The 115,343-nt window shown below is 36.2% G+C and carries 100 protein-coding genes, 2 pseudogenes and 1 riboswitch (1 of these 103 running past the window's edge); of the genes and pseudogenes, 26 read left to right on the forward strand and 76 right to left on the reverse strand.

What is annotated here, in order from left to right:
• The 20 genes from HMPREF0389_RS07470 to HMPREF0389_RS07565 form a co-directional block, all read right to left on the reverse strand.
• Positions 1–2,076, reverse strand: the 5' portion of a protein-coding gene (locus HMPREF0389_RS07470; RefSeq protein ID WP_014263024.1) for a type I restriction endonuclease subunit R. 1,068 nt of this gene lie to the left of the window's left edge; only the first 2,076 of its 3,144 coding nucleotides appear in the window; its start codon is at positions 2,074–2,076; its stop codon lies off the left edge, out of view.
• A 5-nt stretch (positions 2,077–2,081) separates the two neighbouring features.
• Entirely contained in the window at positions 2,082–2,735 is a 654-nt protein-coding gene (locus HMPREF0389_RS07475; RefSeq protein ID WP_014263025.1) for a DUF4145 domain-containing protein, read from the reverse strand.
• Positions 2,736–2,775: 40 nt separating this feature from the next.
• Positions 2,776–3,939, reverse strand: a complete 1,164-nt coding sequence (locus HMPREF0389_RS07480; protein ID WP_014263026.1) for a restriction endonuclease subunit S — start codon at positions 3,937–3,939, stop codon at positions 2,776–2,778.
• Positions 3,929–5,461 carry a type I restriction-modification system subunit M gene (locus HMPREF0389_RS07485; RefSeq protein WP_014263027.1) on the reverse strand — a complete coding sequence of 511 codons (1,533 nt, stop codon included), beginning with the start codon at positions 5,459–5,461 and terminating at the stop codon, positions 3,929–3,931. The genes HMPREF0389_RS07480 and HMPREF0389_RS07485 overlap by 11 nt, the downstream gene beginning before the upstream one ends.
• Before the next feature lie 524 nt (positions 5,462–5,985).
• Positions 5,986–6,492, reverse strand: coding sequence for a YfbM family protein (locus HMPREF0389_RS07495; protein WP_014263028.1), 507 nt, complete (start codon positions 6,490–6,492; stop codon positions 5,986–5,988).
• 107 nt (positions 6,493–6,599) lie between these two features.
• The gene (locus tag HMPREF0389_RS07500) at positions 6,600–6,956 is read right to left on the reverse strand and encodes a hypothetical protein (protein WP_041250851.1); all 357 of its coding nucleotides are present in this window, start codon (positions 6,954–6,956) and stop codon (positions 6,600–6,602) included.
• A 436-nt stretch (positions 6,957–7,392) separates the two neighbouring features.
• Positions 7,393–7,605, reverse strand: coding sequence for an LPXTG cell wall anchor domain-containing protein (locus tag HMPREF0389_RS07505; RefSeq protein WP_014263030.1), 213 nt, complete (start codon positions 7,603–7,605; stop codon positions 7,393–7,395).
• Positions 7,605–8,315: an ABC transporter permease gene (locus HMPREF0389_RS07510; protein WP_014263031.1), complete on the reverse strand. Its 711-nt coding sequence runs from the start codon at positions 8,313–8,315 to the stop codon at positions 7,605–7,607. Before HMPREF0389_RS07510 ends, HMPREF0389_RS07505 begins: the two co-directional genes overlap by 1 nt.
• On the reverse strand, positions 8,299–9,042 hold the full coding sequence (locus HMPREF0389_RS07515) for an ABC transporter ATP-binding protein (RefSeq protein WP_014263032.1): 744 nt from the start codon (positions 9,040–9,042) through the stop codon (positions 8,299–8,301). Before HMPREF0389_RS07515 ends, HMPREF0389_RS07510 begins: the two co-directional genes overlap by 17 nt.
• Entirely contained in the window at positions 9,011–9,700 is a 690-nt protein-coding gene (locus HMPREF0389_RS07520) for a TetR/AcrR family transcriptional regulator (protein ID WP_014263033.1), read from the reverse strand. The genes HMPREF0389_RS07515 and HMPREF0389_RS07520 overlap by 32 nt, the downstream gene beginning before the upstream one ends.
• 1,028 nt (positions 9,701–10,728) lie before the next feature.
• Entirely contained in the window at positions 10,729–11,544 is an 816-nt protein-coding gene (locus tag HMPREF0389_RS08805) for a helix-turn-helix domain-containing protein (RefSeq protein WP_014263034.1), read from the reverse strand.
• Between the two features lie 473 nt (positions 11,545–12,017).
• A complete protein-coding gene (locus HMPREF0389_RS09035) occupies positions 12,018–12,170 on the reverse strand; it encodes a hypothetical protein (RefSeq protein WP_156775263.1) in 153 nt (50 codons plus the stop codon).
• A gap of 137 nt (positions 12,171–12,307) precedes the next feature.
• The gene (locus tag HMPREF0389_RS07535; protein ID WP_169308508.1) at positions 12,308–13,597 is read right to left on the reverse strand and encodes a restriction endonuclease subunit S; all 1,290 of its coding nucleotides are present in this window, start codon (positions 13,595–13,597) and stop codon (positions 12,308–12,310) included.
• A 107-nt stretch (positions 13,598–13,704) separates the two neighbouring features.
• A complete protein-coding gene (locus HMPREF0389_RS07540; protein ID WP_014263036.1) occupies positions 13,705–15,216 on the reverse strand; it encodes a class I SAM-dependent DNA methyltransferase in 1,512 nt (503 codons plus the stop codon).
• Positions 15,216–18,512 carry a type I restriction-modification system endonuclease gene (hsdR, locus tag HMPREF0389_RS07545; protein WP_014263037.1) on the reverse strand — a complete coding sequence of 1,099 codons (3,297 nt, stop codon included), beginning with the start codon at positions 18,510–18,512 and terminating at the stop codon, positions 15,216–15,218. The genes HMPREF0389_RS07540 and hsdR overlap by 1 nt, the downstream gene beginning before the upstream one ends.
• Positions 18,513–18,707: 195 nt before the next feature.
• The gene (locus tag HMPREF0389_RS09375) at positions 18,708–18,782 is read right to left on the reverse strand and encodes a helix-turn-helix domain-containing protein (protein ID WP_083799707.1); all 75 of its coding nucleotides are present in this window, start codon (positions 18,780–18,782) and stop codon (positions 18,708–18,710) included.
• Between the two features lie 464 nt (positions 18,783–19,246).
• Complete coding sequence (locus tag HMPREF0389_RS07550) at positions 19,247–21,523, reverse strand: hypothetical protein (RefSeq protein WP_014263038.1); 2,277 nt, start codon at positions 21,521–21,523, stop codon at positions 19,247–19,249.
• A 643-nt stretch (positions 21,524–22,166) separates the two neighbouring features.
• A complete protein-coding gene (locus tag HMPREF0389_RS07555) occupies positions 22,167–23,447 on the reverse strand; it encodes a hypothetical protein (protein ID WP_014263039.1) in 1,281 nt (426 codons plus the stop codon).
• A 130-nt stretch (positions 23,448–23,577) separates the two neighbouring features.
• Positions 23,578–23,940 (reverse strand): hypothetical protein, encoded by a 363-nt coding sequence (locus HMPREF0389_RS07560; RefSeq protein ID WP_049770212.1) that lies wholly within the window; start codon positions 23,938–23,940, stop codon positions 23,578–23,580.
• A gap of 78 nt (positions 23,941–24,018) precedes the next feature.
• Positions 24,019–25,158, reverse strand: coding sequence for a cation diffusion facilitator family transporter (locus tag HMPREF0389_RS07565; protein ID WP_014263041.1), 1,140 nt, complete (start codon positions 25,156–25,158; stop codon positions 24,019–24,021).
• 356 nt (positions 25,159–25,514) lie between these two features.
• Between HMPREF0389_RS07565 and HMPREF0389_RS09195 the strand changes: the two genes are divergently transcribed.
• Complete coding sequence (locus HMPREF0389_RS09195) at positions 25,515–25,742, forward strand: hypothetical protein (RefSeq protein ID WP_242821711.1); 228 nt, start codon at positions 25,515–25,517, stop codon at positions 25,740–25,742.
• Here the strand turns inward: HMPREF0389_RS09195 and HMPREF0389_RS08955 are convergent.
• Both HMPREF0389_RS08955 and HMPREF0389_RS07575 read right to left on the reverse strand, forming a co-directional pair.
• Entirely contained in the window at positions 25,729–25,956 is a 228-nt protein-coding gene (locus HMPREF0389_RS08955) for an Arm DNA-binding domain-containing protein (RefSeq protein ID WP_014263043.1), read from the reverse strand. The two genes, HMPREF0389_RS09195 and HMPREF0389_RS08955, sit on opposite strands and share 14 nt — an antisense overlap.
• 24 nt (positions 25,957–25,980) lie before the next feature.
• Positions 25,981–26,166 (reverse strand): transcriptional regulator, encoded by a 186-nt coding sequence (locus tag HMPREF0389_RS07575; protein ID WP_014263044.1) that lies wholly within the window; start codon positions 26,164–26,166, stop codon positions 25,981–25,983.
• A 169-nt stretch (positions 26,167–26,335) separates the two neighbouring features.
• Between HMPREF0389_RS07575 and HMPREF0389_RS07580 the strand changes: the two genes are divergently transcribed.
• Entirely contained in the window at positions 26,336–26,881 is a 546-nt protein-coding gene (locus HMPREF0389_RS07580) for a helix-turn-helix domain-containing protein (RefSeq protein ID WP_242821712.1), read from the forward strand.
• Between the two features lie 78 nt (positions 26,882–26,959).
• Positions 26,960–27,853 carry a hypothetical protein gene (locus HMPREF0389_RS07585; RefSeq protein WP_014263046.1) on the forward strand — a complete coding sequence of 298 codons (894 nt, stop codon included), beginning with the start codon at positions 26,960–26,962 and terminating at the stop codon, positions 27,851–27,853.
• Between the two features lie 197 nt (positions 27,854–28,050).
• Here the strand turns inward: HMPREF0389_RS07585 and guaA are convergent, their stop codons facing one another.
• The 3 genes from guaA to thiT all read right to left on the reverse strand — a co-directional run bounded on the left by guaA (position 28,051) and on the right by thiT (position 32,152).
• Positions 28,051–29,583 carry a glutamine-hydrolyzing GMP synthase gene (gene guaA, locus HMPREF0389_RS07590; protein WP_014263047.1) on the reverse strand — a complete coding sequence of 511 codons (1,533 nt, stop codon included), beginning with the start codon at positions 29,581–29,583 and terminating at the stop codon, positions 28,051–28,053.
• Positions 29,584–29,586: 3 nt separating this feature from the next.
• Positions 29,587–31,050 (reverse strand): IMP dehydrogenase, encoded by a 1,464-nt coding sequence (guaB, locus tag HMPREF0389_RS07595; protein ID WP_014263048.1) that lies wholly within the window; start codon positions 31,048–31,050, stop codon positions 29,587–29,589.
• A gap of 571 nt (positions 31,051–31,621) precedes the next feature.
• Positions 31,622–32,152, reverse strand: a complete 531-nt coding sequence (gene thiT, locus HMPREF0389_RS07600) for an energy-coupled thiamine transporter ThiT (RefSeq protein WP_014263049.1) — start codon at positions 32,150–32,152, stop codon at positions 31,622–31,624.
• Between the two features lie 316 nt (positions 32,153–32,468).
• Positions 32,469–32,568: riboswitch (TPP riboswitch) on the reverse strand.
• A 464-nt stretch (positions 32,569–33,032) separates the two neighbouring features.
• Between thiT and glsA the strand changes: the two genes are divergently transcribed.
• The gene (gene glsA / locus HMPREF0389_RS07610) at positions 33,033–33,968 is read left to right on the forward strand and encodes a glutaminase A (RefSeq protein ID WP_242821713.1); all 936 of its coding nucleotides are present in this window, start codon (positions 33,033–33,035) and stop codon (positions 33,966–33,968) included.
• 31 nt (positions 33,969–33,999) lie between these two features.
• On the forward strand, positions 34,000–35,415 hold the full coding sequence (locus tag HMPREF0389_RS07615) for an alanine/glycine:cation symporter family protein (protein ID WP_014263051.1): 1,416 nt from the start codon (positions 34,000–34,002) through the stop codon (positions 35,413–35,415).
• Between the two features lie 149 nt (positions 35,416–35,564).
• Here HMPREF0389_RS07615 and HMPREF0389_RS07620 read toward each other — a convergent pair whose 3' ends face one another.
• From HMPREF0389_RS07620 to HMPREF0389_RS07670, 11 genes are all read right to left on the reverse strand, one after another.
• Positions 35,565–36,356, reverse strand: coding sequence for a YlmH family RNA-binding protein (locus HMPREF0389_RS07620; protein WP_014263052.1), 792 nt, complete (start codon positions 36,354–36,356; stop codon positions 35,565–35,567).
• Positions 36,357–36,364: 8 nt separating this feature from the next.
• On the reverse strand, positions 36,365–36,664 hold the full coding sequence (locus HMPREF0389_RS07625; protein ID WP_014263053.1) for a YggT family protein: 300 nt from the start codon (positions 36,662–36,664) through the stop codon (positions 36,365–36,367).
• Between the two features lie 22 nt (positions 36,665–36,686).
• Positions 36,687–37,139: a cell division protein SepF gene (locus HMPREF0389_RS07630; protein WP_014263054.1), complete on the reverse strand. Its 453-nt coding sequence runs from the start codon at positions 37,137–37,139 to the stop codon at positions 36,687–36,689.
• A 19-nt stretch (positions 37,140–37,158) separates the two neighbouring features.
• A complete protein-coding gene (locus HMPREF0389_RS07635) occupies positions 37,159–37,851 on the reverse strand; it encodes a YggS family pyridoxal phosphate-dependent enzyme (RefSeq protein WP_014263055.1) in 693 nt (230 codons plus the stop codon).
• The gene (locus HMPREF0389_RS07640) at positions 37,852–39,135 is read right to left on the reverse strand and encodes an HlyD family efflux transporter periplasmic adaptor subunit (protein WP_014263056.1); all 1,284 of its coding nucleotides are present in this window, start codon (positions 39,133–39,135) and stop codon (positions 37,852–37,854) included.
• Positions 39,136–39,381: 246 nt separating this feature from the next.
• Positions 39,382–40,065, reverse strand: coding sequence for an RNA polymerase sporulation sigma factor SigH (gene sigH, locus HMPREF0389_RS07645; protein ID WP_014263057.1), 684 nt, complete (start codon positions 40,063–40,065; stop codon positions 39,382–39,384).
• Between the two features lie 32 nt (positions 40,066–40,097).
• Positions 40,098–40,628: an NYN domain-containing protein gene (locus HMPREF0389_RS07650; protein WP_014263058.1), complete on the reverse strand. Its 531-nt coding sequence runs from the start codon at positions 40,626–40,628 to the stop codon at positions 40,098–40,100.
• Positions 40,625–41,353 carry a 23S rRNA (guanosine(2251)-2'-O)-methyltransferase RlmB gene (gene rlmB, locus HMPREF0389_RS07655; protein WP_014263059.1) on the reverse strand — a complete coding sequence of 243 codons (729 nt, stop codon included), beginning with the start codon at positions 41,351–41,353 and terminating at the stop codon, positions 40,625–40,627. Before rlmB ends, HMPREF0389_RS07650 begins: the two co-directional genes overlap by 4 nt.
• Positions 41,354–41,437: 84 nt before the next feature.
• The gene (locus HMPREF0389_RS07660) at positions 41,438–42,187 is read right to left on the reverse strand and encodes a WecB/TagA/CpsF family glycosyltransferase (protein ID WP_041250854.1); all 750 of its coding nucleotides are present in this window, start codon (positions 42,185–42,187) and stop codon (positions 41,438–41,440) included.
• Positions 42,188–42,199: 12 nt separating this feature from the next.
• The gene (csaB, locus tag HMPREF0389_RS07665; protein WP_014263061.1) at positions 42,200–43,300 is read right to left on the reverse strand and encodes a polysaccharide pyruvyl transferase CsaB; all 1,101 of its coding nucleotides are present in this window, start codon (positions 43,298–43,300) and stop codon (positions 42,200–42,202) included.
• Positions 43,293–45,389 (reverse strand): DUF5693 family protein, encoded by a 2,097-nt coding sequence (locus HMPREF0389_RS07670; protein WP_014263062.1) that lies wholly within the window; start codon positions 45,387–45,389, stop codon positions 43,293–43,295. Before HMPREF0389_RS07670 ends, csaB begins: the two co-directional genes overlap by 8 nt.
• A gap of 365 nt (positions 45,390–45,754) precedes the next feature.
• Between HMPREF0389_RS07670 and HMPREF0389_RS07675 the strand changes: the two genes are divergently transcribed.
• From HMPREF0389_RS07675 to HMPREF0389_RS07685, 3 genes are all read left to right on the forward strand, one after another.
• Complete coding sequence (locus tag HMPREF0389_RS07675; RefSeq protein ID WP_014263063.1) at positions 45,755–46,120, forward strand: arsenate reductase family protein; 366 nt, start codon at positions 45,755–45,757, stop codon at positions 46,118–46,120.
• 528 nt (positions 46,121–46,648) lie between these two features.
• Positions 46,649–47,695 carry an NAD(P)H-dependent amine dehydrogenase family protein gene (locus tag HMPREF0389_RS07680; RefSeq protein WP_014263064.1) on the forward strand — a complete coding sequence of 349 codons (1,047 nt, stop codon included), beginning with the start codon at positions 46,649–46,651 and terminating at the stop codon, positions 47,693–47,695.
• A 720-nt stretch (positions 47,696–48,415) separates the two neighbouring features.
• Positions 48,416–48,595, forward strand: coding sequence for a CD1871A family CXXC motif-containing protein (locus HMPREF0389_RS07685; protein WP_330360492.1), 180 nt, complete (start codon positions 48,416–48,418; stop codon positions 48,593–48,595).
• Between the two features lie 122 nt (positions 48,596–48,717).
• Here HMPREF0389_RS07685 and tnpA (HMPREF0389_RS07690) read toward each other — a convergent pair whose 3' ends face one another.
• Positions 48,718–49,188, reverse strand: a complete 471-nt coding sequence (tnpA, locus tag HMPREF0389_RS07690) for an IS200/IS605 family transposase (protein ID WP_014261821.1) — start codon at positions 49,186–49,188, stop codon at positions 48,718–48,720.
• Positions 49,189–49,374: 186 nt separating this feature from the next.
• Here tnpA (HMPREF0389_RS07690) and HMPREF0389_RS07695 point away from each other — a divergent pair, with 186 nt between their 5' ends.
• The 5 genes from HMPREF0389_RS07695 to HMPREF0389_RS07715 all read left to right on the forward strand — a co-directional run bounded on the left by HMPREF0389_RS07695 (position 49,375) and on the right by HMPREF0389_RS07715 (position 54,056).
• Positions 49,375–50,229 (forward strand): 4Fe-4S binding protein, encoded by an 855-nt coding sequence (locus HMPREF0389_RS07695; protein WP_049770214.1) that lies wholly within the window; start codon positions 49,375–49,377, stop codon positions 50,227–50,229.
• Positions 50,230–50,276: 47 nt separating this feature from the next.
• The gene (locus HMPREF0389_RS07700; RefSeq protein WP_014263066.1) at positions 50,277–51,179 is read left to right on the forward strand and encodes a TlpA disulfide reductase family protein; all 903 of its coding nucleotides are present in this window, start codon (positions 50,277–50,279) and stop codon (positions 51,177–51,179) included.
• Between the two features lie 23 nt (positions 51,180–51,202).
• Entirely contained in the window at positions 51,203–52,003 is an 801-nt protein-coding gene (locus HMPREF0389_RS07705; RefSeq protein WP_014263067.1) for a CPBP family intramembrane glutamic endopeptidase, read from the forward strand.
• A gap of 232 nt (positions 52,004–52,235) precedes the next feature.
• On the forward strand, positions 52,236–52,913 hold the full coding sequence (locus HMPREF0389_RS07710; protein WP_014263068.1) for a response regulator transcription factor: 678 nt from the start codon (positions 52,236–52,238) through the stop codon (positions 52,911–52,913).
• Entirely contained in the window at positions 52,914–54,056 is a 1,143-nt protein-coding gene (locus HMPREF0389_RS07715; RefSeq protein WP_014263069.1) for a sensor histidine kinase, read from the forward strand.
• 191 nt (positions 54,057–54,247) lie between these two features.
• On the opposite strand, the gene HMPREF0389_RS07720 is transcribed toward HMPREF0389_RS07715, so the two are convergent.
• The 3 genes from HMPREF0389_RS07720 to HMPREF0389_RS07730 all read right to left on the reverse strand — a co-directional run bounded on the left by HMPREF0389_RS07720 (position 54,248) and on the right by HMPREF0389_RS07730 (position 57,179).
• Positions 54,248–54,628, reverse strand: a complete 381-nt coding sequence (locus HMPREF0389_RS07720) for a hypothetical protein (protein WP_041250855.1) — start codon at positions 54,626–54,628, stop codon at positions 54,248–54,250.
• 203 nt (positions 54,629–54,831) lie between these two features.
• Complete coding sequence (locus HMPREF0389_RS07725) at positions 54,832–55,116, reverse strand: hypothetical protein (RefSeq protein ID WP_049770215.1); 285 nt, start codon at positions 55,114–55,116, stop codon at positions 54,832–54,834.
• A 77-nt stretch (positions 55,117–55,193) separates the two neighbouring features.
• Positions 55,194–57,179, reverse strand: coding sequence for an elongation factor G (locus tag HMPREF0389_RS07730; protein WP_014263072.1), 1,986 nt, complete (start codon positions 57,177–57,179; stop codon positions 55,194–55,196).
• Between the two features lie 277 nt (positions 57,180–57,456).
• Here HMPREF0389_RS07730 and HMPREF0389_RS07735 point away from each other — a divergent pair, with 277 nt between their 5' ends.
• The gene (locus tag HMPREF0389_RS07735; RefSeq protein WP_014263073.1) at positions 57,457–57,807 is read left to right on the forward strand and encodes a hypothetical protein; all 351 of its coding nucleotides are present in this window, start codon (positions 57,457–57,459) and stop codon (positions 57,805–57,807) included.
• A 369-nt stretch (positions 57,808–58,176) separates the two neighbouring features.
• Here the strand turns inward: HMPREF0389_RS07735 and HMPREF0389_RS07740 are convergent, their stop codons facing one another.
• The 3 genes from HMPREF0389_RS07740 to HMPREF0389_RS07750 form a co-directional block, all read right to left on the reverse strand.
• Positions 58,177–58,965, reverse strand: coding sequence for a histidinol-phosphatase HisJ family protein (locus tag HMPREF0389_RS07740; RefSeq protein ID WP_014263074.1), 789 nt, complete (start codon positions 58,963–58,965; stop codon positions 58,177–58,179).
• A gap of 695 nt (positions 58,966–59,660) precedes the next feature.
• A complete protein-coding gene (gene tnpA, locus HMPREF0389_RS07745; protein WP_014261821.1) occupies positions 59,661–60,131 on the reverse strand; it encodes an IS200/IS605 family transposase in 471 nt (156 codons plus the stop codon).
• A 246-nt stretch (positions 60,132–60,377) separates the two neighbouring features.
• Entirely contained in the window at positions 60,378–64,589 is a 4,212-nt protein-coding gene (locus HMPREF0389_RS07750) for an S-layer homology domain-containing protein (protein ID WP_041250856.1), read from the reverse strand.
• A gap of 351 nt (positions 64,590–64,940) precedes the next feature.
• Between HMPREF0389_RS07750 and HMPREF0389_RS07755 the strand changes: the two genes are divergently transcribed.
• Both HMPREF0389_RS07755 and HMPREF0389_RS07760 read left to right on the forward strand, forming a co-directional pair.
• Positions 64,941–65,672, forward strand: coding sequence for a LytR/AlgR family response regulator transcription factor (locus HMPREF0389_RS07755; RefSeq protein ID WP_014263076.1), 732 nt, complete (start codon positions 64,941–64,943; stop codon positions 65,670–65,672).
• Entirely contained in the window at positions 65,669–67,492 is a 1,824-nt protein-coding gene (locus HMPREF0389_RS07760; RefSeq protein WP_014263077.1) for a sensor histidine kinase, read from the forward strand. The genes HMPREF0389_RS07755 and HMPREF0389_RS07760 overlap by 4 nt, the downstream gene beginning before the upstream one ends.
• A gap of 953 nt (positions 67,493–68,445) precedes the next feature.
• Here HMPREF0389_RS07760 and HMPREF0389_RS09255 read toward each other — a convergent pair.
• The 13 genes and pseudogenes from HMPREF0389_RS09255 to HMPREF0389_RS08810 form a co-directional block, all read right to left on the reverse strand.
• Positions 68,446–68,931 carry an HIRAN domain-containing protein gene (locus HMPREF0389_RS09255; RefSeq protein ID WP_014263078.1) on the reverse strand — a complete coding sequence of 162 codons (486 nt, stop codon included), beginning with the start codon at positions 68,929–68,931 and terminating at the stop codon, positions 68,446–68,448.
• 644 nt (positions 68,932–69,575) lie between these two features.
• Complete coding sequence (locus tag HMPREF0389_RS09400; RefSeq protein ID WP_330360493.1) at positions 69,576–69,725, reverse strand: hypothetical protein; 150 nt, start codon at positions 69,723–69,725, stop codon at positions 69,576–69,578.
• A gap of 280 nt (positions 69,726–70,005) precedes the next feature.
• Positions 70,006–70,119 (reverse strand): annotated as a pseudogene (locus HMPREF0389_RS09405) (integrase DNA-binding domain-containing protein); the annotation flags it as partial.
• Between the two features lie 53 nt (positions 70,120–70,172).
• On the reverse strand, positions 70,173–70,322 hold the full coding sequence (locus tag HMPREF0389_RS09045) for a hypothetical protein (protein WP_156775264.1): 150 nt from the start codon (positions 70,320–70,322) through the stop codon (positions 70,173–70,175).
• A gap of 32 nt (positions 70,323–70,354) precedes the next feature.
• A complete protein-coding gene (locus tag HMPREF0389_RS07770) occupies positions 70,355–71,698 on the reverse strand; it encodes an MATE family efflux transporter (protein ID WP_014263079.1) in 1,344 nt (447 codons plus the stop codon).
• A 158-nt stretch (positions 71,699–71,856) separates the two neighbouring features.
• A complete protein-coding gene (locus tag HMPREF0389_RS07775) occupies positions 71,857–72,435 on the reverse strand; it encodes an L-2-amino-thiazoline-4-carboxylic acid hydrolase (RefSeq protein ID WP_014263080.1) in 579 nt (192 codons plus the stop codon).
• Positions 72,436–72,533: 98 nt separating this feature from the next.
• Positions 72,534–72,707, reverse strand: a complete 174-nt coding sequence (locus HMPREF0389_RS09205; RefSeq protein ID WP_169308496.1) for a hypothetical protein — start codon at positions 72,705–72,707, stop codon at positions 72,534–72,536.
• Between the two features lie 336 nt (positions 72,708–73,043).
• Positions 73,044–73,241 (reverse strand): annotated as a pseudogene (locus HMPREF0389_RS09155) (ABC transporter ATP-binding protein); the annotation flags it as partial.
• Between the two features lies 1 nt (position 73,242).
• On the reverse strand, positions 73,243–74,700 hold the full coding sequence (locus HMPREF0389_RS07790; RefSeq protein ID WP_014263082.1) for an ABC transporter ATP-binding protein: 1,458 nt from the start codon (positions 74,698–74,700) through the stop codon (positions 73,243–73,245).
• On the reverse strand, positions 74,697–75,401 hold the full coding sequence (locus HMPREF0389_RS07795) for an energy-coupling factor transporter transmembrane component T (protein WP_014263083.1): 705 nt from the start codon (positions 75,399–75,401) through the stop codon (positions 74,697–74,699). Before HMPREF0389_RS07795 ends, HMPREF0389_RS07790 begins: the two co-directional genes overlap by 4 nt.
• On the reverse strand, positions 75,402–75,998 hold the full coding sequence (locus HMPREF0389_RS07800) for an MptD family putative ECF transporter S component (RefSeq protein WP_014263084.1): 597 nt from the start codon (positions 75,996–75,998) through the stop codon (positions 75,402–75,404).
• 66 nt (positions 75,999–76,064) lie between these two features.
• Positions 76,065–76,679, reverse strand: a complete 615-nt coding sequence (locus HMPREF0389_RS07805; RefSeq protein ID WP_014263085.1) for a TetR/AcrR family transcriptional regulator — start codon at positions 76,677–76,679, stop codon at positions 76,065–76,067.
• A gap of 147 nt (positions 76,680–76,826) precedes the next feature.
• Positions 76,827–77,072, reverse strand: a complete 246-nt coding sequence (locus HMPREF0389_RS08810) for an integrase core domain-containing protein (protein ID WP_156775265.1) — start codon at positions 77,070–77,072, stop codon at positions 76,827–76,829.
• Positions 77,073–77,499: 427 nt separating this feature from the next.
• Here HMPREF0389_RS08810 and HMPREF0389_RS07815 point away from each other — a divergent pair, with 427 nt between their 5' ends.
• Both HMPREF0389_RS07815 and HMPREF0389_RS07820 read left to right on the forward strand, forming a co-directional pair.
• Positions 77,500–77,685 carry a hypothetical protein gene (locus HMPREF0389_RS07815; RefSeq protein WP_041250858.1) on the forward strand — a complete coding sequence of 62 codons (186 nt, stop codon included), beginning with the start codon at positions 77,500–77,502 and terminating at the stop codon, positions 77,683–77,685.
• A gap of 146 nt (positions 77,686–77,831) precedes the next feature.
• Positions 77,832–78,821 (forward strand): helix-turn-helix transcriptional regulator, encoded by a 990-nt coding sequence (locus HMPREF0389_RS07820; protein WP_014263086.1) that lies wholly within the window; start codon positions 77,832–77,834, stop codon positions 78,819–78,821.
• A 232-nt stretch (positions 78,822–79,053) separates the two neighbouring features.
• On the opposite strand, the gene sufU is transcribed toward HMPREF0389_RS07820, so the two are convergent.
• The 14 genes from sufU to HMPREF0389_RS07885 all read right to left on the reverse strand — a co-directional run bounded on the left by sufU (position 79,054) and on the right by HMPREF0389_RS07885 (position 97,836).
• A complete protein-coding gene (gene sufU / locus HMPREF0389_RS07825) occupies positions 79,054–79,488 on the reverse strand; it encodes a Fe-S cluster assembly sulfur transfer protein SufU (protein ID WP_014263087.1) in 435 nt (144 codons plus the stop codon).
• Positions 79,478–80,710, reverse strand: a complete 1,233-nt coding sequence (locus HMPREF0389_RS07830; protein WP_014263088.1) for an aminotransferase class V-fold PLP-dependent enzyme — start codon at positions 80,708–80,710, stop codon at positions 79,478–79,480. Before HMPREF0389_RS07830 ends, sufU begins: the two co-directional genes overlap by 11 nt.
• A 13-nt stretch (positions 80,711–80,723) precedes the next feature.
• On the reverse strand, positions 80,724–81,779 hold the full coding sequence (locus HMPREF0389_RS07835) for a SufB/SufD family protein (RefSeq protein WP_014263089.1): 1,056 nt from the start codon (positions 81,777–81,779) through the stop codon (positions 80,724–80,726).
• 12 nt (positions 81,780–81,791) lie between these two features.
• Positions 81,792–82,811, reverse strand: a complete 1,020-nt coding sequence (gene sufB / locus HMPREF0389_RS07840) for a Fe-S cluster assembly protein SufB (RefSeq protein ID WP_330360494.1) — start codon at positions 82,809–82,811, stop codon at positions 81,792–81,794.
• A complete protein-coding gene (locus HMPREF0389_RS09410) occupies positions 82,766–83,218 on the reverse strand; it encodes a hypothetical protein (RefSeq protein WP_330360495.1) in 453 nt (150 codons plus the stop codon). Before HMPREF0389_RS09410 ends, sufB begins: the two co-directional genes overlap by 46 nt.
• Positions 83,215–83,970, reverse strand: a complete 756-nt coding sequence (gene sufC / locus HMPREF0389_RS07845) for a Fe-S cluster assembly ATPase SufC (RefSeq protein WP_014263090.1) — start codon at positions 83,968–83,970, stop codon at positions 83,215–83,217. The genes HMPREF0389_RS09410 and sufC overlap by 4 nt, the downstream gene beginning before the upstream one ends.
• A gap of 833 nt (positions 83,971–84,803) precedes the next feature.
• Complete coding sequence (locus tag HMPREF0389_RS07850) at positions 84,804–91,859, reverse strand: S-layer homology domain-containing protein (RefSeq protein ID WP_014263091.1); 7,056 nt, start codon at positions 91,857–91,859, stop codon at positions 84,804–84,806.
• 404 nt (positions 91,860–92,263) lie between these two features.
• Positions 92,264–93,136, reverse strand: coding sequence for a DUF4846 domain-containing protein (locus HMPREF0389_RS07855; protein WP_014263092.1), 873 nt, complete (start codon positions 93,134–93,136; stop codon positions 92,264–92,266).
• Positions 93,137–93,318: 182 nt separating this feature from the next.
• A complete protein-coding gene (ymfI, locus tag HMPREF0389_RS07860; protein WP_014263093.1) occupies positions 93,319–94,056 on the reverse strand; it encodes an elongation factor P 5-aminopentanone reductase in 738 nt (245 codons plus the stop codon).
• A gap of 375 nt (positions 94,057–94,431) precedes the next feature.
• Positions 94,432–94,935 carry a dihydrofolate reductase gene (locus HMPREF0389_RS07865; RefSeq protein ID WP_014263094.1) on the reverse strand — a complete coding sequence of 168 codons (504 nt, stop codon included), beginning with the start codon at positions 94,933–94,935 and terminating at the stop codon, positions 94,432–94,434.
• Between the two features lie 6 nt (positions 94,936–94,941).
• Positions 94,942–95,643, reverse strand: a complete 702-nt coding sequence (locus tag HMPREF0389_RS07870) for a 5'-methylthioadenosine/S-adenosylhomocysteine nucleosidase family protein (RefSeq protein WP_014263095.1) — start codon at positions 95,641–95,643, stop codon at positions 94,942–94,944.
• Between the two features lie 37 nt (positions 95,644–95,680).
• Complete coding sequence (locus HMPREF0389_RS07875) at positions 95,681–96,517, reverse strand: thymidylate synthase (protein WP_014263096.1); 837 nt, start codon at positions 96,515–96,517, stop codon at positions 95,681–95,683.
• Between the two features lie 77 nt (positions 96,518–96,594).
• A complete protein-coding gene (locus tag HMPREF0389_RS07880) occupies positions 96,595–97,347 on the reverse strand; it encodes an HAD family hydrolase (RefSeq protein ID WP_014263097.1) in 753 nt (250 codons plus the stop codon).
• Positions 97,348–97,362: 15 nt separating this feature from the next.
• The gene (locus tag HMPREF0389_RS07885) at positions 97,363–97,836 is read right to left on the reverse strand and encodes a pyridoxamine 5'-phosphate oxidase family protein (RefSeq protein WP_014263098.1); all 474 of its coding nucleotides are present in this window, start codon (positions 97,834–97,836) and stop codon (positions 97,363–97,365) included.
• Positions 97,837–98,056: 220 nt separating this feature from the next.
• On the opposite strand from HMPREF0389_RS07885, the gene HMPREF0389_RS07890 reads away from it, so the two are divergent.
• The 4 genes from HMPREF0389_RS07890 to rpsD all read left to right on the forward strand — a co-directional run bounded on the left by HMPREF0389_RS07890 (position 98,057) and on the right by rpsD (position 101,588).
• The gene (locus tag HMPREF0389_RS07890; RefSeq protein ID WP_014263099.1) at positions 98,057–98,395 is read left to right on the forward strand and encodes a hypothetical protein; all 339 of its coding nucleotides are present in this window, start codon (positions 98,057–98,059) and stop codon (positions 98,393–98,395) included.
• A 513-nt stretch (positions 98,396–98,908) separates the two neighbouring features.
• Complete coding sequence (locus HMPREF0389_RS07895) at positions 98,909–99,241, forward strand: DUF1292 domain-containing protein (protein WP_014263100.1); 333 nt, start codon at positions 98,909–98,911, stop codon at positions 99,239–99,241.
• 365 nt (positions 99,242–99,606) lie between these two features.
• On the forward strand, positions 99,607–100,494 hold the full coding sequence (locus HMPREF0389_RS07900) for a mechanosensitive ion channel family protein (RefSeq protein WP_014263101.1): 888 nt from the start codon (positions 99,607–99,609) through the stop codon (positions 100,492–100,494).
• Positions 100,495–101,009: 515 nt separating this feature from the next.
• A complete protein-coding gene (gene rpsD, locus HMPREF0389_RS07905; RefSeq protein WP_041250859.1) occupies positions 101,010–101,588 on the forward strand; it encodes a 30S ribosomal protein S4 in 579 nt (192 codons plus the stop codon).
• A gap of 272 nt (positions 101,589–101,860) precedes the next feature.
• On the opposite strand, the gene HMPREF0389_RS07910 is transcribed toward rpsD, so the two are convergent.
• Positions 101,861–102,352 (reverse strand): tetratricopeptide repeat protein, encoded by a 492-nt coding sequence (locus HMPREF0389_RS07910; RefSeq protein WP_014263103.1) that lies wholly within the window; start codon positions 102,350–102,352, stop codon positions 101,861–101,863.
• 372 nt (positions 102,353–102,724) lie between these two features.
• Here HMPREF0389_RS07910 and HMPREF0389_RS07915 point away from each other — a divergent pair, with 372 nt between their 5' ends.
• Both HMPREF0389_RS07915 and HMPREF0389_RS07920 read left to right on the forward strand, forming a co-directional pair.
• Complete coding sequence (locus HMPREF0389_RS07915) at positions 102,725–103,540, forward strand: transketolase (protein WP_014263104.1); 816 nt, start codon at positions 102,725–102,727, stop codon at positions 103,538–103,540.
• 3 nt (positions 103,541–103,543) lie between these two features.
• The gene (locus HMPREF0389_RS07920; RefSeq protein WP_014263105.1) at positions 103,544–104,473 is read left to right on the forward strand and encodes a transketolase family protein; all 930 of its coding nucleotides are present in this window, start codon (positions 103,544–103,546) and stop codon (positions 104,471–104,473) included.
• 123 nt (positions 104,474–104,596) lie between these two features.
• Here the strand turns inward: HMPREF0389_RS07920 and nhaC (HMPREF0389_RS07925) are convergent, their stop codons facing one another.
• Together nhaC (HMPREF0389_RS07925) and nhaC (HMPREF0389_RS07930) are read right to left on the reverse strand one after the other, a co-directional pair.
• Positions 104,597–106,090, reverse strand: a complete 1,494-nt coding sequence (gene nhaC / locus HMPREF0389_RS07925) for a Na+/H+ antiporter NhaC (RefSeq protein ID WP_041250860.1) — start codon at positions 106,088–106,090, stop codon at positions 104,597–104,599.
• Positions 106,091–106,511: 421 nt separating this feature from the next.
• Positions 106,512–107,999, reverse strand: coding sequence for a Na+/H+ antiporter NhaC (nhaC, locus tag HMPREF0389_RS07930; protein WP_014263107.1), 1,488 nt, complete (start codon positions 107,997–107,999; stop codon positions 106,512–106,514).
• A gap of 401 nt (positions 108,000–108,400) precedes the next feature.
• Here nhaC (HMPREF0389_RS07930) and HMPREF0389_RS07935 point away from each other — a divergent pair, with 401 nt between their 5' ends.
• Complete coding sequence (locus HMPREF0389_RS07935) at positions 108,401–109,888, forward strand: phosphohexomutase domain-containing protein (protein WP_014263108.1); 1,488 nt, start codon at positions 108,401–108,403, stop codon at positions 109,886–109,888.
• 56 nt (positions 109,889–109,944) lie between these two features.
• Positions 109,945–110,520 carry an LptF/LptG permease family protein gene (locus tag HMPREF0389_RS07940; protein ID WP_014263109.1) on the forward strand — a complete coding sequence of 192 codons (576 nt, stop codon included), beginning with the start codon at positions 109,945–109,947 and terminating at the stop codon, positions 110,518–110,520.
• Positions 110,521–110,724: 204 nt separating this feature from the next.
• Here the strand turns inward: HMPREF0389_RS07940 and HMPREF0389_RS07945 are convergent, their stop codons facing one another.
• From HMPREF0389_RS07945 to HMPREF0389_RS07955, 3 genes are all read right to left on the reverse strand, one after another.
• Positions 110,725–111,528, reverse strand: coding sequence for a HEAT repeat domain-containing protein (locus HMPREF0389_RS07945; RefSeq protein ID WP_014263110.1), 804 nt, complete (start codon positions 111,526–111,528; stop codon positions 110,725–110,727).
• Between the two features lie 43 nt (positions 111,529–111,571).
• The gene (locus HMPREF0389_RS07950; protein WP_014263111.1) at positions 111,572–112,183 is read right to left on the reverse strand and encodes a hypothetical protein; all 612 of its coding nucleotides are present in this window, start codon (positions 112,181–112,183) and stop codon (positions 111,572–111,574) included.
• A gap of 769 nt (positions 112,184–112,952) precedes the next feature.
• Positions 112,953–115,277 carry a Cna B-type domain-containing protein gene (locus tag HMPREF0389_RS07955; RefSeq protein WP_014263112.1) on the reverse strand — a complete coding sequence of 775 codons (2,325 nt, stop codon included), beginning with the start codon at positions 115,275–115,277 and terminating at the stop codon, positions 112,953–112,955.
• Positions 115,278–115,343: the final 66 nt, after the last annotated feature.

The raw sequence follows: 115,343 nt of genomic DNA on the forward strand, positions 1-115,343 counted from the left end.
ATAGTTCTTTTTATCGCGCAAAGTATAGTCATTCATTGCTTGCTTTAGAGCGGTAGCAATTCCAACATAGTCAACAACAAGCCCCCCTTCTTTGTCTTGAAATACACGGTTTACACGAGCAATTGCTTGCATAAGATTGTGTCCGGACATAGGCTTATAAACATACATAGTAGCAAGAGACGGAACATCAAATCCTGTCAACCACATATCTACAACAATCGCAATCTTCATCAGACTGCTGTTATCTTTGAATTTCTTGGCAAGCTCATTCTTATGGTGTTTATTACCAATAATTTGTCGCCATTCTTCCGGATCGTTGTTCCCGGAAGTCATCACAACCTCTACTTTTTCAGTCCAAGCTGGGCGAAGTTTCAATATTTTCTTATAAATTTTCATGGCAATAGGACGAGAATATGCAACAATCATCGCCTTACCGGTAAGCAGATTCTCTCTATTATTTTCATAGTGGTCAATAATGTCGCAAACAAGGGAATTTATAGTGTTATCATTTCCAAGCACTGCTTCCATCTGGCCAAGCTCTCTTTTGCTCTTTTCAATAACTTCATCATCTGCATTAAGAGCCATCAAATCATACTCAGCATCAATTAATTTCAAGGTAGTTTCATCAAGGTTTAACTTAATGACACGACTTTCATAATAAACCGGACGAGTTGCTCCATCTTCAACCGCTTGCGTCATATCATATATGTCAATATAATCGCCAAATACTTCACGGGTGCTACGATCTTTTGCTGAAATAGGCGTGCCGGTAAATCCAATATATGTAGCATTTGGAAGTGTATTACGAATAATTCTTGCTGTGCCAATAATACGCTTTGCTACTTCATCACCATCTTCATTTTTTGTAATTTTAATCTTTTCAGTAAGTCCATATTGTCCTCTATGAGCTTCATCAGCCATAACTATAATATTTCGACGTTCAGATAAAGGCTCGTTAGACTCCTCGAATTTCTGCATTGTAGTAAAGATTATGCCGTTTGCTTTTCTGCCTGCAAGCAAAGTTTTTAGATTTTCTCTGCTTTCTGCTTGTAACGGTTCTTGCCTTAAAAAGTCCTTACACTTTGCAAACTGACTATAGAGCTGGTCATCAAGGTCATTTCTGTCAGTAAGTACAACAATAGTAGGGCTCTCCAATGCTTCCTGCAATAAATGAGCATAGAACACCATTGAAAGCGATTTACCGCTTCCTTGTGTATGCCAAAATACACCTCCTTTACCATCGGTAATGATAGCGTGTTTTGTTGATTCAATCGCTTTTCTTACCGCAAAATATTGGTGGTATCCGGCGAGAATTTTAAATGTGTTAATCCCCTCATTTGAAAAGCAAATAAAGTTTTTGATGATATCAAGCAGTCTTTCCTTTTGAAACATTCCCTCAAAGAAAGTATCAAACTGTGCATATTGTGTATTTTCATAATTCCCATCTTTTGTTTTCCACTCCATAAAGCGATCTTCTCCGGAAGTAATTGTACCAGCTTTGGATATCAACTGGTCACTCATAACACAAATAGCGTTATATATAAACATAGACGGAATTTCATGCATATAGTTACGGAGTTGTCTATACGCTTCTGAAGCATCCGTTTCTTCACGGGAAGGAGATTTGAGTTCAACCAATACAACCGGCAAACCATTTAAGAACAGAATTACATCGGGACGTTTGTTACTGTTTTCAATGAAAGTCCATTGATTAGCAACTATAAAGGAGTTGTTTTCGACATTTTTATAATCGACAAGATAGATGATAGAGGAACGCTCCTCTCCACTGACAAAATATCTTACAGGAATACCATTTTGCAGATAGTCCATAAAAATTGCATTTTTCTGTACAAGCTCTCCGTTCTCAAAGTTTCTAAGTTTGTACAAAGCATCCTGAATGGCATTATCGGGCAATCCTCTATTTAAACGATACAGAGAATCAACCAAAACATCCTCATATAATGGACTGTAAAAATCCCTTTCAATATCAGGACCATATACATACTCATATCCCAAATTATTTTGGAATAATTCTATTATTGAATTTTCATAAGATGCTTCTATGAATCCTGGCATAATCATCACTCCTTTTTTGTTTTTCTATCTTCGATTTTGCTTTTCAATTGATCAATTCTAATTGGCATTGAATATAAGTAGTTTATGATGATTGATATAAATTCAATACATTCTTTTACATCCAATTCTGTAAACTCAACATCATCTGCGTGAGCGGCATCATTTCCTAATTGTCGAAGTATCCAACAAGCACTATTCATCATTTCGGGAAGAATTTTCTTATTAACTAAATCCGCAATTTTTAATTCTAAATCTTTTCCTTCGGCACTTTTATCTTTGCAAATCATTTCTAAGGTTCTTCTTAAAGATAACAAACATATAGCTCTATCAATGCCTTTAGTTCTTACTGCGGCTGTAAATGCATTTTTTATGGATTCAGGAACACCCTTATAATTTACATTCAGATTAGGATATTCAATAGTTATTTCACTATATCCATCAGGCATACCTTGACAAGTATAGTCGCTAACCAATACTGGATTATGACACACAGGGCATTCAAACAAAATCCACTCTACTTCTTCGATAAGTTGATGGCATATTACATTTCCATATTCATCATAGTCTTCAAAATATTCATCATTGCTAAAATTCCCAATATGTTTCATCACGCCACTATTACCACACGAATAACAAGTTAGAATTTTGTTTTTTGCCATTTATCATCATCCTTTCATTTGTAAACAATAATTTAGCGGCTTAAAGGTAGATATCAGAGACATCAAGCTCACCGGACATCAGTTTTGGAAGAAGTGTATCTCTTAGATTACTTAGTCTATTGTTTTCCTTTTGATTTAAAAGAATTAGTTCAAAAATAGGTTCAACTAATTCAGTAAATTCTAACATTACCTTGGTCGATGGAATAATAACTTCTATTTTTCCAAATTGTGCTTTATTAAGGTTTACAATGGTACTTCCGCTTTGACCAAGTTTATTTATAATTTCAGACATTGTTTTCATAAGCAAATAAACATAATAAGGCGAAACAGTGTTTTTAGGAATAATTGAATTTATCTGTTGATTAGTTTGACTGGGAACAGGTACAAGAGTAACAAGACCTGCTGTTCCAATACAACTTACACACACACTATTGACTGGTAAAGTTTTTTTTGATTGACTTTCTGCACCAAGAGTTGACAATGATCGAGCTGTATTTAATGAGTAGACACAATTGTGCATATCAGGAATTGTAATAAACGGGATATATCCTCCATAATATTCTTCTTTCTTTGTAGAAGGAGTCTTCCCACAAACAACATCCTTTGCTAAATCATCAATTGTTCCAAGAATCCAATCATCTGGTTGTTTGCCATTGAATGGTTCACAATCAACGAACCAGGACTTAAATAAAGTCTTAGCTTGCTGCTCTAAATTATTGTTTATCGCATTATTTAATTCTATTTTTTCATCTATTGACTTCAAAATGCTCGCTATTTTTTGCTGTGTTTCAATATCATAGCAAGGCACTTCATATTGCATAATGGACTTCTTATCACCTCTTGGCATCTTCGTTCCTTTTGACGTAGCCATTGCATATGCAAAGAATGCATCATTCGCAAGAACATAGTAAAGAAAATCACTATCTGTGTTTTCCTTCGCAGTAAAAACTAATACATCATTAGAACATCCACCATTAATTTTCGCCTTCCATATTTTCTTAAAATATGGACGAATATTTGATACAAGAACATCTCCTTTTTCATATGCTTGTGTCAAATCAACAATTGGAAGCGAAGTAGCATTTACTATTCCTGATTTATTCGGAAGCATATTTTCTGTCGAAATGTATCTTTCTGTTGTTAAATTAGCCACATCCGTTTTTCCTGTTCGAAATGAACAAATTTCTTCAAGCTTACACTTCATACCCAATCGCCCCCAGCTTCTTTCTGATTTCCTCTTCCAATTCATGAGATTTTTTAAACATATCGGAAAGTTCTGAAGTCAGTCTTGTCATCTTTTCTTCAAACGGCTCTCCATCATCTTCCTGTTCTTCAATTCCCACATATCGACCGGGAGTTAAGATATAGTCCTGTTTTGCTATATCTTCTATTGATGCTATCGCTGAAAATCCCTTTTTTTCCTCTAACACTCCATTTTGAAAATCTTCAAAGGTCTTAGCTAACAAGTCAATATCTCCAAGACTTCCGTCTTCTTGTATCCCTTCGGTAAAATCTCTATGCTTTCTATCAACCATATATCCCATTTTTCTAGCATCAATAAATAGAGTTTTTCCTTTTTGTTTTTTATTTTTAGTAATGAACCACAATGTCACGGGAATCGTTACACTATAAAATAGCTGTGTTGGTAAAGCTACAATTCCTTCTACCAAATCATCTTCTATAATCTTTTTTCGAATTTCCCCTTCTCCGGAAGATTGAGATGATAATGCTCCATTTGCAAGAACCAATCCGATTTTACCATTTGCTGCTAAGTGGTGAATCATATGTTGTATCCATGCATAGTTTGCATTTCCTGATGGTGGAGTTCCATACTTCCATCTAACATCCTCTTTTAATTTATCAGCTCCCCAATTAGAAAGGTTAAATGGGGGATTTGCCATGATGAAATCTGATTTTAATGTTTTATGGATGTCATTAAAAAATGTATCGGCATGGTAAGAACCAAAATTAGCATCAATTCCTCTTATCGCCATATTCATTTTTGCCATCTTCCATGTGTCTGCATTGGATTCCTGTCCATAAACAGAAATATTCCCACGATTATCACTATGTGCCTGTACAAATTTTTCACTCTGTACAAACATACCACCACTGCCACAACAAGGATCGTATACACGACAATTATTGAAGGGTTTCAGTATAGCAACGATTGTCTTTACGATGCTTGAAGGTGTATAAAATTCACCACCCTTTGTCCCTTCATAGGCAGCGAACTGAGCAATACAATACTCATAAGTCCTACCTAATAAATCCTTACTTGCCTCTGTTCCATCCATTTTTACTTCGTTAGTAAATAAGTCAACAACTTCCCCCAATACTCTTTTGTCTAAATCCGGACTCGCATAATTTTTAGGCAAAACATTTTTGAGTGTGATATTCTCTTTTTCGATAGCTCTCATTGCATCATCAATTACTGTGCCAATTTCGGGCGTATGTGCCGCAGAAGAAATCTTACTCCAACGAGCCTCTTTCGGTACAAAGAAAATATTTTCTTCTGCATATGCATCTCTATCGTTTTCAAAACCGTCGCCTTCTTTTAAAAGTTCCTCATAGCGTTTTTCAAAGGCACTTGATATATAACGAAGAAAAATAAGACCTACGATAACCTTTCTGTATTCTGCTGCAGGAATATGCCCCCAAAGAACACAAGCTGCATCCCAAATTTGTTTTTCAAAACCTATATTTGCATTGTTTTTTCCAGCCATTATGTATTTACCCTCCTCTTCAAATTCCCTTATATTATAAAGTATGACAAAGCTTACCCAAAACTTCGACAATGACATATTCAGTTGTATTGAGCTTATTAACGGTATATGTACTGACTATTACAACTTCTGCCAACTCTTTCTTCCTGTTTCTGACTGCCCACATATGTCATCGTTTTTTATAGTTAACTTTCACTGCCTCCACATACTTATCTCTGACATTCATTATTATATCTTATTTCAAAGCTGAAATATAGGATTCTTTCTGTTTTATTTCGTATTTTCCCTGTCATACTTATTTTCACAGCAAATTTTTCTCTGAAATTCATACAAACATAAAATCACTGCACAGATATAACATATATAAAATAAGCATAACAAAAGCACATACCTGAAAGATTTTTTGATGTGAACCCAAAAACTTAGTCGTTTAGAGGTCACAATTATCATCTTTCGATTATGTGCTTAATCATAAAATTTCCATCATTTCACTAATCACCAGATATTTCCTATGCTTTTTTATTTTAGCAAATTGTAATCGTTACATTACCATTTACTTCTAATATTTTTTGATAGAAGTCTTTCAGCTTGTAAAAGTAGTCTGTCAGTTCTTCTTTTATTTCATCCGTTTCTTCTTTATCATTCCAAATATCGGGATATAGGTTTGCTATTTGGCATTCTTTCATACTGAATGTTTCCATCGCTGTTTCGATATCGAAATGCCGGAGAGCAGATACGATATCTTGTATCCTTACCTTTTCTGTATAGGATAAAAACTCTTCCACTTCTTCAATGAAAGTCACACCTAAAATCGCTTCACTAAGAGGGTTGTTTTTGATAGGCTCACTACCGCTTGTTCCTGTAAGCACAAAATGAAGTACATCCCACATCTTATCTAAATCAAGTGATATTTTGACATCCGAATTCACTTCTTCTGTCTCCTTAAAGGCTTCATTTTTTTCTGAATAAAAGGTTTTCAGCTCCTTCAAGTCTTTGTTACTCAGATAGTTATAGTTTGCTATGATTCCCATGTTTCACTTCCTTTTGTATACTGTGAAGTTTTTTCTTTTTTTGTAATGATCAAAAAATGTGGATAGGTTGAATAAATATATCTCAACTCCATAGACATGGAACTGTTCTATACTTCTTCCCAGCCTCCTTCTTGCACATCATATTTTGCAAACTCACCGGTATCTGTAAATTCAGATGCTGTCATTCCTACTTCAAAGATACAATCAAAGTCATTTGAAGTTGAGAAATACAATGCACTGTCTGTCAAAAACGCTTCTCCAAAATCAGGATGTTCAAACAGTTTGCCGTCAGCGTGATTTCCCGCCGGTTTGTATTGATATTTTAACAAACGGTTTTCCAATTCTGATTGTTGGTCCGGTGTGAATTTTTTCAGATTTTCCTCCTTTTCAAAGAAATCGGGTTGTCCTAACTGTTGTTCTTTCTGTTTTGTCCCTACGGTGAACAGAGAAATTGTGTAACTCATTGATAATTTTCCCCCCTCATCAGTATTATCTAATTGATTTATTATTTCTACAAAAGCCACCCTAAAATGAATAGATGGCTCTCTTCATAATGTATCATCTTATTTATCTTTGGTCAATAAGTGTCGGTCTACACTTTACTCTATACAACAGCTCTCCCTTGAATCGTCTTTTGAAGTTTTTGATATCTACACAATATCACAGTTGTATTACTAAAACCTGTTTGAATACTGTAGTTTTATTACTTATCTGAAAAAAGACCTGTTGTTCGTATTCTCAACATCTTATACTACCCTATTCGTCTTCTCTCATTATTTTCTCGTACTGTAAGCATAGTGATTTCGATTTTTGATATACATACTTTTATACTGTATTGTAGCGTAAATAGTCCGGTCTCATGTAGAGACGATACTCATTCAAGAACCCCTTTTCAGTGGATTACATCTGCATCAGTCCACTTACAATAGCGAGAAATCCTATTACCATACAAGCATAACAAACAAATTTGTTATTGTTTGAATTTCTTTTTTTGAATAACAACACTGCTCCAACAAGGATTAGCAACAATCCAAACCATATACTTCCCAAATATAATTCTGATGCCATACTATCAAGAAAATTGTCCACTGTTCCTTCTATTTTTTGTTCCATTATAAAACCTCCATCTTATTTATTTTTTTCATCAAAAATATCAAACACAAGATACCAATCATTACCATTGCCGCTGCTAACACATACATCGCTGCTCGATTAGGGTTTGCATTTACCACAATATTACACATTAACGAAGCAAGGAGAACTGCAGAAATAATGGTTGTCGGCACTGATTTTTTGATAAATCCGATTCCTACTGCTATCACTCCGATAGTTGCAGCTATCGCTGACATCAATATGGTATTTTCAACAATGTTCAAGATAATAGAAACTGTAAAGTTGTTTCCTACAAGATGAATAAAATTTTCAGTGATACCAAATGTCAAAAAAACAATAAAGTTACAGATAACCATTGATATAATCGTAAATCCACACACAATCAAAAGTTTGGATAACACAACCTTTTTTCGACTGACCGGATAGGAAAAAAGTAAAATAGGTCGCTTACCCGAATAATCTTCAATAACAAACCTGCAATACATCACTGCAGACATCACACAGAATACTGCCATGTTAAAAACACAAAATAGAGGAATAAGATTATCATATCCTGCAAAAATTACCATGTCTTTATCATTCGGCTCTATCAAAGGGGCATATGCAAAAAGAAAAAGGAAACCAATCATCGTAATCGCTATGATAATATCCGCTATAATATAAGTGTTGATGTTATTCTTTTTTAATTCCAATCTAATCAACGTTTTCATTTTCTTTTCTCCCTATCATAATATCCATAAAATACTCTTCCAGACCTGATGGATACTCTGCCTTCACCTTATCCATTGAGACCTCTCTCACTATCGTTCCGTTGACAATGACCCCTATTGTATCCGCAATATGCTCTATTTCTGTCAAAATATGACTGGAAATCAGTAATGTCATACCCTCTGTTTTTGCAAGGTACAAAAATAAGTCCCTCATTTCCTTAATTCCCATAGGATCCAATCCGTTAATCGGCTCATCCAGAATCAATAGTTGTGGTTTATGGATAATTGCTCTTGCAATCGCTAAACGCTGACGCATCCCCAAGGAAAAAGTAGATACCGGCTGAACACCAATATCCTTTAATCCGACTTTTGACAAGACATCCTCTACATTCCCACCTTCCTTGCCCATGTAGGCAAGATGCATATGCAAATTTTCTGCTGCCGACAAATGTTCATAAAAAATGGGAGTTTCTATCAAAGTACCAATCTGTGATAACATATCACTCGGTGTTGAAAGATTATCTATTCCAAACATTTGTAATCTTCCCATAGTCGGTGTAAGAAGTCCTGAAAGAAGTTTGAATACCGTTGTTTTCCCCGCTCCGTTCGCACCTAAAAAACCATAAATCGTACCTCTTTCTACATGCATATTACAACCTTTAATTACTTCCTTACCACCAAAAGTTTTTGTAAGGTTATTTGTTTCTATAATGAAATGATGATTCATCGGTCTTATCCTCCTTTGGATATAATTTTTGCAATAGCTCCAACGATTTTTCAATCAGTTCATCACTGAATACATCGATGCCTATCGACTTCATCATATATTGTAAAAATCCGAGTCTCGAGGATAACTTCTCACCATCACAATCAAAAACAGCCGGATCACACCACACATTGAGCAATAGCATAAAAACTTCCGCACATTCATCCGGAAAATCTGTAACGATAGAGCCATCTTGTATTCCTTTCTTAATAATTTTTGAAACAAAGTTAGAATCCTTATTGACACAAGATTGCATGTAGGATAGAACAAACTCTGCACTTTTCATGCGTACACTCATTGCATCATCTAAATAATGTGCTTCCTGATTCTCGATATTTTTCTCCAAAATAAGTTGCAACTGTTCTTTCCCACTCAAAAATCGGGTCTCTTCCATAAAGTTTTCTATTGTACCCTTTACACTTTGTTCCTGCTTCTCCATAACAGATTTGATAATTTCATCCTTCGATTTAAAATGATGATAAATAGCCCCCTTGGATATTCCGGCAGCTGTTGCAATATCCATCATGCTGGTCTTATCGAATCCCTTTTGTAAAAACAGCTTCGCTGATACGGATAAAATAGCCTCAATGGTAGCCTTTGCATTATATTCTTTCGCCATAGATGATACACCTTCTTATTAGATTCCGACCGTTCGGTTTTTTTATAATATCTTTTATCTGTTATTTTGTCAAGAGCTTTTATAAATTATTATCTCACAGTCTCTTGCATCATACTTGGCTCAGAGATGTTATCTATCATTGTTGTAACTACAATGATAGATACCTTAGTAGGATGATATGATGTATCCTATTTTTAATTTGTAATGCTGAAACTCAATATTTTGTTCAAAAAAATAGAGCATTTCAGAAACTTAAAAAGTTCCAAACCGACTCTATAACAGTCTAACAACAGAGAATCATCAAATCGTCAAAAACAACCCTTGTAGAGATTGAGGCGATTCAACTATGCCATCAGTTTTCAATTTTACAAACAGATTCCCTTCCTTGCATAAAGTTACTTTTCATGAAAAATAAAAAAGACCATGTATCTTTGGTAAAAACGTCCTTGCTAACCGCTCTAACGGATATAAAAACGCACATTATCTTAACATGTTATCATCTTAAGACAATGTGCGTTATCAAAATTGCTCTATTTTAATCACTCTATTTTAATCTCTCTATTTTAATCTCTCTATTTTAATCTCTCTATGAAGTTCTAACACCTCAACATCTATGTTCTTCTATTCCCAAGCTATGAGCATCCTAAATTTCTTTCTTACTATAACTACCACCTTTTGACGCAACAAATACAATCAACCCCAAAAAATTCTTCTGTTGTTTCTGCTTGAACTTTTACGAATCACTCTTTCCAATATGATATTCTTATTCTAATATGATGTACAAGAAAACAAGTACTGACTTACTTTTATTTCCAAAACCGTTTCTACCGATTTTTTACTGTGAATAACAATAATTGTTACTTGCACTAATGTGATTATCCTATTGTCTCTATCATCACAGATCAAGTCTCAAAGAACACATCAGGTTCAGCTACATCAAGTTCGCTCTATGTTCATCCATCACACTTTCTTTATTCCAGCATCTCGCAAAACATTACTGATTCAATTTCTTTGAACTGTCTTTATCCCTATAACAATCTCTTATAAATATCCAACATACTCTCCATATGATACTGTAGTAAATAGGCTGCATTGTGATACTCTGATGTGGCTTTTATTGATCTCAGAAGTGTAGGATAATACTTTTCCGTCTCTGTTATCATCCGATAAATCCTGCTTCTACTCAATCCCCATGACATGGTTGTAAGGTTGTTGCATCTGTCAATGCACTTTATGAGGGAGGCTTTCGCATTCTTTGCAATCTCGCCATAGTATGCCTCCATCACAGTATCCCGTTCTTTTCCGTTTACCTTTTCGTACATAAGAAGAACCACCAATTCTCTTGCTTCTTCTCCAACCGGAAGCTCAGTTGCAGTTTTGTGACAATCTTCTATCACATCATGAAGTAAAATTGCAGCAATCACAGTATCTTCTTTGATTCCCATAGAAAGAGCATGACACGCCATGTTCAGTGGATGATAGATGTATGGCGTATCTGATTTCTTCCTTTTCTGTCCCTTATGTGCCTCTACTGCAAAATCTATCGCTTTCAAAGTATCTGTCATCTCAAAATTCTTGGCAACAGTTTTGACATAGGTTTTCATATGTTCCCAGTTATAGATGACATCGCTCGTTTGAAACCTCGTTTCCTGTTGTTCAACAATGGCTGATAAGGAAACATCCAAAATTTCTGTAAGTTTGATGAGATTATCAAGATCCGGCTTGTATTCTTCTCTCTCCCAAGCAGATACTGCCTGAAACGAGACATTGAGCTTTTCTGCAAGCTTTTCTTGCGTAAATCCTCTTTCTTCCCTCAATCTGCGTATATTCATCCCGATATTCATTTCTGCCTCCTAATCCAAGAAATCTGAACCTACGAACCTGTCATTTTAATGTTTTGTAGGGAGACTCCTATCATCTCTATTTTATCATAATTCCATGGTTACACCATATATCATAGTTGTAAAAACGATAGGTGTGTAGCAAGTACAGATAGAATATGAGCTGATAAATTCAAGCGATACTTGAACTTAGAGCCTTTATTATAATACGATTATCTATTAGAACTGACTGGTTGAATTCTTTGAACTATATGATTCACCAAATTATTTTTCAGTAATTGTACATTCTGCATACTCGGAATATTATACGGAGAATAGTCAAAATGTGGGGGAAGAGGTATTTGGAAATTTTTCTTACTAATTTTTGTCAAAAGTTGTTATCTAAAGTTTTTGTCAAAACTTATGCAACAACCTCTTCTATCTCAAGAAAAACCTCCCACCAAAATGATGAGAGGCTCTCTAAATCATCTATCACATTATGATTCTTCGGTCCATAAGTGTAGGTCATAAATTTTGTGGCATTCCATTTTCTTACCCGGCAAAATCAAAATCCAAAGATACTCGCGAAATCTCGTACTCTCTTTCTTCAGTCTGTTATCTTCCAATAACACAATCAGTCCGGATTTCATTCATACCTTTCGGTAACTGCAAGGTTTCACATCTATGATTGGCAATCATGAATGAAGCAGATGTTTGTTTCCAAATCAAGGTTCCATACTGTTTTGATTTTTGTATGCATTGCTTTATAACATCAAACTCGTTATCACTACTGCTCTTCTAAAATGGATTTCAACAATTCGATTGCAGATTCTTCTTCAGGAAGATTCGTACCTAATTCCCCTCGAAATGCTCTTGCAAGAATGGATTTTTTCATCAAGTCAATTTTTTCTATCAAATCAATGAGTTCCTGAGTATCCTGCTCTTTTTCAAAGATAGTATACAAAATGCGTACAATTTCTTTTTGTTCTTCAAGAGATGGAAAACATAATTTGTACTCTTCCAAAAAAGATTTTGGAACTCTTTGCTGACCGACAGCTCCAGACATAACATTTCTTGCCTCTTCTCTAAATTTTTTCCATCGTAGCAAATGATATATGAATCTATTATAAGTATTCTCTTTACATCGAAAAACATAGAATTCCGTAGAACCAAATCCAATGTTATTCTCCAACTCTCCAACAATAGCTATTTTTCCATTTTCCATACATGGAGTGATTTTTGCAAACAATACATCTCCTTGATTAAAATTTGTATATCCTTTTTTATATTCGCCCAGTTTTTTAATCATAGGCATTGAAACTTGTCCAAGTACATCAGACACTGATGCCATAGGTATAAAAGTTATATCTATACTATCACTTAATTCTTTTGTAGCAATTTTTTTAGGGTTGATATGACACCTTTCTCGTAATTCTTCCTTTTCCCAATCATCTAACCTAATCCCATTTTCTTCTCGCCATTTTTTGGTTAGTTCTCCGGAAAAGGCTTGGTATAAAATAGCAGATTTGCGAGTTTCAAAACTGTCCAATGCCATTTGAATTTTTTCTTTTGCCTCATCCAATTTTGAAAAGAGACTTTCAATACGCTCTACTATCCTTTGCTGTTCTAATAATGGTGGAAGTGGAAAACTATATTTGCTTAGCATTTTAGTATTTATATTCGCAATATTAGTTGTTTGAGTAGACTCTCTAATAAAGTTTCCAGATAAAAATTCCAATCTTAACATATAAAATAGAAACTCGCTACTCACTTTTTTAGCTCTAATAGTTAATACAAATCCTCCAAAAGTCATAGGAAATGGAACTTGATATACAAAACAAGTTTTTCCTACTAATTCTTTTGAATTTGCAGATGACATTATAATGTCATTTTTTTTAAGACATTTAGACTTATTATTTTTAGTATAACTTTTATCTACATAAATCAAATCATTTATCATTAACTCTTCTTGAACATTCGCGGTTCTTATACACGGAATCATATTTTCATCCAATGTTCTTTTTTTAGCTGAAGAAGGAAAAGTAATACCCCGCTCAAACTCTGATACATATCCCAATCTTGTCCATACCCAATTTTCCGGTATCTGATACGGTTGTTCTTCCTTGGGAACCAGTGCATTTTGCAACTTTTCTTCCAATGTTAAATTATTTTTTTTCTTTGCCATCAGTTTACGCTCCCAAGTGATTTCAGCTCTTTTACTACACTTTTTATCAAATCAAGAGCCTCTTCTAATTGTCCAATCATGTCTTCTCCGCTTTCAATCGGATCTTGTAAATCTTCATAATCCAAAACATTTTCATCACGAATCAACCCTAAGTCCAAGCTGTTGTTTTTGACTTTGATTTCTTCTCGCGTAAAGACATTCAGTCTTTCGTCCTCAATTTTAGTTCTATCTTCTGCGAGGTATGCCTTTTCAAAATCAACAAAATGCTCTTTTTTAAGCGGTGTCGTCTTCCCAAAGGAAGGCATATTGGTTCTCATATCGTAGAACCACACTTCTTTTGTGTTTTCTTTCTCTCTTGTTCCTCTGGTAAAGAACAGCACATTTGTTTTGACTCCTTGTGCATAAAAAATACCGGTCGGCAATCGAAGAATCATATTGAGATTACATTTGTCCATCAAGTCTTCACGAATTTTTGCTCCGTCTCCGTCTGCAAACAATACATTATCCGGTAATACTACTGCTGCACGAGCTTTTCCGTCGACTTTGAGACTGCGGTAAATATGTTGCAAAAAATTCAGCTGTTTGTTTGAGGTCGGAAAGGTAAAATCGTCTCGAGTGGCACGCTCGCCACCTTTTTTGGTTCCAAAAGGAGGATTTGTCAATACAACATCATATCCGCTCATACTTTTACCGATATTACTCAATGTATCTGCACATAAAATCTCACTTTCTATCCCGTGAATCATGGCATTCATAAGAGCTAAACGATGTGTATCAGAAACCAGCTCACATCCTGTAAAGGCTTTTTCTTTTTGAAAGTCATACTCTTCTTTAGACAAGCTGAACTCATCATGATGTTCATTGACATATCGTTTGGCTGCAATCATAAACCCAAATGTCCCACAAGCAGGGTCATTACAACGCTCACCGACCTTAGGCTGAATCAATCGGGTCATAACATCAATCAAGACACGAGGTGTAAAATATTGTCCTGCACCTGATTTTTTTTCATTTGCATTTTTTTCCAACAGTCCTTCATATAAATCTCCGAACCCTTCTTCATCTATACTGTACCAATCCAAATTATTCATGGTACGAATGATTTTTTCCAGATTTTTCGGTTCTTCGATATTGGTTCGAGCATTATGATAGATGGATTTGATGTGACCTCGACAGTGTTCTCCAAACAAATGAATGATTCGTTCATAATATTTTTTGAGTTCTATCCCTGAAAGGGATACTAAGGTATTCCAAGAATATTCAGCTACTTTTTTCTTCTCCAAAAATTCCTGTTGTTCATTCTTGGTTATGGTTCCGTCTTCATTTTTCTTTTTAAGATCTTTGTAACCAACAATGTTTTTTTCTATGGTATCTTCTATATCTTTTTCTTTCATCATTTTCAAAAATAGAATGTAAGTTAGCTCTGTTACATATTGATGGTAAGTGATTCCGTCATCTCGAAGCACATTACATAGATTCCATAGTTTTTGAACAATTTCCTGATTTCCCATTACGCTACTTGCCCTCCGTCTTCATAGAGATAATGATTCAGCTCTATGATGTATTCCTTTAGTTTGTTTTTAAATATTTTGTTGATTTTATTGAACCCGCCTTTATCCTTAAAAGCACCATTATTAAATGTATCTTCTGTCAAAATGGTCTCTGTTAGCAGGTTTGCCTCGATTCGATTGAGCCACCCTTCTTCTATTTTAGTAAAATGATGGTTAGACTTTAATTTTTTGACAGCATTTTTGATTCGATCCTCATGACTTATGATTGCCGAGCCAAGTGCTTGTGCACGAATCAAACTGATAATGTCCGCTGCAATGTCTTCATTTTTTAACTCTTTCCACGCGCTGTTCAGTTGCTTTTCTGTAAAGCCTTGTTGGTCCAAAATTCTGAGGAGATTTTTCAGCCCTTGGCGAGTAAGGTTGGCCGGTCTGGTGCAGACTAATTTTAATGCTTCAATTTTGTCAACATTTTCTTCAATGAAAGTTCTAAACTCTTCTAAATAGTCTTGCGGTTTTTGCCCGTTTCCATATCCTCTGGTATGGCTTATCAGCTCATCCTCTTTGTTTGAAATAACGACTGCTCTTTCTATGGTTCTTTTGCTTTGTGACAATAGTTCAAAGACCGACCTGTTTTTCAAAATCATTGTTTTCGCTTGATTTGTCGATAGTTTTGATAGTTCTTCAATAAATTGTTGAGGTTTTTTCCCTTCTGAAAGAACTTCAAAATATTCCAACTCCTGAAGGGATAGGGTTTTCACCTTTCTTCTCATCTTTGCAACAATGAGGTCAATTTGATTTTGAACTTGTTCCTCTTTCGGCAAGTGCAACCCTTCTATCAAATCAGAAAATCCGGTTTCAGGATGAACTACAATCGGTTTCATGGTGCTGACATCTTGAAGGGATTCATACACTCCAACCGGATCGTAAATCTCAAAATGTGTTTTTCCTATTTTTTCACACAGTCTGGTAGCTCGACCCAACATCTGCTCAAACAGAATCCGTGATTTGACACGACGCATAAAGACTAAGGTTGTGATTTCAGGTACATCTATTCCTGTTGTCAACAAGTCAACTGTAACAGCAATGCTTGGATATTTTTCATTTTTGAAACGCCTGATGGCTTCTCCAACTCTCTTCTTATCTCCGATGCTTCCTGTAATTTTCATAATCGCATCTTGGTCAACCCCTTGAGATTCATAGACTTTTCTTAATAAAGAAACAATCAAATCGGCATGTTTATCATCCACTGCATAAATAAGGGTTTTTCCTTCTCCTTCCGGATCAATATCATTAGAGATTTCTTCCAAAACTACTCTGTTAAACTCTTCTGTAATCACTTTCCGATTGAATTGTTCGATATCAAATTCAAGTTCATCTTCCAATTCATCACTATTGGTTACTTCTCCTGTGATGGGATCATAAATTGCAACAACTTCTCCTCTGTTATATTTGATTCCTTCTACACTGAGTTTCGTCTTCAAATTGTGAGGTGCATCATGATCCACCAGATAACCGTCGATTACCGCTTCTCGGTAGGAATAGTTGAATACCGGTTTCCCAAATATTTCAGCAGTGTGTAATGCAGGAGTTGCAGTAAGTGCAATTTTGACAGCATCAAAATATTCAATGATTGCTCGATATTTGCTTACAAAATCATCTTGATTTCGATAGTGCAGCTCATCTTCATCCATTTCTTTATCTAATGTGTAACCACGGTGCGCCTCATCCACTATTATCAAATCGTAGTCGGAAACAGCAGGAATTACCTCTTCTTCATTATACATAATGCGCCTCACCAGACTCTGAACGGTAGCAACTTGTATTTTTGTTTCTCCGGAAATTTCTTTTTCCTCTAATGGATTGATATTATAGATGTCTCCTAATGTCAACAAATCTTCAAGCTTGACTTCATTAAATACATCTTGCGCCTGTGTTCCAAGTGCTGTTCTATCAACTAAAAATAGAATTCTCTTGAAACGGTTGGATTTTAAGAAACGATAAATCATTCCCAAAATGGTTCTGGTCTTGCCTGTCCCTGTCGCCATGGAGAGCAAAATATTTTTTTGTCCTTCTATAATGCTCTTTTCCACTGCCTCTATTGCTTGAATTTGATAGGCTCTCAAATTCAAACCGTCTTTATCTGTGAGTAGGTCATAGCCGGTGTTTTCCAAAATAGCATTGGCGGATTGAATATCTTTTTCTAACCATTCCATAATACCGTCAGGACTAACCCACCCCTGTAATGCTCTTGGTATATTGCTGTTATCTCTTACATCCAAGAACCAAATCCCGGATTTTGTTTTAATCTGTTCCAAATACTTACGACCATTGGTTGCAAATACAAAAGGCACTCTATATCCGTTCCAATTCGAAAGTTGATAGCTGTCTTCCTTAGCATTAATATGATACTCACCCTCTGATTCTGCAACTCTATCCAGCAAATCGTCAGCCTTCACATTTTTGGCGTATTCTTTCCCTTGAACATCAATTATAGAAGATACATCGCGATTTGTTTTTTTCGCTTCAATGATACCGACCATTTTAAGTCCTACAAAAAGTGCATAATCAGCATGTCCTTTTTTTCCATATTCATTTTCTGTCGGCCATTCAGCAATCGCCAAGTTTTTTCCTTTTTGCGGTCTAACTCCATTTGCATAACGCAATGTTTCGGTATCAACTTCCCATCCAACTTGACGAAGCTGTTCATCAATCAAGTATCTCGTTTCTCTCTCTGACAAGTTCATAAAGTTAACTGCATGATTGGCTTTTTTAATACGGTCAAATTGAGAAATATCTTGTGCTTGTATATCTTTGATTTTTGCACTCAATTCCTGTATCAGCGTCTCTTTTTCTTTCACTAACGATGCATAGTTGGTTTTATCCTCCACAGGCATTGAAAAATCGTTAATCGTGCCGTTAATATCTCCATATACCTGCATAAACCATACTGCCAAATGATAGGTCATTTCAAGAAGTGTTTTGCATTTTTCCAAATCATCCAGATTTGCATGTACTGCCTTATTTCTATGCAATCTTAAACCATGTAAAATATCATCAATCTGGTTTGGAAGCATACCTTCTTTCTTTAATAACTTGATACGATTCGCATGCGTATTATCGATTGTTGGAGCAGAGATTCTATCAAGTTGTAGCATTAGATTCACTACTGTTTCTCCAAACATCCCTAATTTTATTAAACAAGAATTGGAATCTGTATATAGATATTTTTCAGCAATACTTCCAATTTGATATAAAACCGGAAAATCATTTTGTAAAAAATCAAAATTAGATTGCATTTTTCTTCTCCTATCGCACCTTATTGATTCATTCTCGAACTGTCTTACAACATCTTCTACTTTTGCACTCGCAAAACTCTCCTTGCTGATCCGCCTTTATTGACACCATCCATAAACTATCTTTATTCCATGAATGATATCCATCCTATTGGCTATCTTTATCTTAAGTATCAAAGGATTTTCCTATTTCATGAACTATTTCTCTACGAACTCCGATATATCACTTAGTGTCAAATTCATTGCCCTACATATTTTTTCTAAGTTTTTCATAGATATATTCGTCTTTCCCCATATTAACTAAGGTGTTTGATTAATCCATGTCAGCTTAATCAAATCGGTTCTATTCATATTATTTGTTTGAAATGAATCCATCATTTTTTATAAGAAATGTTCCTAAAACACCTCCAAAATTATTTCAATTATATCAGATAAAATAGTCAACATACAACTTGAAATTCGTTGTAAAGTAATATCACTCCCTTAATTTGTTTCTTCTACACTTTGTCACAATTATGAAAGGGATTGTGGATTCATCTGTTGTTCTAAAATATTCGCCAACTACTTCTTGCAATAAAATATGATCAGATAAATTGATGTAACAACAATAACTCTATCCTTCCATAAGATAGAAAGTAATTGTTATTCCGGAAGTATTCCATATTTTAGTGGATAAGTCATTTTTTAAACCATATATTAACAGTATTTAATATATGCTGTAACTATAATTTTTTAAACTAATTATCTTCGTTTTTCGATATAGCAGATTGTATTAAGGTTATTCTGTATACTATCATATATAGAGCTAACAAAGTAACTTTAAAACCAAAGCTGAGTCTGTATCCTTCAATATAATCTCTCCCATGTACACACTCATTTCGGATATTGAAAGAATTGCTATTATACATGAAGTGATAAACAAATAATAACTCTGGCGCACTCTCAAAACTGTCTAATTCTTGATATATTTTATCAATAAGTTCTCTTAATATTGAACTTGGATCTTTAAATTTAAAATACTCTTCTCTGTTTTCCTTAAACGGAACTATTCCAAACATCTTTCCTAAGTGTCTAATTTCAATCTCTAATAATGGAAATAACTGAGTTAAATGACCGAGTGAAACATTTTTTTCATATGGAATCAGTGAACGATCTAAAAGCTCTTCCAATAAAGAGTACAGTTCTTCTTCTCTGTTGAACATTGTAATAAAAATATTAGCATTCTCTCTATATTTTTCATGTATCGCTGAAACATATATTTTTGAATCTATGTCATTAAGAAATTTATAACCATATTCTTTCAGAATTTTTTCTACTTGTGATTTTAAAATATTATCGATTTCGTGTTTTTCAAAGTTAATTTCTATGTTTTTTATTGGAAAAATCGGACTAAGTATGATTTTATCACACATAAAATTCAATGGATTTTTAGAAGTTTCTTCCATAACAGGTATCATATCTTTGACTTTGAAAATAATACAGATATTTGCTAAAAGTATTGGATTATTCATCACAGTATCATTAAATCCTTCCACTTCAGTTGTAGGAATCTCTGCACTATATTTAAACTCCTGTAAATTCTTCTCCTGTTCTGGATATATATTTTCCTGCCAATATTCTTGAAGATAAATCACATCTCTCTTCACAACTCTTTTATCAAGATTTTGATTAGTTTGATTGACATCTAAAAGAAACATTACTGCCTGATAGAATAAAATTGATACTGAGCTATCTTGAATCCCTTTCATCAACTCAAAAAACTTTCTTTTCATCTCATCATAACATTCTTGATTGATATATCTTGCTATATCTGAATTCTGCAAATATTGTATCAATGACTCTATGTCTTTGATTAATGATATGCCTTTGTATTGATTCTCTATATAATTTTTTATACTACGTAGTTGGCTTCTACTTAATGGGAAAAATTGTCGTAACACTAACAGCAGATTTATTGATGTAACAGAATGAATGATTTTATAAAACTTCTTTATATCTTCAGTCTTTTCTACCTTATTCATTACTCCTTCCTTAAATAGTAAAGCAATTATTTCAAACGAAGAAAACATTCTTATCTTATGATAATTATCACTATTCTTTATTGCTTCTGCAAGTAACTTACAATGTGTTTCTATCGTTTCTAAACTAGGAGGATTTTTATTAACTACGAAATTAATAGACTCTATAACAAAGTCCGCAATCCTATGATTGAAATATTCTTTTATCCCCTTAACCAATTGAGGACTCCATTTTAAATAGTCCGGAACTGAACTACTACCAATAGAAAACATTGGTGATATCTGACCATTATTTATCGATATTTGCAGCATGTCTAAAAGGGTATGCTCCTGCCAGGTTAACTTCGCATCTCTATCAAGAGATTGATAACTAAAACAATTAACTGATACTAAATTATCACTGTATTTTTCAAAAAAATGTTCAGTTACATCATAATTGACTTTGTTCAAGTTATCCTTTATATTCTGTTTTACTTCCTCAAAACCTCTTATAGTAATCTCTTCCAAATATATAAAAATTTCTTCTTTGTCATATTCAAAAGACCCCATATTAATTGCTTGATGAAAATTTCTTTGATCTAAAATTCTGTAATCAACTATATACTTTGAATTATTATCCGAATTTTCTAATTTCGTAAGCCATACTAACACAAATAATATTTTACAAAATTCTGTTTTAATTTTTGAAGAACAATTTACCCTTTCCACTACTCCTACATAATATTTTGCTATTAAATATATTTCTTGAAGTAATAATGTCTCCGAATGAAAGTCTGTATCGCATACATCCAACATGTGCAAAAAATTACTCAAAACAGGTATTAAATTGCCACGTCTATTTTGAAAATCAAAAAAATCATCAATATCAGATAAGTCGAAGTTATCTTCAATATAGTCAATAAACCATTGCCACTCCTGACTGTGCTCCAATATGCCATCTGCAAACTTAACACATATTTCATGTTCTAAATAATTCTTGTACTCTTTGTTTGGCATTTCTCTTAAATCTCCTATCCGCTGAATTCTATTATTTATTTTCTTAGACAACAGCAATTATATATTAATTATACTATATAGTTTCCAAAATCGAAGGTTCAATAAATAAATTTTGCACATCGCAATTGGTTATCTAAAGGTCAATAGACTCATTTAATTATTTCCTGAAAATGAAATATTTCAGATCCTCAAAAAAGTTATGGGGATACTATATAAAAGTGTAAATACACCGATGAATGAAAAGTATCTCTTATTTAGATTTATTCCATAGTTTAATCATGTTTTAGCATTAACTGGATAAAATCATAAAAATAGCCCCAGTCCCAAGACTATAGCTATCCTATTTAATAAATCAACTAAAAAAATTCTTATCTTTTTTTATTTATTTAATCTTTACTTTTTTCACAGCCAAATCTATAAAACAATTAAAAATACAGGAGTTAAAACATTCTTCTTATGAATGACCTTATTTCCACTCTTCACATAAAACCTAATACCCATTGCAAAATAATCATTAATATGAGTTTTATTTGCACCATTCTATAATTCATCAATTTTTATAGATATTTTGTAAACAAAGTACTTTAAAAAAAATTTTTAGAACATCCGCTTAATATTCGTATCATTATATGATATAACAGTTTTATTTACTTTTCTTAACTACTTCTTTTATTAGTGCTTCCATTGAGTCACAACTTATAAAACGATTAAACTCATTAACAAATAAACCGATGTAAAACAACAATTTCAGAGCATCATAAAGTTTCGGAGTAAAACAAGATTTTTCTTCTGATAGTAGCTTTTCATAATCATCTGTAGCTTTTCTCTTACTACTATCTTTCGATGTATGCAAATCATCCTTAATATATTTAGAGGGATTTAGTAGTAAATCCAAAGATGTTCTTCGATTAATATTTTTTCCAAAATAATAGGCATAATCATAGGATAAAGCAAAATATAATACCCTAAACCGATAGCTATAAAAAGAAAACTCATTAAAATATTCTATATTGTCTCTACAAAATAGTTCTTTAACTATCTTATCAATCTCACTATCCCTTTTTATTTCATCAAAATCAGTACAAAAAACTATTGATGAAAAATATTTTCGGTTAGAGATTTCATAATAATTCTCTATTTTATTATGTAAATATTGATCCGCTATGAAATTCTGCCTTCTAATAAGTCTATCTACATTCTGTGACATTTCATATAAACACTCTTCGAGATATGATGATAATTCAAAAATCTTATAGATAACAATTTTTTTCTTTTCATTCTCTTTTTTAGAAATTATAGTTTTAATACGAGCTCTATTCCCAACAAAATAGAAAATAAAAAGTAATGGAAATATTGATATTAGCAAAGGTATTTTTTCAAAATAATTCCACGCATTTTCAATCTTGATTCCTGCGATACTTAGTCCTGTTATTTTCTTTAAAAAATAAAAATCATACATTTCCAGATTGTTTTTTAAAACAAAAACATAAACACCACTTATCAAAATTGGGGGACAAAGAACTAATTTTATCAAAGTTTCTATTTTATACTTAAAGCTAAAATATCGGATATAGTAGTAAATATCGTTTGTTTTACCATGAGAAGTATTTACCCAATGTAATCTCAAATAATACATTATGAAAGATATGATATAATCCATTTTTATACATCTTAATGCATTTATTATTCTTATATTCTCAATATTTTCAACTGATCTCTTGTGAAGTATACAGCTTAATTCTACGCCTACAATCATCATAAAAAAGTCGTATAAACTCAATAATATAACACTCCCAAACACTAATATTATAAAATGCGTTACTATTGGAATATTTTTGGTTTTACCATATAGAAAGCTATTTATAGCATAAATCACTAAACATGTTAAAACAATATAAAGTAATTTTTTTATTATTTTTCGCATAATAATTCCTCGTTAACTATACTTCTTAAAAATTCTCGGCTTACTCCATTACCTTATCAAATAATTATTCATCCCATTATAGAGAAAATATCCATTTTTATAAGACAATACTGTCAAATCTATATTCAATTCAAATTTCCCACTTCAAACGGACAGGATATCGTTCCATCACGAAATGCGGTTCCTCAATCTCTGTCGACGGATAGCTATCCGCAATATCTACAGTCACAGAACCAACTGCCGTTTTTGCAAAATCATCAATTTTACCACAAACGATATACAGAACCGTGTACTCAATGTAGCCGGTTTCATCCGGCTCAAGAGGCATCGTTTCAAAAGGTTTTTCGATATCAACTCCAAGCAAAGAAAGATATTCCGTAAGTTCCGGATAGGTGGTTCTGATTTCATGAGCATAGTTTTGACAATATGCACAATCGCACAAATCATGCTGACTTAATTTCTTATAATATGATTTTGTTTTTTTCGTATCCATATTCAATACCTCTTTGAATTTCAATAAACCAAACACTCTCTTTACAACATACTTTGAATTGTTGTTTCTATCTACGTTCTAATCTGTTATATCTATGTCTGTAACTATTTTTAATTCATAATCACGATACAGTGTTCCAATTTCTTGTTCCAGTATCTCACGTGCTTGTCCATGGTCTATATCGAAACTTACCACAACATCAAAAGTAATTGTCTTGTTCACTTCGTCTAAGTAGAACCCATGCATTTGAAGTGCCCAATCATGCGACATCACAATCTTTTGAATTTCGTTTTGAACCCTCGCTGCTACTTCGTTCGTGGTATTGTACGAATACACACCGATACCGGTCATAATAACCCCTGTTTTCATATAGATTTCAAGTTGAACCTTTCGTGTAAGAGAATCGACCTCCTTTACGGTCATAGTGTCTGCAAGCTCCAAATGAACAGAACCGTAGTATTTGTTCGGACCATAATTGAACAGATGCAAGTCGTAAGCTCCTCTAACTTCTTCCTCATATTCGAGGATTTCTCTGATATAACTGCTCATTTCCTCGTCTTCTCGTTTCCCTATAATATCACTTATTGTTTCACGCATCATTTCGATACCGGCTTTTATAATAAAAATTGAGATGATGACACCTACATACGCTTCAAGAGATACTCCCCAAACCATAAAAATAATCGCAGAAACCAAAACAGATGCAGAAAGGATTGCATCGAAGGACGCATCCTCACCCGAAGCAACAAGCGCTCCCGAGTTTAAGTGTTTTCCTTGTTTTTTTACATATTGTCCAAGAATCAGTTTCGCAACTATAGCTACTGCAATCACAACCAAAAATGTAGAACTGTAATGCACCTCAGTAGGATGAATGATTTGTTTAATTGACTCTACGATAGATGTCAATCCCGCATACAAAATGATTGCTGCAACCAACATAGAGCTTAAATATTCAACTCTTCCATGACCTAACGGATGGTTTTTATCAGGCTTTTTTCCTCCAAGTTTTGTCCCTATAATGGTGATGACAGAAGACAATGCATCAGATATGTTGTTTACAGCATCCAGCATCATTGCAATAGAATTTGATAAGACACCAATCACTGCTTTGAATACTGCAAGAAACACATTTGTGGCAATTCCAATAACACTTGTCTTTATGATAGCTTTCTGTCTGTCCAAAAATTCCGCCTTGTGCGAATCATTACGTTCTTTCATAAAATCCCCCTTATGTGTTTCAATCGTCATTTGATATAGATATCTCAATCTATCATTTTTAACTTCCAAACGTCAATACTATTCTCTTTTCTTCAACGTAATACTTTCTTAATTGTCAAGACATATGTTACACTTTGAGAAATACTCTGATACTGTTTCATTAGGACTTCTAAAATTAAGACTGGTCTTAGCTGTGCTATTATATCTTTGTATATGCTTTTTTACAGCCGTTTTCATATAACGATATTATCAACTCCAAATTACTCCAGAGTTCATTTTATACTCTGAATCAAAGTAAAGAAGCGATCTATTTAGAATATTTGCCAACCGATTTCAACGAAACGATTGAGCAGAATATGATTTATGAAAGCGAGGAGTTCTCTTTACTCCTAAACTTGTTCGGTTTAGATGTTACATCAGAAAAACTTCCTTTTTCAGAGATTAGAAAACTACTCTTTATTGTGAAGGAAGAGGATGAAATCACTGAATTGGATTTGGATGAGAGTGACTTTGATTTGACAAAAGACACCAAGAATTTTATTAGTTCTTACTTGAAGTTGTTCAATGATCTTACAGAGGTGTAGTCATCCAAGTATTTAGCCTTATTGTTCCTATAACATCAGCCTTATAGAGTTCAAAATAATCTTCAAAGAGCATATTGAGTGAACCCGACATCTTTACCGTGAAATTTCTCTCGTAAGTAATTGCCTCTTTCTTCGTTTCAAACCCTCTTTTCAGCTTCTTTCTGCTCTGTCCGTCCCCAATCCTTGTAATAGAATGAAGCGAACCATTTTCCACTTTTTTCGTCCTTATATGCAGGCATTATTCTCCCTCCTTTGCTTTGTAGATTTGTTCCATAAAATATTTCTTATTAATTCTTCCCCTAAGGATAAGAAAGCCGCGTTCAGCAAGCTGCTTATTCATATCTCGGATGATTTTATAAGCTTGTTGCTGCGATATATTTAGTAAATCGGCAACTTCATTTGAAGTAAGAAATAATTTCTCCATCGTACTTTCCTCCTTTCTTTTAAGAAATATATTTGCTTCTGTTTCTGTTTTAAATTATAAGTAGCTTTTTTGTTTCTGTCAATACTTTTTCTAAATTTTATTTTTCTATTGTATTTTTTCCTATTTTCGATTATATTATTAAGAGAGAAACAAATTTGCTCCTAAGGAGGTGTTTGGATTGAGTTTGGGTAAATTGATAAAGAAATTCCGTGAACTAAGGAGAATTACTCAAAAGGCATTAGGAGACAGAACCCATTTAGATGATGTAAGAATAAGACAGTACGAACTTGATATTCGTACTCCTAAAGACGATGTCTTGGAAAATATTTCTACTGCACTGCATGTAAACAAAGAATATTTAAAAGAGCCTGATTATCCATATACGGAACATGACTTAATGCGATTTTTATTTAAGCTGGATGACAGTATTGAAGTGAAAATACGTCCTGTTATTCTAAATGATGAAGATCCTGAGTACACTACCACAGGTATATATTTCGGCAGTGAAGCTATCTTAAGAATTCGCAATATGCTTGAACAGTGGCAGGAAATGAAAGAAAAATATGAGAATAACGAAATTACAAAAGAGGCATTGCAGGATTGGAAAGCAAACTATCCCGATAGCTTGAAAAAAGATTATGTTCCCTTTGAAGAAAGCAATGTAAAATTCTATAAAAGCGGTATCGGAGCGAAAGTTCCACCAGATATAAAATAGGCAAACGTATTCAAAACAAAATTTGTTAAAGCTTAGAATAAATAATAAAAGAGTATACATTATTATTTAGGAGTCACTATGAATTGGATAAAAAATAACATAAATATAATAGATGCTATTTGCAATATATTTTCCATTGCGTGGTATATACGCATAGCTAAACTCATAGGTTTAAAAGATATTAATAATTACTGTATTAGAATAGCAATTTTATTCTTAATCCCTATAATATGTACATTTGTTCCAAAATTATTAAAACACAAGCTATCTAAAAATTCGAATAATAAAACAGGATCTGAGGCGGAAATCATTTTTGATTTACTTAGCATATTAGCAATCTGTTTAAATGTATATATGATTGCTTATTACATTAGCTTTAAATTTTGTCCCACTATTATAGATTGGGTATCTGTTGCAATTATGTTGTTCATAGTTACATACTGCCTTCATATTACCATTAAGAAATTGGCTAAAATCACATATTCAAAATCAATAATAGTAGCTTCAATAATAATTTTATTAGGATGGTTTAATTCTCAAGAACTCTCCCTAATTGCAATATTATCTATAGTATTAAATACAATTTTATCCACAGATGATAGGACAAATCTTGTATCATTCTTTGAGAAAAAAAAGATAGGAAATGAAATTATATGGAAACAAAATATACAAGGTGATTTAAGTGATGATGAATTAAAAGGTAAATTTATTGCTCAAAAAATAATAATTTATATTATTATTGCAATGTTATATATTGTGATAAAATCTACAGAAAATACATATTTTACTTTATATCTTCCTGCCATTTTAAGTAATATAGATCTCAGTTTCTATCCACCAATAATACAATTTTTGTATAAAGGTATTGACAGAATTATAATATCCCTATTAATTTTTATTTTCTTATATTCCCAAAAAAAGATAAGACATGTATTGAAAAAAATATTTCAACCACAAACACCAAATAATTAATAGGACAATGCAAAAGCCTCCCACCAAAATGATGGAAGGCTTTCTAAACAATTCGCCTAAATTCAACAACTCCCTTTTGAACCTACTTTTTCAGCTTTTTAGTATCAAAATAGTATCACCAAAGAGTTTTTTGCACCGTTCAATCGCTAAAACCAACTGTTTTCAATGGTTTTGTAACAGCAACATATTTATTTCTGTTACTCCCACTCAATTGTTCCCGGTGGTTTGCTGGTAATATCATATACGATTCTGTTGATATGGTCTACTTCATTGATGATTCTGCCGGAGATTTTGTCCAATACTTCATACGGGATTCGTGCCCAATCTGCTGTCATAAAGTCTGTTGTGGTCACTCCGCGAAGTGCGAGGACATAGTCGTAGGTACGGAAGTCTCCCATTACTCCAACGGTTCTTGTTGTTGTCAACACTGCAAAATATTGGTTGATGCTCTTGTCTAATCCCGCTTTTGCGATTTCATCGCGGAATACATAATCTGCATCTCTTAGGATGTCCAATTTTTCTTTTGTGATTTCTCCCATCACACGAATAGCAAGCCCGGGTCCAGGGAACGGTTGTCTCCATACCAAGTATTCTGCCAACCCTACTTCCAACCCTAACTGTCTTACTTCATCTTTGAACAGGTTGCGAAGAGGTTCTATCAATCCTTTGAAGTCTACTACTGCAGGAAGTCCACCTACATTGTGGTGACTCTTGATTACTGCAGCGTCTCCTTCTCCACTTTCTATTACATCGGGATAAATTGTTCCTTGTGCCAAGAAGTCAACTGCTCCGATTTTTCGTCCTTCTTCTTCAAACACACGAATAAATTCTTCTCCGATGATTTTTCTTTTTTGTTCCGGATCGGAAACACCTGCTAATTTATCTAAAAATCTTTTTTCCGCATCAACACGAATAAATTTCATTCCGGAATTTGCAAATGCTTGCTCTACTTCGTCCCCTTCATTTTTTCTCATCAAACCATGGTCTACAAAGATACAGGTCAATTGACTTCCGATTGCTTTGGAAATCAGTGCAGCTACAACGGATGAATCTACTCCTCCTGAAAGTGCAAGGACAACTTTGCCATCTCCTACTTTTGTTCGAATCTCTTCGATTGCTGTTTTGGCATAGTTTGCCATCGTCCATTGTCCTGTACAATGGCACACTTCGTATAGGAAGTTACGAAGCATAGCTGTTCCGTTTTCTGTATGAAGTACTTCAGGATGGTATTGCATTGCATAGAATTTCTTTTCTACATGTTGCATTGCAGCTACAGGACAGTTATCTGTATATGCGATTTTTTCGAATCCTTGTGGAAGTTTTTCAACAAAATCGACATGACTCATCCAAGTGATTGCTTCTTTCGGCAATCCTTTGAACAACAGTGAGTCTGTCTCGAAATGTGTCTGTGTTTTTCCAAATTCTTTGGTGTCCGCTTTTGCTACATTTCCACCCAAAGACTGTGCCATCAATTGCATTCCGTAACATAATCCAAGTACGGGAATTCCAAGCTCAAATACTTCGGCATCCATTTTTGGAGCATTTGCTTCATATGCACTGTTCGGTCCGCCGGTAAAGATGATTCCTCTCGGTTGAATCTCTTTGATTTTTGCAAGTGCTTTGCTGTAAGGATAGACTTCACAGTACACATTGTTTTCTCTGACACGTCTTGCAATCAACTGATTGTACTGTCCGCCAAAATCAACTACAACGATTGTTTCCTGATTCATTGACTAATCCTCCGTTCCTGAACTATAGTTTGGTGCCTCTTTTGTGATGGTAATATCATGCGGATGGCTCTCACGAAGTCCTGCTGCTGTAATACGAACAAATGTAGAGTTTTCGTTCAACTCTTTGATGCTTTTTGTTCCACAGTAGCCCATTCCTGCACGAAGTCCTCCTACCATTTGGAAAATTAAACTGGATGCAACTCCCTTGTAAGGAACCATTCCTTCTACCCCTTCCGGTACAAGTTTTTTGGCATCTTCTTGGAAATATCTGTCTTTGGAACCTTTTTCCATGGATGCTAAGGAACCCATTCCACGGTAGGATTTGAAAGAACGACCGCGATACAAAATGGTTTCTCCCGGGGATTCTTTTGTTCCTGCTAACAGAGAACCCAACATAACAACGGAACCTCCCGCAGCAATTGCCTTTACCAAATCTCCGGAATATTTGATTCCACCGTCTGCAATAATCGGAGTATTGTGTTTTTTAGCTTCTTCATAACAATCCATAATTGCACTGATTTGAGGAACCCCAACCCCTGCAACAACACGAGTTGTACAGATGGAACCCGGTCCGATTCCTACTTTTACGCAATCCACTCCTGCTTCAATCAAAGCACGAGTTGCTTCTGCAGTTGCAACATTTCCTGCAATCACTTGTAATTCAGGATATTTTTCTTTTACGGAGGAAATTGCAGTCAACACTCCTCTGGAATGTCCGTGTGCCGTATCAATCACAATGACATCTACATGTGCCGATACCAGTGCATCCACGCGTTCCATCATATCTTCGGTTACTCCAACGGCAGCTCCGCAAAGAAGTCTTCCGTTTTCATCAGTTGCGGAATTTGGGAACTTAATTTTTTTCTCAATATCCTTAATGGTAATAAGACCTTTCAAAATATAGTTTTTATCTACAATAGGCAATTTTTCGATTTTATGTTGACGAAGGATTTCCTGTGCCTCTTCCAATTTGACCCCTTCCAATGCGGTAATCAAATTCTCTGAGGTCATTGCTTCTTCTATTTTTTTGCTGAAATCTTGTTCAAAACGAATATCTCTGTTTGTCAGGATTCCAATCAATTTTTTGTTTTCATCTACGATAGGCACTCCTGAAATACGATACCTTCCCATCAAATCATCTGCATCGCGCAAAGTCTTTTCTTTTGTCAAATAGAACGGATCAATGATGACTCCATGCTCAGAACGTTTGACCTTATCCACTTCCAACACTTGTTCTTCAATCGACATATTCTTGTGAATAATTCCAATTCCGCCTTCTCTTGCAATCGCAATCGCCATAGAGTGTTCTGTAACAGTATCCATCCCCGCACTCATCAACGGAATGTTCAACTTGATTTTTCGTGTCAAATAAGTGGATGTATCTACCTCTTTCGGTAATACATTTGACTCCCGTGGCACTAACAATACATCATCAAAGGTCAATGCTTCTTTCAAAATATTTGCCATAATGTCCTCCTTACAGTTAAAAATCCCTCACGAGAAACATACAATCGTATTTCTCACCCAACCCTTTTGTTAAAAAATATGATTCCTGCCTTCCGGAATCCTACTGAAACAGGCAAATTCCGAATATTTTACAGAAACAATATTTCTCTTCAAAAAACAAAACTATCATTTTTAATTTATCTTTTATTATACAATATTCCCCCTTAAAATGACAACACCTCTACACAAATTGATTCGCCAATCTTAGAATCGAAAACATCTGTATTTGTCTTGTAGAATCCTATGATGATTTATTTTTCGAACAACAAAAAAATAAAACCCATCCATATCCTCAGCAAAAAATCCGAATATTATGGATGGTTTTTAAAAGAAACAACTCTATTTAACAAATCTACTATGACAAATTAAATTTCTTGACAGTAATCGTATTGTTACAAGACAAAACTCCTTGTCAGCAATCGTATTGTTACAACTGACTCTGAAATTAACTCTGTTACAGTTCCATCTGTTTCCTAACCAATCATTGTCTTATCTCAATCGTATTTGTTACTACAAAACTTGGACCTATCAACTACACAGAAAGTTTCATGGATCGAATCACTTTTCGATACAAAACTGCAATAATCACTATTGTCAAAATTCCTTCCGGAAGCATATAACTTGCATTATATCCGATAGAATAGCGCAGCGGACTCACTCCCTCAGGTGCATAGGAACCCCATACTACTACTCCTGAAATAACAAGCACAACATATCGAAGTGCTATCGCAACACAACATCCAAGCAGTTCGGTCAATTGTCGTCCTTTCCACATTCCGGCAATTCCCAACACTCCGAATGCCAAAATGTAGTCTAACAAAATAGACATGGGATGGATAGAGAATCCCCCTTGCAGTAAATACTGAAAAATTCCATAAACGGTTGACACAACCAAACCTTTTTTGACACCGTGTCGACAGGAATAAATCAAAATCGGTGCCATGCTTACCGCTGTGACAGAACCGCCCTGTGGCATTTCAAACACCTTAATAAAGCTCAGCAATGTTGCAAGTGCAATCATGATACCGCCTTCTACCAAAATTTTTACATCTGTTTGTTTCATGTTTTTTTCCTCCTTTGTGATCTTGTTGAAACAGATTGTTACAAATCGTCTACTTCCGAAATCCAAATCACAAGTTCAGAAAAAATTGTCGATTTTTTACCAAAAAATATTCGCAAGTGCCACCTCTGCAAAAGGATTTCTCCAACAAAATATGTCCTCTGTCGATTTTAAAAATGGTTTGCAACAACCTCTTGTGACAGAAACATCTCCATGTCGTCTTTTGATTCTCTGTTTGCAGTACAAAACAGCTTTGTGAACTTGTGCCACAAAACACTTTGGTAAACATCCATACTTTTTCATAAAAAAGTCGCACTGATGCGACGCGATTCAAACTTGTTACGCCGGCATTATCCGGATCAACTTAAGGGTCGAAACGACAGTTTCCTCTCAGCAAATAAGCTCCCCTGTTCTCGATTTGTAGTAATATTATACTTCAATTTGATTTATTTTGCCATATTTTTATTATGAACTAAACTCTATTTTTATCTGTTCTCTTATGTTGAACTGTATTATATTCGGTATATATTTTATTTTGAATTGTACTCATTTTGAATAATACCCTATTTTGAACTGATTCCTTGTACTGTTACAACAGAACTATCCTTTGTTTTCAAGCGATAAACAAGGATACTCTCTCATCACAACAGAATAAATAACTCAACAGTTGTAATCGTTCTATCATTTCATTTCTCAAAGAAATCCTACCAAATCTCATTTTATTTATTGAATTGTTCCCAATTATTAAGATAGAATATAGGTAATGTAAGGTGATTTAGGAATATCTTTTTGTGTGTAGAATGTGACTTTATATTTTTATTGTTTTGTTCTATATTCATTTCACAAGATATTCCTTATTTTTCTACAGAAAGAATTATAGGAGGTGATTCCATTGGATTTTCAACATGTTCTACAAAAAGCATATAACTATGGCATGTTATATAAAGAAAGGGGTGTTACTGCCAGTTATATTCCCGAACTTGCCAAAGAAGACAAGTCTCGTGCGGGAGCAACACTCATTTCTCCTGACGGTACTGTGTATGAAGTGGGAGATTCTCACTACAAGTTCAGTATTCAAAGTATCGTAAAGGTTATCATCTATCTTTGCGTTCTTGAATGTTATGACTTCGATTACATCAAACGATTTGTCGGTGTCAAACCGTCTGCGAAACCGTTTAACAGTATTATTGAGTTGGAGTTAAGTAACAAAAACATTCCGGTCAATCCTTTTATTAATGCGGGTGCAATCGTTTCCACAGCACTTTTGCAAGAGAAATACGGAAACAATACCTTTGATTTTATCCTAAATCGTACAAGGGATTTAATTAACAACGACAAGCTGGATTACAGTAGAAGCATTTATCACTCGGAAAGTTCTTGTGCCTACGCAAACCGAGCACTGACTTATATGCTGCTCAATGACAACATTATTCCGCCTCATATTGATGTGGACGACTTGCTCAACACCTATTTCAAAGCTTGCTCTATCTTGGTTGACTCTGTCGACTTGGCAAATCTTAGTTTTATTTTGTCAAGAGATGGCAAAAATCTTGCAGGTGAAGAAATTCTAAGCCCAAAACATGCCAAAATCTTAAGAACGATTATGGCAACTTGCGGAACTTATGACTACTCCGGCGACTTTGCGATTCGAGTAGGTATTCCTGCAAAAAGTGGAGTTGGTGGCGGAATTGTCACTGCATCCAAATCAGGATATGGCATTGGTGTGTACTGTCCGGGACTTGATTCTCACGGAAATTCTTACGTGGGTATGCGAATGCTTCGAAGTATTGCGCAGGACCTGGAATTGAATATTTATTAAACCAAATTATTTTATAAAGGAGAGGATTATTATGGCAGAAAAAATTGATGCACTGATTACACCGATTAACGACATACTGTACTATCCCGTTCTTATTATTTTATTGCTGGGAATCGGTATTTATTTCACACTAAAAACCGGATTTTTACAAGGAAGATTGTTCAAAGAATCTGTTCGTGTTGTAATGGAAAAACCGGAAGAAGACGATTCGGTATCTTCTTTCCAAGCTTTGATGGTATCTACCGCTTCTCGTGTCGGTACAGGAAATATCGTTGGTGTTTCCAGTGCGCTTTGTCTTGGTGGGTATGGTGCCGTGTTCTGGATGTGGGTTGTTGCCATCATCGGTGGAGCATCTGCATTTGTCGAATCTACATTGGCGCAAATCTATAAGAGAAGAGACGAACAAGGCAATAGCTACGGGGGACCGTCTTACTACATTGAATCCGCACTAAAAAACAGAGCTCTCGGTATTATTTTCGCAATCAGTTTGATTTTAACTTATGCAATCGGATTCAATATGCTTGCTGCATTCAACTTGCAAACAACATTCCAAGCATATTCTTTCTATAACGAAAGTACAACTCCATACATCATCGGTGGCGTGCTTGCTCTTGTAACTTTATACTGTATTCTTGGCGGAGGAAAAAGAATCATCCGTTTTACATCTATGTTAGTACCTTTGATGGGAACCATTTATGTCATTGTTTCTCTTATTATGATTGTTATCAACATCGGTTACATGCCGACTGTATTTGCAAGAATTTTCTCAGATGCATTTAACTTCCGTGCTATCTTCGGTGGGGTCGCAGGTTCCAGTATGATGTACGGAATCAAAAGAGGTCTTTATTCTAACGAAGCCGGTATCGGTTCTGCACCGAACGCTGCAGCATCCGCACATGTAAGCCACCCTGTAAAACAAGGTTTGGTACAAATGTTATCTGTCTTTATCGACACTGTTGTAATCTGTAGTGCTACTGCATTTATGTGTCTGAGCTCCGGAGTGGAACCTTCTGCAGAATTAGGCGGTGCACCTTATGTACAAGCTGCACTATCCACATTTATGGGAAGCTTCGGTAACCACTTCATTACCATTTCTTTGATTCTGTTTGCATTTACAACTTTAATCGGAAACTTGTACTATGTGGATAACAACTTGGCATACATTAACGGAAAAGTTCCTAGTAAAACATTTATGACTGCATACCGTGTCTTTGCTGCTGCGGTTATCTTCTTAGGTGCTGCACAAAAACAAGCTCTTGCTTGGGACATTGCAGACTTATTGATGGGAGTTATGGCGTTGATTAACTTACCTGCTATCCTAATCTTAGGAAACACAGCTATCAAATCACTGAAAGATTATGAATCACAAAGAAAAGAAGGAAAAAATCCTGTATTCCGTGCAGCGAGCATAGGATTGGATGACAGTAAATTAGACTACTGGAAATAAAAACTGTATCTTACTGTCAAAACATAGTCCCTCATATTCCATGAAGTTGAAGGACTGAACCTAACAATAGAACAAAATCCACATCTATCTACCGATTCGGTGTTAGATGTGGATTTCTTTTTTTCAAAACTTTTTTCTCAAAACTTCTGTTATTTCAAAATCGTTGCTCTTAGTTTGTATCGATCTTTTTTTGTTTGATACAGCACTTCTTCAAATGTTCCCTTCCCGAAACCTCTCACCGAAATAACAGACGGAGGTTCCAATATTTTTGACGGATTGCTTATCACTTCATAGTCGACACTGACGAGTTCTTTTTGAACAAGTGATTTCGCATCATTTCTTGACAGATGAAACATTCCGGCAACAATGGAATCCAAACGTATGGAAGATACCACAAATTCACATTCTCTTTTCTCTTGTTTCGGAAGTGCAATCTCATCTTTTTCTACTCTATTGACTTTCACTGAAACATTCTTGACCTTTTCCAAGTGAAAACAAATATAGTCTGCGACACTCTGCAAACAGACAATATATGCTCCATCTTTCACTACAAAAATGTCTCCAATCTTTTCTCGGCGAAGTCCCAAACCCAAGATGCTCCCCAAATAATCTCGATGTGACAACTTAGAAAATTGGGTGTTTCCCGTTATTTTTAAACACACTAAAATATCCTGGCAACTTTCTTCAAGATAATCAGGATAAATAGATACTATTTTTCGTTCACTTTGCTCCGACATCCCATCAAACGAGTAGCGAACATCATAAATTCCATTGAGAACACTTGCAAGTTCTCTTTGCTCATAAGGGGTCAAAAAATCACTGTGTTTCACCTCATGCGTATATAATACCTGTTGTACAATATCTAACACACGAAGTACTTTCTCCCTTAACAACGTGTCTGTAATATGTGAAACTCGTCGTTCTTTCTCACTTTTTTGCATCTCTATCCCTAAATCATCAATAAATACAATATCTTAAATAAAAACTGTTTCAAAACCTGTAACAAGATGATTGCTACCAAAGGGGAAATATCTACCTGTCCCAGATGAACATGTTTATACATAAAATTTTCAAGCGGAATCATAAACGGATCCGTTATCTGATAGACAATTCTCGAGAACTGATAGTGCTTCATACGAAACAGCGGTGCAAAACTCAAAAATGCACGAGCAATAATCACCCAGTACAATACTAAGAATATAGAATCAATCAACTGAAAAGCCATATATCCTGTACGCAAATTTAACATATTGTTGAATTCCTTCCCAATCTTACTGCCACTTGAAAAATCCTTTATTTTCCAATACAGTCTTTACACTGCCATCAATATCAACAGAAGGCGGTGCAAGTACAAAAACTCCGTTGGAAACTTCTACGATATCCCCGCTCATTGCATAGATGGCACCACTCAAAAAATGAAAAATTGTACCGGAAACAGATGGATCTTTCACTTTCTCCAAGTTTACAACACAAACTTTTTTATTTTTTAAACTATCCACAATCCCCGGAATATCTTCATTGTATTGAGTAGGTTCATAAATCATTACTCTAAACTGTCCGTTTTTTCCGGAATTTGTGCTGATATTTACCACTTTGTTTGAAGAAGACTTTGGCGGTGTAGGCAAAAACTCTTCTTCTTCATATTCATCAAACTCTTCGTAGTCCTCCGAATCATATCCACCGCTTATAAATCCTTTTAGTTTGTCTGTAAATTTCTCTGCCATTTTCCATATCCTCCTCAAATTAATTATAGTTTCTTTTTCCAAAAATTCCGGTTCCGACTCTTACCATGTTAGAACCTTCCTCTATTGCAACCGTGTAGTCGTTTGTCATTCCCATAGATAGATACTTCATCTGTCCGGTTCCAAGATTCAAATTCTTTGCCTCTTCAAACAACCCTTTCAATTGACGAAAATAAGGTCTTGCTTCTTCCGCATCTTCTACAAAAGGAGCCATTCCCATCAAACCTAAGACTTGAATATGAGAGAAATTTTGTGCAACTTCTTCAATAAATTTCAAAGCTTCCGCTTTGTCCAACCCATGCTTACTTTCTTCTTGAGAAATATTGACTTGAATCAGACATTTCATCACAACACCGATTTCTTTCGCTCTTCGGTCAATTTCTTTTGCCAAACTTATCCGATCCAACGAATGAATCATTTCCACCTTGTCAATAATATACTTGACTTTGTTGCTCTGCAAAGTTCCAATCAAATGCCACTTGACCGTATCGGGAAACTTTTCATACTTACTCAAAATTTCCTGCACCTTGTTTTCTCCGAAACAAGATACTCCTTCTTTCAGCACTTCCTTCATCGGACCGACATCTATCGTCTTCGTTACCGCAACCAACGTAACCTCTTGTTTTTCACAAGAATTTTGCCTTGCCTGTTCAATAGATGCTTGTACCGATTTCAAATTATCTTTTACATCCATCTATCTCACCTTATCCCCTTCTTTTACAATAATCGGATTCAGGATGACACTGTCATATAACTTGATATCATCGGCTTCTCTTGGAATTTGACTATTGTACTTACAAATAATATAATCCTTGTCTTCTGCTATAGGATTTCTGATTTCTCGAAATACAGCAACACCCGCCTCATCTATGACAAAGATACCATCATTACCGTTTTTGCCTTTGAACACTGCAGCCCTTGGTATCTTCAACCCTTTTCTGTTCTGATATTCTACTTTGATATTAAAACACCTTTTTTCATAAAAATGGAACAACTCATCTTCCACCCGAAACAAACCTAAAAATTTACCGTCATCTCCCTGATGGAAGTCTTCTAAATAAGCTGTAATTTCTTGATTATCTACATAAATGGTAACCGGTTGTTCCGATACGATATGATCGATATCTTCTTTGTCCACCTGACATGCGAAATAGTATTTGAAATTATAAACAACCCTTCCGACAGGTTTCTTTGCAAGAATCTTTTTCTTCAAATCGACTTGATCATAATCTTTTATCTTATGAATCTCAGACACAGTGAGATTGTTTCGATTTTCAAAAGTCAGTTTCTCTTCATATCCGTCGCTGTAAGCAACAACGATTCCTGTCATAGGTGCTTTGATGTAGTATTCATTTCCATTAATTTGAGACAACAATTTTTGTTTTTGAGCTTTCAACTCTTCTACAGTAACATTTTTACCTTGTACACTGTCTTCCAAGAATTTTTTTTGCTCATTCACTGAAATAATTTCTTGTTTCAAAGATTCCAAATACTCTTCTTCTCCGGAAAAAATTCTTTTTTGTAAATCGGCATACAGTGTTTGTAATTCCAAATTTCTCTTGTTGATTTCCATTGTTAAATCTTTAGAAACATCTACATTTTGCTTTTCTTTCAACTTATAGTCTATCAATCTCAAATTGTCCTGTAAATCTTCTATGTTGTATCCGCTTCTCATCACAGCAACATTCGTTCCCTTACAAACACGCTGACCTTCAGGCACAATATAGTCCACATATCCTTCTTGAGGAGCAAGAATATTCTGTTCCTTGCGAATAATGACCGCTTTTTTGTCTGCTACACTGATTACCTGTCCAACATCAATTGTGCCGATTTCAACACTTGCAAACACTGCCCCTTTCCACACATTCCATAGGACAAACAAAACAAAGGAAACTCCTGCCAACAACCAAGTTGCTCTATTCCAAGCACCAAAATTTATTTTTCTTCGTCTGTTTCTTCTCTTTCTTTGTTTTTGCATACCTTTTCCTTTTTGATAAAATAATAATTGACCTTTGTTTCATATAGGCAAAATGTATTTAATTTAATCTATTTTACACGTTTTTTATTAAAAAATCAATGTTTCTGCTAAAAATAACACTTCCTTTTCATCAATCTTCTCAAAAAAATAAAAATTATTATAATTGTAGGCAATTTGTTGTTATGAAACATAACAACAAATTGTTCAGTATTCATTCAGCCGGTGTAGTTTCCACAATTAATTGTCTTATTCATAAAATTTATTTTCTAATATTGCCTTCTCAAATTTTTTCTTCGCTCTCTGTAACGCATTATCTATCACCTTCGGACTCTGATGCAACACATCGGCAATATCGTGATAAGTCATTCCTTCCAGGTACATCTCTATTACCTTCGCTTCCAAATCACTCAAAATCTCGGCCATCAATTTTCGAAAATACAACCCTTTCTCTTCATTCAAAAAAATATCTTCCGGATTGGAAACTCTCTCATTTTCAATCAAATCCAACATCGTGGTATCATTTTCTTCTTCATAAAGTCTGCGATTCAATGAAATATAGGAATTGAGCGGAATATGTTTCTGTCTGGTACTTCCCTTCACAGCTGTAATCAATTGACGGGTGATACACAAATCAGCAAAAGAGCGGAACAATCGATTCTTGTCCGGATTGAAATCACGAATCGCCTTATGTAGGCCTATCAGACCCTCCTGTACGATATCTTCTTTATCCGCTCCTACCAAAAAGTACAGTTTTGCTTTACTTCGTACCAATCCCATATATTTGGTGAAAATATAATCGATTGCGTAACTGTCCCCTTTTTGTGCAAGATGCACAATCTGTTCTTCCCACTCCTCTTGCGGAATGTTGTCAAGGTCTACGGAATATTCAATTTTTAACTTTTCGGAAAAGTATTGCATTGTATCCTTCATAACAATTCCCCTTTTAGTTGCAAAAACTCAAATCATTTTTTCTTACGCATATTATCCAACTGTTGCAGAATCTCTCCGTCCAAAATATCATCAATGGTATTTTTCTCGATATGTGTCTTCTCTATTTGCTTTTTGATATCCATCCTGCTCTTTTGGAAATCCAATTCCAATTCTCTGGTAGAAATCCTCGTTGCACCTTTTCCAAGCACAAGTTGCTGTTCCGCCATGTCATCAGTAACTACCTTGAGGTCAAAATGACGCTTGTTCTTATACTGCGCAATAAACCTCTCAATATAGCTGTCTGCCGTCTCATTCTCTTTGGTAAAAATAATATGAAGTCGACCCTTTTGTTCTTCTCTTTCTTTAGCTCTGACATTGTAGGCATCGTACACAATATATCCTTCCATACCGAAATACTCAATGTACTCTGCTATCATATCTTCCAACATTTCTCTGGCAGAAGATAAATCCTGTTTCGATACCCCTGACAAATTACTCCATGCATTGATGACGTTATACCCGTCTACAACAAGAATTTCTCTCTTTTTTACACGAAATTTCATTTTGTTCCTCTTTGTTTTGATGCTTCAAACAATATGACGGAACCTGCAACAGAGGCATTCAAGGATTGAATTTGTCCTTTCATCGGTATGGATAGAATCTTATCACAGTGTTGTCTGACTAATCGTCCCATTCCTTTTCCTTCATTCCCCACTACAATCGCAATGTTTCCGCTCCAATCATTTTGAGTATACTCTGTGCCGTCCATATCCAAACCATACACCCAGTAATTTTCTTTCTTCAACAATTCTATGGTCTGACTGATGTTCGTTACCCTTGCTACTTTCATATAACTGACCGCTCCGGCAGATGTTTTTTCCACTGTTGCGTTGACTGTCGCCGATCTTCTTTTCGGAAGAATCACTCCATCAACTCCCGCACCTTCTGCAGAACGAATCAAAGCTCCCAAGTTATGAGGATCTTCAATTTCATCCAAGATTAACAGAAATCCGGTTTTATTTTGCATTTTGACAGATGCCAAAATTTCTTCCACTGTAGAATAGGCGTAATCCATCGTCAGAGCAATCACTCCCTGATGAGCCGCTGTTTCTGTCATCTGTTCCAATTTCATCCTGTCTGTCTGTTTCAAAATAATTTTCTTCTCTTTTGCCATAGAAATGATTTTGCGAATACTTCCCTCTTTGCTATCCTTGGAAACATAGATAACATCGAGCGGAATTTCTTTTTTCAATGCCTCTAACACAGCATTTCTTCCTTCTATCTGCATTGTTTTCCCCTCTTCATCATCGCCCTAAATTTTTGTGACACAACAAGGTCACAAGCAACAAACGGCATGCGACCCCCATCTTTATTATCCCTTTTTTGAAAAAATAACTTTTATCATAAATTTTGGCAATGCCGCCATTCTTCCGATTCTGCTCGGCTCTTTTATCAAGCGATATAACCATTCCAATCCTGCTTTTTGGTAAAATTCCGGCGCTCTCTTCACTTCACCGGAAATCACATCCAAGCTTCCTCCGACACCCATCAATAACTTTGCATTTAAGACAGACTTATAGGTATCAATAAAATATTCCTGTCCCGGTGCGCCGAGTGCCACAAACAACAGATCCGGTTTTTGAGATGCAATTTCTTCCACAATTTGCTTTTCTTCCGCATGTCCTTTTTTTCCTGTGTGCACACCCGAAAAATATCCATGATGTGTTCCGAGCAGTATCAAATTAGGATATTGAGAAACAATGTTTTTACCTGCTTTTTCAGCAATCCCGGGTTTTCCACCCAAGAGATAGACTGTTTTTTTCGTTTCATTTGCATGATTCAACAAAGCTCCCATCAAATCAATTCCTGTCACACGTTCTGTCAACGGTTTTTTCACAATTTTGGAACCGATGACCAAACCGATTCCGTCCGGCACAACCAAATTTGCCTGTTCTATGATTTGTTTCAATTGTACATCTTCATTTGCGCGCACGACAATCTCGCTGTTAGGAGTCACCACAACAAAAGGCGCTTTGTCTTCCATTCCGTTGACACACTGCTCCAAAGCTTGTGTTCGATTTACTCTGTCCACTCTCACATCTAATATCTTCATCGATTCCAAAATCGGTTCCTCCTACTTTATCAACAAATCTTTCAGTGCTTTGTTGTGTAATGACGCAATGTTTGATAGTTGTTCTTTCTTTTCTGCCACTTTTTGTTTATTGTTCTCTAAATCTTTCATTTTATTCAAAATACTGTGATACAATACCTCGGAAGAAATTGTTTCTAAGGAAACGGCACTCTCTTCCTCTATCTCTTTCAAAAAACTGTCAATTTTGGGATCATACGAAATTCCAATCGGAACTACTCCCATTAAAGTTGCAAATATCAACCCGTGTAATCGCATGGATAACACCATGTCCATCGTCCCGATAAAAGAAAGATAGTCGTCTACATACATAGATTCCGTCACAACATGGATTCCCTCTGTATTGTCCATACCTTTCATCACACGAGAAATAATTTCCATGTCCTCATTAAAATGAAACGGTAATAAAAAAAGATTATATTCATGAGTTGACTGTAACTTTTTCAGCAAGTCTACCGTTTCTTTCACAATGTTATCATCATAGTCTTTCCATTTTCGAAGAGAAATTGCGATATTTTTTCGTCCACCGATCACTTCCATACTTTGTAGCAGTTCCAGTCCTTTTGACAAATCAGGCGGAATAATTCCAAACACCGTATCTGCCGTAACTGCAATTTCTTTTGTGACACCCATTCTTTGTAAGGTCTGTTTTGAAATTCCGTCTCGAACATCAATCCAATCAACACAATTTAACACTTTTTTCATTCGCTTTTGATTGGACGGTTTGATGACCGGACCAATCCCTTGCGAATAAATCATCGTCTTCTTTTTGAACATTTTTTTTGCCATCGTCAAAAGTCCCAAATAGTACAAAATGGAACGAGAAGAAGTTGCATCTTGCAAGAGAGAACCGCCACCGCTGACAAACAAGTCCATGGTCTTCATCTCACGACAAACCTCTTTGAGACTCATCCGATTCACCGCTCTGACGCCGCAATACTTCTCCGTAAATGCAACATTGCCTGATAAGACGACAATTTCCACTTCATCGAATTGACTCTGTATTCCTTGAATCAAGCCTTTGAGAATTGCTTCGTCTCCAATATTATTAAATCCGAAATATCCGGATGCAACTATTTTATACATATCGTTCTCCTGACTTTTTCTTTTTGTCTGCAAATGCAATCCCTTTTGCAAATAACCATACAAAAATTCCTCCTGTCAAAATAGATAGGACTACTTCACCACTTACCCTACCGATAGACAGATATAATGGTGTACGAATATGAGAAAATGTATTTTGAATATTACTTTGTCCGATAGCGATTGCAATCGCAAGAATAGGATACAAGGATTCCAGTCTTCTTTGTTTTGCCAAAGCGATAAATAAAATGACTGTCGGGAATCCTAAGAAGATGGATTTTGTTCTTGGACGTGCAATAAAATGATGTTCCATAAAGTTTCTCATCAACAACTCAAATGTTGAAGGTTTCACATCACTTGTGTTGCCGGAACGAGCCATAAAAATCAGTCCCACAATTGCCAAAATTCCAAGCAACAAAATTTGCCACACTTTGATATTTTTATTCAACAGTCTCAAGGTATCCTCAAATTTTAGAGTATGATCTCCCATCTCTTTGATTTTTCCGACTCCGAAGTAAGACATATACACAAGTCCCACTGTTAAAATAGGAACTAATTGTGAGATTTTTACTCCTTTGAAGGTAATCATATCCAACATATATTGACTGTTTGACAAAATGGATACCTCAAACAATGCACCCAGTACACTCATCAAAACAGAAAACAACAATACTCTGATTCCAAGCAAATAACCGCTCATCATCCTGCTTTCCTGTTTCTTATCAAATTCCAATCTTCCTCTTGCCAAAACATACATCCCGGACAAAGAAGCCACCATAATCGTTCCAAGCAATGCCCAAATCGGTTCCAACGCACCCGTTCCCTTACCTAATGCAAAAGGAATAACAGCTACAGTAGAACCTAACGCCAACAATAGATACAGCGTTCTCTTTCTGATAGACATGACATTTTGCAAAATCAACAAAAATCCCGCTACAATCGCTACCAAAACCGGGATTTTTTTGATTGGATTCACTGCCCAATTTTTCATAGGCGAAATTTGTTCTCCGATGACAATATGATGTCTGTCCAATCTTTTTTGCAAATTCGTCACAGTGTCCTTATATACTTGAGGATCGGTAACATACCGACCTTCCGGCATCAAATACGGTTTCAGATAAATCAATCGTACATTACGATCAATCATCGCACGATAGTAAGTATTGACAATTTCTTCTCCGTTGTGATGGTTCGGTATTTCATAATCAAATCTTCTTTGAATATAATCCCATGTTGTGAACACCTTAATTGCTTGATAGTGTGTTTCTTTCACCAAAGAATTCTGTCCTTTTGCCTTTAGGTTTTTTCCTTTGATATTACTTTCCACCAAACCGATATACATTCCGTTTTCTTTCAATTTTTCATACATATAGTCCGATTCATCATACCCCAAAAATTCATCTCCGGAAAATACGATAACATTTGATTTCTCACGATACTCGGGAGAAAGTTTGGATACTGTATCGAAATAGCGGTCAATTGCCTTTTTTGCATCCTGATATTCATGACTATAAATTGGGCGAAGTGCCGGAATCATTCCTGCATCTTCTATCTGTTTGATTTTTTGTTCACTGAAACCTAATCCGATCATTTCCAGTTTCAGACCGCCCCATGTCTTACCGAATGCCTCTTTGTTACCGCGGGAATCTACAAAATTGGAATTGGTATACACATAGTCCTTCGGCATCCCTGAAATCACCAACTCTTCCCGATTCACAAACTTGATTTCACGAGATTCCTTCAAAGTCTCTTCCAAACCGTTTTTAATAAATTGCAGTTCTTCGTGTGGACCCTCTACAATCAAGTCCATCCCCTTCATCTTGCTTGAAATATGATAAACAGGACTCTCCTCCATCGCATGAATCGTTTCTTCCTGCAATGCTATCGAACCAATTCCCCCGTCTTTCAGTTCCTTGAAATAATCAACCACATCACAGTCGGTATCTTGAACCATATTGAAAAAATCGGTATAATCAGCTGTAATCTGTGCCGCCTTAAATTCACTTTCGATTCCATACCGTTCCCAAGCAATCACAGATGCTACGGCTACTCCAATCAACAAGAACATTCCCAACACTTTATCTATCTTCATACTTCAAACCCTTTCTTTCGTAGAAACCATTCCGTCACAAAAAATTTTTCTCAAAAAATCTTTACCTGTCCGTTTTGATTCCATATAAAATTTTGCACATTATTTTTTCATTATATCACAAAACAATATACTGTAGTGCTTAAAAATCAAACACCTTACATATTTTTTACATTATCTTGCAACATGGTTTCGTTCAGAACATTTCTAATCTAAGTACTTCCGTTTGTCATTTGTTTCAATTCCGACTTTTTTCAAAAAATTTTACTGTTTCTTGTCTACAAAATAGCTGCTCTTGTTTCAAATACATTCTATCGGGATATGTATGAAGTAGAATGTAGTTGAAACATTGAGAGAGGAGTTTTATTATGAAAATACTATTGATAGAGTATCCGAAATGCACAACCTGTAAAAAAGCAAAAAATTATTTGCAATCTCACGATATTTCTTTTGAAGACAGACATATCGTAGAACAAAATCCTGACGAAAAAGAATTGAAACAGTGGATTAAACAAAGCGGTCTGCCTATCAAAAAATTCTTCAATACCAGCGGAATGAAGTACCGTGAATTGGAACTGAAAGACAAATTGCCTACCATGTCAGAAGATGAACAAACCGCACTTCTTGCAACAGACGGAATGCTGATCAAACGTCCTTTGTTAATCTCAAAAGAATTTGTTTTAACAGGTTTCAAAGAAAAAGAATGGGAAGAAGCGCTTCAAACACTCTCCTAAAAGCGAATCTAACTATCATAAAGTAACAGTATGAATCCAAATAATAATGTAACCATGTTATGACTCTAACTAATCATGCAGCAACATTGTGAGTCAAAGTGGTACAAACCTCTATTTAATCTTACCTCTATTATTATAGAAGTAAATAGAATCTTATTGTAAGGCATTAAAATAGGAATTGTAATTGAAATAATGACGAAAAATATTTGAAACAAACCAAGTACAAATAATAAAAATAAAATGAATCATCGTATCAAAATAGGATACTGTGACAGTCCACTGCTCAAACTGACTTTTGCAACAATCGAAAAAGGCGGTTTGAGTATTTTTTTACATAATATTGATACAGAGATTCAGTAAAATTGATGTTTTTATTTCAAAACCTATATTTGAATTTATAAACGAACAAGCTGATTTCACAAAACAGTTGAATAAAACGATTTCTTGACTGATAATTTTTTTCATGTTATACTAAAATTGTACCATTGGAAGTATTTTAGTTATAATGTTAGGTTAAGGAGGAGAAATATGAGAGTAGTTCAAGTCGGAACAGGAAAAATGTCAGTGTTTACTATGCGATATGTACGAGAACGTGGCGGTGAAATCGTCGGTGCTTATGTAAGACGAAGCGCTGTGGGAAAAGATATTTCCGAGTTAATCGGCTGTGAAAAAACCGGCGTTATCATTGAAAAACGAGAAGATATGGATGCCTCTCTAAAGAGACTGAAACCGGATATTGCTATTGTAACTACACGAAGCTTAATCAAAGAACTTTATGAGGATTTGGAAGTTCTGGCAAGAAACCATGTAAATGTGGTGACTATTTGTGAAGAAGCATTTTATCCTTGGGACTCCAATCCTATTTATGCTAAAAAGATTGATGAGTTGGCAAAAAAATACGGAGTCACTATCACAGGTTCCGGATATCAGGATGTTTCGTGGGGCAGTATGGTAACTGCATTATGTGCCACTTCTGCAAGCATCAAAAAGATTCATGGTATCAGCAGTTACAATATCGAAGATTACGGTTTGGCAACTGCGAGTATGCACGGTTCCGGATTAACGATGAAAGAATTTGAAAAAGAAATTTTGGAAGTGAATAATGTCAGCGAAGAAAAAATGAAAGAATTGATTAGTGAAGCAAACTTCCTTCCGGGATATATGTTCCCTGTAAACGGTTGGATTGCTTCCGCTTTAGAGCTTCATCCAACAAAAATCACACAAAGTGCGGAAGCTACCACACATTCCACCGACCTTTATTCTGATACCCTCAAGAAAACAATTCCTGCAGGAGATGCAACAGGATTAAAAACTACAGTTACAACCGAAACGGAAGAAGGCATTGTCATCGTTACAGAATGTATCGGAAAAGTATTTGCTGCCGATGAGATTGATGTGAACGAATGGATTATTGAAGGAGAACCGAATATGCGATTTGTGATGGAAAAACCTGCAACTGCAGAGATGACTTGCGCCTGTGCAGTAAATCGTCTTCCGGATATTATTGCTGCGGAACCCGGTTTTGTCACAACAGATAAAATGCCAAACTTAAAATTTGTACGAACATTTAAGTAAGTAAATCAAAATCTGATATACAAAAAGTAGCTATGTGGATTGTAATACAATCCGGAAAATAACTGAAAACGGAGAACTATTCGGGATATGATTCTCGGATACTTCTCCGTTTTTGATTGATTTTTTACAAATGCCGGAATTGCTATTGTCGAGTACCGATATCTGTTTCATAATTTTAAACTGTTCACGATTTGATAACTATTCCGGTTAATTCATATATGACAATATTAAAAAATACTTTCTTTCAAATCATAATTTATGACCATTCAATTATGTTTCAGTATAAAACCGATATGATAAAATATGCTGTTTTATCTGACAGATATCATTATTGTTGTCGCCATGCTGTTATCAATATACAAAACTCCCACTTCAAACAAAGGCATTTCAATATACAAAAAGAGAACCGATTTTGCGATCATCATATCAAACTCGCTCTTGTGTCGATTCTCAAATATCTTTTTTTCAAATTTTCAAAGTTGCAATCAATTACTCTAATTCTATTTTAACTATAATATCCAATTGTTCAAGAGCTGATAAATCAACTCTTGTTCCTGTCTTCCTATCTGCTACATCTCCTCTTCCGTCCTACTTCCGAACTCCTAATTAAGGATAAGCTTTTTAAATTTTTTTCATTAATTTTTTATCTTAACAAAAAATTTATATCCGCTTTGTTAGACTGATAATGTCAAAAAAATAAAACAAAAGGGGGAATCAACGATGAGTTGTATCAGCAAACATTTTAATCAAATGAAATTTAATCAAGTGAAATTTATCGTTCAAATATCACTAATTGCCACTGCTATAACTTTTGTATGCTTCGGAGCATATCGGGGAGAAGTTGAATCGGTATTTACAAAAGCAATTCGTTTATGTCTGGAGTGTGTTGGAATTGGATAAAAAAAATGCAACGAAATAAATATCCACCGGCATAGCCGGTGGTTTTTCATTTTCGGGCATAGCCCTATCTTAACTGGCAGCACACACGTGTGCTTTTTATTGGCCTGCCAGCCATGCATTTTTTATTTGCTACCCGTAAACGGGTCTCTCGGATCAAATATACTTAATTGATCACTTTCTCTATCTACTTTCAATTGATTTGATATATATTCCTGTATTGCTTTTGTATTTTTACCTACGGTATCTACGTAATATCCTTTACACCAAAACTCTCTGTTTCTATATGCAAACTTCATGTTTCCATATTTTTGAAATATCATTAGACTGCTTTTTCCTTTCAGATATCCCATGAAACTCGATACACTTATTTTTGGTGGTATACTAAGTAATAGATGTATATGATCGGGACAAACTTCTCCTTCTATTATTTCAACTCCTTTCCACTGACATAATGTTCTTATTATATCTCTTATCGCTTCCTTTTTTTCTCCATAAAAGACTTTTCTTCTATATTTTGGTGCAAATACTACATGGTACTTACAATTCCATTTGGTATGTGCTAAACTGTTATTGACATTATTTTGTTGAGACATTTTAATGTTCCTCCTAATCTATTCTGTTTTTCATCAGCTGGCAGGCTTTTATACAGTTTAGCACATTAGGAGGTTTTTTTTCACCGCTTAAGCTTTTTTGAACCACGCGACTATCGCGTGGTTTTCTTTATACAAAAAACGAAATTTTCACTTAAAAATTTCTTAAAAAAGAGAAATACGGTTCAAATGTTTGCTACATTTCTGACAAATATTCATCTTCCTAATTTTTTCAAAGGGGTCTTATACGACGGGAAGATGAAGCAGGTATGTGTGCCGGGACTCAATTGTTATTCGTGTCCGGCAGCAACGGGCGCTTGTCCGATAGGAGCTTTTCAAGCTGTGATAGGTTCATCAAAATTTAACTTTTCTTATTACATCTCGGGAATCTTGATTTTTTTGGGAGTCATGCTCGGAAGATTTATTTGCGGTTTTCTCTGTCCGTTCGGATGGTTTCAAGACTTGCTCCATAAAATTCCGACCAAAAAATTCAGCACAAAAAAGCTTAAGCCTCTGCGATATCTCAAGTATATCATTCTTGCAGTCGCTGTTGTCACCTTGCCGTTTCTGCTTACAAACAATGCAGGAATCGGATCTCCTTACTTCTGTAAGTACATCTGCCCGCAAGGAATATTGGAAGGAGGAATACCGCTGTCTATCGCCGATGCAAATATCAGAGCGGCACTTGGAAAACTATTTACATGGAAACTGGGAATCCTGATTACCATGATTACGCTTGGCATATTTGTTTATCGTCCGTTCTGTAAATGGATTTGTCCACTCGGTGCATTTTATGCACTGTTTAACAAATTTTCGCTTCTCAGCTACAATGTGGATCAAAACAAATGTATTTCTTGTGGAAAGTGCAGCAGAATTTGTAAAATGGATGTAGATATTACCAAAAACAATGCACATACAGAATGTATTCGATGCGGTGAATGTATCAAAGCATGTCCAACACAGGCAATCAGTACACATTGGGGCTTTGAAACATTTAAAAACGAAACTAATTTAACCGGTTTACTTGAAAATGAAAATTTTTAATTTCATTCACTTTAACTTTAATTTTAATTAAGAAAGGACAAAATAAAATGAAAATGATGAAAAAAACGATTCTTATTATGACAGTTCTAACAATGATTACTTCACTATCTGCATGCGGCAAATCTGATTCTTCGTCAAATGCCACAGACCAACCTGCTTCTAACCAACAGGAACAGGCAGCTAATACGGAAGCCTTCCCTAAATTTACGGCAAAAGATTTTGACGGAAATGTTGTTGATGATTCTTTGTTTGCCAAAAACGAAGCAACACTCCTCAACTTCTGGTTTAACGGTTGCTCCGCTTGTGTGAACGAGATGCCCGGACTTGAAAAATTCAATGCAAAACTTCGTGAAAGAGGCGCTGAGCTTATCGGTGTAAATGTTCAAGCCGGAGAAAGTCAAAAGACTCTTGATGAGGCAAAAGACATTCTTTCAAAACAAGGAGCAACCTATAGAAACATCGTTATTGATGATGATTCCAACGATGCAAGAGCATATATTTCAAAAATTTTCAGTTTCCCAACTACAATTATTGTTGATAAAAACGGAAACATCATTGGAAAACCTATTTTAGGAAACATTGATGACGAAGCAAAAATGGAAGAGATTCTAAAAGTGATTGATGACCTTAAATCCGGAAAAGATGCTTCAACAAGTTCCATCACTTCAGAAGAAAACCCTGAAATGGATAAAGTAGCAGCACTTTTCGCAAAAGAAAATGAAGTTTTTGCAAAACATCAAAATCTATGGGACAAAGTATTTGCAAAAATTCAAAAAGATAAGATTCCATCAGAAGAACAAACCTCTTATCCGGAGTTTTTGAAATCTCAAGTAGAAAAAACCAAAGAGGAATTTACTGAAGAGGAATTACAAATTCTAAACGATGACATCAAAGAAATTGAAAAAATTGAAACTGAAATTCAAGAATTAAACAAAACTAACCAAAATTAAGTAAATCAAAAGGATTGATATGTATGATAAAAAAAAGATATTTAGCCATTCCCGTTATTGCGATAGTATTACATTTGTTCCTGTCGAATATATTGTACTTTTCTGTAGAAAAACTGTTTCTGAATGTTTTTCACATCACTGAAAATCAATTTATGAAGTATTCCTACTTGGGTGAAATTCTGATATATATTGTGATTATCATCATCTTCTTCGCATTCTATAAGTTTCTTTGGAGAAAAGAGGAAAGCGAATCACGCACAGAAATAAATTCCAAAGATGTGGCTTTCAGCTTGATTGCAGGACTTGGAGTTTCAGGGATATCATTCGTTTGGATTATGATGGCAGAACAAATACCCGCACTTCAAAAAAGTATCGAAGCTATGAATACAGGTTCTAAAAACATCGCAGGCGGCAATGCATTCGGAACATTTATGATTGCAGTAGTTTGTGCACCTATTATAGAAGAGCTTTTGTTCCGCGGTATCGTGTTTCAATCCATACGAAAAGTCGGTCCTGCTTGGATTGCAATCTTAATTTCATCTGTACTCTTCGGAGCTTACCATCTGAACATCGTACAGGCAACCTATGCTACCTTAATGGGAATCGTTGCTGCAATAATCTACGAAAAGAAAAAGAATTTGGCATTCCCTATCTTTGTACATTTTGCAAACAACTTCGTTGCAATGGTACAAAGTTTTTCCCCACAGAAAATAGATGGAATCATTAATATTTTCAGTGTCATTATGATGATTCCGTTAGGATATATCATCTATCGCTTGCTCAAAGACAAAAGAGCAGAAACGGAAAATATACAACAATTCTAATTTACCAAACAAGGGTCTTCTATGCTGAACTCATAGGAGACCCTTTCTCCGTTACCCTCAAACAAATCAATTTTTGATAAGAAAAGAATATAGTATTCAAGGGTGAGAGTGTTTTTTGAAAAACAGAAATTTATAAAAATCGTATTTGAAGATAAAAATAATATGCTATAATGTGATAATTCATTATGAGATTTAATCACAATAGATTTTGGATAGATAGAAAGGAGTAACTATGAGGATATTGGTAGTTGAAGATGAAAAAACTCTTTGTACAAGCATTGCAAACGGATTACGAATTGACGGATATGAAGTCGACACCTGTTTCAACGGAGATGACGCTTGGGATATGGCACTCTCAGAAAGCTATGATCTTATTATACTGGATTTAAATCTTCCGGGAATGGACGGTATGGATGTACTGCGCAGTATTCGTGAGGAAGATTCGGAAACCGGAATTCTGATTCTTTCCGCAAGAGGACAGCTACAGGACAAAATCGACGGTTTGGATAACGGCGCTAACGACTATCTTTGCAAGCCTTTTCATTTTGAAGAGTTGGAAGCTCGTGTGCGAAGTCTTACGCGAAGACGTGTTGTCCAAAATAATCTTGTTCTTGAATGCGGAGAATTGGCACTCGACACAAAGGCGCGCACCGTATCTGCAAGAGGAACCGTTTTTTCTCTTACACGAAAAGAGTTCGGACTGTTAGAATATCTCATGCTCCATCAGGATCGTCCCGTAGGTCAGGAAGAGTTGATAGAACATGTGTGGGACGCAAGTGTAGACAGCTTCAGCAACTCTATCCGCGTGCATATTTCAGCTCTTCGAAAAAAATTGAAAGCAGTATTGGGATACGACCCTATTGTGAATCGTGTCGGACAAGGGTATATCATAGGAGAGGAGCGTGTCTAAATGAAGAAACAACATTCCCTTCAGTGGAAACTCACCTTCATCACTGCCTTTATCATCATAATATCTTGCCTTTCCGTCAGCTATTTTATCAGCAGATCCGCAATGCTCTTCTTCGTTGAAATTGAAGAATCTGCTATTACCATGCTTCCACAAGAAAGTATTTCAGATGGTACCAATCTTGAGATTGAACTTCAACCGGATGAAAATTTTTCGAATGTCGTAAACAATATCTCTGTGGAGTTCTGGATAAAAAGTCTGTTAATCACATTGATTATTACTTTAATCAGCAGCTCCTTGATTTTTTGGATTATCGGAAATGCACTGGAACCCTTGAAGAAATTCGGAAAACAGATTGAAGAAATACAAGCGAAAAACTTACAGAGTCCGACTGTTTCAACTGACGGTTCTATCGAAATTGTTCGCCTTTCAAATGCTTTCAATGAAATGCTGAAAAGACTGAACAACACCTTTTCGGCACAAAAGCAATTTTCCGCAAATGCGGCACATGAACTGCGTACACCCCTTGCCGTGATTCGAACCAAGCTGGAAGTGTTTGAAAAGAGCGAACACTTTGAAATCAGCGACTATATGGAAATCATAACGATGGTTCGAATGCAGACAGACAGACTTTCTCATGTCATAGACCTGCTGTTAGAAATGACCGAACTTCAATCCGCAAAAAGAAGTGACCGTATTCAACTCGCTGAAATTGTAGAAGAAGTGATATGTGACTTGGCATCTGTCGGAGACAAAAAGAACATCTCTCTTATCCAAAAATCAGGCGATGCTCAAATTACGGGCAACGATACACTGATATACCGTGCCATTTACAATCTGGTTGAAAACGCAATTAAATACAATCGTGAAGGCGGGAAGGTCACCGTCGAAGTTACACAGAACGGAAAATTCGCAAACATTCTGATATCCGATACGGGCAGCGGCATCAATCCAAGTGATTGCGAACATATTTTCGAACCGTTCTTTCGGGTGGATAAGTCCAGAAGTCGTGACTTGGGCGGTGCAGGGCTCGGACTGGCACTCGTAAAAGAAATTGCGCAACAACACGGCGGAGATGTTCGTGTTGTTCAAAGTTCAGAATCCGGAACACAGATTGAATTAATGCTGTTGTTAGCAAAACAATAGAACTCACATTAACACGAAAGCCTGTTTGAACTGCTACACATTTGAATTTGAAATACCATCTTTCAAACTCGTCTTGTCCGAAACGAAAACAGACTGAGCCACAACATATCCACACAAAAAATATCTGTTAAAGGATAGTTCCCTATCCCTTAACAGATATCACCTCATACAACACAACGAAAACGATATCGCTAATGTATAAATTTTCCAATAGTGACTGCCAATATCGTAAAAACATATATAAGAGCAGCTGCAACATTCAACAACGTTCCTATTACACACAAAAACGCCGATGTTTTAAATCCTTCTTTCCAATCATCCACTATACATTTTGCAGAAAACAGCACTCCGAACATTAGCAATACGACTAAGAAACTGCTGAGAAATACTATACTTGTCATTGTTGCTAAAAGAACACATACTATATTGACGATTCCGAATATGACAGTACCTTTCCATGACGGAGTCGGTTCTTTATACTCATCTTCATCGTATTCCTCTTGATTGTAATCTTCTGTCTCATAGCATTCTTCATCATAATCGTAATTTTCCGCCTCATAATTATCTCTCATTTTAACACCTCCCCTGTTCTGTCTATTCCACTCATTTTTGTACCAAGCTTCATTTTTCCCCAAAAATATATCCTCATTTTTCTTTGATTCAAATTGCAATCACTTTATCAAATCGAAATGAGGATATATCTATTAAATCTTGAGCAATTTGCTTCTTTCAAAAAAGCAAAATACTGTTATTTGAATGTATTAGTCTGTTCCTTTTAAAAATCTTCCTCATATATAGGTTCATAAAAATCTTCTTCATAATCATATTGAAATCTCTTTTGATTATTTCGAAAGGCTTTAGCAGGTTTGGGTGCAAATTTCTTGCGATTTTCTTTTTGGAGCAACAGTTCCAAACTGTCGTCAATGTATTTGTCAAAATCTTTTTGTTTATTGTGTTGTTTTTTCTTTCGCTGTTCTGTGCGTTTGTCTTTTAGCTTTCTGTTCGTTTCAGCATCTACAAAACCGTTCATTTCTCTGAAATCCTTTCTGTCTTTTCTCAATATCATATCTCAGTACAAAATATAATAAATAAACAAACGATTGTCAATATATTTTCAGAGAATTAACAGCGTCTTTTCTATTGCTCCTTTTTTGCATTTTCAATAATTTTTTGTGTCAATTGTTCCGGTACTTCCTCATAATGATCCAATTCCATTTCAAAGTATCCTCTACCTTGTGTCATTGCTCTTAGGTCAATGGCATATTTGAAAGTTTCTGATTGAGGCGCTTGAGCATAGATAATCTCTTTGTTGTTTTTGAATGCTTCCATTCCCAAAACCTTTCCTCTTTTTTTGTTGATATCTCCGATGACATCTCCCATATATTCTTCCGGAACGACAATAGACAGATTCATCACAGGTTCCAACAAGATCGGTTTCGCCTCTTCCATTCCTTTTTTGAATGCAATATTCGCCGCCAATTTGAACGCCATTTCAGAAGAATCGACATCATGGTAAGAACCGTCATACAGAGTTGCTTTGATATTTGTTACAGGATAGCCTGCCAAAATACCATGCTGCATCGCTTCTTCCAATCCCTTTTCTACAGCAGGAATGTAAGATTTTGGAACAGAACCGCCAAAAATTTCTTCTGTAAATTCAAAGTGACTTTCACAGTGTTCAAATCGAATTTTAACATCCCCGTACTGTCCGTGTCCTCCGGATTGTTTCTTGTGTTTTCCTTGCACATCGGATTTTCCTTTGATAGTTTCTCTGTACGGTACTTTCAAGTCATGCAATTCTACCTCTACACCAAACTTACTTTTCAATTTTTCTTGAAGGGAATTCACATGAATTTCTCCCTGTACTCCCAAAACAGTTTGTTTTGTCTCTGCATTTCTCTTCCAAACAAAAGACGGATCTTCTTCCAACAATCGTTGTAGCCCTGTTGAAATTTTGTCTTCATCGCCTTTATTTACCGGTTCGATTGCCACTAACATCTGCGGTTTCGGGAACTTCAACGCTTCCACCGGCTCTTGAGATGCACTTGTTGACAAGGTATCTCCTGTATGAGTATCCGCAAGTTTTGTGAAAATAACAATATCTCCTGCCCATCCGCCGGATATCTCTTTCAACTCCTGATTTACCATTGTATATAACTTAGATACTCTTTCTTTACTTTCCCGATTCACATTAAATAGCTCTACTTCACCTTTTAGTTCTCCCGCAAGAATTTTTCCGTAAGAAATTCTGCCGATAAACGGGTCAATCACTGTTTTGAAAATATGAACAACAGTATTTGGAGAATCCAACATTGTTAAATTGTCGTTCGGAGACGGCATAAAGTCAGTGATGGATTCCAACAATGTTTCAACACCGATATTTTTTGCCGTAGAACCGCATACGACAGGGATAATATCACCATTGATTACCCCTTTACGAAGTCCGCCCCAAATTTCATCGTGTGTAAATTCCTCTCCGTTGAAATATTTATCCATCAACACATCATCAGATTCCGCAACGGACTCCAACAACATTTCACGAACAGGTTTTGCGATTTCTGTATAGTCTTCCGGAACCGGTAAATTCACAAAATCCTTGCCGGTACAATCTCTTGCATACATTCCGACAACATTGATAAATCCTTTGAACTCGTCTCCTTTCCCCCAAGGAATATGGAAAGGTGCTATTTTTTTTCCGTATCGTTCTCTTAATTGATCCAAAATCTTATCATAATCCGCTTTATCGCTATCTATTTTATTTACAAAAATAATTTTCGGGATGTTGAATTCATCTGTGATTTCAAGCGCTTTATCTGTTCCAACTTGCAAATCTGTCGTTCCGTCTACCATAATAACAGCCTCACCGGCAGCACCCATCGCAGAAACAACCTCTCCCAAAAAGTCAAAATATCCCGGAGTATCCAAAATGTTATATCTGTTTTCATTATATTCTACTGTATGTAGTGCCATAGAAGATGTTAATGTAATCGGATCAGTCGGTTTCGAAATTTTTGTTTTCAATCCTGCCGTAAATTGAATCGCTTCTATCAAATTACTCTTACCGGAACCGCTGTGTCCGAGAATCGCGACATTTCTTATTTTTTCACTTTCGTACTGTTTCATAACTGATTACTCCTCTCTCAATTTGCGATTTTGTAAATAAACTATATTTTTTCTAAAAATTAAAATTTATGTTGTTTCTATTTTTTAGAAAGTTTAGATTATTTCTATATTGATTATAGTATAATTGTCAGTCAAAAAGCAATGCTTTCCCATAAAGTAAAATATATTTTTTGAAACAAGGCATAAACATAGAATTTATAGTATAATATACCCGATGATACAAATTAGAAAAAACGGCTTAGTTTATGCTACATAATTTACAGGAAAGGAGCATTCTATGGATACTAATACAGTTATCACAAAAATATTAATCGGAGGAAATACCGCTGTTATCTTGATGTCCGTCATTATACTGGGACTTGCGGTGTTCTATCTCTTCAGCAACAATATTGATTATGCAAGTTGGTCTCGTGCCTCAACTATGATTATCAGCGCGCTTGCTGTTGTTTGTCTCGCACTCAAAACAGTTCCGGAGCTTTATCTGAAAAATCAAAACATCACTCCCGATATGAGCAATTCCTTCCTTCCGGAGTTTTTGATTACAAATTCTTATGAGTTTATTACTTTTTCCGTGATATGCTTTCTGATTATTTTTCAGGGAAAACGACTGTATTCTCGAAAAAAATAAGTTTTTTAACGAACTTCCGTTAGATTTTGGTATGACTATTTTTTTCCAATAAAACCCACCGACTTTTCAAGTACAATCACCTCAAAAGTTGGTGGGTTTCTCTCTTATCAGAATAACCGCATACTCTCCGTTATCCGTTTCACTTACTATCTGTCATTATATTAAGTTCCTGTTCACCATGTAACAATTCTATTCTATATTATGATTTTTTCTGTGATAACATGGTTTGGCATAGAGTACATTTCTTCACGGTTCACATTGGTTGCAATTCTATTGAACTTTCGTACAACATGACGGACTGACATCATTTTTTTACTGCAACACTTATCCATAGTAAGTCATCTGCAAATCAGACACCTAATCCGGTTTCTATTCTAATTCCTGTAACGACAATTCTCCTTTTTCAAAAAGTGCAATCTCCTTCACATTTTTTTGTTTCAAAAAATGGACTGCATCATCAAAACGATATTGATAAACTCCAACTTGATGAGCATCTGAACCGATTGTAAACAATCGTCCGCCTTTCTTGAGGTAACAATCCGCCACATAGTCATACAGCTCTATCTTATGATATTGATACATACTTCTTGTATTGAGCTCCAATGCCATCTCCTTTTGAATTACCAAGTCAAGCACCTTGTCAACGAAATAATGTGCTTCCTCAATAAACTGTTGTGTTGTAATAGGAATATATCGCACTCCGTATTCAAAATGCGCCAGCACATTTGCAGAAACACCGCTTTCCAACGCTTGTATCATCTGCTGATAATAATGCGGTATCAACAATTCAACAGGCTGTGTATGTGCCCATTCTTGGATAAAATCATGTTCTCCGTCATGATGAATCGAAAGCAATGTCAAATCATAAGTCTTATCCTTCAAAAACTCCGGTATCTTTTCTTCATATCGAGCAACATATCCAATCTCTATTCCCGTCAAAACACATTGTCCGTACTTTTGATTTAAGCGATTGATTTCTTTCCGATATGCTGAATCTTCGGGAATGTTGTCCGAATACTCTACAATCGGATTGCCAAACTCCAAATGTTCCGTTGTTACAATTTTATTCCTACAAGCAACTTCTATATAACGCTCTATCTCCTCTTTGGAATCAAACGAAAATTTAGAATGCATATGTTGGTCACGAATCTTACTCATCTCTTTCATTCCTCTTTCTACTAAAATGTTTCATCCTTCTGTAACGATTAACTATCTCAAAATTTTTTTCAATCTCCAAGCATTTCAATAGAGATAGCCTGTCTCATTTTTTATATGGTAATACTATCAGCGATTAGAACTGACCGGTTGAATCCTTTGAACTATGTGATTCTCCAAATTATTTTTCAGCAATTGTACATTCTGCATACCCGGCATTTTAAACGGAGAATGGTATAAGCAACCAATCTAACCCTCGATAGGAACACTTCCTGTTCAAAAAATATAGATTGCACAGAATCCATTTGTCTATGTTTTGTTCTCCTTTAGCTTTTCTATTCCTCTCTTTTACGAATTTGAATCCAGTATACCACTCCTTACCATTCTAATCCATCTAATACTAAAATCTGATTGAAAAGTCGGAAATTTAAAAAATATTTTTCAACTGATTTCTTTTCAAAGATTAGGGATACCATGTATAGTTGCTTGGAAAAATAAGAATTTAAGTGATGAATCTCAATTTGAAACGGTGATGATATTATAAGCTCATTCGAACAGATAACAGTATAAATGAACGGATAACAGTATACAATAAATATCCACCGGCATAGCCGGTGGTTTTTCATTTTCGGGCATAGCCCTATCTTAACTGGCAGCACACACGTGTGCTTTTTATTGGCCTGCCAGCCATGCATTTTTTATTTGCTACCCGTAAACGGGTCTCTCGGATCAAATATACTTAATTGATCACTTTCTCTATCTACTTTCAATTGATTTGATATATATTCCTGTATTGCTTTTGTATTTTTACCTACGGTATCTACGTAATATCCTTTACACCAAAACTCTCTGTTTCTATATGCAAACTTCATGTTTCCATATTTTTGAAATATCATTAGACTGCTTTTTCCTTTCAGATATCCCATGAAACTCGATACACTTATTTTTGGTGGTATACTAAGTAATAGATGTATATGATCGGGACAAACTTCTCCTTCTATTATTTCAACTCCTTTCCACTGACATAATGTTCTTATTATATCTCTTATCGCTTCCTTTTTTTCTCCATAAAAGACTTTTCTTCTATATTTTGGTGCAAATACTACATGGTACTTACAATTCCATTTGGTATGTGCTAAACTGTTATTGACATTATTTTGTTGAGACATTTTAATGTTCCTCCTAATCTATTCTGTTTTTCATCAGCTGGCAGGCTTTTATACAGTTTAGCACATTAGGAGGTTTTTTTTCACCGCTTAAGCTTTTTTGAACCACGCGACTATCGCGTGGTTTTCTTTATACAAATAAGAGGGAGTGATTTCTCACTCCCTCCGTTTTTTTGCTGATTTAATTTTATTTGATGAGTTTTTATACCAATCGCAATATATTCACTATTGATTTAAAAATTATTATGGCTACCTACCCAGATATCTATATAAAAATGTTATGATTTGAGCACGGTTACATATTGCGTCGGGACTGAACAAGTTGATATCAGTACCTGATGTAATTCCATTTTCAAAAGCCCACTTAACGGCATCGCTATAATAAGTTCCCTCATTCACATCCACAAAATTATGTTTGCTATTCACCGCAGGCGATTTTGCATAGCGATAAAGTATCGTAACCGTCTGTGCTCTTGTACAGATAGCTTCAGGGCTGAATTCATTTGCTCCCGTTCCTTTTACTATGCCCTGCTGCAAAGCCCAACTCAATGCTTTACTGTAATATTCACCTTCTTTTACATCAGAAAACGACTTATCCGTCTCCTTCACTTCAGGCTTTCCTGCCGCTCTCCAAAGGAATGTAACTATCTGCGCTCTTGTGCAAGGCGCTTGAGGTGAAAATAACGTATCGGAAGTCCCTTTCGCAATTTCCTGTTCTACCGCCCACTCAACGGCTTTTGCGAAGTAATCGCTATCCTTAACATCAATAAATTTAATTTTATTATACACTATTTTGCCATGTTTATCAGTATTGATATGATTCACATCAGACGGAGTGGTCTTTCCGGAGCTTCCGCCCGAACCGCCTGATCCTCCTCCTGATGAACCGCCACTGCTGTTTGAACTGTAATTAGCTGTTACTTTAACAGCTTTAGCAGGCATTACAAAGCTTGTTTCTTTTGCAACAGCATTGTCAAAAGCTACTCCGTCATCACCTGTCCACTTTGTAAAGGTATATCCTGACTTTTCATTTGCTTTGATGGTAACTATCTGACCCTCTCTGTACTTGCCGGTTCCTGTTCCGTCTACTACCTTTACTTCATAGACTTCATGAATCAATACCTCTACCTTTCCCTTAGCTTTGCTGTAATCGTAGTTGGCATTTGTTCCTACTACTTTGTAATATACTCTATAAGAACCTACATCCTTTGCTGTCGGTATAGTTGTACTATAACCTTCTGTTTCTTTTAGACTGTACTGCATTTCCCCTATATTAGAGTCTACAGAGCCTGCATTGATAAGTTCCTGCAACTCTCCTGTATAGACAAGATTTGTTTTTACTGTCGGAGCTGTGAACGGTGCATTTTTCACTTGCTCAAAAATTGCCGTTACTGTTACATCACCGATAGGCATAATAAAACTGTTGTCAGCTGCAATAGCAATCGGTGTTTCACCATTTTTAACACTTAGACTGTTAAGCCGCCAGCCTGCCTCCGGTTTTACTTTCAATGTAACCTTAGCACCTTTAGATGCCTTGGAAACACTTCCTGGCGTTCCTTCAATTTCTGCCGTTACCGTTCCGTTACCTGTAACGCTTCCTATTATAATATTATACTTCGGCGCTTGTGCTGAGATTTTTATTTCTCTGCCATCTTCAGTCCAATAGATATACCTGTTTCCGGTGTCGCTTACAAAATTTTCAGGTACTGCCTTTCCCTTTGCACCGTTTGTAAGTATGGCTTCCATATCCTCTAATCCTATACGGCTGTCAATTGTAAGCGGATTTTCAAAACTGATTTTTCTATTTAGATTTCCGACTATATTTTTAGAATGAGACCCTTTTGTGTTATCCTTAATGACTACTTTGTCTGATAGCTTTAAGACTCCTTTATCTCCTACAGATACACCTCCGTGATTCCCTGTAATGGAAACATTTTTAAGAGATAATGTACCGTCATTTTTTATTGCCTCATCACCTTCGATGCCGCTGATTGTTACATTATCTAATATAAGTGTTCCATGATTTTCAATATGACCGTTTTTACCTGTAATACTGCCTTTTTTGCTCTCACCTGTAATTGTTAAAGCTGCATTATTTTCTACAAAAACGGCATCTTTCACATCTCCTGTCAAATCAAACTGACAGCTAATCGTATATCCGTTTAAGTCAATAGTTGCATTTTTACCCTCAGGAACTACGAGTGCTATATCCCCGCTTTTTGCACTTACATTACTTGTAAGTTTTATGCTCCCTCCTACATCCAGTTTTTCCTGTATATCTGACCATAGCATTTTTGTCTTAGGTACAATTTTTCTATTGTCAATATTATTATTCGCACTCTTCCAAAAGGCACGAGTATTTGTTCCGTCAAGAAGAAACTTCTTTGAAAATGTCACATTCCCCTTGTACCTTGCCGGCTGCCCGCCGGGAGCTGGATATAGCCTTATATAGTCACTTTCCCTTGTCCAGCTAAGTGTTATATCGGCATTATGAGGTTCTACACCTCCTGCATAAGAAAAACCGATAGCTTCTCCATAATTGCGTGATCCCTGTACATCTACCTGTCCACCATATATTCCAATCGTACCGCCGTTACCGAATGCAGAACCTCCTATAGCCGCGCCCAAATCACTTCCACTCGCCTGAATACGTCCGCCATAGATATTTATAGTTCCACAGCTCCTTTTACCTTCATCACCGCCAATACCGGCAGAATATACTGTTTCATCAGGAAAAGCCTTAAGAGCTCCTGTACCCTGATTCTGAGCATATACACTAAACTTAGAGTGATCCTTACTCGTTACTGCTATCCCTTTGTTAGCTGTTAAAGTCTTGCCGTCAGTAAGAATGATATTTACATCTCCCTTTATCGTAATACGCTCATGAAAGCTTGTGTCATCGTCTACTACTACCCAAGTGCCACCGTCAAGTACAGTATGACCGGGCTCCAGAGGATAATATTCGCTGCCGGCTAACTCGACCGTTACATCCCCTTCTCCTTGGTATTCCGTATCAGGAAGTGAGTTCCAGATAGCCGTTAGAGTAGTGTCATCAAGGATAGCTGTCGAGATATCAAACGGTAAGCCGTCTTTTTGCCATCCTGCAAAACGGTATCCCTTACGGACAGGCGTAACAGTCGGCTTTATTTTTCCTCCCTTGTTTATCCCCTGAGGAGCTACCTCTGTAGCACCATCTCCCGTTTCAAAGGTTACACTGCATATTGCAGCATCTGCCGGTACAATTTTACCCCCATTTTTTATATTTTCAAGTGTGACATATTCACCTGTATCAGCGAACTTAAACGGATGAGTCGAATCTATTTCAATAGAGGATTTCCCTTCCCCTATATTGTTAGGGTGTATATATCTGTTCGCATCAATATAATCATTTTGATCATCAGTCCAACTTAAAAAAATGCTAAAGTTTCCCGGGTTAACACCCGCACCGTTACCGATTGCAACAGGCTGACTCTCAATATTTCTTATTGAGTGCCCACCCTTAGCCGTAATCTGTCCGCCATAGATTTTAATTGGACCTCCATCTAAATCATTCTCCAAGCCTCCTCCGATTCCGGCACCATCTTCTCCACCGGTAGCGGTAATTTTCCCGCCGTAAATATTTATTCCGTCAGAAGCTGCAACACGACCGCCGCCTATTGCCGCAGCACCTTTGCCTCCCTGTGCATTTATCTCACCGCCATATATATTTATTATACCTACTCTGGAATAAGAATCGCCTCCTATACCTGCTGTACTTCTTGCCCCTGTAGCTGTAATCTTTCCACCATGAATGTTAGTAGTGCAAGTTGTGCCGTCAACATTTCCATCATCGCCTGTTCCGATTGCAGGACGCTTGCTTTCAAGTCCTGTAGATATAATTTCTCCCATATCGGCACCGTCAGACTGTGCATAGATATTGATACTGCTGCCGTTACTTGGCATAACCATTCCTTTTTCTACTGTAAGTTTTGCATTATCGCAAAGTACTAGATTAAGCTTTCCATTTGCATAAATATATAGTAAATTTACTTCTCCTTTCACCACATACCAGGTTTCTTTGCCATCTTCATCACCCCAAATAGTTCTGTCATAAGTAGAATCTACTATAATAGCCCCCTCAGGTACCGTTCCTGTCTTAAATGCTTTCTCTCCTGTGTCATAATAGCGGTATTGGATATCCCCTCTTACAACGGTACTTTCCACAAAGCAGCTTTCTTCTCCGTTCTCACCACGACCGCTTCTTTCATAAGTAGAGTTTACCACAGAATCTTCCTCAGATACCGTTCCTGTCTGAAATATATTCTCTCCTATGCCATTATTGAGATATTGGATATCTCCATTTCCTCCGGTGACTTCCGCAAAGGATTCTATCACAGGATTCAGCTCAATCGATGTGAAAATCATTGCTAATGTGCATACAAAAGCTAATGTGCTTTTCAAAAATCTTTTCCTATTTTTCATAAAATCATCTTCTCCTTTTTTAATATTTTTAAGCAATCAGACAATTACCTGATAGATTTTGTGCAATTAAGTCGATTCTATAAAATATTTTTCTTTTTGAACACTACGAAAGATGTCATTTTGATTAACATAATTCGTACTTGACAAATTGATAAAAATGTGAATGTGTGATATAATGTGTTCAAGTTAGTTAAGACATTTCACTATATTCTACATATTTTTGTCAATAAAAGGATATGATATAGCGTGTTCAGGTTACTTGAGACATTTCACCACAAGCTATCTATTCATAATCAATCAAAACCTGTGATATCATTGTCGTGTTACTTTATACAAAAAGGGGGTTACAAAATGCCGGATGCACTAAAAATAGCAATCTGTGAAGATGAACCGGATCAAAAGAATATGCTCTTAAAACTTCTGGACGAAAGCAATATAGAAAATACATCTGTTGTTTTTGCAAGCGGGGAGGATTTGCTTGCGGATTTTAAGCAAGGAAAGTATGATCTTATTCTTATGGACATCTATATGGAAAGCGAGCTTACAGGCATCGATACGATAAGGCTTATTCGCAAAAAAGACAAAGACATTCCTGTCGCTTTCGTAACTACAAGCAAGGATCACGCACTGGAAAGCTATCGCCTGTCTGCTATGAAGTATATTGAAAAACCATATTCAAAGGAAAGCATAGAAGATATTTTGCATTTGGCGGTATTAAAAAAGAATGATGTGCCTACTCTTTTTGTGCAAAGAAACGGTATTGTCGAAAGGGTGCCTCTTGCAAATATCCTTTATATGGAACAGCAGATGCACAAGGTCTATCTTTGCCTGAAAAATGAGGAGGATTTTTCTGTTTACGGCAAAGTGTCCGAACTTAGTAAACAGCTTCCTGAAAACAATTTTTTTCTGCCTCACAAAAGTTTTGCGGTGAATCTTTGTTATGTGATGTACATAGATATGGAGCTTCGCTCTTTTGTGATGGAAAATAAGACAATTGTTCCTATTCGCAGAGAATTTTTGACGAAAGCGAAAAAGGCTCTGGAGGATTTTCTGTTTGATCGTACGAGGAGGCTTTTGAAATGAAAAGAAATTTGAAAATGTTTGTTGCTTTGCAGATTGCTTTGGCTTTGATCTCTTTCATTATCATCGTTTCGTCTTTCGGGTACAGTATGCATCAGGAGAAACTGCCGAAACCTCTGTATATCAGAGATGTTAAGGTAAGTGTAGGCACGCACGCTCCAAAGTCTGTCACATTGCCTTACAACTTCAAAAACTTGGAGCCTCGGACTCCTGTTACCGTTACAGCACGTATCACTGTGAATAACAATGATATGTTCTCTGTCAATACTGCATACGCACCTGCAAAGGTTTATACTGACGGGATGTTAATTTATGAGCTTGGCAAAAGGGAAACTTATCCGAACTTTATGCTTGATCCCGCTACGGAAATTTTTTTGATTAAACCGTCTGTCTATAATAGGGAAGTGGAGTTTAAAATGGAGTTTTTATCCCCTGCTACTCGTAGCTCTATGACTGTGTATCCGCCTATGAAGGCTCCATTCAAGTCTATATTCAAAGAATTTGTAGCGACTTACAAAATACCTTTTATTTTTTCGATTGTTCAGCTTGCAGCGGGAGTGTTCCTTGCTATCGTATCACTGATGATGCTTTTTTTTGAAAAGAAGGTCAGTGAGATATTCTTTTGGCTCGGTATGTTTTCGTTTGTTTCGGGTTTGTGGGGATTCGGTGAATGTAATTTGACGGCGCTGATTATTAAAAACCCGACTTTGCTGTATCTGTTTGCTTTTATAGGACTGTTTACCGTTTGCATTCCGCTTATCCAGTTGGCTAATGTGTCAATCGGTTTCAAAAATCCGAAGCCTTTATCCCTACTCTCTTCCTTTTTGACAGCTTCGGCAATTATCGCTCTCATTTTGCAATTTTTGGGAATATATCCTCTGTCAAGCAGTATGTATGCTTTCCACTTTATGACAATCTGCTCTTTGTGTATTCTTTCGCTTCTGACTGTATATGAGGCTGTTAAGAGTGATAACTTACAGGCGAAGCGTTTTGTCATACCGATAGTAATTTTAACTTTTGCATCTCTGATTGAGGTTGCAAATTATTATTTCAAGTTTACTTATCAATTCTCATCTTTTTTTCAAGACGGAGTCATTATCTTTATTTTGATGATGAGCTTTACGATAGGTTTTTATATCAAGGATTTTGCAATCTTGCGTAAGCAAAATGAAAGCCTTGCTTTTGAGATAGGGCTTATGGAAATCCAAATTGATGAGCAAAGAAAGTATAATGAGCTGATTGCCAGAAACGAGGATGTGCTGAAAAAACAAAGACATGATTTGCATCATCACCTGATTGCGATAAGGGAACTGGCTGAAAATGGAACCGAAAAGCTGAATGACTATCTTGATACGTTAAGCCAAAATATCCCTACTGCCCATATGAGCTATTGCGAAAACAAAGCGGTAAGTGCCATACTTTCTCACTATGCAGGGATATGCAAGGGAGAACAAATAGAATTTCATACAAAACTGATTGTGCCGGAAATGAGTGAGACATCTCTCAACAGCGACCTTGCAATCATTTTCGGAAATCTGCTTGAAAATGCAATTGAGGCCTGCCTGAAAATAGATCAAGAGAAAAGATTGATAAGAATTAGCAGTGATATAAGCTATGATATGCTTATTGTCACCATGGACAACTCTTATGACGGAAACTTTCTCTCTATGGACGGCAGATTTTGCTCTACAAAAAGACACGGCTTCGGTATCGGTCTTTCTTCCGTACAGTCCGTTGCAAAAAAATACTACGGAGATGCGAAGTTTGAAGATAGAGATGGATATTTTCAGTCATCGGTGTATCTGAGGATAGGAAGTGTGTAGACTGATTTAGAAATTGCCCTGCGAATTTTCTGTTTGGATAGTTCTTGATATAGTATGTATGATAATAAAAGATAATAAAAGATACTTAAAGCTGTTCTTATTCTATTGCTATATCTGCTGTTCTTATTCTGTTGCTATATCTGCTGTTCTTATTCTGTTGCTATATCTGTTGTTCTTATCATGACGGTATATCTTCCATTCTTATACCGACAGTATATCTGCCGTTTTTATTCTGTTGTATATCAATCACAGTAAGTGCATATGTACTTACAAAAAAATTGACATGGCCTAATGCAAAAGCAAGGGCTATGTCAATTCTTCTTGTTGGGAAAATTATCAAATCCCTGTGTAATCAATCTTGCTTCTAATTGTTATCTAAAATTTTTTACATAAATTTATCTGTATATTACCTCTCTTTCATTCATTGAATTCTTCTTCAAGAATGATACGCTATTTTTGTAGGTTTATATAATAATTTTATCTCTTAACAGGAGATTTCTTGACAGAGAGAGATAAAAATACCATATCCAATCATCAGTTCATCTATGATATGTGTGGAAGATACCCACTTTTATGAAGATGAGAAGTCATAGTTAATTGCCTATGGAACAGCTGTGAAAAGTCTTGAAAATCCTAAGCATCGAACATGAATCATTAAAAAATTATCCGATAAGCATGTCCTTTTAGAACAATAAAAAACTATGCTTATGGAAGAATATTCCTAAAAACTTATGCTCCAGAAACTCCAACAAGCAAAGAAAAATACAGATTAACACCCTAATAAGCATCTGAAAAAATAAAAGAAGGTCTTCTGTACGGATGTAGTAGTCTGTTTTCTTTCCTTTCCACCCAAAGTCTCCGGCACATCAAAGGGTAAAATAGCGTATTCTTTTTCAATTTATAACAACTTAATCATTATTTCATGTCCCTATTCTAAGAACACCCTTTCAATCTTATCTGTATCTTCTATCTTTTTTTGTTCCACGCAATTTACAACTCAAACCTTCAAGAAAATCAATTGTGTCTGAAACCGTTTCGTAAGAATCACAATCTTCTGTGTCAAATGCATCACACTCTTTCTCATCATAGTCATCAACATCATATTCCTTGTAACTTAAGCGCTCTTCTTTTCTCTTACGCAATGACTTTTTATCCAATTTACAAAGTACTCCTTTTGGCAAAACATACATTATTTTTCCAAATGCAACATCTCCGATTTTGTCGTACAATCTACCGGCACTCAAGCTGTCTCCTTGTACAGTGTATGGACTGTTTGCCACATATCCTATCTTTCCAAGCCCTTCCAAATTGACCATAATTGCCTCGTTATCGTATTCATTATGAGAATCTTTCTTTAAAATCACTCTCATTCCCGGTTCCAAAAATTCCTGTCCGTAATAATGCCCTGTGCCGACTATCGTAAAATACATTTTTGTCATAATTGTTCCCTCCGTTTCAAATATTGGTCGTAAAGTCTTACTTTTCTTCTTCAAATGCATTCCAAATCATATTTTTATCACTTCATTTGTTTTTGTTATATTTATTCTATCAAAATACAAGTTCTAAAAAACTCCCTCGGTACAAATATCATGTCCCAAAATTCTCCCGAAATAATATCCTGTGATTCATTCAACAAAGCAATCTCAAACAGCTATTGAAAATGACCAATTCAAACCCCAATCCTATATAACTTTGCAAAAATAAAATTTCCTGTTATGACATATCATAAACTCAACCGTTCACAATGTTGTTAAAAAGAAGACGAAATTACAATGTATCGTATACTCAAATACCGGTAACATAAATTTGTAAGTTTATATTCCAAAAACAGAAAATCAATTTACCAATATAACTCATAATTTTATACAAAATATGCTATGATAATATGGAAGCAGTTGAATATTAGAGTAAGACACTATAATTAACACCATTCGTTTTATTTCTTAATATTGACAGAAAAAATCTACATCAAAAATCAACTGAAGTTGTAGAAATAATCAATATTACAAAAAACTTCTAAAGAAGATCTAAAACAAAAAACAATATCTCTCCGTCAGTCTACAAAAATCAGAAACGCGAAACCCTATTCCAAGCAGAATGATAAGCTCGTCATAATACTTGTAACAGACCTTATCTCTTTTAACAAAGAAAAAAAGCTTTCTTCCTGCATAGGCGAGAGAGGAACTTTCGGCTCGGTGTCATACCTCAATGACTGTAATAATCTTAAAGTCAAAGAGATTTTTCCTGATACCGTCATCATGAATAGATGTATAGAAGGCTGCCCTTTAGAGAATGCTTGTGATTACTGATAGTGATAAAAAAATAGCCTTTTTTCTTCATTCATAAAGCCCATTCCTTTACATCATTACATTTACGTGATAGACCAATCGTATCTTCCCCAAGTATTCTCATGAGCTGTTTTCAATCTTATTTTATGCTATGCCTTACATTTGTACTATTTCGTATGCGCTTCTCGTAAAGTCGGCATACTGTTAACAGGATCAATTCCATCATCAAGTTTTTTGAATTTCCTTTGCTTTTTTCCGCAGGAATTTTTCCTCACGCTTTCTCTTAGGGGTTTTATCCGTAGGAAATAATTTCCATGTGTACACAAAGTGCGGCGTTCCAAAGGTATCTGTATATTTGTAAACATATCTCCTGTCTTTTCTCCGACTCTCTCCTAACCGCTTTTACCTACATATCCATCTGCAACTTTATCAATAGCAGTTTCGTAATTGTCAGTCACTTCCGCAGCAGAAATAAAGGAACGAGAACACAAAACAACAAATACAAAAGCAATAAAACAACTCAAAATGAATATTCTTTTCATGATACCTCGCCAACTTTTACCTTGCCTGTTTTCTATGCAAGCTTAATAAGGTGCTTGTATTCACTAATTAGCAATATAATTGCAATCAAAATCATAACGACATCATTCAAAGGTAATGCCAGCCATACTCCGAGAACATTTCCGTTCAGTAAACGAGGTAATATCAGTATCAAGGGAACTACAAGCGCAAGTTGCCTTAATATAACCAATATTCCTGCATGTTTTGCTTTCCCGATGGCCTGAAAATAAGTAACTGTCATTATGAGCATGCCATAGGTAGGAAATATGCAGTACATGAGCCGAAAATTAGATAGTCCTAAACTCACAATAGCTGAATCGGTAATAAATGCAGATAATATTTGCACTGAAAAAATTTCGATTATGGCAAAGAAAAATCCGGCAAGACAGGTGGAACCTATAATAAATACATTCGTAAGTTTTTTAACCCTTATATATTCTTTTGCTCCGAAATTTGTTCCGACAGCAGGCTGCATCCCTTGACTCATTCCCCATATCGGAACAAATGCAAGCTGCATAACTCTTTGAGCGGCTCCCATAAGAGCTATTTGCTTTTCTCCGCCAAAATGCACCGCTGTATTATATACAACTGTCATTTGAATCAGCATCATAATTTGCATGAGCATAGCACTCATTCCAACTGAAAAAATTTCAGGTAATAAGTCTTTTTCAGGTTTTATTCCATGAAAACGAACAGTCGGACTTTTTTTCAAAAAGTATAATAAAGTTACTGAAGCCTGAGTAATCTGAGAAATCACAGTTGCGATTGCAACAGCTTGCGGTCCACAAGATGGCATGAGCAGAATGAATATAGGATCTAATATAATATTCAGAATAGCACCGGCCGCCATGATTCCCATTGCAATTCCCATGCGACCCTCTGCCCTTATTACCATATTTGCACCCTGCATAAAATTTACGAAGATGGAGCCGAGATATACTGTTCTTAAATAAGAAACACCCATCTCCAGAACCTCACCGTCGGCACCGGATAGGCGTAAAAATTCAGGAGCAAATATGACACCAATAATCATAACTGCTGATGATAAAATAATTACCAAGAAAGTCAGATTCCCCATAATCTTATCCACGGTTTCTTTATCTTTTTTTCCGATTGCTCGAGAAAGTACAGAGCCGGAACCTATTCCAAGAAGAACTGCAATTGCATTATTGATCAATACAAACGGAGATGCCGCCGAAACTGCACTCATAGCATCGGTTCCCACCATTTGCCCGACATAAATTGAATCGACAAAGGCATATAATCCTACAATCAGTTGACCCAAAATCGCCGGCAAACTAAGACTAACCATCAATTTCCAAGGATTTTCCGTAAGTAATTTATCACGAACATCCATTATAAAACCCTCCTTATCTTTTATCTTTTTATCTTTTATCTTTTTATCTTTTATCTTTTATCTTTTTATCTTTTAGTTCTTATCTCTTATCTATTAGTTATTCTGTATTCACAGCAAGCACGCACAAATTCCTGATTATGAGTGATTACAAAAACGCTTTATCCTTTTTTGTTTATAAAACAGAAATCACATTTTTTACCGTTCATTCCCAGTGTTTGACTTCGCTCAAATACAAATCCCTTTATATTTCCGAATACAATATAATCACACAGACAGAATATTTCACAAAGCTCCGGACATTCAAAAAACCTGCAGGTATCCGCCCAAAGACATTTGAATACATCAACTCGGTAGTATTTTCCATCATCCGATAAAATCCTGCTTTCCCAGATTTCATCGCCTGACATCCCTTTTCTCATAAACAAACAAAACAGCCTAAAAACCCCGGGTATATGAAAAAATGTTTTCAAAAGCTTATGTGCCTTTTCAGCAACATAAAATGAATACTCCTTTACCAATTCTTTTGCCTCATTTTTTGAAAACCCTTGATCTATAAAACATCGGTATAAAGCTATATTTGAAATGATACTGTTTTTTTGCCTTTTTTTCTGTTTCTCTGTCCATGACCCTTGGTTGATTTCTTTGATGAGCTGTTGCATTTTTGTTTTATGTTCTGCATCTATATTTTTTAATATTTGCGCATCTAACTTTCCGAAGTAAAATTTTTTATATGTCATTCCCGACCTCCTAATTTCCATCCGATTGCATTTCCCCACATTTTCACAAATCGTCAGCAAAGTCCTTCTTGCTGTATCAGCTCCTGATGTTTTTCTCCTTACACAATCTGTGCATTTTCAAGAACAAGAATTTGATCTGCTCCCCGTACCGTATTCAATCGATGAGCAATCATCAGAAGTGCTTTATTCTTTGTCAGTTCTGAAATAGCCTGCCGTAATTCCCGTTCGCTTTCAGGAGCAACACTTGCCGTGTCTTCGTCTAAAATAAACAATAGGTGCATCCTTCAAAATTGCTCATACAATCTCATACAATAGAGATTCGCTGCTTCTCACCGTCGGAAAGGGTTGCACTCCTTTTCCAAATCTTTGTTTGGTATCCGTCCGGAAGTGTGAATACATTACAGAAAAATGTACTTCCTTTGCCACTGTAATCATTTCTTCTTTTGTTGACTGCGGTTTTCCAAAAAGAATGTTATTTTCAATGGTATCTTCAAAAAAGTAAGCCCTTTGAAACACAATGAAAAAATCGTTAAGAAGGCTGTCACAGATATAGTCTTTCACATTGATGCCCCTAAAATAATTTCACCGTCTTTTACATCACAAAATCGCGCAATTACTTTCATCGGTATGATTGACTTCAAACTGTAATCGCCGGCACATATTTGAATAATAGTGTGTGAAACTGCAATATACGGAACGATTTCAAACCCTTCGCCAAGAACGGCAAAAATAACCGAACTTAAAAGCAAACCTTTACAGGATTCGGTAAATTCAAATAAGCGATACAATGTATTTTTATTCTTCATTCTAATCTCCTCCTGTTAAAATATACTTTTCGATATTTTTCTTTTCTTCACCTCTCAAATCGGCAATTATTTTACCGTCTGACAAAAGCAGAACTCTGGAACATATTATTTTTATAAATTCAATATCGTGCGTAATAACGAGCAGGATTTTTTCCTGTTCAGAAAGTTTCTCTATCATCATTCCTACTTCTCGCATACTTTTTAAGTCAAGCCCGCTGGTCGGTTCATCGAAAATAAGAATTTCTTTATCACAAAGCAAGCTGATTGCCACAGCAAGTCTTTGTTTTTGTCCTCCTGAGAGTGAAAGAGGATGTCTGTTTTTAAATTCGGAAAGGGATAACATCGATAGAGTTTCATCAATAACAGGCTCACTTGTTGTTTTTGTTCCGAGTGTGCATTCAGTTTCTACACAATCCGTAAAAAGCTGATGCCCGACATCCTGCATCACCATATAAGATTTTTTAATACGCGATTTTGCAGACAAGTTCCTGCCACCCACCAAAATATTTCCTGATTTTTGTTTTATCAGCCCGCATATAGTACGTGCCAGTGTTGTTTTTCCCGTTCCGTTTTCACCGGTAATTGCGATGATTTCTCCGCCGCTTGCGGTGAAAGAAATATTTTGCAGGATACTTTTTTTGCCATATTTGACGTGAATATCTTTTAGCTCTAATATGTGTTCGGAAATTTTTTTATCATTGACATTTGTTTCGATTTCAGAAAGATTTCGACACCTGAGTCCCATATTTTGTATTTGTCCAACCGAAAGCCTGCAAAAATCCTGCATACTCATATCCTTAAAAATCTGACCATTCTGCATTAAGATGACTCTGTCTGCAACATCTGTTAAATACCACAAGCGATGTTCTGCAATGATAATCGTTTTCCCTTGCTGTCTTATTTTTTCTATCAGTTTTTTCAGTTCAAGCACAGAGTGAAAATCCAGATTAGAGGACGGTTCATCCAACACAAAAATATCCGGATTCGTGGCATATACAGACGCAAATGCAATTTTTTGTTTTTCCCCTCCGGAAAGTTCAAAAATACTGCATCCTTTTAATTTTTCTATATGCAAATCTTTAACAACTCTTTCAAGCTGCTGTTTTAATTCTTCCATATCAAGCATTCTGTTTTCCAGTCCGAAAACAATTTCACTATCTGTATCTGTGTTAAAAAATTGTGTTCTCGGATTTTGAAAAACTGTGCCGACACTATCGGAAAGAGTTGAAATTTCAGTCTCGGCAACATTCATGCCTTTTACAGTTACTTTTCCTGAAAGCTTTCCTTCAAAAAAATGAGGAATCAGTCCATTCACTAATCTCGTAACAGTCGTTTTTCCACATCCGGATGCACCGCACAAAAGAACACATTGTCCTTTTGGAATATTTAAGTGTAATTCCCGTAAAGAAGCTTTTTCCATATCCTTGTAGGCAAAAGAAAGTTTTATAAATTCAATCAAGGGAATACACCTCCTCGTAAAAAATCAAAAAATATCATGCAAATAATCCCTATATAGATTGTTACAATCAGAGCATCATGGATCGAAAAACAAACTTTTTCCATACAGCTGCGTCTTCCGGTATGATCAATTCCCCTTGTGATTGCAGCCTGCGTGATTTCATCAGAGATTTTGGAAGCAGATACCAGCATCGGTACATATACATATTCCATGATTCTAATCGGATAGCGCAGAAATCCTATCAAAGAAGCGGTAATCCCTCGAAGAGCCATAGCGTCCTTAATATAGCTCCATTCTTCAGCCATTGTCGGAAAGTATCGCAATGTAACGGAAAGCGCAATCGTAAAGCCTTTAGGCAAATGCAATCGACTGAATGCAGCTAAAAAAGTACTGACCTTTGTCGTACGTATTAAAAACGTACCCAGCATAAAACAAGGAATCAGTTTCCTTATATAGACATCAAACATATATATGATACCTCCCGTTGTAACGGGTAATTTTAATATCACAAACAGCTGTACCATCAATAATACAATAAAGAGAACTCCATATTTTGAAGCGGTACGGAACTCTTTCGCCTGCAAGAGCAAGAATACGGGGATTGCTGTAAAAAGGCACTCTACGACGATGCTTTCATTCAGAAAAACAGAAATACCGGTTATTGATAAAATCAGAAGTTTTGTTCTGGGATCCAAACTCATCTATATAATCCCCACTTTTTCAAAATGTTTTTTCATTAATTTTTTACCGACAAAGCCTCCAATTACGGCACAGACAATTGTACCCAAAATCATTAGTGGGATAATCCACCAATTTATTCTGATTGCATTGATGATTCCTTCAAAAGAAGAAACATCTCCTTTTCTATGCATGAATTCATCAAACTGTGCAGGCATGATAGCCATAGGGATATAGGCTCCCATTGGAGACAGTGCAAACACGCAATAGGCAAGTAAATTTCTTCTGAATGATTTGAAATTTCCTGATTGGCAAATATAGTCCGCAATAAATCCAAATATGATAAAAAATACCGACATCATCCAAAACATACCGGTAACAAATAGCAAGATTCCGGCGAGTATACCGAGTATGGAAAGTGACCCGCGTTTCGGTATTTTAGCGGTATATAGCATAAAAACACTGCCTGTAAATAAAGCGACTATCATTGGCATAAATGGAAAAGTTGCAGGTGTCATCTGTGCGATACCACCTATCACAAATGCAATGACAAAATAAATAAGCGAAAAAATACCTATGGAAATATAATCTCTTGTCAATAATTTGTTTTCATTTTTCATAATAAGAACATCCTTTCTAACATAACTGTTAGCCTCATCTAACTTAGACATAAAAATTTTTACAGCTTATGTGAGCCGTAAAAGTCCCTCCCATCCGGAATTAAAAAAAACAGCAAGTTCTTCAACATATTCAATCGCCTGTTCTCTCGTCATATCATGAACAACTGTTTCAAATGCAGCGGTAAAATATGCACTGGTAATCATATGATGTAAATCATGACTGATACTTCCTGTCATTTTACCTTTTTCTTTAAGAATAGCGTAGTATTTTTCTGTACGGGATACTTCCAATTCTACAAGTTCGTGAATATAATCTGCGTATTTTGTGCCCTCAGAACAGCAAAGTATAAGCTTGAATTCTTCAAAATAATCATAAATATAATTTACAAAATGCAGAAGGTATTTTGTAGACAACTCTCTGCTTTCCGAAGTTTTATTTTCGGGAATTAAATCAAAATGGGCATCTTGTGCAGCTCTGAATTGTTCTGTCAAACCGTCCGCCGCCTCAGAAACAAGTGCTTCAAATAAAGCTGCTTTGTCCGGATAATATCCATAAAAAGCGCCTTTGGTAAATCCTGCTTTTGCTGCAATTTTTCTAAGGGATGCATCCTTAAATCCCTTTCCTAAAAATTCCCGTTTGCCAACTTCTAATATTTTTTGTTGCGTTTCTGATATTTTCATGAAATGCCTCCTCGCTAATATACCATCGGTATATACCAATGGTATATTAGCACAGTTTTTATTTTTGGTCAATATAGTTTGGATAAATAAAACAGTTTATACTCTATGATTGTCAAACATATGTGACAAGAACCATCCGATTTAAGTCTAAGTTACACTCTTACAATAATGTTCTACCATTTCATTCAGTGTCCTGAAATTTAATACTCTTCTTGCTATATTATTCGTTCTTACACTATATCTCTTAAATGCTTTGTACATCTCTTCTTCACTCTTGAATATTCTCCTGTTGTAGAATAGTTCGTTGTCTATTTTATGACTTCTTTCTACTACTCCGTTTTGCCATGGGGAATACAGTCGTGTTCTTATATATTCTATTCCTAACTTTTTCAAAGAGTAACTCCTTTTGCTCTCTGTCATTGCAAAACTCTCTTCTGTTATCTGTTTGTATTGTCTTTATCTTAAAGCCAAAGTCTTTTTCTAATGTCTTTAACATCTTGGATGTTTCATAACTACTATGTTCATTTACCAACTTTAGAACTCTTTTTCTACTGTATCAATCGATTGCTGTTATCTGTATTATCGTAGCTATTGTGTATGGAATTGTGTATTTTTTGATGTTTATCACCAATTTATAAAGAAATCCCAAATGCTATAAAAAAACAAGAAAAAATACTTCATTAAATTTAGAAACTAAAAAAGATATACTTAATCTTGCATTCGCTATTATTTTAACCATTAGCATATCTATAACTGCTATTCTCATATTTCAGTCAGTACCAATTACACCCCAGAACAAAAAAACTATGAGATTGTTCAAATGAAAGACTCAGAATACAATATGATTGTTGGATATTATAACGATTCAGCTATTTTAATGAAAAGCGAAATAAATCTGTCAACTCATCCTATCAAAATTACAAAAGGAGCCTACAAGCTTGAATCAATTAAAGGTAAAAATTTAACTTATTACCATTTTGAATCTATTACCTGTGAAAATAAATAATAAGGTTCAAAACTATTTGATTGACACACCTTAATTTGATATTTGTGATACAAAACAACATATATCTGTAGAAACCGAACCGCTTGAATCACACATTTTGTGATATAATAAAATCATACATATCGGATTTTTCAAGGAGGGTTGTTATGGCAAAAGGAAGAAATCAAAAACTGAAACTTCTCTATCTTACAAAAATATTTATGGAAAAGACGGATGAATCTCACGCACTCACTCTTGCAGAAATTACAAGTCTCCTGAACGGATACGAAGTAACAGCAGACCGAAAAACGCTGTACCTTGATTTTGAGGAATTGAAACACTACGGACTTGATATTATCAGCGAACAACGAAGTAAAACGGTCGTATACTATCTTGCCTCTCGTGACTTTGAACTTGCGGAGCTGAAACTTCTTGTAGACTCTGTCCAATCGTCCAAATTCATTACAGAGAAGAAGTCAAACTCTCTGATTAAAAAATTGGAATCTCTTGTCAGCGAACATGAATCTAAGCAACTTCATCGCCAAGTCATCACATCAGGTCGCGTAAAAACGATGAACGAAAGTATTCTCATCAATGTCGACAGTATTCACTCTGCAATCAATAACAACAGACAAATTTCATTTCAATATTTTCAGTGGACACCCGACAAACAGCGGGAACTTCGTCATGACGGTCAACAGTATACCATCAGCCCTTGGCATCTTGTTTGGGACAATGACAACTACTATATGATTGGATATGACTCTGATTCAGAAATGATAAAACACTTTCGTGTAGATAAAATGTTGCGCATTTCTTCCGGCAACGAGAAACGAGAAGGTCTAAAGAAGATGAAGGAATTCAACATCGCAACTTACTCGCGCACCCTTTTCGGTATGCTTGGAGGCGAGTCGACAAGGGTAACCTTACAATGTCATAACAGCATGGCAGGAGTAATCATTGACCGTTTCGGAAAAGATACCGTGATGCTGCGCCATGACGATGAGCATTTTATCGCCTATGTAGAAGTTGTTCCAAGCGACCAATTTCTTGGATGGATTATTGGTCTAAGCTCCTATGTGCAAATCATGGAACCGAGTTCTGTTGTGAAACGAATCAAAGACCTGCTTTCAAAACAAATGGAACTCTATCGTTAAAATTTTTCGATTTTATGTTAATATTTTTCATTTTCTGTTATCATTTCAAACATGATTGTCAAATACAAAAACAGCATATCATTATCAATGAAAAAACAAACTATACTATTATGGAAGTAGATTTTGATAATAATAGTAATCAATGTCTTAGCATAAGCATTTCTATGAAAAAAAAAGAGAGTTTGTGAATACTATCTGTTCACAAACTCTCTTTCTTCATAACATTGTCCCGTTATTCTATTTTTTCGAGAATGACTGACAGAGTGTGCCATGCTAAAACGGCACATTTCACTCTCGCCGGCATAGTGGAAATATTCTCCAAGGCTACTGCATCTCCCAGCTCATCAAACTCCTCATCTGACAAAGGTGTTTCTTTTTTTATCAGATTCAGAAATATGGTAATCAATTTTTTTGCTTGATGAATATTCTTCCCCTTTATCAGAGAAATCATAATGGATGTGGATGCTTGAGAAATAGCGCACCCCTGCCCTGTAAAAGAAGCATCTTTGATGATTTCGTCTTCTATATCCAACTGTAATTTGATTTCATCCCCACAACTTGGGTTATGTCCCCACTCAGAATGGGTAACATTTTCCAGTTCTCTTTTGTTTTCTTGATTTTTGCTCTCTTCTAAAATAAGCTGTGTATAGATTTCTTTAAGATTCATATCCCATCACCTTTCTTACTTCATGCAATTTCTGCACAAAATAATCTATTTCCTCTTTGGTATTATATATACTGAAACTCGCTCGACAAGTTGCATTCAACTTTAGGTATCGATGAAGCGGCATAGTACAATGATGTCCGGTTCGAATAGCAATTCCATCTGTATCTAAAATAGTGGAAACATCGTGAGGATGCACATCTTGGATGTTAAAGGAAATAAGAGGCGAACGATGTGTACGACTTGACACATAGGTTGTAATGAATTCCAATTGCTGCATTTTACTGCTTGCATATTCACTCAATTCTCTTTCATAAGATGCGATATTGTTGATTCCGATTCGATTGATATAATCAATTGCTGCTGACAAACCGACTGCTCCTCCTACATTTTGTGTCCCTGCCTCAAATTTTGACGGTACGGGCGCAAAAGTCGTACTTTGTTCATAAACATATTCTATCATATCTCCCCCATACAAAAAGGGCGTCATATGTTCTAATAGTTGTTTCTTTGCATATAGTACACCAATTCCCATCGGTCCGTACATTTTATGTCCTGAAAATGCCAAGAAATCACAATCCAATGCCTCAACATCTATTTTTTGATGAGGAACAAGTTGTGCACCGTCGATAATTGTTATTGCACCGACTTCCTTCGCTTTTTCTACAATAGTGGAAATATCCGGCATAGTTGCAACCGTATTGGATGCGCCGGTAACAGATACAATCTTTGTGTTCTCATTTAATTTTTCTTCAAATTCATCCAAATTGAAATCGAAGTGTTCATCCAAATAGATATAGTGTAAGGTTGCTCCCGTTTTTTGTGCCACATTCTGCCAAGGGACAAGATTGCTATGATGTTCCATAATGGAAATCAAAATTTCGTCTCCCTCCTTGAGTGTCTGTAACGCATAAGAATAAGCAATCAAATTTAACCCCTCTGTTGTATTACGAACAAATATGATTTCATCCGAAGACTTTGCCGAAATAAACTCGGCTACCTTTTGTCGTGCACCTTCATAAACCTCCGTTGCCCTCATTCCCAAATAATGTGCTCCACGATGTGGATTTGCATTTTCAAATTCATAGTATTGTTTCATGGCATCTATCACACACTGCGGTTTTTGTGTCGTTGCAGCATTATCAAAATAGATGATTTTTCGATTGCTTCGGTCGGATAAAAATGGATACTCTTTTCTAATTTCTTCTATTTCTCTTTGGTTCACGTTGCAAAACCTCCTAAATCCTATCTCCGATTTCCTTCCATATCTCTTTTTTCAAAGAATCATCTTCTATCATATCCAAAATGGGTGTAAAACGAGATTCTAATACAATTTTTTTAGCATCATCTAAACAAAAACCTCTACTCATAATGTAAAACAAAATTTCTTCATCCATTTTTCCGGCACTTGCTGCATGCACTCCCTCTACATCATCCTCTTGACACAACAAAATAGGAACTGCAACATTTTTCACTTTTTCACTTAACAATATGGCATACTCTTCTTCTCTTCCTTTTGAGTGAGAGGAACCTTTTTTGAAATCTATTGTTCCTTTGAATGTCTTTTTTGCCGTGTCTTTCAATGCTCCGTTAACCAAAATATCGCTTTCGCTCTGCTCTCCGATATGATTGATTTCATAAGCCAGATTCAACTCACGGTTCTCATCAGCAAAATAGATGGTACGAATTTGAGTATTCGCTCCTCTTTCCAACAAATTGCTCGTATAATGAAAAAAACTTCTTTTAGCACCTGTTTCAACCTGTACCAAGTTTACTGTAGCATCTTGATACACCTGTGAAATGACAGAGCACAATGCGATATGGTCTTTACTGTTCCTTGAAATATAATAAATCGTAACTTCCGCTCCCTCTTTGGCTGTAACATAAATCACACTGTTTCTGAATGTTTCTATGCTGTTTTGTTGCATCTGTTCGGCATAGTCAAATATCACCGAAACTTTACTCGATTCTTCGGCAATAATATAAGTTGCATCCATTATGACTGAACTTTGATTATCTTCCGAAAATTTTACTGTTTGTGCTTCTTTTATCTCTCCTGCCTCTGCATGAATCACAGTTTGATGGGTGCGTTGTGTTTCGTTCCACAAGAGTGCTTCTTTTGAAACACCTGCCCCTCCTAATTTACACTTATTCCAATCGGAAAGAATCTGTTTCGGAATCGTATAGGTTGTTTGACTGTCAACTTGTTCTGAAACAAATTTCGGAATCTCGAATTTGGTATCATTCACCTGAACCCAATTCCAAGTAAGCACAGGTAATACATTTAATTCCATCTTAACTCCCTCCTAACCGATGGTTCCTTCTAATTCTAAGTTGATTAACTGATTCATCTCGACGGCATATTCCAGTGGCAATTCTTTTGCAATCGGATTTGCAAAACCCTGTACAATCATCGACTTCGCTTCTTGTTCCGAAATTCCGCGTGACATCAGATAGAAAACAACCTCATCGTCAATCCGTCCAATCTTCGCTTCATGTCCCAAATCTACATCATCAGTACCAATATCTACTACCGGTATGGTGTCGGAACGCGACTTACTGTCTAACATCAACGACTCACAACTTACACTTGACTTGGATCCGGTTGCATTCGGATAAACCTTGACCAATCCACGATAGATTGCAACTCCTCCATCTTTGGAAATAGATTTAGAGTTTACCATAGAAGATGTGTTCGGCGCTGCATGAATCACCTTAGTTCCCGTATCTAAATACTGGTCTTTTCCCGCAAAGGTAATTCCGGTAAATTCACTCCTTGCACCCTCTCCAATCAAAATACTCATAGGATAGAGCATGGATACTTTTGAACCAAACGAACCGGAAACCCATTCAATTGCTCCACCTTCTTCTACAATCGCTCGTTTGGTATTCAGATTATACATATTTCTCGACCAATTCTCTATGGTGGAATATCGCAAGGTTGCATTTTTTTTGATAAAGAGTTCTACTGAACCGGCATGAATATTGACTACATTATATCGAGGTGCGGAACATCCCTCAATAAAATGACAATATGCTCCCTCTTCTACGATAATTAAGGTGTGTTCAAACTGCCCTGCACCCGGTGCGTTTAATCTAAAGTAGGATTGTAGCGGAACTGTAACCTTTACCCCTTTCGGCACATATACAAAAGAACCGCCCGACCATACCGCACCATGCAATGCTGCATACTTATGATCCGTGTTTGGAATACAAGTCATAAAGTAATCTCTCACAATATCCTCGTATTCTTTCACTGCTGTTTCAAAATCAATGTAAATCACACCTTGCTCTGACAATTCCTTCTGAATATTGTGGTACACCACTTCCGAGTCATACTGCGCACCGACCCCCGAAAGATTTTTTTCTGTTCCGCCTCCGGTATTCCAAGCAACATAAAAGTATTTCGAATATCATCCGGAACCTCGTCCCAATCTTCCGTCAAATTGGCATCCGGAGAAATATAAGTAGTAATATCGCCAATATTTACTTCAGATAAATCAGGACCCCATGTAGGATTGTCAATTTGATAAAACTTTTCCAGAGAATCCAATCGAAGCTCTCTCATCCAATCAGGTTCATTTTTCTCATCAGAAATTTGGTTCACAATTTCTTTTGTCAATCCCTTCTTTGTTTTTAAACGATAGTGTACTTCATTTTTGATGTCGTAGACTCCTCTACTCACATCCTCTACCTGTGTTTTTCTTCGTTCTGTCATTTCTGTAGGTGTCATTGCAGATTCACCTCTTCCTTAAGCCATCCGTATCCCTTTTCTTCAATTTGGTCGATTAAAGAAGCATCCCCTGTTTTAACAATTCTTCCATCAATGATGACATGCACAAAATCCGGTTTGATTTGTTCTATAATCTCCCTATGATGTGTAATAATCAGCAACGAATTTTCTTCCGTCTTATATTGCTGAATTCCTTCGGATACAATGCGAACAGCATCTACATCAAGTCCCGAATCCGTTTCGTCCAATATGGCAAGCTTCGGTTTTAACATTCTCATCTGTAGAATTTCCGTCTTCTTTTTTTCTCCACCGGAAAAACCGTAATTCAAATATCGGTCAATATATTCCGGTTTCATATCCAACGCTTCCATTTGTTTCCCAATTTCACGACCGAACTTAACCAAAGACATCCGACTTCCCTCTCTTGCAAAAACAGCACTGCGAAGAAAATTCCCCACGGTAATTCCCGCAACTTCCAGCGGATTCTGAAAAGACATAAAAATACCTTTTCTTGCTCTTTCATCTACCTTATCCTCTGTAATATCATTCCCCTCAAAAAAAATACTTCCCTTTCGTAAGATATATTTCGGATGATTCATAATGCTGTTCGCTAAAGTTGATTTTCCGCTTCCGTTCGGTCCCATTACCACATGAATCTCACCTTTATTTATCTTCAAGTTGATATCCCTTAGAATCAGCTTATCTCCTACACCAACAGACATATCCCTAATCTCTAACAGCGTTCCTCTCATAAGATTTCCCCCTTATACTAATTTCCCATTAAAACCCTTCTACACCATATGCCTATCACAATTCGTACCTGTAATCCAATCACTTCCAACTTGCATTTTTCATAATCACATGATACTGAACTCTTGACAATTCATTAGGTTTTCGTAGTATCAAACATAAACTATTGATTGACGATTTTAATTCCTACCAATTTAGTATGATTAAAATTATCATATCATATCTACCCTTTTTTCACAAGTTTTATACATAGCAAAAAGAGAAAACTTCTCTTCATGCCTCAACCAAAGCCTCAAACTCGCTAAAGAATTATTTTATTCGAATTGTAACAATAAAAAATACTATTTTTAAATGTAAAGATGATGTATTTTTAGGCAAAAGAGCATAACCTATAATGGCAACAAAAAATCAGATTTTTATGATATTTTTCATTGGTGATTAGTATTATACTATTATCCGTTTGATTTATCCGACATCCTAAGGTCTAATACTATTATCTATTAAAACTGACCGGTTTAATCGTTTGAACTATATGATTCTCCAAATTATTTTTCAGCAATTGTACATTCTGCACACCCGGCATTTTAGACAGAGAATAATATAAGCGATAAATCTCAATTTGAAATGGTGATGATATTATAGGTTATTCGAACAGGTAACAGTATCAAAAACTTTGTTTCAGCTTCATACCTCCTTCCCCATAAAAATACCGACACCTTATCGTTAGTTCTTTTGTTCTAACGATGGATGTCGGTACTCTTAAGTCTGTTTCACTGTTCAGTGATAATTTCTAAAAAATACTTTGATATTGATTTCTGTTTCTATAGACTTGTCCTTAATTCATCTCTACAAGAGATTGCAATATCTGTGCCAATTCTGCTCTTGTAATATCATCTTTGTACCCGAACGTTCCGTCCGGTCTTCCTTTCATGATACCTAAAGATACTACCGTATCAACACTGCTCTTCGCCCAAGGACTTGCAGTCTTTGAGTCTTTCAATACAATCGGTGTTGTCATTTCCGGTTTTTTATCTTTTAGGAATTTTTCCAACACAACGCATATTTCTTCTCTTGTCATACTGTCTTGTGGTCTAAAGTAACCGTTATATCCTACCATAAGGTTTTTATTACTTGCCCATACTGCATAAGGCGCATAGTAATCACCCGGTTTTACATCTTTAAACGGTATCTTACCGTCTTCCAAACTGTTTCCTGCAAACTTACCGAATGCTGTAACAAACTCTGCTCTTGTAAGAGTCTTATTCGGTGAAAAAGTATTGTTTGATGTTCCTACAAAATAACCTTTTTGCAGACATGATGCGATTGCATTTCTTCCCCAGTGATTAGAGATATCACTGTACTTTTGAACGATTTGGTCTATGCTCAAACCTGCATTTTCATTTCCGCTCAAAGTATTTGGATTGTCTGTATTCAAAAGCTGTTGTTTACCTGTGTTAGGTAGCCCTTTATTGATGTTCTCTTCCACTGTGGATGATGAGCCTCCTCCACCGGATGATGAACCACCACCGGATGGCGGATTATCTTGCCCCGGTTTTGCTTTCCAAACTGCATTTGCGGTAAGGTCTTGATCTACTGTTATCGAATCTCCCGCTCTATACAATTTGTCATTTATGTTCCAACCTTCAAAAACATAACGATCTTTTTTCACTAAGTTGGTTGCATCCGGAAGACGATAAATAGAACCTTTATCAATTTTTACTGTTTTTACAATTTTACTCTTTATATCCGGATAAAGTGTAATGGTTACTTTTTCTTTTTCAACCTTATCTTTCCACAACGCTTTTACATTCGTATCTTCTTCAACATACAAAATATGTCCGGGTTTTTGTTGTTCTTTCACTTCTTCACCCTTGCTATCTGTTGTTACAACTTCCCAGCAATCAAATTCTTTTTCACTTGGCGGTGTAATGTTGCTAAGATATGGCAAGAAACAGTCTTCGCCTTGATTGATTGTCAGTTCATTGCCGGTATCAAACAGCTTACCTTTTCCACCGTTCAAATCAAAAGTAACTTTTTTGGTTTCTTTATTTACCTCTCTTAACTTTTCACCATTGTAGGAGTATTCTCTAACCGTTTTATTTTTCGCATAGTCAGACGCTGTAACAACTATTTTCCAAGGTTTGTCTGTTTGCGGATCTTCCAATTTGTTCTCACCTTTTGTGACAGCTTTTCCGTTCACAGTCACAAATGTTTCTTGAAGTCTTCCATCTTCACCGGAAGATATTTTATCAGTAATTTGTATCGTTACTGCAGAAGATTTACTTTGAGAAGAAAGTGTATACAACGGATTTGTTATACTGTTATCTTCCTTGATTTCTATTTCAGGTTTTTTGTTATCAACATAGATTTTATATTGACTCGGCATTTGTTTTTTTGTTTCGCCGTCCAATGTTTTGAAACTTTTTTCAGGGAAGGTGTTACCGGAATAATCTTTGATACCGATATCTAAAACATCTCCGTCTCTTACATCCGTAGTGAATGAAAAATCTCTTGTGTTGTCAACTTTCAAATCTCCATAGATTAGATATTCATCAATGATGTGGTGATTCATTCTAAGTTGCCACATGAATCCACCCTTATCTCCTATTGTTCCTCTGATTGTCATAGGACTTGTCTTGGAATAGATGATAGGCTTATCGTTTAACGGTACATAAGGATTGAATGTGTCCGGATCCAATTCAAATGTGACAGGGTCTTTGTCAAAGTATACACAACGACCTTTTTCAAACACCAAATTTTCTTCCGGAATCTTCGTTATCTCTCCGTTTGAATCTCGTTCAACCCCGACAAAATTACCTTGACTATCTACATCAGGTTTGTAGATTTCAAAACGAAGGGCATTGAATCCTTGCAAAATATTGATATCTATAAATCGTTCTCCATTTTTGCCCTCTTCTCCAAAGTCATAATCCTCTTTTGTCATTTTACTTGGATCGATAGCATACACCTTATCAGATAGTGCTTCCAATGACATTTTTCCGGCATTATATGAAACAATTCTGACAGCATAACCTTTTTTCACTTTCAACTTATCTTTTAACGCAAATAACTCATGTTCTTTTTTGGTATCTTCATTTCTGACCTTTTTACCTGTCGGTACTGCAAGTATAGTAGGTTGCCCTTTTTCTCCACCGGCTATACCGCCATTACCGTTCCCTTTCAACTCTTCGATATTTCTAAGCATGGAGCTGTATGCTTTGTAATCATCGCTACCAAGCAACGGATCTGTAGGTTTATCGGATTTCTTGGCATCCGGCATAATCAAAGTCAATTGATTGCTTTTTTGATCGTTTTTGTTTACCGCCCAGATGTATACCTCTCCACCGTCATAGTTAAACGGATTGGAATTGGTTTCAACATCTTTTCTGTTTCCGTAAAAATCAAATTTCATAGTATGTTGATCTTTGTCATATGCAAAAGTCGAAATTTCTTTTTTCGTTTCTTTGCTTATCTTGTACATATTTTTTGATTGGAAATATACCTTTGTATTCCTATCAACATTCGTTAAAGAACCGATTACGCTAAAACCGTCATTTTCATTTAACTCTATTTTGAACTTACCTTCTTTTTCCAAATCTTCCGCAGAAACATCTTCATATTGCATTTCAAATATTTTGCAACCTTTTTTTGTAGCATACTCTTCCGGATTTCCGGATGCTTCTGCTTCAGACCAAATAAATTCAATAGGATCTCCATCTTCAAGAACTTTCGTGTGATAGTTTTTGTTTTTATACTCTACAACATCATAATATTTAGGGTTACCGCTCTCATCTTTGATTGTGCAATCCTTTCCTGTTGAAGTCCATGTTTCCTTCTCTTCACGAGTCCAGGTTGACATATTCATCACGGTTACCTTTGTAAATTCTTTTCCCTTCGGTTTTTTTCCTTTCATTTCTCCTATGGTAGATGTATCTTTATCTACAGAAACAACAGGTTCACCGTCTACAGACTGTTCATTTTCTTCGCCTTGTTGCGGATTTTCAGGTTTCGGCAAGTTTGGTGTATTACCTGATTTAAGCTCTCCGCCTACAATACCTTCCCCTATCTTTTTGAATTGTTTTTTATCGGCAACATATTCATTCAATGTGTAATGCAATTTGTTGTCTTGCGGATCTAAAGCATCGGCAAAAACAACTCTCATAGTAGGAGCGAAGTTTCCTGCACCGTCTACCGCAACGATTTCCATCGTTTTTCCTACCAAGTCATGATTTGCATCTCTAATCACATATTCACCGTCAGATGTTCTCACTACATTAAAGTGCTTTGTAACATAACCGTTATCTGCATTGACAAAGCCTGCACCTACATACCAAACCTTACTGTCTGCTTTCTCAAACAGTTTTTCATGTTCCGGTCTATCCTTGTCTTGTTTTTGCTCTCTAAAGAAGTACACTCCATTTGGAGCACTGCTCAAATCTTTTGCTTTGTGATAGCTGTCAGTTGCTTTTATCACAATATGATCTGCATCGCTCAAGTCAATTCCGTCAATCGTAGGAGATGTATTGTCCACTTTGATTGGAATTGTAGTTTTTTGCCATGGATAATCAGGTGTTAAACGATATTCAAAGGTGTAATAATACAATCCTTCCGCTACCTGATCCAAGTCTCCTGTGATATCTCCATGACCCAAATCTAAATGAGAGTTGTAGACAGTACCGTCCCATTTCAAGTCGCCCCAAACTTTTTTGAATCCGTCTTTCAATCCTTTTGCAGTGTTTCTCTTGGAGTTCAAGATTCCTTTTACAAAGTGTTGTACCGCCATAGTTCTCAAGTTTCTGCCTTCTTCATTTGTAATATAGATTTTGGAATCTGAAGCAGAACGAAGTACCAACGGCGATGGAGTAAGACCTGCATTATTTACTTCAAAATCATTTGCATCAATTTCTTTTTCTTTTCCGTTTTGGTCTACTATTTTCAGTTTCTTTTGTTTTCCGGAGATTAAATTACTGTCGCTGGCTTTTGATGATGTCGTATCCACAGCTGTATTCATAGCAAAGTATTCCGGATCTTGTTTGAAGTTCGGGTTGCCGTCTTCTGTATTTTGAATCACACCGGCAGGGTGGAAGTTATCAACACCATGCTCTCCACCTGCACCGTAGTTTAAGGTTCCCGGACGTTTCGGTTTTCCGTTATCGTCAAATACTGTGATTGTTCCGGAGAGTGAACCTTCTTCCCATGCCCATTTATCTATGATAGGCTCTTTGTTCCAGTCTCCCGCAAATCCCATCAACGGCATAGAGATTGACGCCAACTGTTGATTGTGAGAGGTGAAGTTGATAAATGACTCTACGAACTTATCGGCATCCGCTGCAGAACCAGTGTTGATTGTCGCTTCTAATTGGTAAGAACCGCCGGCAGGTACTGTGATTTGTCCGTTTTGTGTTTTGAAGATGATTTCAGCACCGTCTACCTTTGCAGGGTGAATTTCCGCTACAACCTGTTTTCCTTCTTTGTGCTTTTCATCTATATACTCTTCATCAATTTTTGTTACCTTTTTTTCTCCGTCTGTTGTAACAGGACTTGCAGTGACATCAAATATCACATCTTTATCGCCTGTATTATAAAGGTCAATCGTAAAGTCTTTGGAGCCGCCACGAATTTCTTTCAGCGATACGGCACCGTAAGAATTATATTCTCCTACAGAGTCTTTTACCTTGAAAGACGCGATAACATCTGTTTTTAGCGCACGCGCTACATTGATTACTCCTGCACCTTGTTGACGAGGAGATGCGAAAAGTGCTGTAGTGATATCCTTATCTTTTGCGGTAGACGGATCTATCATAGGTGTCGCACTGTTTTGCATCACAATTTTAGTAAGACTTGAAAGATCTATCCCTGCGTTCTTTAATGCAGAAGATTTCACCATTTCTTTCAATTTCGGTCTAATCAATACACTGGCTCCCGCAGCAACAGGTGTCGACATAGATGTCCCTGACATATAGGCATAATCATCTTTACCGTTTACTTTGTTCAATGTAGAATAAATATTTTTACCGGGAGCTGAAATATCGGGTTTCAACATCAAGTCTGTTCTTGGTCCCCAAGAAGTAGAACCGGCAGGAACTTGATAATTTTCTTCCCATTTTTGTAACTCATCAGAAAATTCTACATCTAATTCCACAGTGGTTCCTACTTTCGGTTTTCGACTGTTGAACTGTTTCATATCAAGTCTATAATTGTCTTCATCTGTTGAAGATGGTTTCGCATCTGTACCTTTAGGGGTCGCTTTGTTTTGCATCATATCCCAAAGTTCCGCTCCGTCATAACCGGAAAGCGAGATTACCTGCATCGATGTATTTTCGTCTTTTTCATATCCCATAGCAGGTATATTTTCCCAATCATCTCTGTTGTAATAAGAAACTGTATTGACTACTACTACTAATTTAGCTCCCTTATCTTGTACTTTTTTGAACGCATATTTCAAATCTTTTGTGTAAATTCTGTCCATTACAACAATTTTGTTTCTTAAATCGCGTCCTCTAATATCTTCGTCTTGACATTTTCCAAGATAGATAAATTGGTATTTACCTGCATTTTTCTTTGTTTGTTGATCAAGAAATTTCGTTTGATCAAAAAATGCTCCGATTTGGCTATATCGAAAATCTTTCTTCAAATCTTTATTTGCAATTTTTACTGTAGGGAAATACACTACTGTATTTCTCGAAGACCCTACCGCAATCGCATCTTCATGAGCTGCAGTTCTGGTAACATTGCCGGTATCCGTCATTCCCAAGGCATTGTTTGCATATCTGTCCCAAGATGAGTTGGAAGATGATGTTGCAAAGTTACCGGTCGCAACAAAAACAGGTATCCCTGCTTTACGCATAGCTCTGATAGCCGGCCAGTATTTTTCACCTGCAAGTCCCGTACCTGTAAATCCTGATGAGATAGAAACTACATCCGCATCCAATTTGATAGAGTCTTCAAACGCATGGAACATTGTTTCATCGCCTGCAAATGCATTGGATGAATCTGAATACATCTTATATGATAAAAGTTGTGCATTAGGAGCAACACCTTTTATCCCTCTGTTCTTCTCTACAAGATCATTTGTGTCATTTGCCGCCAAGATTCCTGCAATATGCATCCCATGAGGGTCATAATAAGCAGAACCGTTATCATATTTTTCTATCGTATTTTTTCCACCATTCATATAGTTGAATGCGTGAGGAACTTTGTCGCTCACCCAAAATGGATCTTTGTGATTATTTTTTATTTTCATCACAGACAATGCATCCGGATCAATTCTCATTGCCCTATGAGTAGCGTCCATACCGGTATCGATATGTGATATCAACATTCCTCTTCCATCAAAATGTTTGTCTATCGCATTTGCATTGATTGTTTTTAAGTAATCTTCCGTAACATCTTCTATTCCGATGTTTTTTCTTGCGTTGTTCATTAGAGGGCTCAACTGTCCTGATCTTTCGACGGATTTTACACCCTTAATCATTTTCAACGCATCCAAGTTTTTCGGCCATGTTTCTACCGAACACCCTTGAAAAATGATGTTGTATTCATAGAGTACTTTTGTATCCTCTATTTTTTTCAGAGACTCAAGAACAGCCTCTCTATCCTGTGCACTGTCATACTCCACAAAATAAATGACCTTTTCGACTTCAATTTTATCTCCTTCAAGATTTTTTTTGAAATCTTTCAATAGCGGGCTCAAATTTTGTTCATCATTTTCAGAATAAATATTACCGCCCTGTTGTTGCACATCCTCTTGCTTTACATCATTTCCGGTCTCTTCGAATGTTTCAACATTTTCTTTATCATTTACATCAATAACTGTGTCTGCAAACGATAAGCAACCTTGTGACAAAGTAATCGTAAGAACCAAAAAAATGCTTGCTAATCGCTTTTTCATAAAAACCTCCATTCATAAAATTCAATACCGATTTTTAATCAAAATGATTCAAATCACAAAACTGTATCTGTCTTGTGATTTGAATAAGACAAAACTTCATTAAAAAAACGGCTATTGTTGATAATTTTTGATAATGTGTCCTATAGTCGTTTAAGAATTATTATCATTCCCATAATAATACTTGTTAAAAAAATATTCAATAGTAAATTTTATTTTTTTCAAAAATTTTTTGAACATTTTCTTATGTATGCTCGAAATTGTCTTGTTGTAGGTAAACTCATGCAAAAAGACAGATACTGATAAAAAATAAAACGCTATACACATTGATTTCTCAATATATATAGCGTAATTATGCACACCTGACGAAAAAAGTTACAAAAAACTTCAATACTCCATTGCAACGATTATTCGTATCCATGCAAATAGTATAATCTTCTAAACTCGTTGATTTCAAACCGATACTCCGGTGTTACCAAAGTCTCCTTGATTTCAGAAATATCGTACCACGGATTATCGGGATGCGCCGGATTTTTAATCAAATGAAACTCTTGCGCCGGCATAAATCCCTGTGCCAACAAAAACTGAATATTTCCGGCATCGTTCTTACAACAATCAACTACCATTACCACATGTCCCGGACTTCCCGAATGTAAAAAAATATCTCCAATCATCATTTCTTTTAGCGGAATCATTTTTGACTCTTTTTGCATCGAAATGGTTGATGAATATGCAAATATGATATTCAAGTATTTTTCCAATATTTTTTCGTTACTTCCCGGCTCTGCTTTTTTTACCCATTGAGGATTTCCTCGTTCATCAAAAACAACACGATATCCTTGTTTCCAATGGGTATAGTCACACTCGAAACCGTCAACAAAATGAAAACGAATCTTGTCTTCTTCGCCGTTTCGGTACAAATACTCCGCATAAATTCTCATCACAGAATCCGCACACTGTTGCAAGTCTCTCGGTTCCAAATGCATCTGAAAAACTCCTTCGTGATTGGACTGTGAAGTTTTTTCTCTGCCATCGTACAACAGGATAGGACTTCCGTACGGTTTTAACGGATACTCTCTCAAAAATTGTCCAAAGCTATGCTCGTTCTCTGCAACTCTGGTGTATCCGTCCGGAACAAGAACTCTCTCCTGTATGGTGTTTCCTTGCGGATTGAGGTACACTTGTTCTGTCGTCTCTTCTTTGTGTTTATCGGAAGAACACGCACTCAAGCAACACAATGCAAAAACAAATAGAATAACTGCATACTTTTTGTGTTTCATAGACAACCATCCTCCTATCATAGAGATTTTCGATTGATTTAATCTATCTCAAACTAATTGATTCTAAAATTTCTTCCAAAAAATGTTCTGATATTCCGAACATCTCGACAAGTACAACCGACAAAACGAAACCTATCCTTTGTAAATTGCACGACTCGACTTTCAGCATTCATAAAACAGTATCAGTACACTACAAAACCGCCGTTTGGACTGATGATTTGTCCGGTGATAAAATCTGCTTTTTCGGACGCCAAAAATACCACTGTTTCTGCAATATCCTCGGGTTTTCCCAATCGTCCGGCAGGGGTTTCTTCCGCTACCATCCGCAAGGCTTCTTCATCAATTCCCGAAAGCATATCTGTCAAAATTGCTCCCGGCGCAACGGCATTGACCTGAATATTAGACGGTCCCTCTTCTTTTGCCAGCGCTTTGGTAAAAGCCAGAATCGCTCCTTTTGTTGCGGAATAATGCGCCTCGCAGGATGCACCGACCAATCCCCAAACGGAAGAAGTGTTCACAATCTTTCCTTTTTTTCGAGAAATCATGCTCGGAAGAACATATTTGCAACAAAGGTACATCCCCTTCACATTGACATCAAACATTCTTTCCCACATACTTGTTTCTATATCGGTAAATAATTTCATCTCTGCAATTCCGGCATTGTTGACCAATACTTCTACCGGTGAAAATTCCTGTTCAATGGTTGCTATCATCTGTTTGACCTGTTGTTCGTCAGACACATCACATTGCACCACCATGGCTCTCCCTCCCTCACGAATGATTTCTTCCTTCACTTGTTCGGCAGCTGCCTTCTGCTCAATATAGTTAATGACTACTCTATCTCCCTGCTTTGCAAACGCCTTTGCAATCGCACGCCCGATTCCTCTGGAACTTCCTGTTACCAAAACGGTTCTGCTCATATTACTCTCTTCCTTCTATCTCTTTCTTTATTTTCTGTTCTTGTTCCCATCTTACTCCGGAACAAATCATATACACGACTTCATAACGACATTTAAACCAAATTGATCCCTTTTCTTTTATTTTTTCCCTATGTTTCAAAACCTCTGCTTATGAAACAATATTTCCCTTCTTTCCTATCATACACAAAAGAATTTTGATACTCTGATGTTAAGATATGTTCCATCAAAAACGATGATGATTTCGTGCAGATTGATACCCGTTTATTCTCCTTAACAAATCAAAAATAACCTTCTTTACTTTTTGATATTATTTTCGAATTGGTATTATGTTCGAATGAAGAATGTTTTCAAAAAAAACACAACTCTATCTGCAATCTAACGCTTTTCCCAAACGGTAAAGGTATAGTTCGGTGTTGTTCCGTTCCACTCTTTTGACGGATTCTCTTCCGTTTTTTTCCATACATCGGTATCTACTTCAGGAAAAAATGCTTCCGCTTCAACCGGCGTTTCCTCTTCTATGACAGTAAGGTACAACTTGCTCACATAAGGCATAAACTGCTCATAAATCGTATCTCCCCCACAGATAAAAATTTGCTCTTCCGAATGGACTTTCGCATAATCAAGCACTTCTTCGATGCTGTGCAAAATCTCCACACCTTCTATCACTCTGTTTTTTCGTGTCAATACGATATTTTTTCGATTCGGAAGAGGTCGTTTCGGAAAACTCATATAAGTGTTGTAACCGATTACAATGGTATGTCCCTGTGTTGTCTGCTTAAAGTATTTTAAATCCTCCGGCAAATGATACAACATATCATTGTTCTTACCGATGGCTCTCGTTTTTTCCGTCATTGCTACAATCATATACAAATTTTTCATCTGTCCTTATTCCTCCTGTTTCGCTTTTTCCACAAAACCATGCACAACACCGGTCATGACTTCAAGGCAAATATCGGAAGAGGTGTGAAACTCTTTCTTAAATTCTTCCAATCCGCCTTCCAATCCGTCGGCAACCATTTTAATCAAAAGACACGGCACTTGATTTCGATTGCAGGTAAGCACAATCCCCGCCGCTTCCATTTCACAAATATCCGCCTGAAAAATACGATGCAATTCTTGTTTCTTCTCTGCCGTTTCGATAAACTTATCCGCCGATGCACAGACAACCGGTTTCAAATCGACATTCTGTTTTACTGCATCTTGCCACAGCGATTCCGTTGTCGGAATATAGATGGTCGGATACTCCAAGTATCTGCCGACTTCACAACCGTCTGCTACAGAAGTGTCAAAATCATAGTGTACCACTTCTTTTACAACACAGATTCTATGATGTGTCATCTCCTCTGTCAACGCACCAACCACTCCGAAGTTCAAAATCAGATCGACATGATAGACACTAATCAGTAATTGCGTGCCTGCCGCAGCGGCAATCTCTCCCGCTCCCGTATGAACAGCATAACACTCCCAACCGTCCATTTGGTACCGCAACACTTCATATCCTACATAAGAATCTGTTTTGTACGGTTCTCCGTATTTTCTTTTCAAAGCCTTCAGTTCCACTGCAACCAGCAATCCTATCTTTTTCAACAATCTCTTCCCTTCTGTCGGTCGGCTTTTCGTTCTGTTAAATCGCCAATTCAAACTTGAAATTCGGTTTGTTCGGTTCGTAATTTTCTAACTTAAAATCTTCCAATGTAAAGGTATAAAAATCCGTTTTGTCCGTATCCAACACCAATCTCAAATCGGTACAATCTTCTTGCCCTTTTCGTTCCAACATCTCTTTTACCTGTTCGACATGACGGTCGTAGATGTGTGCATTTTGCACAAGGTGACAAAATTTTCCGAGTTTGAAATCGCAGTGTTTTGCAACCATCATCATCAACGCAACATATTGAAGTTTGTTGATTGCGTTTGCCACCGGAACATCGGAAGAGCGTTGAATCAAAGTCATGTCCAAGATTCCGTCACGAACACTCCAGTGTGTTTCCATTGCACAAGGGAACAATCCGTCTGTCTCTTGAAAATCCTGATATTGATACAGATTGATAATGTGACGTCTGCCGTAAGGCTGTGTCTTAAGACCGTTGAGCAACTTGTTCATCAAGTCATATCGTTTTACCGTTGCACCGTATCGTTGACCGATTGTTCTGCTCTGCTCTACTTCCCAATCGTTCCACCAATGAATATCATATTTGTCTTCCAGTACATCCAAAGAGTTGGTTTGATCTTGATAAATCCACAAAATTTCTTTAATAGAAGACTTCCATGCAATATGTCGAAGTGTCAAAATCGGAAATTCTCCTTTTTGCAAATCGTATTCTTCCCAAACTTGATTGACAAAGTAGGTGTGAGAAGGTGTTCCGTCGGCATACTTCGGTCTTACCTTTTCTCCTTTTGTGTTGTAACCTTCTTCCAAAATCCGAGTGCATAGTTCTTTAAAATTCTTATCCGCCTTTGTCATTGATATTCCCTCCGCTTATTCTTTTTCATATGACAAAACATAATCTTTCTCAAAATTTCTCCACTGTTTTTTCGATTTTATTCAAATGAAAAATTGTTTGCTGTTTCTTCTACATCAATCAAATTTGCTTGATTTGGCTGTAATGTATAGATTGTATCCTTGCGCTCAATGACTACTGTCGCTTTGTCGGACAATTCCTGATCCATCTTGATACTGTCGAGCAACTCTCTTGCCGGATTGATTGCAACAGGATTTCCCACTCGTTTCAGCATTGCAAAATCTCCGTGAGTATCTCCGTATGCAAAACTGTTCTCCAAATCAATATTGTACTTCTCTACAAAATAGTCAATTGCACCGTTTTTGCTGGTAGAATCCCACATCGGAACAACTTTTCCCGTGAACTTTTCGCCTTCATAGATGTACTGACTTGCCTTAAAATCGTCTGCTCCATACTTTTTCGCCATATTCTTTACCAAAAAATCCGGACTTCCCGAAATAAAAATTACCAAATGTCCTTCTTTTTTATGTTTTTGCAACATAGAACGCGTAAATTTGTATACTCGATCCGATTTTTTCTTAATCACATATCGTCCGGTAAATTCCACATCCGTCTTGGTCAAGTTCTTTAATTCTTCTACATATACCTTACTCACCGCATCCAAATAGTCTTCATAATCTCCTTGTCGTTTATACCAATCCTTGTATGCCTGTGTCGCGTGTTTTTCAGAAACCATCAAATCAAAATCCAGCAGTGTTCTGAAATGTTCCACCATCAACGAATCACGATAAATTGTACCGTCAATATCAAAAAATGCCACCTTATTTACCATACAAAAACCCCTTTCTTACAACATTAACCGTTTGCCCGTTATCTCATGCACATCTAATTTCAACACCGCAACAGAATTTGCCATCTGTTCGGAAAAATGATGTTCCACTTCCGGTTGATATTGTTTCATCAGATAGGAAAGTGCATTTTGTTTCTCTTGCATGTCTTCCACAAGCGTCAATGTTCCGTTTCCGCAGATACTCTCATATTCCGTTGTAGACTTACAAGGAATTTCACCCAAATGCACTTTGTTCGAACAATTCATTGAAAATCCCGCTTTCGAATTTTGTTTCAGCAAGTCTATCTTTTTTCCCACTTTTGCACCATGAAAATATAATGTAAACTTTTCTTGTTCATACATTACACCGAAACTGAGAGGAACCACATACGGATACTCTTCATCAAACAAAGAAAGATTACAACAAACACATTTGCGAATAATTTTTAACAGTTCTTCATGATTTACTATCTCACGATCTTTTCTTCTCATTTTTGTTCCTCCTCATTATTTTATTATCATTTCTTCCTTACCACGAACTGATTCATGATAAATTACCTTATTATAACATATAAAATATTAGCAAGAAATCATAAATTGAAGTTTATAATATCCTGTTACTATGATATAATGGCATAACTCAATGAATACAATCAAAGTATGAAGTTTATTATTTACCGGTATATGTACGAAAGGAGATTAAATAATAGAAATGCGTGATGAGATTGTATTATCTAAAGATGAATATATCAAAATCCTGAATACTTTAGAAAAAGTAATTTATGTCTTGCATAGAAGCGAAAGTCGGGATCATCCGGATACAAGAGCCTATTCTTTAGCACTTGGTTGTGAACAGATGAACATAACAGACAATCTGTTGAGTGCAAGAGATATTCTTTATACTGCTATATCCCAAAAAGAGTATGACGAGCTTGATGATAGCGGTATGTTGGATTTTGAGAGGATTTTTCTTACTGACGAAACCGATATTACTATCTTAAGACAAATGCTCCTGCCATATATCACAAAATGGGAACCGGTCAAACCGTAATATGGTGATAACTGCAATGAAGTCAGTTAAAGTGTGAAGTTTGAGCTTTCTATTTTATCATAAACACGAAACCCTCATTAATTAAGATGATAATAAGAATTTGCTCTTTTTGATATTAATATCATTTGTTCACTTTTTCACCGTCATACATGATATCTACACTTTCAAACAGTGTTTCGTATCACTACGGAAACCTTCATTGAACTTGTATCAATTTGAGTCGGAAGGAAATACTTTTTTCCATATTGTTCTGAAATATTATTCTGACGATAATCAAAACAAAGTCTGAGTATCATAAAACGAGGAACGGTAGCTGACTCTATGACAGAAAGCAAACGAGCCGGATTGCAGGAAACCAACTACAGTAACTACTGTAAAAACTTATCGTACCTACCGAAGTGTTTTTTAAGCAAAGTTCCTAAGATTAAGGGACGAAGACAGGAAACAGAATCAACGAATTTCATGGTATATTAAAATGTTATCATTATATGAAAGAAGAAAAGAGGAATAAAAATGGAGAAAAACAAAAATTTTTTAACAGAAGAAGAAAATATCAAAATCAATATTGTAACAGAAAATGACGAAGAACTCAGCTGTGAGGTTGTTGGTATCTATGAAGCGGGAGAATACGAATATATTGCTCTCGTTCCCGACAATTCAGACGAACTATACCTCTATCGCTACGAAGAAGGAGAAGACGGCCTGAAATTGGACAGCATTGAGGATTTGGATGAAATGAAATTGGCGGAAGAAGTGTTCTGGGATGTGTTTGGAACCGATGAAGAAGACTTTGATGAAAAACATCATCACTGTGGTTGCGGTTGCGGTTGCGACCACGAACACTAAACCGTTTACAAACAACTTTTGAAAAATGCTGAAGTATGTTTTCATTGGATAATGTCTGAAATAATGTTTCTTTTCCTATGAAACAGTGATAAAAACAACAACTTTGATAACAAACCGACAGCACTGAAAATGAATGGCGTATCACAACTTCATTCATTTTTCTTATGTGTAATACTAACACATGATAGAATTATTATCCCTAAAAATGTAAAAATAAAATGTAAAAATATCTTGTGCCTCTTTCTTTTGAATGTCAGAAAATGAAGTATGTAGTCACTTAGGATGAGCAAAAATCAAAACGATGAATCACAAGCAAAGATATGAGGTAATTTAAACAGAGAATCGTATACAAAGGAGTATCCGCAATGGAACAAACTACACCGATAGAACAGATTGAAGAAACGGTCGAAACCGGAGAAGAATTGCTTTCCTGGTCGCAAAAGTTTTTGAATGCTTACGGAGTCAAAATCATTGAATCTCTTATCATTCTTACGATTGGAATAATCATTGCAAAGCTATTCAAAAAACTCATTAAAAAATATTTTGCAAAAGAGAATAACAACGCATCTGCGGGAGGGATTCTTTCTGAAACAACCTATATTTTTGTGGTATTTCTATCCATCATCACCGCACTCGCAAACCTCGGAGTTCCTGTTAATTCCTTTATTACCGTATTGGGTGCATTGGGAGTTGCAGTCGGTCTTTCGATGAAAGACAGTTTATCAAATGTGGCATCCGGAATTTTAATCTTGATGTTCAAACCGTTTCGAGTAAATGACCTGTTGACATTAAAAGACGGTATCACGGCAACCGTCATTGAAATCAGAGTCATGTATACCATACTCAAAAAAACGGACGGTTGCATTGTATTTATTCCAAATTCAATAATTTCCAATACAGAAATAACGAATTACTCTTCCACACCGATTCGACGAATTGAAATTCGTGTCAATATCAGCTATGAAAGTGACTATAAAAAAGCAATTTCTCTCCTTCAAAACTTGTATGCTTCCAACGAAAAAATCTTGCAAGATCCCAAACCGGTATTCGGTGTTTCCGCATTTCGCGACAGCTCTGTTGAAATCACAGCCATGCCTTGGGTAAAAACAGAAGACTATTGGAACACATACTTTGAATTGATGGCAAACATCAAAGACTTGTTCGACAAAAATCATATTGTCTTCCCTTATCCGCAACATACCGTTCATCTGGAAAATGATATGAAACCAGATACGGAAAACCGAAAACAATAAATAGAAACTCCATTAAAAAACTATTTTGTTTCTAAAATCATTAGAAGCGAAATAGTTTTTGTCATTTTCCGGATTTTTACAGTTCTACAAAAATTTTTTTTGCAAATTATTTTTCTTTTTCTTTTTTATATCAATACTGTGTAAGTATTGATATAATCAGAAATACAGAGCTGAGTATAAAATCCGTTTCCCACTCTTTTCAACTTTTTTGAAAAAAAATTAAATTTTTTTCAAAAAAACTCTTTACAAACCGAAACATTTGATATATTATAATAACAGATAACAGTTATCAATTATATAATTGTTTCAATCCCATAAAATAAATGTAATAGCTAAGTTAATTTTTTAATCACCCCCAAAGAACAACTCATTCCCCTATGAGTTGTTCTTTTTTCTGCAAAAAACTTTCCATTTAAATTTTGATTTATGATTGATTTTTGGATACTTTTGATATAAAATACTTAATAGGCTGCTGGGACGTAATTTTTGTATTATTGTTTCAGGGAGGAAATACATTGGCAAGACCAAGAGGACCACGTTTCAAAGTGGCAAGAAGATTCGGGGTAAATGTTTGTGCTCACCCGAAAGCACTAAAAAGAGGCGCTACACAGGTTCGTAAGCAATCAGATTACGGTAAGCAATTAAATGAAAAACAAAAATTAAAAGCTTATTACGATATGCAAGAAAAACAATTTGCAAACTGGGTAGAAGCTGCGATGTCTGCAAAGGGTAATGCAGGAGAAAATTTGGTTCAACGATTGGAATGTCGTTTAGACAACCTTGTTTACCGTCTGGGATTTGGATCTACACTTCGTCAGGCAAGACAAATGGTAGTTCATCACCATATCTTAGTAAACGGAAAAAGAGTAGACAGACCTTCTTATGAAGTAAAAGTCGGAGATGTGATCAGCTTGAGAGAAAGATCTCAAAGTATCGATACATTCAAAAACAACTTCAAAGAATCACTATGCAACTTAAGCTATCTTCAAAAAGATGAAAACAACTTGAGCGGAAAACTTGTTGCTCTTCCTTCAAGAGAAGAAGTTCCAATCGAAGTTACAGACTCTCTTATCATCGAGTACTACTCTAAATAAGACATGCAAAAAACCTCTATTTCAAGAGGTTTTTTTAGTTTACATAATATGTTGTCTTGTAACTATTTTTTCCCAAGCTCTATCTCTTACTGTATCGTGCCGACTTCGTCTCACACTTTCGTAATCTGTTCCAAAAAACTATTCTTCTTTTGTAACAGAAAACGATGTTTTATATCCCGTAAAATGATTCACTATCATCTCTTACCACACAAGTTATTCTTCAAAAAAGTCTTCTCTGTCCACTCAACTGAAAAGATAGACAGTGTCAATTCTTAGTCAAACAATCTTTTTTCCAACATATCCAAATCGCCGTATCGAGGATCTAATTTTTGTTGTTTTTTCAAGATACGATATAGGCTTTTCGCTTTTTCCGTTTTTCCGATATTATAATAGCTTACAATCATAGAAAGATATCCGTTGTCAAACGGAATTCTTGCTTTCTTAAAATATCGTTCCATTTTTTCAAAATACTCAACTGCTTCTTTGTAATCTCTTTTGTAGTAGTATTGCATTCCAATTTGGAAATTGAACACATCCTGTTCTTCTTCTGTCAAAGTAAGGGTATCCAATCCTTTTTTCAAGATTGCGGCGGCACGGTCATATTGTTTCCAATGTTTCCCTAAATTCGATGCCCGTTTCAAATAATCTTCTTTTGTCTTCAATTTATTGAAATAATTTCGAAAAAGCACTGCGACAAAAAATACAATTAGTAATACATAGACTACCTTTAAGGAAGGTAATACTTCTCTTGTTGATGAAAACATTCTGATTCCTACTTTCTTTTTCTATTTTTCTATCCTAAATTATAGCACAGGACGACAGAGAAACATACCTTTTTTCAATGAGTTATTGTTTGTTTTTATGAATTTTTTCAAAGTTTTTATTCTCACAGTTCATTCTTTCAACCCGATATAGTATATATTATTCTCGTGATTTCTTCTATTTATATGTCTTTTTAGAAACTATCCTTGTTTTTTATACCAAAACAATGGATTTTTACTTCATTTTATTATATGATAATAGTAGCAAAAAATCTTATTTATCTGCGAGAGTATCAGTTGTTTTGTTTTCTTTGAACAAAAGTTTCTCTCTATATCAAGAATTATTTTAATGATATATCACTATTGGAGGTATCGATGAACTCATATCAAGAATTGGCGAATCATGCAAAAAATATCCGAAGAAACATTGTAAAGATGGTTACTGCCGCAAACTCCGGTCATCCTGGCGGTTCCCTTTCCGGTGTTGAAATTTTGACTTCTCTTTATTTTGGAGAAATGAATTTTGGAAAAGACAACTTCAAGGCCCCTAATCGAGATCGTTTCGTTCTTTCAAAAGGACACGCTTCTCCGTTGATTTATGCAGCTTTGTGCGAAAAAGGTCTGATTCCTGAAGAAGAACTTGCAACTTTCCGAAAAATCAATTCAAAATTACAAGGTCATCCGAATATGAACTATGTGGACGGCGTGGAAATGTCCACCGGTTCTTTGGGTCAAGGCTTATCTGCGGGTGTCGGCATGGCATTGTCTGCAAAAATACACAAACAGGACTATCGAGTCTTTGTATTAACAGGAGACGGAGAGATTGAAGAAGGCCAAATTTGGGAGGCGGCAATGAGTGCTGCTCAATTCAAATTAGACAATTTGGTTGCTATCGTAGACAACAACAACCTTCAAATTGACGGCGAATTGGAAGAAGTTATGAGTCCATATCCGATTGCAGAGAAATTCCAAGCATTCGGATGGCATGTTATAGAAGTAAACGGACATGATTATGATGAATTGTTTGCTGCTTACAAAGAGGCAAAAACAATTTCCGGCAAACCTACCTGTATTGTCGCAAAAACAATCAAAGGAAAAGGTGTTTCTTATATGGAAAATCAATGTGGATGGCACGGTTCAGCTCCAAACGCGGAACAATGTGAACTTGCACTGAAAGAATTGGAGGCATAATCAATGAAACGAGCAACGAGAGATGCATACGGAACTGCATTGGCAAAAATCATTCAAGAAAATAAAAATATTGTTGTACTGGACGCAGACTTATCCAAATCGACAAAATCTGCGGAAGCAAAGAAAGTAGCTCCTGACAGACATTTCAATATTGGAATCGCGGAAGCAAATATGATGGGAATCGCTGCCGGACTTGCAACTTGCGGAAATACTGTTTTTGCAAGCACTTTCGCTATGTTTGCGACAGGTCGTGCCTATGACCAAATCCGAAATTCTATCTGCTATCCGAATCTAAATGTAAAAGTTTGTGCCACTCACTCCGGATTGACTGTCGGAGAAGATGGCGCATCTCATCAAACTGTAGAAGACTTAGCTTTGATGAGAGTGATTCCGAATATGAAGGTATTTTGTCCATGCGACGGAGTTGAAACGGAACATATCATTCGTGCTGTCGCTGAATTGGATGGTCCTTGTTATGTAAGATTAGGTCGCCCTTCAGTAGAAGACATCTTTGATGAAACTTATCAATTTGAAATTGGAAAAGGTGTTACCTTAAAAGAGGGAAATGATGTTACCTTGGTATGTACAGGATTTGAAACAGGACAAGCACTACAAGCTGCTGAAGAATTAGAAAAAGATAACATTCACGCGAGGGTCATTCATATCCATACCATCAAACCAATCGATCAAGAAATTTTAGTCAAAGCAGCGAAAGAAACAGGACTAATCATCACTTGCGAAGAACACAGTATCTATGGAGGACTTGGTTCAGCAGTTTCAGAAGTGGTAAGTGAACAATATCCTTGCAAAGTGGTAAAAGTAGGAATTCAAGATACGTTCGGAGAAAGCGGAAAACCGATGGAACTTATTGAAAAATACGGTCTATCAGCTCAACATATTGTAACTGTCGTCAAAGAACAACTTTCAAAATAAAAATATCTTTTATCAAGAAATCGTCTTTTCTATCGGGAAAGGACGATTTTTTTCCTATTTTAGCCGACAAAAAAGCACCGGAATCTTCCGGTGCTCTTATTCTTTCTATTCTGTTTATGACAATTAAGAAACGTGTCCTGTTTCTGCCAAGATTTTCTTTTCTTCGTCTGTCATCTTTGTAACTGTGATTCCCAAGTACGCAAATACTGCAGTCACAACAATTTGTACATAGTTAAATACTAACCATGGTGCATATCCGCCTGCTCCCCAAATCGGAACTCCAAGTGTGGTACTCATGAACACCCCACATGTATGCCATGGAATAAATGCTCCGGATACTGTTCCGGCAGATTCCAATGCATTTGATAAACATTTAGGGTGAAGACCGCGATCTTGATATGTTTGTGCATACATACGACCTGGTACAACGATTGAGATATATTGTTCAGGCATAGCCATGTTACTGAAGATACATGTGATTTCTGTCAATACAACCAATCCTGCATCCGTTCTTACAAGTTTCAAGATTTGTTTTACGATGATTTCCATTTGTCCTGTCATTTCTACAACCCCACCGAACATCATAGCGATGATTGTCATAGATACGGAGAACATCATACTCATAATTCCACCTTTTGAAAGCAAGCTCAAGAATGCATCCAATTCATCAGGTGTAAATAATGCCGCTACATCAGCAGGTAAGTTTTCTACTGTTGCTACATAACCGTTCATACCACAATCGAAAATTGCTCCCAAATCACAACTTCCTCCTTGGAAGATAGGTCCCATTACCGCTGCAATCAATACCCCAAGTGTAATTCCCGGAATAGCAGGCATTTTCTTAGCAATTGTTGCAATAACGATTACAGGAGGTAGCATAAGAATCGGACTTACGTTAAATTGACTCTTAATTGCTGTTTGCAAGTTGATAATTCCTTGTAACTCTGCATCTCCCCCACCGAATTTCAAACCGACTGTAACGAATACTACCATTGCGATAAGGTAACTTACACCTGTCGCTTTCAACATATATTTTACGTGAGTAAATACGTCTGTTCCCGCCATAGCAGGTGCTAAGTTTGTTGTATCGGATAAAGGTGACATTTTATCTCCAAAGTATCCTCCCGACAATGCAGCCCCTGCTGTGATTCCTGCAGGAATTCCAAGTCCTTGTGCAATCCCGATCAATGCAATCCCCATTGTTCCCGCTGTTCCCCAAGATGTACCTGTTGCCAAAGATGTAATAGAACAGATAATCATTGTAGCAGGTAAGAAGATTTTTGGTGATAGGATGTTCAAACCGTAATAAATCATAGAAGGAACAACCCCTGCCACCATCCATACTCCGATTAGAATCCCGATAACCATTAGGATCAAAGCAGATTGCATCGCTTTTGTAATCCCGTCAATCATAGCTTGTTCCAATTCGCTGTAAGTATAACCGATTTTTAATGATATCAATGTTGCAACGATAACTCCGCAGAACATCGGTACGTGTGGGTCAACTCCATATTTGATAATTGCAATCGCCATAATCACGGCCAACAGACCGAATGACAACAACGCCTCGCCGAGCGTCGCCTTTCTTACTTCTCTTTTTTCTTCAGACACTTTCATGTTCTCCTTTCAAAAATATAAAAATAAATAGAATAATGCCATTCTACAAGAGATAATTTTGAAAAATACCACTGTTATTAAAACCGTTTTTATGTAATACATAAGACTTATGTAAGCGAAATTACATCATCTTAAAAACGAAACCGAGGTTTTTATATACCTATCCCCCGTATATGTTATAGCACCGTGCACCATATACATTATAACAACGATTTTTTATTTTACAATACTTTTACAAAAAATTTTTAGAAAACTCTAAAATTAGTAAAAAACAAACGTTCTATCTACCATTTCTTTTGGAAATATATTTCAAACTATTCCTTTAAAGTTTCGGTACAAAAAATTTTTCAAGATATTCTCAACACACAAAAAGCACCGGAATCTTCCGGTGCTCTTATTCTTTCTATTCTGTTTATGACAATTAAGAAACGTGTCCTGTTTCTGCCAAGATTTTCTTTTCTTCGTCTGTCATCTTTGTAACTGTGATTCCCAAGTACGCAAATACTGCAGTCACAACAATTTGTACATAGTTAAACACTAACCATGGTGCATATCCGCCTGCTCCCCAAATCGGAACTCCAAGTGTGGTACTCATGAATACCCCACATGTATGCCATGGAATAAATGCTCCGGATACTGTTCCGGCAGATTCCAATGCATTTGATAAACATTTAGGGTGAAGACCGCGATCTTGATATGTTTGTGCATACATACGACCCGGTACAACGATTGAGATATATTGTTCAGGCATAGTCATGTTACTGAAGATACATGTGATTTCTGTCAATACAACCAATCCTGCATCCGTTCTTACAAGTTTCAAGATTTGTTTTACGATGATTTCCATTTGTCCTGTCATTTCTACAACCCCACCGAACATCATAGCGATGATTGTCATAGATACGGAGAACATCATACTCATAATTCCACCTTTTGAAAGCAAGCTCAAGAATGCATCCAATTCATCAGGTGTAAATAATGCCGCTACATCAGCAGGTAAGTTTTCTACTGTTGCTACATAACCGTTCATACCACAATCGAAAATTGCTCCCAAATCACAGCTGCTTCCTTGGAAGATAGGTCCCATTACCGCTGCAATCAATACCCCAAGTGTAATTCCCGGAATAGCAGGCATTTTCTTAGCAATTGTTGCAATAACGATTACAGGAGGTAGCATAAGAATCGGACTTACGTTAAATTGACTCTTAATTGCTGTTTGTAAGTTTGCAATCCCTTGTAATTGTGCATCTCCTCCACCGAATTTCAAACCGACTGTAACGAATACTACCATTGCGATAAGGTAACTTACAGCTGTCGCTTTCAACATATATTTTACGTGAGTAAATACGTCTGTTCCCGCCATAGCAGGTGCTAAGTTTGTTGTATCGGATAAAGGTGACATTTTATCTCCAAAGTATGCTCCCGACAATGCAGCCCCTGCTGTGATTCCTGCAGGAATTCCAAGTCCTTGTGCAATCCCGATCAATGCAATCCCCATTGTTCCCGCTGTTCCCCAAGATGTACCTGTTGCCAAAGATGTAATAGAACAGATAATCATTGTAGCAGGTAAGAAGATTTTTGGTGATAGGATGTTCAAACCGTAATAAATCATAGAAGGAACAACCCCTGCCACCATCCATACTCCGATTAGAATCCCGATAACCATTAGGATCAAAGCAGATTGCATCGCTTTTGTAATCCCGTCAATCATAGCTTGTTCCAATTCGCTGTAAGTATAACCGATTTTTAATGATATCAATGTTGCAACGATAACTCCGCAGAACATCGGTACGTGTGGGTCAACTCCATATTTGATAATTGCAATCGCCATAATCACGGCCAACAGACCGAATGACAACAACGCCTCGCCGAGCGTCGCCTTTCTTACTTCTCTTTTTTCTTCAGACATTTTCATGTCCTCCTTTCAACAAAAAATAAGATAACTATTAAAATATAATTCCTTTTTTTCGATTCTTCATACTATGTAACAAGCAAACGGAACCGAGTCTTTCTATCCTCCTTCCTGTCTCTCAATTTGAATAACTACATATAAATTATAACTCTATTTTTAAAATTTACAATACTTTTACAAAAAATTTTTAGAAAACTCTAAAATATTTTAAAAATATGTGTTTCTATATTGAGAAAATATATTTTTTTATGATACAGAATTTTCTGTATCTTTATTTTTTGTATTTCATCTATCATTGACTCTCATACTTCCAAGCGATATACTGGTAGTAGCTATTTATAATGATACAAGTTGAAATTTCAATAAAGCACCCTGTGTGTCAGGCAAGGAGAATCACTATGACAACACTACTACATTTACAAAACGGAACTGATATTCGAGGAATCGCATTAGAAAATGAGAATGGACTCCCTGTCACTCTATCACAAGCTTCTACACAAGCTATCGCTATCGGTTTTATCAATTGGCTTACTAAAACTCAAACTTCATTCCACTCCCCTATGACACTATCAATCGGAACAGACTCGAGATTGAGCGGCTCACAACTGAAAGAATGGTTAACGGAAGTATTTGTATCTTACGGAATCCATGTCATTGACGTAGGTCTTGCGACAACTCCCGCTATGTTTATGAGCACTGTTTTTCCTTCCTATCAGTCAGATGCCGCCATTATGATTACAGCAAGTCACCTTCCTTATTTTTACAACGGATTCAAATTTTTCACGAAAGACGGCGGATTGGAAAAACATGATATTACCTATATCCTGAATCATTCGGATACCACTTCTTTCCCGAAAGGAAAAAGCTCAATTTCTAAAAGAAATTTGATTGCAGATTATTCTGCTCACTTAATACAAAAAATAAAGGAAGAAACGAATTGCGCTCTTCCTTTAAAAGGAGTTCATATTATTGTCGATGCCGGAAACGGTGCAGGCGGATTTTTTGTGGAACAAATCTTAACTCCTCTCGGCGCCGATACAACAGGAAGTCAATTTCTGGAGCCGAACGGACTGTTTCCAAACCATATTCCGAATCCTGAAAATAAGGAGGCTATGCATTCCGTTTCATACGCAGTAACAAAACATCATGCTGATTTGGGAATTATTTTCGATACGGATGTTGACAGGGCGGCTATCGTTTTATCTGACGGCAAAGAGGTCAATCGTAATCGCTTCATCGCATTGTTATCCGCCATCACCTTAGAGGAACATCCTCAATCCGTTATTGTTACCGATTCGGTTACTTCCTCCGGTTTGGCGGAATTTATCCAAGCGCACGGCGGTATCCACCATCGGTTCAAGAGGGGGTATCGCAATGTTATCAATGAAGGAATTCGAATCAACCGAGAAACTGACAAACCATGTTATCTTGCCATAGAAACCTCGGGCCACGGAGCAATGGCAGAAAACTCTTTCTTAGATGACGGCGCTTACCTTGTTGCCAAAATTTTGATTTCCTTATCCAAGTGGAAACAGAGCGGACTCACAATAGAACAAATTCTTTCGTCCCTGAAAGAACCCGCGGAAGAAAAAGAATATCGCATTCCTATTTTGCATAAAAATTTTAAGGACTATGCAACTGCTATTCTGTCTGATTTACAGGAGTATATTTTGAATCACAAGAATTACTCTGTTGCACCAAAAAATTATGAAGGTCTCAAAATACTGACACCTACAGGATGGTTTTTGATTAGAATTTCCTTGCACGAACCTCTTTTGGTATTAAATATGGAAAGCAATACGGAAGGTGGAATACAAAAAGATTTGGAAATATTGTATGAATTTTTTGCAAACTATAAATATTTGAATCAAAATGTGTTAAAATAAAGATATTCATACTTTTATCATACACATTATTGATTCAACAGAAAGGGTGACCATTGATGCAAAAAAAGAAATTACTCATTTATCCTGTGCTTTTATTGGTGATTCTATGCGGAATTTTTATCTACAGCAAAAAAACTCCAACTGTACCGACACAACCTACAGAACCTCCGAAAGAGGACTCTTCCGATAATGTCAATATTACAGATCCCGACTCGGATTCACAAAAACCGACTACCGATACAACGGATTCCGGTTCCGTAGAAGACGGAAAACACTTCATCATTTTAGAAAAAATAAATGCTGATTCCGGAAGAATCACTTTTGACAGAGCAGATATCTTCTTTAGCGGACAGGATGATGAAGAAATCAAAAAATTAGGAGAAAATCCCGATGAACTTCCAAACGGATATCTAATTGACAACAAGGATGAAACACAGTTCACCCTGACATTAGATAAAAACGTCAACATCAATTTGCTTGATAACGAAAGCGATAATCCCGCTACTACATTTAAGACTGTTTCTTTGGAAGAATTTTTGAAAATGGTTGGAACAGAGCAGGTACATTCCTACTTCTATATCACCGTCCAAAACAATATCATAACAGATATGTATGAACAATATGTTCCTTAAACTAAAAAAAGGTACTGTGCCGGAATCAATCATTCTCGGCAGAGTGCCTTTATTGACAGATAGCCTCTTCACCGAACACGGCAAGGAGGCTATTATTGTTTGAGTTACTGTTTTTACCGTACTTTATATTATACTACTCTTATCCTAAAATCCCATTAAACGATTAAACCATCCAATCTCTACAAAGTATAATTTTGATTGTTTCTATTTATTGTTTTCAGACTTACCCAAAAACCGTATCGCAGATTTTTGGGCTTTTTCTATTTTTTCAGATACTTCGTTTTCCACATCGGATGAAGAAATCCACCTTTTGCCGAATATTGTTTGTGCCGCTTCTATGATGATTCCACAAGGATACCACTCTTTTTCTTCCGAAATTGCTTGAAGAAAGACCATCTTTGTTCGTTCACGAATCTCTTCTGCATTACCTCGATGAAATGACAGTTGCATCAAGCTCGTTGCAGACCATGCACGACAAAGACCATCATCATCAGCGAGCATTTTCCGTGCCAAAAAATCAATCTCTTCTGAAGTTCCCACACATCCTAAAGCTATGATAACCTTTTGACGAAAAACTACATCATCGGTATCTGCAAGCGAAATCAAAATAGGAATCAGCCGATTGCAAAAAGATGCATAAAAGTCTCTGTGTTTCATGTTAGAAAGAAGTTGTGCTGTCAAAAAAGCGGTATCTATTCTGAATTGTTCTCCTTCCACATCGTCCAGACGCTCAAATAAAAATTCTATCCCTTCTCTTCCATGTTGATCAAAACTGTTTTGCAAATATAACTTACTCTCTTCTTCCCAATCTTTGCAAATAAGTTCATAATGATATGCTATCTCTTGACTTCCACCTAAATCAGCAATAAATTTGATTTTTTGACCGGAAGGAAAATTTTCTTTTTCCAAATCAAGGTATGCCTTTTGTAACTCTTCTTTCGTTAAGTTCGCACGATGAATTTTTTCCGCTTCAAGTTCCTGTAATAAGTTATCCGTAGACTTTGTCATTGTTTTTCTCTCCTTGTAATTTGACCCTTCTTAAATTACACTATCATTTTCCATTCTTTTCCTCAAACCGCGAACAAAGACTCCTCGCTCTTTCATCAAATTCTGTCCCTTGTAATGTTTCAAACTCTTTGCGATATATTTTCAGCACTTCAAAAGAATAGTAGTAGAAACTGTAGAACAAATCGTCCGGAAAAACATTCTCTTCTTCATAACGGAGTTCATCCTCTTCTTCATCATAAACTTCCGACCATAAATATTCTTCTTTCAACATATCTTCAAAAAAAGGCAACGGATCCGCATGCTCCAATTCATCTCCGTCACGAAAACTCTCTGCTATTATATCAAAACCTTCCAGCAAATCCTCTACAATATATCTTGCACTCTTATTGGTACTACTTTTAGCAAGAGCTTTCTTAAAAAGTCTCCCAAGAAAAATCAGTGTAAACGGAGCTGCGTACCACAAGGTACTCTGATGCTCAATATTGATGGATACTTCGTACAACGCCGCCTCTACTTCCTCAATATTTTTCATCTGCTCAAGTACTTCAAAGTACTGAGGAAACAATGTTGCTCGTCCATAAGTTGTGGGAATCCTATGCCAAGGTATCTCCTCCATCTTTACCGTATTGATATAGTTTTGATTTCTTTCTGTCATTCTTATCCCTCCGTTTTTATTATACTATCTCTTGTACTGATCTACTATCATCACTTTAAATACTGTTCACGATTTAAGTCTCCAATATTCCGTTCCGCTCACTTCAATTAGGACAAATTTAAAAAGAATACGTTCTTTCAAATTCGAGTTTATGATAATTGATACTAAAACTCTATCGAATGATTTCATAGAAAATGAAGTGTTGCTTGAGACTGTTATGTACAGCCTCTGTGAAATTGTAAATAAATTGATTCATGAAACAATCAAAAGAATAACTTATATAGATTCGATTCGTTCAATCATTTCATACTGTTTCATATACAATCTACTTTTTGCTTATGCCTGTGTAGTCTATTCTCTTTTTCATACGCATATACTATATATCCATTTTAAAACGGTTTGGTATGATTCTCAGAACTATACCTACTAATATGTCAGATACATCCCATTTCCCTATTTACGCAAACAAATTCTATTTCTTGTGGATACAATGCCTTATGATAAGATTATATCTCATAAAAGCCTTATTTTCGATAGATGATTTGATTTTATAAAAAAAGAGATACAATTCCAAAAGCTTCGAATACTCAAGCTCTCTTCTCTGCATCCCTTTTCTTTTTCAAGCAAGCTTTATCAATAGATCTCGCCTCTATTTTGTTCTTAACACAGCTTTCCGTTCTTTATCTTTTACCAACATCGGAATAATCAGCTGTTTGCTTCAGTCTGTTGATTTTACCGGCACTTTTCTTGCTTTTAGAAACTTATCTTTTTAGTTTACATTTTTTCTGCGTCTATAACCGACTACAGTCAACAAACTTCCTAATGCAAATAGTGCCAATGCATACACAGCAGGATTTGCTCCGTCTCCTGTTTTTGGCAAGTGACGACCTGATTGTGCAATCTTCTTCAATAGTGTCGTCTTTTTCTCCTTACTTGAATGATTCAACTTGGTTGCTTTGTCAGTCTGTGTTGAATTCTCCAGTTGTGTCGGATTATCCGGCGGTGTTGTTCCGCTCGGTGGTGTCGGTCCATTCGATGGTGTTGTTCCGCTCGGTGGTGTCGGTCCATTCGATGGTGTTGTTCCGCCCGGTGGTGTCGGTCCATTTGGCTTATTCGGTTTATCAGGTTTATCGGGTTTTTCCGGAGTTGTTGTCTCCTTATTTGTAACCTCAAATCCATCCGCCATATCTCCGCTATAAATTACCTTATACCACTTTCCGAAGAACTCTATTTTTCCTCCGTTTTCGCCAACTTCTTTGATAGTATATTTATAATTTTCACCACCTAAAGTCGCTGATACAGGCAGGTCGGTAAAGATTGCAGTCCATTTATTTTGTCCGCTTAGTTGTTTTGTTTTTCCTGTTGCTACTCCGTCTTTATACAATTCTACGGTTACACTGTTAACTGGAGGAACCACAGCTACCTGAGTATCGTTTCTCCATACCTTAGTAACTGCAATATCTCTTATAGGCGGTTGTAAAGGTGTCCATGAATCAAGTTTTTTATTGATTACCGTAAATCCCCCTTGCATATAACCATCATAAATTACTTTATACCAATTATTCTCAAGTTGAACATAACCTTTGTTCTCTCCCACTTCTTTTACTTTATAGTCATAAGGATTTCCCTCATTGTTCTTTTCATCCAGATTTGTCCACGTGTAAGTTGTTGTTCCGTTGATTAACTCAACAGGAGCACCTTCCTCCTGTCCGTTCTTTAGAAGTTGTAATTTAATATTAGGATGATTTCCTACTACTCCTTCCCACTGTTTTGTTACTGTTACTTCTACTTTGTTTTGAGTATTCGGTTTATTCTCTATCTCTTTGAATGCAACTTGATTAGCGGTAAATTCATTCACTTTCACTTCAATCGGTGCTGTTAACGGTTGATATCCGTTAGGTGCTTTAATCTCAACAAGTTGATAGTCATCCTTAAGCAGATTTCCAATCTCACCACTTCCATCTGCTCCTGTTGTAATTGTTCCTACAGTTTCATTATTGCTAACACGAATAACTTTGAACGTTGCCCCGGAAAGAGGGGCTCCGCTACCCTCTGCTTTTTTCTTGATTTGGATTTTATACACATATCCTTCACCGGTACCACCGGCATACATAATTTTATAAGATGTAGCGTGTTTATGGGTTTGTCCATTATCCTCAAGTTCTGCTTCATTGTTAAACACTTCACCAACTACCGGGTCATAATTTATCTTAACTTTATATCTAAACTGTAACCCTTTCCCTGCCGGTCTACTACCTATAGCAACCGTAAAACGATTACCTTGAACACTAACTTTATTTGCAAATTCCGCTGTTATATCTCTTGGTTCAGTGAATATGATATCTGTTCCGGTTGGATTGCTGACCCATACCCCTTCAAACACCTGAAAAGAACCATCTACATATTCAACACCAGGACTTAACAGTGTATCAACAAGTGTAGCACCTACCATCGCTTTATTGGCTTGGTTGACATTTATCTTATAGTGTCCAATAGTTTTATTAGTCGAATCCATCCAACCGGCTTTAATTAATGGTACAGGTGTAACTTGCGGCGGGTTAAAAGTGACAGTACCTGCATCAACAACTGCATTATCTCCCTGAACAGTAAGTGTTACCGGAATAACACCGGTATTAAGTTGAGTATTGCTGTTAATCTGAGTATTAAAATAAAATGAGCCTTGAACGTTTGAATGTGTTTCTACATAATCAGTATAGGTAAGAACAATTTTTACAGGATTCCCATCAATTATTTGACCGTTTGCAACAAGATCAGATCCAGCCTTAACCTCAAATGTAAAAGGTTGTGCCGCCGCAAATCCTACCGGCAATATCATCGTAGTCGTATCTCCGGTGTGTACTGCATTATTGGGCAGCTCATAATTTGCATGTATCCTGAACGGTCTCCATGCACCTACCGGACCGCTAATAGGGTTATCATTAATATCGGTAACTCTCGCCCCTGTTATTACATTAGATGGCAGTTCTGCTGCATATACCATATTACTGAACTGTGTCGGTACAAGCACTGCCCACAGCATTAAAAAAACTAAGAAGACACCGATCCCTTTCTGTGCTATTATCATCTTTTTCATTTACTTTCTCTCCTTTCCTTGTTACTATTTTGACTTTGGTAAATACACATTGCATTTTCATCTACA

Source organism: Filifactor alocis ATCC 35896 (assembly GCF_000163895.2).
Taxonomy (GTDB): Bacteria; Bacillota; Clostridia; order Peptostreptococcales; family Filifactoraceae; genus Filifactor; species Filifactor alocis.

What these genes read in the sequence shown, in the direction of transcription:
- HMPREF0389_RS07475 (WP_014263025.1), bottom strand. Translation starts at nt 2,735, where the DNA reads ATGGCAAAAAACAAAATTCTAACTTGTTATTCGTGTGGTAATAGTGGC.
- HMPREF0389_RS07480 (WP_014263026.1), bottom strand. Translation starts at nt 3,939, where the DNA reads ATGAAGTGTAAGCTTGAAGAAATTTGTTCATTTCGAACAGGAAAAACG.
- HMPREF0389_RS07485 (WP_014263027.1), bottom strand. Translation starts at nt 5,461, where the DNA reads ATGGCTGGAAAAAACAATGCAAATATAGGTTTTGAAAAACAAATTTGG.
- HMPREF0389_RS07495 (WP_014263028.1), bottom strand. Translation starts at nt 6,492, where the DNA reads ATGGGAATCATAGCAAACTATAACTATCTGAGTAACAAAGACTTGAAG.
- HMPREF0389_RS07500 (WP_041250851.1), bottom strand. Translation starts at nt 6,956, where the DNA reads ATGAGTTACACAATTTCTCTGTTCACCGTAGGGACAAAACAGAAAGAA.
- HMPREF0389_RS07505 (WP_014263030.1), bottom strand. Translation starts at nt 7,605, where the DNA reads ATGGAACAAAAAATAGAAGGAACAGTGGACAATTTTCTTGATAGTATG.
- HMPREF0389_RS07510 (WP_014263031.1), bottom strand. Translation starts at nt 8,315, where the DNA reads ATGAAAACGTTGATTAGATTGGAATTAAAAAAGAATAACATCAACACT.
- HMPREF0389_RS07515 (WP_014263032.1), bottom strand. Translation starts at nt 9,042, where the DNA reads ATGAATCATCATTTCATTATAGAAACAAATAACCTTACAAAAACTTTT.
- HMPREF0389_RS07520 (WP_014263033.1), bottom strand. Translation starts at nt 9,700, where the DNA reads ATGGCGAAAGAATATAATGCAAAGGCTACCATTGAGGCTATTTTATCC.
- HMPREF0389_RS08805 (WP_014263034.1), bottom strand. Translation starts at nt 11,544, where the DNA reads ATGAATATCGGGATGAATATACGCAGATTGAGGGAAGAAAGAGGATTT.
- HMPREF0389_RS09035 (WP_156775263.1), bottom strand. Translation starts at nt 12,170, where the DNA reads ATGAAATCCGGACTGATTGTGTTATTGGAAGATAACAGACTGAAGAAA.
- HMPREF0389_RS07540 (WP_014263036.1), bottom strand. Translation starts at nt 15,216, where the DNA reads ATGGGAAATCAGGAAATTGTTCAAAAACTATGGAATCTATGTAATGTG.
- hsdR (WP_014263037.1), bottom strand. Translation starts at nt 18,512, where the DNA reads ATGCAATCTAATTTTGATTTTTTACAAAATGATTTTCCGGTTTTATAT.
- HMPREF0389_RS07550 (WP_014263038.1), bottom strand. Translation starts at nt 21,523, where the DNA reads ATGCCAAACAAAGAGTACAAGAATTATTTAGAACATGAAATATGTGTT.
- HMPREF0389_RS07555 (WP_014263039.1), bottom strand. Translation starts at nt 23,447, where the DNA reads ATGCGAAAAATAATAAAAAAATTACTTTATATTGTTTTAACATGTTTA.
- HMPREF0389_RS07560 (WP_049770212.1), bottom strand. Translation starts at nt 23,940, where the DNA reads ATGGATACGAAAAAAACAAAATCATATTATAAGAAATTAAGTCAGCAT.
- HMPREF0389_RS07565 (WP_014263041.1), bottom strand. Translation starts at nt 25,158, where the DNA reads ATGAAAGAACGTAATGATTCGCACAAGGCGGAATTTTTGGACAGACAG.
- HMPREF0389_RS09195 (WP_242821711.1), top strand. Translation starts at nt 25,515, where the DNA reads ATGATTTATGAAAGCGAGGAGTTCTCTTTACTCCTAAACTTGTTCGGT.
- HMPREF0389_RS07575 (WP_014263044.1), bottom strand. Translation starts at nt 26,166, where the DNA reads ATGGAGAAATTATTTCTTACTTCAAATGAAGTTGCCGATTTACTAAAT.
- HMPREF0389_RS07585 (WP_014263046.1), top strand. Translation starts at nt 26,960, where the DNA reads ATGAATTGGATAAAAAATAACATAAATATAATAGATGCTATTTGCAAT.
- guaA (WP_014263047.1), bottom strand. Translation starts at nt 29,583, where the DNA reads ATGAATCAGGAAACAATCGTTGTAGTTGATTTTGGCGGACAGTACAAT.
- guaB (WP_014263048.1), bottom strand. Translation starts at nt 31,050, where the DNA reads ATGGCAAATATTTTGAAAGAAGCATTGACCTTTGATGATGTATTGTTA.
- thiT (WP_014263049.1), bottom strand. Translation starts at nt 32,152, where the DNA reads ATGAAACAAACAGATGTAAAAATTTTGGTAGAAGGCGGTATCATGATT.
- HMPREF0389_RS07615 (WP_014263051.1), top strand. Translation starts at nt 34,000, where the DNA reads ATGGCAGAAAAAATTGATGCACTGATTACACCGATTAACGACATACTG.
- HMPREF0389_RS07620 (WP_014263052.1), bottom strand. Translation starts at nt 36,356, where the DNA reads ATGCAAAAAAGTGAGAAAGAACGACGAGTTTCACATATTACAGACACG.
- HMPREF0389_RS07625 (WP_014263053.1), bottom strand. Translation starts at nt 36,664, where the DNA reads ATGTTAAATTTGCGTACAGGATATATGGCTTTTCAGTTGATTGATTCT.
- HMPREF0389_RS07630 (WP_014263054.1), bottom strand. Translation starts at nt 37,139, where the DNA reads ATGGCAGAGAAATTTACAGACAAACTAAAAGGATTTATAAGCGGTGGA.
- HMPREF0389_RS07635 (WP_014263055.1), bottom strand. Translation starts at nt 37,851, where the DNA reads ATGGATGTAAAAGATAATTTGAAATCGGTACAAGCATCTATTGAACAG.
- HMPREF0389_RS07640 (WP_014263056.1), bottom strand. Translation starts at nt 39,135, where the DNA reads ATGCAAAAACAAAGAAAGAGAAGAAACAGACGAAGAAAAATAAATTTT.
- sigH (WP_014263057.1), bottom strand. Translation starts at nt 40,065, where the DNA reads ATGAAGGATACAATGCAATACTTTTCCGAAAAGTTAAAAATTGAATAT.
- HMPREF0389_RS07650 (WP_014263058.1), bottom strand. Translation starts at nt 40,628, where the DNA reads ATGAAATTTCGTGTAAAAAAGAGAGAAATTCTTGTTGTAGACGGGTAT.
- rlmB (WP_014263059.1), bottom strand. Translation starts at nt 41,353, where the DNA reads ATGCAGATAGAAGGAAGAAATGCTGTGTTAGAGGCATTGAAAAAAGAA.
- csaB (WP_014263061.1), bottom strand. Translation starts at nt 43,300, where the DNA reads ATGTATAAAATAGTTGCATCCGGATATTTCGGATTTAATAATATTGGA.
- HMPREF0389_RS07670 (WP_014263062.1), bottom strand. Translation starts at nt 45,389, where the DNA reads ATGAAGATAGATAAAGTGTTGGGAATGTTCTTGTTGATTGGAGTAGCC.
- HMPREF0389_RS07675 (WP_014263063.1), top strand. Translation starts at nt 45,755, where the DNA reads ATGAAAATACTATTGATAGAGTATCCGAAATGCACAACCTGTAAAAAA.
- HMPREF0389_RS07680 (WP_014263064.1), top strand. Translation starts at nt 46,649, where the DNA reads ATGAGAGTAGTTCAAGTCGGAACAGGAAAAATGTCAGTGTTTACTATG.
- HMPREF0389_RS07685 (WP_330360492.1), top strand. Translation starts at nt 48,416, where the DNA reads ATGAGTTGTATCAGCAAACATTTTAATCAAATGAAATTTAATCAAGTG.
- tnpA (WP_014261821.1), bottom strand. Translation starts at nt 49,188, where the DNA reads ATGTCTCAACAAAATAATGTCAATAACAGTTTAGCACATACCAAATGG.
- HMPREF0389_RS07695 (WP_049770214.1), top strand. Translation starts at nt 49,375, where the DNA reads ATGTTTGCTACATTTCTGACAAATATTCATCTTCCTAATTTTTTCAAA.
- HMPREF0389_RS07700 (WP_014263066.1), top strand. Translation starts at nt 50,277, where the DNA reads ATGAAAATGATGAAAAAAACGATTCTTATTATGACAGTTCTAACAATG.
- HMPREF0389_RS07705 (WP_014263067.1), top strand. Translation starts at nt 51,203, where the DNA reads ATGATAAAAAAAAGATATTTAGCCATTCCCGTTATTGCGATAGTATTA.
- HMPREF0389_RS07710 (WP_014263068.1), top strand. Translation starts at nt 52,236, where the DNA reads ATGAGGATATTGGTAGTTGAAGATGAAAAAACTCTTTGTACAAGCATT.
- HMPREF0389_RS07715 (WP_014263069.1), top strand. Translation starts at nt 52,914, where the DNA reads ATGAAGAAACAACATTCCCTTCAGTGGAAACTCACCTTCATCACTGCC.
- HMPREF0389_RS07720 (WP_041250855.1), bottom strand. Translation starts at nt 54,628, where the DNA reads ATGAGAGATAATTATGAGGCGGAAAATTACGATTATGATGAAGAATGC.
- HMPREF0389_RS07730 (WP_014263072.1), bottom strand. Translation starts at nt 57,179, where the DNA reads ATGAAACAGTACGAAAGTGAAAAAATAAGAAATGTCGCGATTCTCGGA.
- HMPREF0389_RS07735 (WP_014263073.1), top strand. Translation starts at nt 57,457, where the DNA reads ATGGATACTAATACAGTTATCACAAAAATATTAATCGGAGGAAATACC.
- HMPREF0389_RS07740 (WP_014263074.1), bottom strand. Translation starts at nt 58,965, where the DNA reads ATGAGTAAGATTCGTGACCAACATATGCATTCTAAATTTTCGTTTGAT.
- tnpA (WP_014261821.1), bottom strand. Translation starts at nt 60,131, where the DNA reads ATGTCTCAACAAAATAATGTCAATAACAGTTTAGCACATACCAAATGG.
- HMPREF0389_RS07750 (WP_041250856.1), bottom strand. Translation starts at nt 64,589, where the DNA reads ATGAAAAATAGGAAAAGATTTTTGAAAAGCACATTAGCTTTTGTATGC.
- HMPREF0389_RS07755 (WP_014263076.1), top strand. Translation starts at nt 64,941, where the DNA reads ATGCCGGATGCACTAAAAATAGCAATCTGTGAAGATGAACCGGATCAA.
- HMPREF0389_RS07760 (WP_014263077.1), top strand. Translation starts at nt 65,669, where the DNA reads ATGAAAAGAAATTTGAAAATGTTTGTTGCTTTGCAGATTGCTTTGGCT.
- HMPREF0389_RS09255 (WP_014263078.1), bottom strand. Translation starts at nt 68,931, where the DNA reads ATGACAAAAATGTATTTTACGATAGTCGGCACAGGGCATTATTACGGA.
- HMPREF0389_RS09045 (WP_156775264.1), bottom strand. Translation starts at nt 70,322, where the DNA reads ATGAAAAGAATATTCATTTTGAGTTGTTTTATTGCTTTTGTATTTGTT.
- HMPREF0389_RS07770 (WP_014263079.1), bottom strand. Translation starts at nt 71,698, where the DNA reads ATGGATGTTCGTGATAAATTACTTACGGAAAATCCTTGGAAATTGATG.
- HMPREF0389_RS07775 (WP_014263080.1), bottom strand. Translation starts at nt 72,435, where the DNA reads ATGACATATAAAAAATTTTACTTCGGAAAGTTAGATGCGCAAATATTA.
- HMPREF0389_RS07795 (WP_014263083.1), bottom strand. Translation starts at nt 75,401, where the DNA reads ATGAGTTTGGATCCCAGAACAAAACTTCTGATTTTATCAATAACCGGT.
- HMPREF0389_RS07800 (WP_014263084.1), bottom strand. Translation starts at nt 75,998, where the DNA reads ATGAAAAATGAAAACAAATTATTGACAAGAGATTATATTTCCATAGGT.
- HMPREF0389_RS07805 (WP_014263085.1), bottom strand. Translation starts at nt 76,679, where the DNA reads ATGAAAATATCAGAAACGCAACAAAAAATATTAGAAGTTGGCAAACGG.
- HMPREF0389_RS07815 (WP_041250858.1), top strand. Translation starts at nt 77,500, where the DNA reads ATGAAAGACTCAGAATACAATATGATTGTTGGATATTATAACGATTCA.
- HMPREF0389_RS07820 (WP_014263086.1), top strand. Translation starts at nt 77,832, where the DNA reads ATGGCAAAAGGAAGAAATCAAAAACTGAAACTTCTCTATCTTACAAAA.
- sufU (WP_014263087.1), bottom strand. Translation starts at nt 79,488, where the DNA reads ATGAATCTTAAAGAAATCTATACACAGCTTATTTTAGAAGAGAGCAAA.
- HMPREF0389_RS07835 (WP_014263089.1), bottom strand. Translation starts at nt 81,779, where the DNA reads ATGGAATTAAATGTATTACCTGTGCTTACTTGGAATTGGGTTCAGGTG.
- HMPREF0389_RS09410 (WP_330360495.1), bottom strand. Translation starts at nt 83,218, where the DNA reads ATGACACCTACAGAAATGACAGAACGAAGAAAAACACAGGTAGAGGAT.
- sufC (WP_014263090.1), bottom strand. Translation starts at nt 83,970, where the DNA reads ATGAGAGGAACGCTGTTAGAGATTAGGGATATGTCTGTTGGTGTAGGA.
- HMPREF0389_RS07850 (WP_014263091.1), bottom strand. Translation starts at nt 91,859, where the DNA reads ATGAAAAAGCGATTAGCAAGCATTTTTTTGGTTCTTACGATTACTTTG.
- HMPREF0389_RS07855 (WP_014263092.1), bottom strand. Translation starts at nt 93,136, where the DNA reads ATGAAACACAAAAAGTATGCAGTTATTCTATTTGTTTTTGCATTGTGT.
- ymfI (WP_014263093.1), bottom strand. Translation starts at nt 94,056, where the DNA reads ATGAGCAGAACCGTTTTGGTAACAGGAAGTTCCAGAGGAATCGGGCGT.
- HMPREF0389_RS07865 (WP_014263094.1), bottom strand. Translation starts at nt 94,935, where the DNA reads ATGAAAAATTTGTATATGATTGTAGCAATGACGGAAAAAACGAGAGCC.
- HMPREF0389_RS07875 (WP_014263096.1), bottom strand. Translation starts at nt 96,517, where the DNA reads ATGACAAAGGCGGATAAGAATTTTAAAGAACTATGCACTCGGATTTTG.
- HMPREF0389_RS07880 (WP_014263097.1), bottom strand. Translation starts at nt 97,347, where the DNA reads ATGGTAAATAAGGTGGCATTTTTTGATATTGACGGTACAATTTATCGT.
- HMPREF0389_RS07885 (WP_014263098.1), bottom strand. Translation starts at nt 97,836, where the DNA reads ATGAGAAGAAAAGATCGTGAGATAGTAAATCATGAAGAACTGTTAAAA.
- HMPREF0389_RS07890 (WP_014263099.1), top strand. Translation starts at nt 98,057, where the DNA reads ATGCGTGATGAGATTGTATTATCTAAAGATGAATATATCAAAATCCTG.
- HMPREF0389_RS07895 (WP_014263100.1), top strand. Translation starts at nt 98,909, where the DNA reads ATGGAGAAAAACAAAAATTTTTTAACAGAAGAAGAAAATATCAAAATC.
- HMPREF0389_RS07900 (WP_014263101.1), top strand. Translation starts at nt 99,607, where the DNA reads ATGGAACAAACTACACCGATAGAACAGATTGAAGAAACGGTCGAAACC.
- HMPREF0389_RS07910 (WP_014263103.1), bottom strand. Translation starts at nt 102,352, where the DNA reads ATGTTTTCATCAACAAGAGAAGTATTACCTTCCTTAAAGGTAGTCTAT.
- HMPREF0389_RS07915 (WP_014263104.1), top strand. Translation starts at nt 102,725, where the DNA reads ATGAACTCATATCAAGAATTGGCGAATCATGCAAAAAATATCCGAAGA.
- HMPREF0389_RS07920 (WP_014263105.1), top strand. Translation starts at nt 103,544, where the DNA reads ATGAAACGAGCAACGAGAGATGCATACGGAACTGCATTGGCAAAAATC.
- nhaC (WP_041250860.1), bottom strand. Translation starts at nt 106,090, where the DNA reads ATGAAAGTGTCTGAAGAAAAAAGAGAAGTAAGAAAGGCGACGCTCGGC.
- nhaC (WP_014263107.1), bottom strand. Translation starts at nt 107,999, where the DNA reads ATGTCTGAAGAAAAAAGAGAAGTAAGAAAGGCGACGCTCGGCGAGGCG.
- HMPREF0389_RS07935 (WP_014263108.1), top strand. Translation starts at nt 108,401, where the DNA reads ATGACAACACTACTACATTTACAAAACGGAACTGATATTCGAGGAATC.
- HMPREF0389_RS07940 (WP_014263109.1), top strand. Translation starts at nt 109,945, where the DNA reads ATGCAAAAAAAGAAATTACTCATTTATCCTGTGCTTTTATTGGTGATT.
- HMPREF0389_RS07945 (WP_014263110.1), bottom strand. Translation starts at nt 111,528, where the DNA reads ATGACAAAGTCTACGGATAACTTATTACAGGAACTTGAAGCGGAAAAA.
- HMPREF0389_RS07950 (WP_014263111.1), bottom strand. Translation starts at nt 112,183, where the DNA reads ATGACAGAAAGAAATCAAAACTATATCAATACGGTAAAGATGGAGGAG.
- HMPREF0389_RS07955 (WP_014263112.1), bottom strand. Translation starts at nt 115,277, where the DNA reads ATGAAAAAGATGATAATAGCACAGAAAGGGATCGGTGTCTTCTTAGTT.